This is a genomic window from Bacteroides sp. QWL-09 (assembly GCF_058683585.1).
Genome location: NZ_CM178748.1, coordinates 1,845,489 through 1,960,831, shown reverse-complemented (window position 1 = coordinate 1,960,831; position 115,343 = coordinate 1,845,489). Strand labels below are relative to the sequence as shown.

Here is a 115,343-nt window from a genome sequence, read left to right as displayed (position 1 = left end):
CTGCAATCATGGCGATCGAGAGGAATGAACCGATCACGATGGTCCAGATCATCGAACTTTGATTGAGCTGAGGGAAGATGCCTTTCAGCGGGGCTAAATAATACCCTCTGATCAACGTCACTAGTCCCAACGATAATCCCAAGATCAGCACGTTTAGCCCTGAGGCTAAAAGTTGATAGGGTAGGGAGATCTTAAACGGACTATATCCTAGGAGTAATAGGTTCTCTAGCTTGGTGGTATTCTTCTGGAGCAACAAGAAGATGCTCAGAATCAAAATGTAGAAGGAGAGTAAGCTGATGAGCACGCCTACCCCTAATACGATACCGATCACAAAACGGAGGAAATAGGTGGTCTTACCGGCATCTAGCTTTCCATCTTCGGTGTTATAGCCTTTTTGTTTGAAGTAGTCGACAATAGCTGCATCACTGGGGTTCTTCACTTCAACGATGAGTCTGGCCGGTGTGGGAGTTTTGTCGGGTGAAAAGGCTTGGTTGGCCCATTCCATAAACGATTGGGGAACGAGAATGGTGTTGAGACGGTTGGAGAAACCGACGATCTGGCCTTTGTAGCGTTCTGATTTTTGGTTGCCGCTGAGCATGACATCCATTTGGATGAGGCTCATCAGTCCTTCTGATAGTTTGGGTAATCCTCTGCTTTGGGCAAAACCGAAGTTGTATAGGTTGAGGTAGTTGCGCGGGATGATAATAGGTATGGTGTGGGTGTCGGGGTTGAAATGCCATTGATCGAGCTTAATGTCGATGAAGGCATCGGGTACGGACTCGAAAAACATTTCGGTCGAGAGATGCATGCCTTGTCCTTGCATGCCGAGTCCTGCCGAGACGTTGAATTGTGACGGGGTGAACGATCCGACGGATTTGGTGAACTTCTGCGATTGGAGGTTGTCGATCTCGTCTTGATCGAAGAGGTTGCTCTGTCCGGTTAGACTACTCAATGCACTCACTTTTTTGGTGACGATGAGGTAGTCTTTTTTCATGAAGCTGTCGCCTTGGGTGAATACCGGTATGATGTCTTGGTAAAATTGTATGCTGAGTAGGACGATCAACATCCCGACAAGATTGGCAAAAAAGAAGCCGACGATCTGGGAGATGCTAATGTGTTGACGGAGAAGTTTCCAAACTAAAAGATCCATGATGCTTTGATTGATTAGTGCTACAATTTGAGGGTTTCGTGATAGGGCAGTTCGAGTGGCTTACCGATGGAGGTGACGATGACGCCACATCCTTGGGCTTGGGCTTCGTCTAAGAGTAGCTGACTCATGCGCTTGTTGTTGGTGTCGTCCAGATGGCTGACCGGCTCATCAAGAAGAATGAAGTCGAGGGGCTGACAGAGGGCCCGTATGAAGGCTACACGCTGCTGTTGGCCAAACGAGAGCTTTCCTACCTTCTCGTGAAGCTTTTCTTCAATGTCGAGTTGCTGAAAGAGCTGACGGATCTCTGAGTTTTTCTTATAGTGGGTGAGCTTGTTTTTGAGCAGTACATTCTCTAGGGCAGTGAGCTCGGGGAAAAGTCTGAGTTCTTGAAAGAGCAGACTAATGGAGGTCTTGCGTAGATGGATCCACTCTTTGATGGTGTTCTGCTTGATGTTTTGTCCATCGAAGGTGATGAGGCCTTGATAGTCGTTCCTGTAGCCGTAGATGTAACTGCATAGCGACGATTTTCCACCACCAGATTCGGCTTCTATGAGATAGTATTTCTCTTTGTGAAAGGTGAGGTCTTGATGCCAAACATCAGACTGTATCGTGTTGCGATCAGCAAACACTCCGGGGAGTGTTTGCTGTAGATTGATCTGTTTCATGAATCTGTTTTTACATTCCAACGAATGTTTTGCTGAAATCAACAATTTGTTTCAGTGCATTAGTCTTTTGATCTTCGAAAGCAAGAATGGTTTCTGACTCTGTTTTATTGCTCGTTATGGTGATATAATTCATCTTTGAGCATAAATTGTAGTACATTTGATATTCTTCGCCTCCAAATCCAACAAGCATTTTAACCATCGGTAAGTTTAAAACCGATTTGATATTGAGGCTCATGGAGAAGATGGAGTTTTTCATTTGTGAGAAATAAGGAGCATCTTCTATCGATTGATCTTTTTTCTTAAAGATTTCTTGGTAGGCCGATTCGCTGTTGGTGATATACATCTTATGATCTTCTACGCCTGCAAAGATGCTCATCTTACCTGATTTGTAAAGGTATTTATCTTCACCGATTTTTGTGAAAGATTCGTATTTGTTCGCTTTCTTCTGGTTTAGCTTGGTGTAAAGATCTGCTAATAGTTGTCCATCTTTAACTTCTGCATAGCCTAAGAACACTGGCATTTGATCTAACCCTACAGTGGTCAAGGCTACTGAGAAATCACCGGAGAATGTTTTGAAGGCTTTCTCTAATTCAGGATTTTCCTTGAGAGGGATGTTTTTCTGGATCTCTTTGTTTTCTTTTAAATAGGTGCAAAGTTTGCTACCGTCAATGTTTGTGTTGATAAACATGAGTGTAGAGTCTGGGAAATATTTGGTAAAAATGTTCTTTGTCGTTTTGATCATTTCCAGTTGCTTCTGCATCTCTTTTAGAGCTTCTTTGTCTTCGGTATAATATTCTGAGTTGATCACAATTTTACCGTTTTCAAAAGAGATTGATCCCAATTGACTGGCATCTTTAATTGAATTCGAAGCCATTAATCCGGGCATATAGCGGCTCAAAGATTGGAAAAGTTCTTTGTTGATGTTGACTAGGAAATGAATGTCACCTTCTTTTTTGGCCATCTTTTGGTAAGCAACTTGGCGTTTAATGCTCTTCTGATCATCAAACTTAAGCATTTCAGCGACTTGAGCCTTGACTTCTTCGGTGTTCCCTCCTTTGATGTTGAGTACAAAAAGAGCTGTAGTTTCGTTATAAGCGAAGAGGTTCTCTGATAGTTTAATGTAGTTGAAGTTTGATTCTTTGTTAATGGTCAAACTTGGATCTTCTTTGATGAAGGTTTCCAGTGTGTTTTGAAGTTTATCTTGATCGCCTGTCTTGGCAAGTAGAACAGGAATATCGTATTTAGGCAAGCTGAAAATATAGATTTCAGAACTTAAATCAAGACCTGCTGCTTTAGGATCTTTAAAGATCTTTTCTAATTGTAAGTAGGTCGCTTCGCTCATTTCGCTTTTTAGAGCAGATAATACTTTTTCTTTAGAGGCTTCGTTGTCTTTGTTGTTTAAACCGGATTTGCTAAACAAGGTCTTTAAATTGAATGAGATTAAGCCTTGGGTATCACTAGGAATGGCATTAACATAGTCTGCTTTCTTTGAACAGCTTGTTATACTTGTTATTAATAAAGTGATTACTAATAACTTAAAACTAATTTTCTTTAACATAGGATTATTATTTAAGTTAGGTAATTATTGGTTCTTTAGATTGAACGTGTGACAAGCCACCAAAGCGGCTGTCTCTGTGCGTAATCTAGATTGCCCTAAACTGATTGGAATGAAACCATGATCTAATGCTGTTTTTACTTCCTCTTCGCTAAAATCACCTTCCGGGCCAATGAGTATTAGGGTTTCTTCTCCTGGTTCTAAGATATCTTTGAGTTGTACTTTCTCACCATCGTGGCAGTGCGCTATGAACTTCTGACCTTTAAATTCACGTGTCACAAATGAATTGAAATCGGTCATCTCGTTTAATTGTGGCAAACGGGCTTTTAGGGATTGCTTGATCGCCGAGACCAGAATTTTCTCAATGCGTTCTGTTTTAATAACCTTTCGTTCGGAATACCGACTGTTTAAGAACGTCAATTCATCCAGGCCTATTTCTGTCGCTTTCTCGGCAAACCATTCGTTGCGATCCATGTTTTTAGTTGGAGCCATAGCAATATGAAGGCGTCCACTCCATAGGGGATCCTGAGAAATGCGCTCTTTGATTGAAACGATACAACGTTTATTGGTGCATGTCGTTATCTCGGCTTTATAAAAAGATCCTTTCCCATCGGTTAAGGTGATGAGATCACCAATAGACAATCTGAGTACCCGGATGCAGTGTTGAGCTTCTTCTTCGGGTAATTCATTGGTCGATAAAATATCTGGGGTATAAAAAACATGCATTTTATTTCTGGTTTAATTTGATTTGATCACGGAGCTGTGCCGCTAATTCGTAATTTTCGTCTTTAATGGCTTTCTCCAAGGCATTCTCTAAGGAGTCTTTATCTCTTAAGTCTTCATCCTTAGAATGTTCCTCTCCTTCTTTTTCAAGGTTCGTTTTTTCGCTTTCTTCCGTTAAGCTTTCAGTGAAATGAATGAGTTCGCTTTCTAATATCGATTCGTAGATATATATTGGACAGTTGAAACGAAGAGCTAAAGCGATAGCGTCTGAAGTGCGTGAATCGATGTGAATGATTTCATCCTCTTTTTTTAGATAGAGGTATGAATAGAAAATTCCGTCTTTTGCTTTGTAAATGAGTACTTTGTCTACAGATGATTGTAACGACTCAAGACAGGTGACAAACAGATCGTGGGTTAATGGACGAGGAGATCGTATGCCATGAAGTTCTAATAATGTAGCTTGAGCCTCTGCCGGTCCAATGATGATAGGCATTTGTCTTTCACCGTTTTTTTCACCTAACAGCATAGCAAAAGCGCCTGCTTCTGCCATACTATCGGTTATGTTTAGAATTTCTAATTCAATTTCCTTGTCCATTTTATTAATTTACTTTTTGAGCGCTATGTTTGTATTTGAAGATAAATGCAAACAACACTCCGATAACTAAAGCATATACGGCAAAAATGAGCCAAATGTCACTCCATTCACGACTGATGAGTTGACCATCTGAATAGACTGAGAAGAGGTCGACTACTGTACCGCTGGCATATCCTCCGATAATAGCTCCCAAGCCATTAGTCATCATGAAGAATAAACCTTGAGCACTTGCACGTATAGAGGAGTTGGTTTCTTGTTCAACAAATAACGAACCCGAAATGTTGAAGAAGTCAAAGGCCATACCATAGACGATCATGGATAGAATGAGCATCCAAATGCCACTTCCCGGATCTCCAAAGGCAAATAATCCAAAGCGGAAAACCCATGCAAACATACTGATGAGCATGACTTGCTTGATTCCAAAATGTCTGAGGAAGAATGGAATGGCAAGGATGAACAAGGTTTCCGACATTTGTGAGATGGAGAGGAGAATTACCGAATGTTTTACTCCAAAAGAGTCGGCAAACTCCGGTATATTTGCAAAGCTACTTAAGAACAAATCGCCATAGGTATTGGTGATCTGTAGGGCTGCTCCTAAAAGCATGGAGAAGAAGAAGAAAATCACCATTTTCTTTTGTTTGAATAAGACTAAAGCATCTAATCCAAAAGCTGAAAGTAAGGATTTCTTTTCGCTTTTTGAGGGACGGCATGCCGGTAAGCTAAATGAATATAGCCCAAGTAAAATGGCAGAAATACTTCCGACATATAGTTGTGCGCTAGAATTCTTAAATCCGGTGAGGTCGACTGCCCACATGGCGCAGATAAACCCGATGGTTCCCCATACACGGATGGGAGGGAAATCTTTAATTAAATCACATTTATATTGTTCGAGTGAATCGTAAGATACGGTATTGGAGAGCGATAGGGTAGGCATGTAGACTAATAAATTTAATAACATGGCCCAATACATTTGTTGGTAGCTTGTTGCGGTGGAGGCATAGAATAAACAAACTGCTCCAATGAGATGGCAGACTCCGTAAAGGCGTTCGGCATTAAACCATTTATCTGCAATAATCCCGGTTATCCCCGGCATGATTAAAGATGCAATACCCATTGTTGCGAAAATGGCGCCAATCTGTCCTCCTTCAAAGTGGAGTTCTCTACCCATGTAGCCGCCAAGAGAAATTAGCCACGAACCCCATACGAAAAATTGAAGGAAGTTCATGATGATCAAACGAATTTTTATACTCATGATGTTGTTGTTATGTGTTTTTCTTTATTTGTTATTACATAAATGAATGCAAATATAATATTTTCAACGATGAGTATAACACTAATGGTGTAAAAAAAAAGAAGGGTATCTATCCCAGACACCCAATCTTTATTAACCTTAAATCTAATACCATGAAAAACACAGTGCAAAGATATGTATATTATGTTATAAAGCATTGTTTTCAATAAAAAAACAATGCTTTATTAACTTTTATTAGTGTTTGATTTGTGAGTTTATTCTACATAAAGAACGAGTCCTTTTAAGTATTCTCCTTCCGGATGATAAATATTCACAGGGTGGTCTGCCGGTTGTGTGAGTTGGTGAAGAATACGTACGCTTCTTCCCGACATCGCTGCGGCTGTAAATACGGCCGTCCGGAAGTTGTCTTTGGTGACTACTTGTGAACAAGAGAAGGTAAATAGAATACCTCCCGGTTTGATTTTTTCAAAAGCTTTGGCATTCAGTTTACGATAGCCTTGTAGGGCATTGCGTAAAGCATCTTTGTGTTTCGCAAATGCAGGAGGATCGAGTATAATCAAATCGTATTGGTCGCCCATACGATCTAGATATTTGAATGCATCTTCGGCAAACGCTTCATGTCTAGCATCGCCGGGGAAGTTTAACTCAACATTTTTATTGGTTAAATCAATGGCTTTGGCTGAACTGTCGACAGAGTGAACAAGCTTAGCGTTTCCACGCATGGCATAGAAAGAGAATCCGCCGGTATAACAAAACATGTTGAGCACGGAACGTCCATTGGAATACCGCTCTAATAGTGAACGGTTTTCTCGTTGATCGACGAAAAATCCTGTTTTTTGACCTTTTAGCCAATCGACATGGAACTTCAGTCCGTATTCTTGTGCAATATTATCGTGACTACCTCCTTTCAAAAAGCCGTTTTCCGGGAATAAATCTGCTTTAAAAGGTAAGGTGGTTTCCGATTTATAATAAATGTTTTCTATTTGACTGCCCATCACTTCAGATAAAGCCTCTGAAATAGCCATTCGGTCAACGTGCATTCCTGCTGAATGGGCTTGCATAACCGCTGTTTTGGCATAGATGTCGATAATGAGTCCGGGGAGGTTGTCGCCTTCACCGTGAACTAATCGATAAGTATCATTAGTTGGATGATTGGCAATCCCAATGGCACAACGCATGTCGTATGCTGTTTGTAATTTGCGTACCCAAAAATCTTTATTGATCGGCTCTTGCCGGAAGGATAGCACACGGATGGCAATACTTCCGATCTGAAAATGACCTTCAGCGATGAACTCCTTTTTTGAAGTAAAAACTTCTACGGCTTCCCCTTCTTCCGGTTCACCATCTATACGCGAAATTGCGCCTGAAAAGATCCAAGGATGAAATCTTTTTAAAGATTCTTCTTTTCCGGGTTTAAGAAATACTTTATGCATGCTTTTTATTTACTTGTTCTATTGGTTCTTCCTCAATTTGATAATTCCCTGTTTGTTTTAATTCTTCTAAGAGTTGATAAATTCTTAAGCAGGCCCAAGCATCGGTGGCAGCGTATAACTTTTGACCGTCGCTTAATACATCTGCTTCCCAGTTTGATAACCGTTGAGATTTTGAAATCTTCTCTTTAAATAAGATGGCATATATTTTCTGCAAACTTTTATCTTGTATCCCAAATTGTTTGACATATTCTTGCAACTCAACGCATCCGGTCTGGTTGAACGAACCACGCTTACGAAGCATCATAAAATCGTCTTTTAACGAGAGCCCGATTTTGGTGACAGATGAGTCTTCCATGAGTTCTATTAGAGACGGAGCCAATCCAAACATATTAATTCGAAACAAAAAACAACATTCGTCCGAAGAGATTTGGAGTAAGGCAACTTTATGTGATTGCCCCTTGGTGAAAGATGGTCTGGTCTCACTGTCTATGCCTACTATTTTTTGTGATTTTAAATAATCTACGGCTTTGTTGGCTTCATTTTCTGTTTGAATGACATAAATTCGTCCTGGAAATAGGGCCTTAGGTAATTCTTTTATTTCTTCTTTGTTTATGGTTTGTTTTAAAATCATTTGCATGGTTATTCGTACTCTTGATCGTACTCCTGATCATATTCCTGATCAAAGTCTTGATCAAAGTCTTCGGTATATAAATCGTTGTTTTTTTCTTTTTCTTCCTCTTCGGAATTTTGATTGTATTTCACATCGTGTAAAGCTCTCATGGTGTTGACTAATTTTTGTCCCCAATAACTTTTAAAGTTTTCCTGACAAATAAATAGTGCGTCATTCATGGTCGAGTTTAATCCAAGTTGAAATACAAAGATGAAGTCTTTGATATCTTGGTAGATGTCGGCTAGATCTTCAGATATACAACGCTTAATCGGTTGGTCACTGTAAGCCATGTCCGGTAAAAAAACCTCTAGATAATCATCTTTTTCACCCAATATGTGGGCCAGGTTTATGCGTATCGCTTCGTAAATCTCTTCGGTAACGCAGATCTCAAGATCTTCTTCTTCAATTCTCTCACATTGAGGTAGCATTGCTGCTTTAAGGTAGAGTAGGGGAAGTAGTTTTAAGCTTGTATCAACAAAGTGATGACGTCCTGTATTGGCAGCTTGCTCTAAGAAGGCGCAGTATTCAGCTGATACTGTTACAAATTCAATAACACCCTTTTCGAAAATGACTTGGCTTTCTTTTTTCATTGCTCGCTTGATTTTGAAATGCAAAGGTAAGAAAAAGGATTGAATGAGCGTGCCAGCTGTCTTTTTTTTATTATTTTTGCATCATAGATTACTTTTATAAGATTGACATATGGCAAAGAAAAAAAAAGATATGGAGTCGGCTATAGACTCTTCAATGAAGACTAGTTCTTTCCTTAAAAATGAGACTTTTCATTTTATTATAGGATTGATGTTCGTCATTTTTTCTGTTTATCTCTTGTTGGCATTTTCTTCTTTCTTCTTTACAGGAGCCGCCGATCAGAGTATTATTGATAGTGGAAATTCGGGAGACCTTTCCGCTGTAAACAACCATGTTAAGAACTATGCAGGGTCTCGCGGAGCACAACTGGCTAGCTATCTGATCAACGATTGTTTTGGATTAGGTTCGTTTTTCTTATTGATTTTTATTGCTGTCGCCGGATTGAAACTGATGCGTGTTCGTGTCATCCACTTATGGAAGTGGTTTATTGGCTGTATGCTTTTGTTGATTTGGTCCTCTGTTTTCTTAGGCTTTGCTTTTATGGGTTATTACGAGGACTCTTTCATCTATTTTGGAGGAATGCACGGGTATAATATTGGTAGATGGCTAACTTCTCAGATCGGGGTGCCCGGTGTTTGGATGTTATTGTTTGGAACAGGAATCTGTTTCTTGATTTACGTTAGTCGCAAAACAATTGTATGGTTGCGCAAATTATTCGGATTAAGCTTCTTGAAACGTTCTGACAAGGAACCGACTTCCGAAAAAGAAGGACAAGAGGTGGCTGAGCATGAGTTTACAGTGTCTAAGCCTCAAGAAGTGGAGTTTGAGTTGGGGCATAAAAATCAGACTGTTGTCGATCATTCGGAACAATCATCTCCTATAGAACTTGAAATTCCTAAACCTGCTCCGGTGACTCCAAATAAGGATTTGTTGTTAAATATAGAACCTGAGTCGGAAGAGGAGCCCCCTTTTCAAAGTGAGGTGGCTGAGGTTCAACCGAACTTTCAAATAGAAGCAGCTGCCGAAGACGAAAATTATCAAGGTCTTGAAAAGGAACCTTATAATCCACGATTGGATCTGGAGAACTATCATTATCCGACGATTGATCTAATGAAACATTATGAGAATAATGAGCCAACGATCAATATGGAGGAACAGAATGCCAATAAGGATCGAATCATCAACACTTTGCGAAGTTTTGGTATTGAGATTAGTACGATTAAGGCAACTGTTGGTCCTACAGTCACGTTATATGAAATTACACCTGAACAAGGCGTGCGTATCTCTAAAATTAGAGGATTGGAAGATGATATCGCTTTAAGTCTATCGGCTTTGGGCATTCGTATCATTGCCCCAATACCGGGTAAAGGGACTATTGGTATTGAAGTGCCTAACTCTAATCCTAAGATTGTATCCGGGCAATCTATCATTGGAAGTCGTAAATTCCAAGAATCGACTTACGATTTACCTATTGCCTTTGGTAAGACCATCACCAATGAGGTGTTTATGGTCGATTTGTGCAAGATGCCACATGTCCTGGTTGCCGGGGCGACCGGTCAAGGTAAATCGGTTGGATTGAATGCAATTATTACTTCCTTGCTGTATAAGAAACATCCGGCAGAATTGAAGTTCGTATTGGTCGATCCTAAAAAGGTTGAGTTTAGTATTTATTCGGTGATCGAACATCATTTCTTGGCCAAACTACCGGATGGACAAGATGCGATTATAACGGACGTAACCAAGGTGGTTCAGACCTTAAACTCGCTTTGTGTAGAGATGGATTCTCGTTACGATTTGCTGAAAATGGCGCATGTACGTAATATTAAAGAGTATAATGAGAAATTTATCAATAGACGTTTAAATCCGGAAAAGGGGCATAAGTTTATGCCTTATATCGTGGTGGTCATTGACGAGTTCGGTGATTTGATCATGACTGCGGGTAAAGAGATTGAGTTACCGATTGCGCGTATTGCTCAGTTAGCTCGTGCCGTGGGCATTCATATGATTATAGCAACTCAACGTCCAACGACCAATATTATTACAGGTACAATTAAAGCTAACTTCCCGGCTCGTGTGGCTTTCCGTGTTTCGGCAATGATGGATTCACGTACTATTCTCGACCGTCCGGGAGCTAATCAGTTGATCGGACGAGGCGATATGCTATTTTTGCAAGGGGCTGATCCGGTTCGTGTGCAATGTGCTTTTATTGATACGCCGGAAGTGGAGGAGATTACGAAGTATATCGCTAAGCAACAAGGTTATCCTACGGCTTATTATCTGCCGGAATATGTGAATGAAGAGGCGTCGGCCGAAATTGGGGATGTTGATATGGGAAGGCTTGATCCTTTATTTGAGGATGCTGCTCGTCTGCTGGTAATCCATCAACAAGGATCGACTTCGCTGATACAACGGAAATTTTCTATTGGATATAATCGTGCCGGACGAATAATGGATCAACTCGAGAAGGCTGCAATTGTTGGACCTGCACAGGGTAGTAAGGCACGTGATGTGCTTTGTGTGGATGAAAATGATTTAGAGATGCGTTTGAACAATTTACAATAATCAACCGTTTTGGGAATATGAAAAAAATAGCCGTTCTTTGTTTTATACTTCTTTCTTCATTGAGTTCTTTTGCTTTGCAACATGACGAAAAGGCTGAAGCAATATTAGATAAGGTCGCAGAAAATTTTAAAAAATCGGGTGCCATAAAGATGAACTTTAAGGTTCTTTCGTTTACGAATAACCGTTTGGAGGGAGAAGCATCTGGTGACATCAGATTGAAGGGGGATAAGTTTAATGTGCAAACGGATGATATGGAGATCTGGTTTGATGGAAAAACTCAGTGGAGTTATGCGCACGGAAGTGGAGAGGTTAATGTGAGTTCACCTTCTCCTGATGAACTTCAATCGGTTAATCCATATACCTTTTTATATTTATATAAGCATGGGTATACCTGTAAATTGGGAAAGCTAACGACCTTTAGAGGGAAGCCGATTTATCAGGTGATCTTGACTTCGACAGATAGAAAACAAGATCTGGCTTGTATCGTCTTGCATTTATCGAAAGAGAATTATCAACCGATATATGTTTTATTGCAGCAACGGGGAAACAAGCAAAGAAGTGAAATAACAATAACGAACTATCAACAAGGGTTGTCTTTTGCAGACACATTGTTTGTGTATGATCAGAAAAAATATCCTGATGTTGATATCATTGATTTGAGATAAGCGTAAATGATTTGAATGAAATAAAATATTATGGAAATAGAAAAAGTAAACTGTTTGATTATTGGCTCCGGACCAGCTGGCTATACTGCAGCGATATATGCTGGAAGAGCAAACTTATCTCCTGTTCTTTATGAAGGTCTTCAGCCTGGAGGGCAATTGACGACGACTACTGATGTTGAAAATTTCCCTGGCTACCCGGAGGGAATTAGTGGTCCGCAAATGATGGAGGATTTGAGAGCACAGGCTTTGCGCTTTGGAGCTGATTTGCGTTTTGGAATTGCGACTGCCTCTGATTTGAGTCAGGCTCCGTATAAAATAACGATTGACGGTGAGAAGGTTATAGAGGCTCAAACGTTGATTATTGCTACTGGGGCAACTGCAAAATATCTCGGTCTCGATGATGAGAAGAAATACGCCGGCATGGGAGTGAGTGCTTGTGCAACTTGTGATGGCTTCTTTTATCGTAAAAAGACAGTTGCTGTTGTTGGTGGTGGTGATACGGCTTGTGAAGAAGCCATTTATTTAGCCGGACTAGCAGCTAAGGTTTATCTGATTGTGCGCAAATCTTATCTTCGTGCATCGAAGATTATGCAAGAGCGCGTGATGAATCATGAGAAGATTGAAGTCTTGTTCGAACATAATACGATCGGATTATACGGTGATAATGGGGTGGAAGGTGCTCATTTGGTGAAGCGTCTTGGTCAATCTGACGAGGAACGTTATGACTTACCTATTGATGGCTTTTTCTTAGCTATCGGACATCAGCCTAATTCTGATATCTTTAAACCGTATATTCAAACAGATGAGGTTGGATATATCATCACAGAAGGAAATAGTCCACGGACAAATGTTTCTGGAGTATTTGCTGCCGGTGATGTTGCCGATCCTCATTATAGACAAGCGATTACTGCGGCCGGAAGTGGCTGTAAAGCAGCGATTGAGGCTGAACGTTATTTGTCAGAAAGAGGATTGATTGGATAATTGATCACGTTGATCTTTAGATAAAAACAATTAAAGGTGCTTTCTAAAAGCACCTTTAATTGTTTTATAGCGGTCATTTCTAATAGACTTCTATTTCATCTAGCCATAAGTCGGCTTGGATCTTTTCAGGTCCTTCTTCTTTTCTGAAATCAATACCATTGCGTAGCATACCGCCGTTTTTGATTCTTAATTTGATGAAGGTGGTTTCGATAGGTTCAAATGAAACGCTGTCCGTATAAGCTTTTCTTCCTTGTTGAGGATATTCGTGGGTTAACTGTTGTTCTGCAATCAGATGATATTGCTTACCATCTGCTGATGTTTCTACGCTGATCGCACTTGCCGGTAGCATCTTCATTGCTGGGTTAAATAGCGACCCAAACATGATTTTGCGGATCAGAGTAGGATGCTCTAAATGAACTATAAATACAACTTCTTGTTGCTCCGACATATTAAAACTGCTCCAAGGATTGTAGGAGGCATTATTCCCTCGTTTGCCGTTTGTTAATCCGAAAGTTGTTTTGTCTCCCCCTAGCAAATCGAATTCATCGAAGGTGTCGCCGGTCCAAACCATGGATGGAGTGACTTCGAAAGGTTTTCCGCAAATAAGGTTACCGTAAAGTTCCTTTTGGGTAATTGCCCCTAATCTTTTTCCATCTTTGAATGCTGCAGCTTGTAAGTGAATCTTTCCACTTAGTGGAAAGGCTTCTGTATAGAGGGATGATGATGTGGTAGGTTCACTTCCGTCTAAGGTATAACGAATTTCAACATCGGGGTGATAACATTCTAGAACGACTTTGATCGGTTGATCTTTCTCGGCATGGGTGTTAATGTTTACCTCAAAGAAATTACGACAAGCTTTTGTTTCTAAGTAATCTAAACGATCAAAAGTGGTAACCATGCGTTCACAAAAGTGTTTCCAATTTTTATTTGAAGCATTGGTCCATCCTGTCTCTGCTATAGCTATCGCTCTAGGAAAAGCTTGGTAATCAATTCGCTCTGAGTTGACCATGTATTCTCTCCAGATATTTCCTTGAATGCCAATAATGTGTTTTTTGACTAAACTATCGGCGTCTTCGGGAACGGGATTATAGCTGTACGTTCTTTTTAGAGTGTTGTAACCTCCAATGGTGGTGGGGGCATTGGCCGGATCTTCTTGATAGTGGTCTAAATAGGCGAATGCTCCTGGAGTCATAATGGCGTTGTGACCTGCTTTAGCTGCATTTATACCACCTTCAATGCCTCTCCATGACATCACTGTAGCATTGGGTGCTAGTCCGCCTTCTAAAATTTCATCCCATCCAATGATGTTGCGTCCTTTACTATTTAAGTATTTTTCCATTCGGGTGATGAAATAACTTTGAAGCTTTTCTTCTTTTGTATGTTTCTTGCCATCAACCTGACTTGGGGTCGTATCGTCTTTTAATCCTAATTGTTTGATTAGTTGTTGGCAATAGGAGCTATTCTTCCAAGCTGTTTTGGGACATTCGTCTCCTCCGATATGGATATAAGGACTTGGGAAAAGGGCCATGACCTCATCTAATACATTTTCTAAAAAGGTGAACGTTGTTTCGCTTGGACAAAAAACATCGTCAAACACTCCCCATGTTGTGGCTACTTCATATTGTTTTGTGGAGTCGCACGATAACTCTGGATAAGCTGCCAAAGCGGCTAATGCGTGTCCTGGCATCTCTATTTCGGGAATGATCGTGATTTGCTTGCTAGCAGCATAAGCAACAATGTCTTTTATTTGTTCTTGAGTATAGTATCCACCATGCTCTTTTCCATCAAAAATTTGAGGATAATTGGTGAAATAATAGTCGATTAGTGTTTCTTTTCGTTTTGAGCCAATCTCTGTTAGCTTAGGGTATTTTTTTATTTCGATGCGCCATCCTTGATCTTCGGTAAGATGCCAATGAAAAGTATTCATTTTATTCATCGCCAATAAATCGATAAATTTATAGATGTAATCGGTTGGTGCAAAATGGCGGCATACATCAAGCATTAGCCCTCTGTAAGCAAATCGCGGCTCATCTTTGATTTCAACTGCAGGGATAGACCATTCTGCATCTTTAACTTTAGCTTGGCCATAAACTGCTGGTGGAAGAAGTTGATAGAGCGTTTGTACGGCGTAGAAAAAGCCATTAGGCTGAGAGGCTTTAACAATGATTGAGTCAGGATTTACCGATAGTGTATATCCTTCTTTAGGCAAAGCATCCTCTATCATAAAATGGATGGAAGGAGTTGTCTCTTTTTGTGTGGAAAGTCTCATCGATAGACCGGATGTTTGTTTCACACGAGTGATAAAACTGTCGGCTATTGCTTTGATCTCAGGTTGATCTGTTGGGACAACAACTTTTACTTTTTTGCTTAGTTTGAATCGTCCGGATTGTGGAACAATGTGATTCGGATAAGGAACGATGTTGTACTCGTTCGTTACTTCTTTAGTCGGTTTGCATCCTGGGGCGATGAATAGCATGGACAAAAGAAGCATAGAAATGCTTTTTTTCATGATAAAAAAGGTGTGTTAAGTTAATAATATTGATTTAAGCCTAAAAGGTTTTACCCTATTTTGCTTATTTTTTTAAGCTTTTCTTCGTCTATAATCTTTATTTTTCGACCGTCTATGGCGATGAGGCGTTCGGTCGCAAAATTTGATAATGTACGAATGGCATTCGATGTCGTCATGTTCGACAAGTTAGCCAGATCTTCTCTTGAGAGATAAATACTGAGGGTAAACCCGTCTTCTTCCAAACCATAGCTATCTCTTAGGAATAATAAAGATTCGGCCAATCGTCCACGAATATGTTTTTGAGTTAGGCTTACGGTACGTTCGTCCGAGATGCCTAGGTCTTTCGATAACTGACAAATGAAAAACATTGCCAATTTGTTGTTTTGGGTCACTAGATTAGTGATCACATCCATGGGTATTAGACAGATAACTGAAGGTTCGAATGCCGCTGCAGCGGTTATAAAATCTTCTTTAGCGAAGTAAGCGCGGTAAGCAAAATATTCAGTAGGTTTAATCATACGAATAATTTGGCTTCTACCACCTACGCCGTCTTTGTAGATTTTTACTTTTCCACTGATGAGGCACATAAGATGAATAGGGGTTTCGCCTTCACAATAAATGGTCTCATTCTTTTTGTACGTCTGAATGACGTAATTGTTCATCAGGTACTCCCGCTGTTCTGAATTTAGGGGAGCCAACATGTCGGAAAGTTGTTCCGAGATATCAATATCCGATAAGTTTAATTTTACCATAAGTGCTGCAAAACTGTGTTATATAGCACAAAAGTAATAAGAAAAAATAAAAAAAAGAATAAATGGAATAAAAAGTTACAGGAAGGGGTGAAAAGGTTGGAATTAAAAGTTTGTAACATTCTTTCACTTACAGAGTAAGGAAAAGAATGCTCAAACTTTCAACTTGACAAGAATGAATTTTTATTTACTATTTCGAAAACAACAATTCTCTATATTTAGGGAGTGGCCATATCTCGTCGTCAACCTCCATCTCTAGATGATCAATATGATCACGGATTTTATCCAGATAAGGGCGAACGCTTTCTTCATAAGCAAAAGCTTTCTCTTTATGGCTACTGATATGATTGGCTACTTTACGTGCTTCAATCATTTCTTTGACTAGAACTTTTATACTTGTTACTCGTTTTGAGATTTCGCGAACAAGATCTTTTCGATCGGCACTCAGTTCTTCATATTCTTCTGCAGAGAAGACTTCTTTTAAAGCTTTTAAATTCTCTAATAAACGGTTCTGATAGATTACAGCCGTTGGAACGATATGATTGATTGCCAAGTCACCGAGAACACGACTTTCTATTTGAACTTTCATGGTATATTTTTCAAGTTCAACTTCTAGTCGGCAAGCTAGTTCTGTTTCATTGAATATTTTTTCGTTGATCAGAACCTTCTTTGATTGCTCGTCTATGTAATGTGTTAAAGCTTCAGGTACGTGACAGATATTGGTTAGCCCACGGCGAGCAGCTTCTTGTTTCCATTCTTCGGAATAGCCATCTCCCTCAAAACGAATTGGTTCAGAGGCAATAATCGTTTCCTTTAAGATTCTGAAAATAGCTTCATCTTTTCCAATGCCTTCTTCAATCAGTTTCTCTACAGCTACTCTAAACTCATTGAGTTGGTCAGCCATTGCTGCATTGATTGCAATCATTGAAGCGGCACAATTGGATGAAGAACCGGCTGCTCTAAATTCAAAGCGGTTTCCTGTAAATGCAAATGGAGAAGTACGATTGCGATCGGTGGTGTCGAGTAGGATTTCTGGGATTCGTCCGATACCTAACTTGAGGGTTGTCTTTTCTTCCGGAGTCATTTTCTCATCACCAACTTGGCGAACAATATCGTCTAGTGTAGCTGACAATTGCTTGCCTAAGAAGCATGAAAGGATAGCGGGAGGAGCTTCGTTAGCACCAAGTCGATAGCTATTACTTGCACTCATGATAGAAGCTCTTAGTAAATTTTGATTCTTATAAACCATCATCAAAGCGTTGACTAAGAACGTTAAGAAGAGCATATTTCCTTTAGGATTTCTTCCAGGGGCGAATAAATTAATGCCTGTATCCGTGCAAAGCGACCAGTTGTTATGTTTGCCCGATCCGTTAACTCCGCTATAAGGTTTTTCATGCAGTAGGACGCTAAAATTATGTTTACGTGCTATGCGTTTCATTAAATCCATGACCAATTGATTGTGGTCGTTGGCCAAGTTGCAATTTTCGAAAATAGGAGCGAACTCAAATTGATTCGGTGCCACTTCGTTGTGTCGTGTTTTGACCGGAATACCTAATTTGTGACATTCAATTTCTAAATCCTTCATGAAAGCAGTAACGCGCGGAGGAATAGAACCAAAATAGTGATCTTCAAGTTGTTGGTCCTTGGCAGAGGAGTGTCCCATTAGTGTCCGACCGGTTAAGCAAAGGTCCGGACGCGCATTATATAATGCTGAATCAACCAAAAAGTATTCTTGTTCCCAACCTAAATTGGTATATACACGTGTGATGTTCTTATCGAATAGTTGGCAAACATCTGTTGCCGCCTTATCTACGGCAGCCAATGCTTTAAGTAGAGGAGTCTTGTAATCAAGTGCTTCTCCCGTGTAAGAGATAAAAATAGTCGGAATACAAAGCGTGGTGTCAACGACGAACGCCGGTGAGGTGACATCCCATGCGGTATACCCTCTAGCTTCGAAAGTGTTTCTAATTCCACCGTTAGGAAATGATGACGCATCAGGTTCTTGTTGAATAAGTAATTTTCCAGAGAAACGTTCGATGATCTCACCGCCTTCTCCAAATTCGATAAACCCATCATGCTTTTCAGCAGTAGCATCGGTTAGCGGTTGAAACCAGTGGGTGTAATGGGTTACATTGAGTGATTTTGCCCAACTTTTCATTCCATTAGCGATTAAGTCAGCGACTTCGCGGTTTATGGGCGTGCCCTTTTCAATCGCATCCATAACTGCACGATAAGCTTCTTTAGGAAGATATTCCTGCATTTTCTTGCGATCGAAGACGTGGCTTCCGTAATAGTCTGATAATTTGTTTGATGGGGCAGTGACTTCTAATGGCTGTCTGTTGGTTAGCTCTTGTAGGGCAAAGAATCTCATTTTTGACATACGAATTGATTTTTATTGTATTTTCCTTGATTTGGCTGCAAAAGTATAAAAAAACAGATTATGCCTATAAAAATATGGGGTATATTTGGGTAAATATATGATTTTTTATTCTTGTACCCCTATTTTATTGGGGTGTGTTCTTAATTTATTGTATTTTTTTGTATTCCTTCGACGGCGTTCGTTATATCGTTTTTGAGATAAAATCAACTTTATAGAGGTTTGTTTGATCTTGGAGTATTAAAAGTTGTGTTTTGATTACTTAAGGTTAGATATTATTTTTATATTTGTTTAATAGCAGGAATATAGCACTACTCATGTTTAAAAGAATAGCGAGAAAAAATCTATTAATATTAGTTATGCTTTGCTTCTTTGGAGGAAGAGGGGAGGCTAATGTTATACTGAATCCCTATACAGGTAAACCCATATCGACCGATTCTATTCTTGGACATGTGATGACGTATGCTCCTCTTTATGAAACCATCGTCGATGAGTTTAGGGCAGATCTATATATAAAAGGTAAAGTTAATGTTCGAAAGAAGAACTTTATCATTCGTTATGTTCCTTCTATGTTTCGCTTACAAAAAGGGGTGCGTGAGTATTTATTGGAGACGAATAGTGATTTGCACTTTACTGCTCCGAATATTTATGATCAGAAAGTCAAAGCATCGATGGGAACAATAAAGGGAGTTAATAGAGGTGTTCCTGGATTATTGGAATATTTTAGTGTGAATATCTATTCTTCCTCTTTGTTGAATGATGAGCGTTTGATGTCTCCACTGTCTAAATACGCAGAGAAATATTATACCTTCTTATTAGATACAGTGATGGGGACTCCTGATAATCTAGATTATAAGATTCGTTTTATTCCTAAATCTAAAAGCGATCAGCTAGTCGGTGGGTATCTCATTGTCAGTAGTAACGTTTGGAGTGTTCGTGAAATTCGCTTTTCCGGTCGTTCCGGTTTGATGACTTTCATGTGTCTGATTGAAATGGGAAAGGTTGGGGAGATGAACGAGTTTTTGCCTGTACGTTATGATATGGAAGCGCAATTTAATTTCTTGGGGAATAAAATGGACGGATCCTATACTGTACTGCTCAATTATCGTTCGATAAATTTCAAAGAAGGGCGTGCTCGGAAGAAAGATAAGAAATTCAATTTGTCGGATTCCTTTTCGTTGAAATGCGATACGAACGCTTGCCATACGGACCCTGAAACGTTTGCTGTGTTGCGTCCTATTCCTCTAACAGAAAAGGATAAACTAGTTTATCATAATTACAATCTACGAAAAGATACCTTAAAGAAGTCCAAAGAGTCTAAGAGTGTTGCCTTTTGGGGGGCTGTTGGCGATCTCTTTTTAGAAGATTATAAATTCAATTTATCGAAGTTCGGTAGCGTGCGCTGTTCTCCGTTTATCAACCCTTTATTGTTAAGTTATGGATCTTCGGGGCTATCTTATCGACAAGATTTTCGCTATCAGCGTTTATTTATTGATGATCGTTTGTTGCGCATGACCCCTAAAATTGGTTATAATTTTACGCATAAAGAATTCTATTGGTCGATTAATGGAGATTTTGAATATTGGCCTCAAAAACGCGGAGGGATTCACTTGAGCGTAGGTAACGGTAACCGTATTTATAGTAGTGATGTTTTGGAAAATATTCAGTCGACGCCCGATTCTATTTTTAATATGAATTCGATGCGATTGGATTATTTTAGAGATTTATTTTTTAACCTTCGTCACAGCTTTGAACCGATTAATGGTTTAGATATTAGCTTAGGCGTTGCTATGCACTGTCGTACACTCGTGAATCCAATTCGATTTGAATATTTGGGGAGTTTACCCTCTGTACCTCCACCAAATTTTCTGAGTAAAATTAAAAACTCCTATACTTCTTTTGCTCCCCGTGTTCGTATAGAATGGACACCTTGTCTTTATTATTATATGAATGGGAAGCGTAAGATAAACTATGGTTCTAAGTATCCGACGATCTCAGTCGATTATGAACGAGGGATCGAGGGGGTATTTAAAAGTACCGGCCAATATGAGCGAATAGAAGTGGATGCCCAGCATAGAATCCGTTTGGGAGCGATGCGTAGTTTGTATTACCGTATAGGAGGTGGAATGTTTACTAACCAAAAAGAACTCTTCTTTGTTGATTTTGCAAATTTTTCAAAAAGACATTTACCTGTGGGATGGAATGATGAAATCGGAGGGGTCTTCCAATTACTCGATGGGCGTTGGTACAACTCTTCTAAGCGTTATTTGCGAGCTCATTTAACTTATGAAGCTCCATTCTTATTAATGCCTCACTTAGTTAAATATACCCGCTATGTTGAGAATGAACGGTTGTATTTAAACGTGCTCTCTATGCCTCATTTACGACCCTATGTTGAGTTGGGGTATGGCATTGGTACTCACGTTTTTGACTTTGGATTTTTTATCGGTAGCGAAGAATGGAAATCCCCTCAAATCGGTTGCAAGTTTACTTTCGAACTTTTCAATCGTTAGAATGCGTTTTTTTTCACTATGGTTTTGTCAGTCAAGAAAATAATGCTAAATTTGCGCCCGATTTATAGTTAATATAATGTCTTATTTAATTAAAGTATTAAACAATTTTATTTATTAATGGAAAATTTAAAGAACGTTGCTCCTATTGAAGATTTCAACTGGGATGCATATGAAAAAGGGGAAGCTGTCGGAAATGTAAGCCAAGAACAACTTGAACAAGCTTATGACAGTACACTTAACAAAGTAAATGACCGTGAGGTTGTTGACGGTACTGTGATCGCTATGAACAAACGTGAAGTTGTTGTTAATATCGGTTACAAATCAGACGGTATCATTCCTTTGAATGAATTCCGTTACAATCCTGATTTGAAGATTGGAGACTCTGTAGAAGTTTACATCGAAAGCCAGGAAGACAAAAAAGGACAACTTGTTCTTTCTCACAGAAAAGCTCGCGCGACTCGTTCTTGGGATCGTGTTAATGCTGCTCTTGAAAACGAAGAAATTATTAAGGGTTACATCAAGTGCCGCACTAAGGGTGGTATGATCGTTGATGTATTCGGTATTGAAGCCTTCTTACCGGGTTCTCAGATTGATGTTAAGCCTATCCGCGATTACGATGTATTCGTTGGTAAGACAATGGAATTCAAAGTGGTTAAGATCAACCAAGAATTCAAAAACGTTGTTGTTTCTCACAAAGCTCTTATCGAAGCTGAATTGGAACAACAGAAGAAAGAAATTATCGGCAAACTTGAAAAAGGACAAGTTCTTGAAGGAACTGTTAAAAATATCACATCTTACGGTGTATTCATCGACTTGGGTGGCGTAGACGGTTTGATTCACATTACAGATCTTTCTTGGGGACGTGTTAGCGATCCTAAAGAAGTGGTTGAGTTGGATCAAAAACTTAACGTGGTTATCCTTGACTTCGATGACGAAAAGAAACGTATCGCTCTTGGCTTGAAACAATTGACTCCTCATCCATGGGATGCATTGAGCTCAGAATTGAAAGTTGGTGATAAAGTAACTGGTAAGGTTGTTGTTATGGCTGACTATGGTGCATTCATCGAAATCGCACCAGGCGTTGAAGGCTTGATCCACGTATCTGAAATGTCTTGGTCACAACACTTACGTTCTGCACAAGACTTCATGAAGGTTGGTGACGAAGTAGAAGCTGTTGTTTTAACTTTGGATCGTGACGAACGTAAGATGTCTTTGGGTATCAAACAATTGAAACAAGATCCATGGGAAGCTATCGAAGAGAAATATGCGGTAGGTTCTAAGCACACTGCTAAAGTACGTAACTTCACTAACTTCGGTGTATTTGTTGAAATCGAAGAAGGCGTTGATGGTTTGATCCACATCTCTGACTTATCATGGACTAAGAAAGTTAAACACCCATCAGAATTTACTCAGATTGGTGCTGATATCGAAGTTCAAGTATTGGAAATCGACAAAGAAAACCGTCGCTTGAGCCTTGGTCACAAACAACTTGAAGAGAATCCTTGGGATGTATTCGAAACAGTATTTACTGTAGGTTCAGTACACGAAGGTACAATCATCGAAATGTTAGACAAGGGTGCTGTTGTTGCTCTTCCTTACGGTGTTGAAGGTTTCGCTACTCCTAAGCACCTTGTAAAAGAAGATGGCTCACAAGCTCAGTTGGACGAGAAACTAGAATTCAAAGTAATCGAGTTCAACAAAGATGCTAAACGTATCATCTTGTCTCACAGCCGCATTTTTGAAGATGTTGCTAAAGCTGAAGAAAAAGTAGAAAAGAAAGCTTCTGCTAAGAAATCTACTAAGAAAGAAGACGCTCCTATGATCCAAAATCAAGCTGCATCTACTACATTGGGTGATATCGACGCATTAGCTGCTTTGAAAGAGCAACTTGAAGGAAATAAATAATAAAAATTATTTCTTTATCATAAATATAGGGTGTTCCAGTTATGGAACACCCTTTTTTATTGATTTTATTCCATGTTATACCATGAAATGGCATATATTTGCAGATGAAGAGAAAATCTTTAAAGGATGAATCTTGATTATGGAAAAATTTGAATTATATATTCTAGGGTGTGGGTCTGCATTACCAACAACGCGCCATTTCGCGACTTCACAAGTCGTCAACCTGCGTGATAAGCTTTTTATGATCGACTGTGGTGAAGGTGCACAAATGCAGCTTAGACGCTCTAGGCTTAAATTTTCTCGCTTAAATCATATTTTTATTTCTCATTTGCATGGCGACCATTGTTTTGGCTTACCGGGATTAATCTCAACTTTTGGAATGCTTGGACGGACCGCTGATTTACATATCTATTCTCCTGAAGGATTAGAAGAACTAATGCTTCCTACGCTTAACTTCTTTTGTAAAGGTTTGCCTTATCAAGTTTTTTTTCACGCTTTTGATTCTAAACATTCCGAACAAATTTATGAGGATCGGTCACTAACGGTAACAACGATCCCGTTAAAGCACCGTATACCTTGTTGCGGATTTTTGTTTGAAGAGAAGAAAACACCAAACCATATTAATCGGGAGATGATCGATTTCTTCAAGATTCCTATTTGTGAGTTAAACCGTATCAAGAACGGAGAGGATTATGTGACTGCCGATGGTGAGGTTATTGCCAACGAACGGTTGACCTTCCCTTCTGATCCTCCCCGCAAATATGCTTATTGTTCCGATACTATTTATCGCCCTTCTATTGTGGAACAGATACATGGAGTCAACCTGTTATTTCATGAAGCGACATTTGCTCAAACAGAACTGAAACGGGCTAAAGAAACGTTCCACACTACCGCTCAGCAAGCAGCGACTATTGCTTTAAAAGCGGAAGCAAAGCAACTTGTTATCGGTCATTTTTCGGCACGCTATGATGACGAAGATTCTTTATTGGAAGAGGCCTCTTCAGTATTTCCCAATACGGTATTGGCTCGTGAGAATCTTTGTATAATGATTAATTGATACTATAAAAATAAACGATAAATGATGAATCCCTATAATGAACGTGATGTGCTAAAGTTGCTTCAAGAAGAGGAGACTCGTAGAGAGGCTTTTGGACAGATCGTGTCAGCATATAGTGAGCAACTTTATTGGCAAATTCGGCGTATGGTACTTTCGCATGAGGATGCTAATGATTTGTTGCAAAATACGTTTACTAAGGCATGGATGAATCTAGAGTATTTCCGTGCGGAGGCTAAACTTTCGACATGGTTGTATCGAATAGCCATGAATGAAAGTTTGACTTTCCTAAATAAGCAACGCGCAATAACAACGATGTCTGTCGATGATTTGGAATCTGATAGTTGGAAGAAGTTGGAAAGTGATCCTTACTTCTCTGGAGATCGGATTCAGTTGATGTTGCAGAAAGCCTTGCTTACGTTACCTGAAAAACAACGGATGGTGTTTAATATGAAATATTATCAAGAGATGAAATATGAAGAGATGTCTGAGATTTTTGGGACATCTGTTGGAGCTTTAAAAGCCTCATATCATCATGCCGTAAAGAAAATAGAGAAGTATTTAACCGAACAAGATTAAACCTTTTATAAGATAGCTGGTCTAAATGAAAAGAGGAGGAATTAGTGATGAAAGAAGAAAATAATATTTATAATAAAGTAGGTAAGGATAATGCATTTAAAGTTCCGGAAGGTTATTTTGAGCAATTTAATGCAGAACTTTTAAGCAAACTTCCTGAAAGAGAGAAGGGAACCTTTGAAGAAGAAAAGATTGGGCGTTGGACAAAACTAAAGCCATTCTTATATATGGCTGCGATGTTTATTGGAGCCGCCTTAATTATCAGAGTCGCTAGTTTTACTCAGAAAGATGTGAAAACTTCAGCAGAGTCGGAAGTTGTATCTGATCAAATGATTGATACGGCTGTTGACGGAGCTATGATGGACGATTATTCGCTTTATGTCTATCTTACAGACGCGAATGTAGAATAAAAATGAATCAAATAAACTCATATAAGATGAAAAAGTTTGTAGCTTTATTAGCCATATTTTGCTTCTCTGTTTTTAATGTTTGGGCAACAAGAGGATGTGATCAACGTCTTTCTCCGGAGCAGTTTAGAGCAAAGCAAAAAGCTTTTATTATTGAAAAAGCAGGTTTAAGCCAAGAGGAGGCTTTGAAATTCTTCCCTGTTTATTTCGAACTTCAAGATCGGAAGAAACAGCTGAATGATGAATCGTGGGAACTGATCCGAAAAGGGAAAGATGAGGGAACGACAGATGCGCAATATGAAGAGATTATTGAGAGGGTGATGGATAACCGCATTGCTGCCGATCGTTTAGATAAATCCTATTTGGATAAATTTAAGAATATATTATCTTATAAGAAGATTTATTTGGTTCAAAAAGCTGAGATGCGTTTTCATCGAGAATTGCTGAAAACGGTGCATCGTAAAACTAAAGTGAGTCCTGCTAAAAAATAATGGGACATCGTTTTAATGTGCTATCGATGATTTGATGTAATATAACAAATGGGATAAAGAACTGCGAGAGAACTCGTGGTTCTTTTTGTCTATTGGATCGGTAAACAAAAAATGCAGAACAGAATAATATTCTGTTTTAGAAATTTTAGTGTTTTGGTAAGGTAACCTTCTATTGATTTTACACTTAAATTCATTTGTTCTGCAATCTCTTTGTTTGTTAAATGTTTTTTTCGACTTAATAGGAAAATCTGTTTTTGCTTCTCTGGAAGCCCATCTATTAGTAGATTAATGTATTGTCCCAATTCGGTAGCATATAACTCTTCTTCAACTTCATAATAATCTTTGAGGTTGTTTTGACTAAATGCATCTAGTACAGATAATTTATAATATTCTTTGTTTAGATTATCTCTTTTTATATTAAAGATAAGATTTCTGGTAATGATGAAGAGAAAACCTCTAAAGTTGTTTTTTTCATCGACTTGTTGCCGTGACTCCCATATTTTAATAAAAACTTCTTGTACTATTTCTTTACTTTCATCGGTGGTCGTGATATATAGTCGTGTGAAGTTATAAACTTGACTCCAATATTTGTTGTAGAGCCATTCAAAAGCATTGTGGTCACCTGCTTTAAATCGTAATATCTGCTCGACCTCGTTCATTATTTATTCCCTTCAATGAGTTTCTATGTTTGGTAAGTTCCCTACTCTTTTTTTTAATAATGATGGATATAATTATAATTATATCCTTTTTTCGCGAAAAATATTTTTTTTGAATCAATATGCTGCAAATATATAACAAAAGCTTTTGAAAAATTAGTTTTTTTTAAATAAAACATAAAATGCATGGATGCATATTGAAGATCTGTCAATTAATATTTTGATCTTTTGAATAAAGTTAGTCAAATCTTAAGGGTCTCAAACAGGTTGCGTGTATTTATTATAAAACGAATACTATATGCGCATTAACGAAGTAAAAAGATTGATTCTAAAAATGCTTAGAGAGGAACTGAATTCGAATGAAATTCAAAAGCTTTCTAACGAAAAACCTTTAGAACGTGTGATGATTGATCAATGGCAGCATGCTCCACAATATCATCAACTAGACCATGTCGAGTCATCAGAGATGTGGCATGTTGTAAAGCAGAGGAGTCTTAATCTTAAAGATCGATATAACAGAAAACGTTTACTCTCTTATTCAATTGCTGCTACGGTGGCGATATTGTTGGCAGGCGCATGGCTTGTTAATAGTTTGTTTATTGACCGGTCAGTGACAATCATAGGACAATCTGATCATAGTATGGCTTATGTTTTGCCAGATAGTTCTAGAGTGTGGGTAAAAGAAGGTAGTACTGTGACTTATTCTAGTAATTATTTAGAAAATAGAAAGATTAAATTAAAAGGGGAAGCTCTATTTTCTGTGCGGAAAAGACAAAACGCTCCTTTTTCGGTCTATACCGAACAAACGTCTGTCACGGTTAAAGGAACGGAATTTAATATTAGAGAATCGAAGGAGAATACCGAGGTGACTTTATTTAACGGAAAAGTCGTATTTAATACGTTGGCTCACAAAGGGCGCGACTTCGAAATGAAGCCCAATGATCAGATCGTTTATAATTCGATAACTGGTCAGGTTTTGAAAAAACGAGTTGATGCATTCGAATACGATTGGCGATTAGATGAGTATGTCTTTACTCGTAAGACTTTAAAAGAATTAACGACTTTTCTATATCATCTACATGGCGTGAAAATTGTTTTTGCTGATGAATCAGAGGCTGTGTCAGAGTTTACTGGCGTTATAAGGAAACAAGAATCCTTATCTGAGATCTTGAATAAAATATGTATCAGCTTCAATTTACATTATAAAAAAGAAGGAGATACAATTTTAATATATTGATATTTTGAGGGCCCTATATCTAAATATAAAAACACTATTTGATTAATACTTATGAAAAATGACCTGATTATTTATGTGTAGAATATATGTCTGATGTACATATGATTAGTTAGTCTTCTCTGTTCTAACTTGAGAATCAAACGCAAAACCGTTTGATTAAATGTTAACCTTTAAATAAATTAAGAATAAACATGAATACAACTTGTTTAAGACATTGGTACTTTATAAGTGCCGTGCTGGTTTTTTGCTTTTATCCTATGTTGAGCAATGCTGCGCAGAGCAAGGTTGTGCTTAAGGAAAAGTCTATTTCTATAAAGCAGGCAATAAAACTGATTGAGAAAAAAAGTGAATATACTTTCTTTTTTAAGGAAAGTGATATTGATGATGTCCATAAAAGGGATATTGACTGTAGGGGGACAATAAATGAAGTCCTTAACGAGGTCTTTAAAGGGAGCAATGTGACTTATGTCATTAGAAATAAAGATGTAATCTTGAAAGCTGGGGAAGTCTCACCAATGAAACAACAGCAAAATAAGAAACGAAGGATTACCGGGCTTATTATTGATAATGAACATAAAGAACCGATTATTGGAGCTAATGTCTGGTTGAAAAACAGTTCGACAGGTGCGGTAACCGATTTGAATGGAAGATATTCAATCTTAGTTGATGGCGTCGGTGGAGTACTCGAGTTTTCATATATTGGTATGAAAAAACAAGAGATCGTTATTGGAGATCAGAATGTGATAAATGTGACTCTATCTCTTGATACAGAAGTGATTGATGAAGTTGTGGTTGTTGGTTATGGACATCAAAAAAAGGAAAGCGTTGTTGGAGCAATCTCTACTATTGATATCGCTAAGCTAAATGTACCATCAGCTTCTATATCGTCTGTATTAGCGGGACAATTGGCGGGAATTGTGGCTATGACGCGTTCTGGTGAACCGGGAAAAAATAGTGCAGCTGATTTTTATATTCGTGGAGTCTCTTCTTTTAAGGGAAATACTAAACCTTTAGTCTTGGTCGATGGTATTGAACGTGAACTCGATTTGGTCGATACAGACGACATCGCTTCTTTTTCAATCTTGAAAGATGCTTCCGCATCGGCAGTATATGGCGTTCGTGGAGCTAATGGTGTTATTTTGATCACGACTAAGAAAGGAGTTGAGGGTAAACCGAAATTGAATTTGCGAACCGAGTTTGGTATGACTTCGCCAACCAAAATGCCGAAATTTGCAAATGCTCTAGAATGGGCTGAACTCTATAATGAGGCTAGTGGTACAGAGTATTATAAACCAGAGGATTTTGAGAAATATAGAACAGGGGCTGACTCTGATTTATATCCCAATGTGAACTGGATTAATGAGTTGTACCGCGATTTTGCTTATAACCAACGTGTTAATCTGAGCGTCACTGGTGGTGGAGAGATTGCAAAGTACTATATCTCAGGGGCTTTTTATAATGAAAGTTCGATTTTCAAGACAGCAGGCGATCGTTATGATTACAACTCTTCTGTTCATTATAATAAGTTCAACTTCCGTGCTAATATGGATTTTGCGTTGACTAAAAGCACGACGTTGAATATTAATATGGCCAATATTTATGAAAAGTCATTTGCTCCCGGAGCAACTAAAGATGATATTTGGGGGTACACGTTTAACACTTCTCCTAATGCTTTTCCGGTAGAATATTCTGATGGTACCATTTCTGCTCCTTCCAGTGCTTCTGGTTTTAACCCTTGGAATCTTCTTGTTCATTCTGGTTACTCTCAACAGTTTTGGAATTCTTCACAAGCTTTAGCCGGATTGACTCAGGATTTAGGCAAAATATGGGAACCCCTAAAGGGCTTGACCGCTAATATGAAATTCTCATGGGATGCTTGGAATACCTCTTCACAAATAAGGAAAAAGGAGCCGACTCAGTATCATGCCACCGGAAGAGATGAAAATGGAAACTTGGTTTTTGGTAATGCGATCTATACCGGGAGCAATGAACTTTCGTATGAGCGTAAAACTGATGGTACGATGACCACCTATATGGAGGCTTCTTTAAACTATAACCGTCTCTTTATGGAGAAACATCGTGTGGGGGCTTTGTTTTTGTATAATCATAAAATCCATAACAGAACACAAGATGATGATAAGTTCAAATCATTACCTTATAAAAACCAAGGTATTGCTGCTAGGGTAACTTATGCCTTCAAAGACACTTATTTCGCTGAGGTCAATATGGGGTATAACGGCTCTGAGAATTTTGCTCGTGGTCATCGTTTTGGCTTTTTCCCCGCTTTTGCTGCTGGTTGGATGGTATCTAATGAGAAATGGTTCGAACCTCTCATTAAGACTATCGACTTATTGAAACTAAAAGCTTCTTATGGTATTGTAGGGAATGATGATATTGGTGGAAGTCGTCGTTGGGTTTATCAACCGACCATCATTGGAGTTAACACACAAGATCCTAAAAGTTGGAACTATGGTGTAGCCGGAGGTGAAGGTGGATATGGTATTCGTGTAGGAGATGTGGAAAATCTCAATGTATCTTGGGAAGAAGCTCAAAAGACCAACATCGGTATAGAGGTTTCCTTCTTTAATAAAGTAAAAATACAAGCAGACTATTTCCACGAGAAGCGTAAGGGTATCTTCTTGCAACGTGCCGGACTGCCAGCTATTGTGGGTTTGAGTGTGGTACCTTATACTAATATTGGAGAAACTTTGAATCAAGGTTTTGATGGAACCGTAGAATATAGCCAAAGAGTAGGAGAGGTTTCTCTGACCGCTCGTGGTAATTTTACTTATAACCGTAATAAGCTATTGAATAATGATGAACCTGATTGGCAGTATAAATATCAAAATAAAATAGGAAAGCCTTTTGGTAGCAATGGAACGATGCAACCATTCGGACTCATTGCACTGGGTTTGTTTAAGGATCAAGAAGATATTGACAATAGTCCGACACAAGAGTTTGGAGAATATAGAGTTGGAGATATCAAGTATCAAGATATTAATGGAGATGGAAAGATCAACTCTTATGATAAAGTGGCCATTGGATACACCAACTTACCGGAAATTATGTATGGTTTTGGAGCCACTGCACAGTGGAAAGGTTGGGATATTAATGTATTCTTCCAAGGGGTTGCACATACGAGCTTCTTCTTAGGTGGTATAGCCATGCAACCATTCTCAAGTGGTAATATGGAGCGCTCTGCGATCAACGAAGATATTTATAGCCACGTTTGGAAAACGACCAATACACCAGAACAAAATGCTGCCGTTACTTATCCTCGATTGAGCCTAAGTGGTAAAGCCGGAGCATCGAATAATACTCAACAGTCGACCTGGAATATGCGTGATGGTAGTTTTATGAGGTTGAAGAACTTTGAGATTGGATATACCTTGCCTAAGTCGCTAATGAGTAAAACTTTTGTCAAAACATTCCGCTTATATCTTTCGGGAAACAACTTGCTGACCTTTAGCAACTTTAAGCTATGGGATCCGGAAAGAGGAAATGCAGACGGAAGTGGTTATCCACCTTCAAGAATCGTAATTCTTGGTTTTAATGCTAACTTTTAATTTAAGGAGTGATTATGAAAAAACATGGAATGAAATATATTTTATTTCTTACTTATGCTTTAAGTATGATGGTATGTACTTCTTGTGATAGCTTTTTAGATCGACAAGAAGATGAAGCTCTGACGTTCGATGCCATATGGAAAACAAGAACGACGACCAGACAATATTGGTTAAATACCATGAGCTTTTTACCTAATGATACCGAGGATTTTAACTATTCACCTTGGATGGGGGCATCCGATGAAGCTAGTGTGACTTATTCAAGAGATACCCGATGGATCAACTTCGGATCATGGAATCCGTCAAGCGTCCCTTATGAAAAGATGAGTTTATATTACAGGGGAATTAGAGAATGTAATATTTTCTTGCAAAATGCAGATAAGTGCTTGGATAATGATGCTGCAATGACTAAAGAAGAGATGGAGGTTTGGAAAGCACAAACTCATTTTGCTCGTGCTTACTACTATTTTTTAATGATGAGAGTTTATGGACCGGTATTTCTGGTTGGAGATGAATTGTTGCCTTTCGATGTCTCGACTGAAGAGTTGTACCGCCAACGTAATAGTTGGGATGAATGTGTGAACTATGTGGTTGCGGAATTGAATGAATGTATAAAGAATCCTGCAATAAAAGACTCTTGGGAGAGTGATTCTGAGAAGGGACTAGCAACTAAAGGAGCGTGTCGCGCTATTATTTCTCGATTATCTCTCTATTCGGCTCGTGATTTGTTTAACGGAAATAAGCTTTATGCTAGTTTGGTTAATCCGGACGGAACACATTTGTTTCCTCAAACGTATGATGCTAATAAATGGTTGGTTGCAGCTGAAGCTGCTAAGGTGTTGATTGATGACTCTCAGTATCAGTTGTATCGATCTAAAGATGACAATCCTTATGAGAACTATTATGGAATAACTAACACACTTTGGAACTCCGAGTTGATTTGGACTACAGGATATAAGGGACGATATACTCTAGGAGTACATACTGTACCAACGGGCTTGGCCGGTACAGCTTATGGAGGAATAGGACCAACTCAGCAGCAAGTCGATGCCTATGCGATGAAGAATGGTAAATATCCGATTACAGGATATCGTAAAGATGGTAGCCCGATATTGGATGAAGAGTCTGGTTATGTTGAGAATGAAATGGAGAAGACAACATGGACTTATCCGGCCTGGTCTGGAGCATCAGCATATTCCATAGAAGCGCCTAACATGTATAAAGATCGCGAACCTAGATTTTATGTTACCGTATTTTTTAGTGGAAGTAAGTGGCATCATGGAGGCAGTAACATGACTATGATTTCCTTTGCTAAAGGAGCTAATTCGAATAAGTCGCATGACTATCCGAAACCAGGTTATCTGCTGAATAGATTCTATGATCATACAGTCAATTCCGCTAATGGACAGTGGGGTAATGTCACATTCCCGACTTTTAGACTTGGCGAAATGTATCTTAACTTTATTGAGTCAGTTTTGGAATGTAAGAAACGTAATGTGACTCTTCCAAGTGGCTATGAGGCAAAAGCCATGGAGATTTGGAGCGATTTACGTCAACGCTCCGGTGTGCCTTCGATCACGGATGTTTACCCCAGCGCTACTGTTGAACAACTGATAGAACTTTGTAGACATGAACGTCGCATTGAACTAGCTTTTGAAAATCACCGATATTTCGACACTCGTACATGGATGATTGCCGAACAAGTTGATGGCGGTCCAATGTATGGAATGAACACCATGGCACCGGGAAGTGGCGACAAAACACCTGATGAGTTTTGGCAACGTACGGTGTTTGAGACCAGAGTCTTTAAGAAGAATCATTATCTCTATCCTTTTTCTCAACGAGAGTTAGACCGAAATAAGTTGTTAGTTCAAAATTATGGTTGGTAAGAATCTTAAATGAAGATAAAATATGAAAAATAAACGATGGTTTTTAGTCGTTCTTTGTACGACTTTATTCATTAGCATGGCTTGCAATGATAATAAAGATGAATTTTTAGAGGATTATAGAACGATCTTATCTATAAAAGAGAGTGGTGAGGTACCTTTAACGTTGTATAAAATTGCCGGTGAAGACGGTGAATACCGTGTCGTAGTGAATAAGGGGGGGGCTGTCTTGAATGCAGTGACTTCCATTCAGGCGGAGGTGATGGATAAATCGGCTTTGGATATTTATAACGTGGAGAATAACACCGAATATGTGATTTTACCTGCTAACACTTATGAATTGGGACAAACAGATTTAGCATTTGCATCATCGGACTTATATCAACAGATTAAGGTTCGATTTAAAACGGAGCAGATTTATGCGCTACCTAAAATTGAAGGAGAATATGTGTTACCTATTCGATTGGCTCAATCAACCGATTCTATCAATAATGAGAAGAAGTTGGTTATAGTTAAACCTACGATTGTGGTCCCATCCATCTATTTAGCTAAAAACGGGTATGTTTATAATGCCTTTACCGATCAACAAGATCAGATGACATTTAAATTGCCGATTAAGATGCCTTTTACCAATAAATGGGATTTTGACTGTTCAATTGGTATTGATGAGTCGTTATTGAACGATTATAATGCGGCTTCCGGTATTGATTATGCCTTATTGCCGTCTAGCTCTTACACCCTCTCTTCTAAGGTTTCTTTCACGGCTATGGATGACGAGAAAGATATTAGTTTTGAAGTTAAGCGCGAGGGGTTATCTTATGGTAATTATATCTTGCCGATCTATCTGAGTGGTTGCTCTAAATCTGATTTTGTGATTGATGAAGCTAAGAAGTCTTGTTTATACGGGATCTCTTATGTGCCTGATATGAGTAAGTTGAGCAAAGTCGCTTTAACAGAAAGTATGCTTTCTTCTAATTCTCATGCTGCCGAAGGCTCTATCGCTGCAATGTTGGATGGGGATGTGAACACTTACTTCCATTCAGATTATAGCGGTTCCGTAGCACCTCCTCACTATTTACAAGTCGCTTTAGGAACACAAGCCACAGCTTTAAGTTTCTCATTCACTGCACGCTCTTCACAAGGAAATGGAACGCCGGCAGAGATTGATGTATTAGGAAGTATGGATGGTGTTACTTTCCATAAAATGGCTATAATAACAGAAGAATTACCTCCTGCAGGTGCTGCTGGTGCTGGGAAGTCATATGCTTCACCGGTGGTTGTCGGCAAGGCATTTAAGTATCTGAGATTGGTATTCCCTAAAAATCAGTCGGGTGGTGTTTATTTTGTATTTAGTGAGTTTAGTTTAAAAACGTTATAAGTTACTACCGTTTTTAAGGAGGAAGATTTAATTTTGTTTTCTCTTCCTCCTTTTAAAGAAATTTGATTATGAAAGCACAAAACCGTTTGTTTTACCTCCTTTTTACTCTATTATCTAGTCTCTGTCTGTCTGCTTGTGCAGAACGAGTTGAGACGGAGGATTACTTTTTTGAGATAAAAGATGAAGCTCTAAAAGCTGATTTTAAAGAGACGCAAAGTTCACAAATCATACCTGTTCGAACCAATTTAGATAATGGGGAGTGGAGAGTGTCTTCCGATCAGTCTTGGTGTCTTGCGACCAAAGAGTCGTCTGGTATTAAAATTTTAGTTCTTCCGAGTGAAGAAGCCGATGTACGTACGGCTACTGTTCTGGTTAAATCGTCAATGAATGAATATACCATTTCGGTACGTCAATTGGGATACGGACCTGCTATTCTAATAAAAGAACCTAGTGTAACAGTGGAAGCGCTAGGTGGAGATTTCTCTATTGAGGTGACGTCGAACATCGAATATACCGTCACACGTTCGGCACAATCCGATTGGATCGTAGATAAACCAACTTCAAGAGGGTTCACAACTCAAACCAATACTTATTCGGTTAGTGCTAACCTTTCTTTCGAATCGCGTACAGCTGTGTTTAACTATGCCGGTAAAGATAATCCGGATGTTTCCGCAAATTGTAAGGTTACCCAAATCGGTAAAAAGACAGGGTTATCTGATGTGGTCATAGAGGGAGATCTTCAGATTGTACCCATCGGTGGAAAAGACAATCAACATCATGCAGGTAATGATATCACTAAAAGCTTTGATGGTAAAAAAGGGGCGGGAACCGAACCTTATCATTCACCTTGGCAAAAGCCATATGATGATCCGACAACCGAGTTTCCGGTTGTTTTAGAATATTTTTTCGATGGAACCAAAGACTTGGATTATCTGGTCTATCATACTCGGAGTGGTAACGGGAACTTTGGACAATTAGATCTTTATCTTTCTACTCAATCTACCCCAGAGTACACTTTTTATAAGAGTTATGATTTTATGGAACAAAATTCATCTAGCCGTATTGACTTTGATCAGAAGATCGAGAAAGTCAAGCAGGTGAAGTTCGTTGTAAAAAGTGGTTTGAATGGTTTTGTGAGTTGCGATGAGATGGAGTTCTTTCAGGCCAATCTATCCAAAGTTTTGGAAAATAAATTATTAACTGTTTTTCAAGACGTGACTTGTACGGCTTTGAAAGCTGGGGTCACTTCCGAACAGATTAACGCTTTACCAGGATATTTTGCTCATATTGCGATACAACTAAAGGATGGAACGTACGACTCTTGGGAGAAAGAGTTTAGAGTTCGTTCGTATGCACCGTATAGCATTGAAACGGAATGGGCCGATAAGTTGATGACTAAAAAATATTCCAATCTGGATAATCCTACGGGAATCTATGTTGAATCAGGTGATTCTATCGTCGTATTGGTGGGTGAAACTCATGGACAGAAAATAAAGATTAATTGCATCGGTGAGGAAACAACAGGGTTTGGAGAGACAAAGACCTATGTACAGACAGAAGCTAATGGTGAACAATATTATTTAAAAGAGGGGGTCAATAAGATTGGATTCCATAAAAAGGGAATGCTGTTTATAATGTATAATGCTGATCTCTCTTTACCCACCGCTCAGCCGATAAAGATTCATATCCCACTTGGAAGTGGAAATGTTTCCGGGTTTTTTGACTTGAAAGAGCATAAAACGAACGACAAATATCAAGAATTGATAGATAAGTCAACTTATAAGTATTTTTGTGTCCGTGGGGATAAGATTATATTTTATTTCCATAAAGATAAAATGAAAGAAGCGGTACCTTATGATATCCTTTCGGCTATAAATTTATGGGACGATATTGTAGGATGGGAGCAAGAATTGATGGGTATAGAGAATGTCCGACCTCAGTTTGTCAACAACCATTTGTTTGCAATGTCTCCTGAAGGAAGTTATATGTGGGCTTCTGACTATCGTATCGCTTTTGTATACACCTATCTAAAGAATATCTTATTGAAAGAGAATGTTATGGCAGCTAAGGATAATGCTTGGGGACCGGCACATGAGATCGGGCATATCCATCAGAAAGCCATAAATTGGCCGGGTTCATCGGAATCTTCCAATAACCTATTCTCAAATTATATCTTATATAAATTAGGTAAATACTGTTCTCGTGGATCAGAGCTGAAATCGCTTGCCGAAGCTCGCTTCGTAAATGGACAGGCTTGGTGTAACATGGGGAGCGCTACTCATCAAAATGAGGACACTGAAGTTCATATGCGTATGAATTGGCAGCTCTGGAATTATTATCACCGTTGTGGCTATAAGGCCAATTTCTGGCAGACATTATTTAAGTTAATGCGTGAGAATAGAATCGATGAGTCTAACCCCGGTGCCGGACAGCTATTGTTCGCTAAGATGGCCTCTAAGGCAGCGAACGAGGACTTAACGGATTTCTTTGAAATGTGGGGCTTCTTTGTTCCGGTCGATATGACTATCGAACAGTATGGTACATTCCGATATCTGGTGACTGATCAGATGATTAATGAAGCCAAAAACTATATGGCTCAGTTCCCTAAAGCCAAACATGCCTTCTATTATTTAGAGGATCGCAAAAGAGGGGATGTCGGACTAGATATAACACCGCCTGATGTTGGGTATTATTCACAGTTTAAGAATAATCAGAAAATAACAAAAACGGTGACTTGTACACAAAGCGGTCAACGTGTCACCATTCAGAATGGGGATGAAGCTGTCGCTTTCGAGATTAAGAGAGGGGACCGACTGGTTTACTTTGCCAATATGTACTCTTTCGATGTTCCGATGTCTATTGATCTGACCACAACACAGATCTACGCCGTTCAGGCAGATGGAACGAGAGTGTTGGTGCAAAAAAAATAGAACATAAGAAATAAAAGATCAAAAGAGCCTGTCAAGATAAATCTTCAGATAGGCTCTTTTGATCTTTTTATCCCAATTCTTTAGGCTCTGTTCCTACTTCCTGTGGGTTGTTCTTTCCTCAAGTTGTGAGTTCCTTTCTATCCTTTACTTCCAGCAGATCAATACCTCCTCTGGGAAGATGTAGAGGTTGTGGTGATTACTTTTTGGGAATAAACAGACTGATACCAATCGGATAGTGATCGGATAGATAATCAGTGTCCGGACCATTGTAGATCTCTGCATCTACACACTTGGAGTTTAGATCGTTGGTGACAAAGATGAAGTCAATCCGTTCTTGTTGGCGGCGTAAGGCTTCTCCTTTAGGTGAACTAGCCAATATACGGGTCGGAAAAGAGTAACGTTGATTGTCAGGGGTGAACTTGTAGCAGATGTCATGCAAGGAAGCAGCCATAAAGGTCGAGATCACAGCATAATCCTCCGAGTGTTCACTTTCCCAAGATGCATCAAAAGGAGAATGAGCATTCATGTCTCCCATCAATAAACAGTTCATGAGCTGATTCTCGTGTATGTAGTTCACGATATTATCGGCTTCTTGCTTACGCTTCAAACGATCGGAAGGATTCAGGTGCGTCACCAGAAAATCCATATCTAGCACTTTACAATGTAATAGCCCGTGACCGTAGCCTTCCAGTTTCCTATCGATGACTTTGAGCGGAGTTTTTGAGGTTAGGCCAACCGGATAGCCTTTCTCTTTCACAATAGCGACATAAGGATGACCATAACTAGCGGCTAATGCTTTCAACTTGGCTTCGGTAAAACCACAAAGCTCGTTCAAGGCTAAGACATCAGGAGATTGTTCTTTTACCCAAGCCGTAAAGCGGGCCATGCGATCTTTATCTTCACCACGACCGAACCCCTCCATAATGTTGTAAGAGATAATCTTGACTTTCACTCGATCTGTACGCCAATCGCGCTCGTAGGTCTTTGTGTTTTGCGCATTTACGCCTAAACTCGAACTGCCCATTAATAACAGTAGTAATAAACTGCACCAACTGTTGAGTAAGTTTCTCATTTTATAATGTTTTATCTGTTTTTGATTGTTGCTCTCTCGATTTGCTTAGCCTCTTCCCAGATTTTATCCATGTCTTGAAGCGACATCTCTTTAAGACTATGTCCTTGTTTGATGGTACGTTCTTCAAGATAGTTAAAGCGATGAATAAATTTCTGATTGGTACGCTCTAATGCATTCTCCGGGTTGATGCCGTATAGACGGGCCGCATTGATGATGCTGAAGAATAGATCACCAAACTCAGCTTCGGCTTTATCTTGATCTAAATGAGCAATCTCGGCTTGAAGTTCGCCAAACTCCTCTTTAACCTTGTCCCAGACGTCTTCCTTCTCTTCCCAATCGAATCCCACATTGCGCGCTTTATCTTGAATGCGATAAGCCTTGATCAGTGCCGGCAAGGCCGCCGGAACGCCACTCAGCACACTCGTGTTTCCGCCTTTCTCTTTTAGCTTCAACTGTTCCCAGTTCTCCGAAACCTGTCCCGCCGTTTCGACCTTCACCTCTCCAAAGACATGCGGATGGCGAAAGATGAGCTTATCGCACAAACGGTCGCATACATCTTTCATATCGAAGTCGCCCGTTTCGGAAGCGATCTTCGCATAGAAGGCCACATGAAGCAAGACATCGCCCAACTCTTTACAAATCTCTTTCTTATCGTCACGCATTAAAGCGTCGCATAGTTCATAAGTTTCTTCTATCGTGTTGGGGCGTAAGCTTGTATTAGTCTGTTTCTTGTCCCACGGACATTTCTCGCGTAGTTCATCGAGGATATCTAAAAAACGGCCAAAGGCTTTCATCTGTTCTTCTCTGGTATGTTGCATCATATTTGAATATAAGTTAGTTAGTAATCAATGAATCAATAAATGAATGAATAAATGAATGAATTTGTTAATCGTTTTATCGTTTTTATGGGTTATTATGAGGCTGGCTGTCAGGGTTGGTTTAACTGTTGTTATCAGTCGCCTAATCTGATCTGTTGCCTAATCTGATCTACTGCTAGTCTGATCTATCGTTGGCTTGACCGATTGTTGGCCTGTTCGGTTTGTCGTTATCGACTATCTCGTTCAGATGCTGTTGATAAGCGATGAGAAGGCTGACCACTTCTGAATAGTTCTTCCTTCCGCTTTCTATTTGGTTCTTTTTGAGGTAAAGGTCATAGATCCACCCTTGGAGTCGTCCGATGGTGGGACTGTATTTGCTCATCCAATAACGGTGGCTCTCTTCAGCTAGAGTGATGATCTCCGGACGGATGCGGTTCACGGCTCGTTCATAATCACTTTCCGGGAGTAAGCGTGCTGCATTGCCTAGCACATGATGCAGGATGGAGTAATAACCGCTGAATCGGATGCCGCCGACGGTCGACCGGGTGCAAACCTGATAGGCATAGAAGTTTGCTTCTGCCTCAATCGTGATACCCAGTAAATGAGAGAGTTCGTGGGCATAAGTGGCCGGATATTCCGAAGGTAAAAGATCGCCGTTGACGGTAAACTCGCAGAAGAATGGAGCCATGCTGCCGGTAACCCCTACTTTTGAGATGAATGGAGTAAACAACATCGTTTTAACGTTGAGGCTTTGATGAGGCGGACGATGCACGCCTAGCGAGTCGCTCAACTGATCATATAATCGGATACATTCCGCTTCGATGAGCGGTTGATCGATAGACGTCACCTTGGTGTAGCTTCGATTCAGACGAATGATATAATCGTCGAGGAAAGCTCGGAAGATCGTTTCGTCGTACGCAATGTAGGCGATCCGGTTTCGGTGGTAGAAATCTTTCTGCCAATAGTTCAGTCCCCATGCGATGTAAAACCAGACATAGATCCACAGCAATCCCTCGACTTCGCGGCGAACGATCGTTTTCCAAGATCTCTTTTTGAAGGCGGCGTAGATGGGGTAAGCAATCACCAAAACGATGGCTATAAAGACAAACAGCTCGCCGATAGAGAAGGGGATAGGTCCTGAAAGTCCCGATAGGACGAACGACAGAACCGGATAAAAGTGACGGGCATAGCCTTCACCTAAGGTCGGAACGGTCTGAACCATCCACACGGTGAATAATAAGATTACGAGGCTCAGATATCGGATGAGTCGTCTTTTTTTTCTGCGATCGCGAGAGCTCTTCTCCCAAAAATGGATGATTTGTTTCTTCAGGTTCATACTTCTAGCTTTCTTTCGAACAACAAAAGTACATAATCTTATGACTATATTCTACTTAATTTATTAATTTTGCAGCTGAATTTCTTAAATGATTTTCTCAAATTTAGAAATAATAATTAATTATCATACATATTACAAGTAAAATGGAATTAGCTAGTAAGTACAATCCCGTTGACGTGGAGGGAAAGTGGTATCAGTATTGGCTGCACCACAAATTATTCAGTTCGAAACCCGATGGCCGTGAACCTTACACTGTCGTCATCCCGCCTCCTAACGTCACTGGTGTGCTACACATGGGACACATGCTTAACAATACCATTCAGGATATTCTTGTTCGCCGTGCTCGCATGGAGGGCAAAAATGCGTGTTGGGTTCCGGGTACCGACCATGCTTCTATTGCTACGGAAGCGAAGGTGGTGAACCGCTTGGCTTCTCAAGGCATTAAGAAAACTGATTTGTCGCGTGATGAGTTCTTGAAGCATGCCTGGGAATGGACTGATGAGCATGGTGGCATTATCTTAAAGCAGCTTCGCCGCTTGGGCGCTTCTTGCGATTGGGAACGTACGGCGTTTACCATGGACGAGACGCGTAGCGAAAGTGTGTTGAAAGTGTTTGTCGATCTATATAACAAAGGACTGATCTATCGTGGTGTTCGTATGGTCAACTGGGACCCGAAAGCGTTAACTGCTTTATCGGATGAAGAGGTGATCTACAAAGAAGAGCACGGTAAGCTCTATTACTTGAGATACCGGATTGAAGGCGAAGAAGGGTATGCGATTGTAGCTACCACTCGTCCTGAAACCATCATGGGTGATACGGCCATGTGTATCAATCCGAACGACCCGAAGAACCAACACTTGAAGGGTAAGAAGGTGATCGTGCCTTTGGTGAACCGTGTGATTCCGGTGATTGAAGATGATTATGTGGACATCGAGTTTGGTACCGGCTGTTTGAAAGTGACTCCGGCTCACGACGTGAACGACTATATGTTGGGTGAGAAGTATAACTTGCCAAGTATCGATATTTTCAACGACAATGGTACGTTGAGCGATGCCGCAGGCATGTATGTCGGTATGGATCGTTTCGATGTGCGTAAACAGATTGAAAAAGATTTAGAAGCTGCCGGTCTGCTCGAAAAGACAGAGGCTTATACCAATAAAGTGGGATATTCGGAACGTACCAACGTGGTGATCGAACCGAAGTTGTCGATGCAGTGGTTCTTGAAGATGGAACATCTGGCAGAGATCGCTTTAGGTCCGGTGATGAACGATGATATCAAGTTCTATCCTCCTAAATATAAAAACACTTACCGTCACTGGATGGAGAACATCAAAGACTGGTGTATCAGTCGCCAGTTGTGGTGGGGACATCGTATCCCGGCTTATTTCTTGCCGGAAGGTGGCTATGTGGTGGCGTTGACTCCCGAAGAAGCTTTGACCAAAGCGATCGAGAAGACCGGAAATGCGGCCTTGAAGATTGAAGACTTGCGTCAAGACGAAGATTGTTTGGACACTTGGTTCTCTTCTTGGTTGTGGCCGATCTCGTTGTTCGACGGTATTAACGATCCGAACAATGAAGAATTGAATTACTATTACCCAACTAGCGACTTGGTGACCGGACCGGATATTATCTTCTTCTGGGTGGCTCGTATGATCATGGCGGGTTACGAATACAAAGGTCAGATGCCGTTTAAGAATGTCTATTTCACCGGTATCGTTCGCGATAGCTTAGGACGTAAGATGTCTAAATCGTTGGGTAACTCTCCTGATCCTCTCGACTTGATCGATAAATATGGGGCCGACGGGGTACGTATGGGAATGATGTTGGCGGCTCCGGCCGGTAACGACATCCTGTTCGATGAGTCACTTTGCGAACAAGGACGTAACTTTAATAATAAGATTTGGAATGCCTTCAGACTGATCAAGGGCTGGAGAGTAGACGATACGATCCAACCATCGGCAGCGGCCTCTTTGGCCACACAATGGTTCGAATCGAAACAAAACGCAGTGGCCAATGAAGTAGCCGACTTGTTTAGCAAGTATCGTTTGAGCGAAGCGTTGATGGCGGTTTACAAACTATTCTGGGATGAGTTCTCGTCTTGGTACTTGGAAATGATTAAGCCGGCTTATGGAGAAGCGATCGACTCGATGACCTACAATGCAACACGTTGTTTCTTGGATAATCTCTTGCATCTGTTACATCCGTTTATGCCGTTCATCACGGAAGAGATCTGGCAGAACATGTTCGAACGCGAAGAGGGTGAGAGCTTGATGATTCACCCGTTGACGATGGACAGTCAGGTTGATCAAGAACTTGTTGCTCAGTTCGAAGTGGTTAAGGAGGTGATTAGTGCGATCCGTACCATCCGTCTTCAGAAGAATATCGCTCAGAAAGAGGCTTTGGAATTGCAAGTTTTAAATGCTAATCCTGTGGCTGAGTTTGTGGCTGTGATCGAGAAGTTGTGTCATCTTTCTTCGGTAACCGTTGTGGACTCGAAGCCGGAAGGTGCAGCGACGTTCATGGTTGGAACAACTGAATATGCCGTACCATTGGGTAACATGATCGACGTTGAGGCTGAGATCACTCGTATGGAAGCTGAGCTGAAACATAAGCAAGGGTTCTTGATGGGGGTGATGAAGAAGTTGAGCAACGAGAAGTTCGTGAACAATGCTCCTGCTACTGTCTTGGACTTGGAACGCAAGAAACAAGCGGATGCTGAAAGTATCATTAAGTCGCTCGAAGAAAGTATCGCTGCTTTAAAGAAAAGCAAATAAGAGTGTATCAACAACGAATGATCGGTTAGCCGATTGATGTTGTCGAGATAGAATGTTTTAGAATGTCCTCTATGGATCGATGTGAAGTCGAGCCCTAGAGGACTTCTTTTTTTGAGGAGGATGAGCTTGCAGAATCTCAAGAAAACGTTCTATCTTCTGTATAGTGAATTAGGAAGTCTAATGAATAAAGTGTAGCCTTTTCGACCCAAAATTTAGATGCGGTCGTTGTGGCCCTGAGATGCGGTGCTTGTGCTGACGAGGTACGGTCGTTGTGAGGCTGGAATACGGTCGTTGTGGCGCTGGAGTACGGTCGTTGTAGTACTGGTGTGCGGTCGTTATGGCACTATGTCAGTTAACTATTTGGGTTGATCGTTTTTCGTCTTATTCACCATGTCGGTTGCCTCTGATTAAATTTACTTCTAAATCCGGTTGCCTCATTAAATTGCTAAGTCTCAACTAGCTTGATTATTTTTTTCCAACTAAAATACCGAAATCTGTATCTTTATTATTAATACGCTTATTCTGTCTTTGATTATTCTTACCAAAATCAAGATTGAATGATATATTTACCATGAAAAAAGGACTTAAGTTGTTTGAATAGGCGTGTAGAATATTTTGTGCTATTTTAGATAAATTACAAGTTTCTTGTTGATACCGTTTGGTGAATAGGTTTATCGCACTAGCTCCAACACTCCATCGCTCTGCGTTATACCCAATTTTAATTGAATGTGATTTTTCTTCTTTCGAAAGCGTTTCTCCCCATAACACATGTTCGCTTGTGTTCATTTCGGCTAATAAGGCCCAATTCTTATACATAGCCATTAGACTGCCTCTAAATCCATAGTTGGTATGTGTGTGTATATAATCGTTTCCATGACTGATGTATCGGTTCATAAACGGAGCCAGTCTAATTGTTAAATACTCCTTCCACGGTGACAGTGTGAATGTTGAACTTAAATTAAGACGGTGAAAGCTACGTTGGTTTTCGCTTGTTCGTATTACATAGTTATCTTCCAAATATGAACTCTCCATAATTGGTCTATTGTCATAACTGTATCTTCCAAATAGTTCTATTGAGACGTTTCGACCGGAAAAACTTGCCGATAGTGTATTCGCATAAAAGGTTACTGCTCTCAAATCCGGATTACCCTTCTTTTTTTGATAAGTATCTATCGTTTGAGTTACGTTGTTCAGATCAGCTAAAGAAGGAGCATAGCTTGAGACGTAACTGTTATAGCGTAAGAACCAGTGTTTGTCAATGGAATATGATAGACTTAACGAAGGACGGCATATTAATTTTGATTGAGATAAATCATCTTGTTGATTATAGGTATTCATTGCTCCTAATCCAATTTTAAAGTTTAATCCTTTAAATGAAGATTGCCATTCCCCAAAAGCATAGGTTTCAGAAATAGTCATATCAATGGTTGTATTGGTATCACCATTATAGCGGTTTGTCAAAAAAGACTGTGTCTGTTTGATCCCTGCTGTTAATGTTCCTTTTTCAGATGTTTTTTCATAGATGCCTTCGGCAATGATAGAATATTTTTTCCCATCTACTGTGGAGGTTATCTCATTAGAATGATTTGCATTTGCCATACGAAACAACTTAGAGGATTTACTCTTCAAATAAGTACCAACGACATCAATGTATAATTTCTGTTTATTTTTTAAAGATTGCTGATAGTAGATGTCTATAGAGGGAATATTGGTTTTGGATGACGTTTTATCAGATACTAAATAGCTCTCTGTCCCTTGGATGAGTTGACTTTCACGATCACTGATGGAATTTGGCATATCATTTATTTTATCGGATAAGGTTATGCTTAACATCTTATTTTCATGGTGATAGTAATTATAATTTAAGATAAAATTGAGGTCGGCATATTTTATCTTTGTTGGATATCCAATCTCTATATTATTTATCACATTATCTGGTAAATTGAGCGTTTCATAGTTCTCACGTATCCATTTGAAGTTTCTTTGTTCCATTGCCAAGACTGCCGATAATTCGGATGTATTGGTGTTATATTTTGCTGAGATATTGTATTCCCCGTAACCGAGTAATGATACGCCATTTGTGAAATCACCAGAGACATTGCCCCCTTTCTTATTGTGTCGAACGATATAATTTATTACTGCACATGTATTTCCATATCGAAGTCCGGGATTATCAAGGTACTCTATTCTGAGAATATCTTTAGGTTGTAAAGCGATAACTTCTGAATGTGTTGTTTCTCTTCCATTGATACGCAACTGTACGTTTCCACCCCCTGATATTGTAACTGAGTTATTTATGGGATTGATTAATAATTTAGATAATTGCAGGTTTTGTAATAGAGTGAAACCATTGCTCGATGCTTTTCTCTGCTTTTCTGTTGGTAACACAATTTGTCTATCTGTCTTTTTTAGCACTGATGAAGCCGTAATGGTGACCTCACTTAATTGTACATTATGGGGTGTTAATTCAATTTTTCCAAGAGACAAATCCGACTTTAGATTTCTGATAGTAATGGATAACCCATCGTATCCTATGTATGAAATGCGTAAAACAAAATCTCCATCCTTTACATTATTGATTTCGAACTTCCCTGAAAGATCTGTTGTACTTCCTGATATAAGTATTGAGTCGCTCGACATAAGGGCAACTGTGGCATATGAGACATTAGAATGAGTGGAAATATCGACGATGGTTCCTTCTATCTTGTTCTTTCCAACTGCGCTATGTTGCATCCAAAGCAAACAAATAAATAAAATAAACTGCTTCATAAATTATAGAATTGTTGATTATAACGATTGTTTAAATTGTGACAAAGTTAAGGGAAGGCAATGGGACTTTACATTTATATCGACAATTAAAAAAAGTGCATCTGTTTTTGTAATTAATTGAATAATAGTAGATTGTGATGAATTAAATAATGAAAAGTTTATATCGGGTTAGTCTAGCTTTATATTTAAAAGAATAGACTTAAATATTACTTATCTTTGTAGGGAAATCAAAGAATATGATGTTATGAAAGGAGTTTTAGGGCTGTTGACTCTTTTTTTAGTCAGCTGCACTTGTTCTCATAGAGAACTTATTGAGGACGCTGAAGAATTTTTGGATTCTGGCAGTACGGATAGTGCATTGACTGTTATCCATAAAATACACGATCTGGAGAAGTTGGAGAATCCGCTTTTGGCTAGATACGCGTTGGCTGTAAGTCAAATTCATGTCAATAAAGGAGAAGCTTTAAGCGAAGACAGTATGCTTTGTAGCGCTTACAATTATTACAGAACAATTGAGCCTCAAGATACTAAAAGACTGTTGCAGGCTACTGTTCTTATATCTAAATATTATTGGTGGAATGGAAATAAGAAAAAGGCATATGATCTTTTAAAAAGTGCTCTTGAAAAGTATGAAGGGCATAGCTCCCTTTTGTTATTGACATTACATGAATTGTACGCTGTTGACAATGATTTTGATTCTGCCAAGCGATACTTGAACGCTTTGATCGAGTCTGATGAGGAAAATACTAATTTAAGGTTTCAATATTTGTATAACTTGGGAACATTTAGTTTTTATACGGATGATCGGGAAGATGTGGAAAAGATCTTTTCAACCCTGGAAGAATATTTGCGGACGCCACAAGATTCGATGCTATATTGGAAATATGCATTACGCACTTATGCCGATATTTCAAGTGATTTTGGTGACCAACAGAAGGCAATAAGACTTCAGAGGAAGGCACTTGACCATTTTTTAGGGAAGGATAGTACTGAAATGTCTTTTTCGTATGCTTCTTTTTCTAGATATTATTTATTGCTCGGTAATATTGATGAGGCTAGACGCTATTTGCGACTTGCTGATAATTTTGCAACTGAAGGCATCCGCAATGATTTATCTAATGCAGGGTATTATCAGACTTTACATATTCTTCTTGATTATGCTCAATCCGACAGCTTTAGTTTCAAAGATTGGGCTCTGTTTGTCAATAATCTGCAAGAGAGTGCAGAGCATAAACAACAAGTAATAGAAGCGAAGGAGCAATATAGTCGACAGCTTGATGAACGGAACCTACACCTTGTTATTTCTCGACAAAAAATGCAGATAACAGCCATGTATACTATCCTTGGGCTGATTCTTGTTATTGTAAGTCTGGTATTTTATAACCGACGAAAAAGAACAATGATAGAAGAGAAGGAAGAGGAACTTGAGGCTTTGCGTCAGTTACTTGCAGAGTCACAGCAACAAACCGACCAGAAAGATGATCGTTTTTTCAAGAAGGTGATGTTGCAACAGTTAGGTGTGATTAGAATGGCTGCATCTAACCCGACTGCTGCAAATCAAGAGATGTTGAAGCAGATGTCGGAGATTGCAAATAAAAAAGTAGAGGTCGATGCACTCCTTGATTGGGATTTATTATACAAAACCATTGATTATATTTATGATGGCTATTATTCAAATCTGAAATCCCAATGCAACGAATTACTGAATGAGAAGGAGATTCAATTGTGTTGTTTGCTTCGTGCTAGTTTCTCCACGAAAGAAATTAGCATTGTTACACAACAAGGGGTGCGAACTGTATATCAGCGGAAAACAATCATACGCCAAAAGCTGTGCATTGAGGAAAAAGGTGACATTGTGGGTTACACAACATCACTAAATTCGTAATAGGGGCAGTCTTGTCTGAATATGAACAGATCAATCACAGAAAATCTAGGTGTGAGAAGGTTGGAGTGGCGTTAAAAAGAACTCATCTATAAGATACTAAAAGAGGCTGTCTTACCGATCGTAAAACAGCCTCTTATATTTTTTTGAGACCTTAGTTGCCTTCTTAAATGAAGGATTTATAAGTCTTATTTTTCGAGCAAATCTTTTAGGAAATCATCCAGTTCTTGATCCAATCCTTTCAACAGTTCATCACTGAGAAGTAAGGTATCATCATCGATCAACATTAAGTCGCAAATGGTTTCTCGCTCTTCATCGATTAGAACAAAAGAATAAGGTTTAAGGATGCTTAGCTTGTCTAACTCACCACTCTCTTTAATCTTGTTGATGGCAGAACGTAGACTGTTCTCAGCTTCTTCCGTCAGATTATCTCCTTCGTAGTTGGCCCATTCTTCTATCATCACATTCGCTAACTCCTGATCTTCATCGTTGTAGATGATGAATTGTCCACTTGAGTTTGGCTGTAAGTGGAAATCGGTAATAATGGTTTGTTCACATCCGCAAGTGTACTTACCAATAGCCTTTTGGATCGCCGTTTCGATGATGGACTGTGATTGCTGACTTAATTTCATCTTATTCTTTCTTTAATTAGTCAAAGGTATAAAAAAATAATAACCTTTATGCTTTTTTACCAAAAAAACTATTCAAACCGATTCATTTGTAACTGTAATTTCGGCAGATTGTTTTTTCTGATCTTTAATTCTTCGATATAAAGTGAGATCATCAAGTAGTTACGAATGGATTGTACCTTTTGTGGATTGATGTTCAACTCCCCGACGTGTTCTACTTGACGAGCAAATCCTTGTGCTTTAGTGGCCCATTCTTCTGCTTGGTCTAGATTGTCGCTCATCTCGTAATAGAGGGCAATGTTATGGGCTAATCTCATTTTCTTCTTATCGTTTTTTGTAGCTTGGAATAACTTGTTCCAAATGTTGAAGGCTCCGTTCCAATTCTCTTCTTTGATGTAGATCTCGGCATCTCTCATGATGGTTGAACCACCGCTATAGAATCGTCTTATATCGCTTTTCCAATGAGGAACGATACGTTTCACCGGAATGGTCCCGGCATATTCCGAACTGATCCGAAGGGCTGCTGTATCCGGAATGGTATATAACCTGGCTTCGGTTTCACTTGCTCCGAAAGCTTCCCATTGTAGGCTGTCGCAACTGATGAAGCTAGTCATCGCTCCTTGCCGATTTGGGATATAGATCGAGATTTTGGGATAAATGGTCGACTGTACGATGGTTTGGAAAGCCGCGAATTCGGGCACATATTGCAGCGTCCTTTTTAGCTTCAGAGGGACAGATTCTAATGCGATGATGAAATCGGCATTGAGGTTCTCGGCAAGTTGGTTGACCTCGTTAGTGCTGAGTTGTTGCTCTCTGTTATATTTATCGTATACGCGTAAAGCGGAGTCACAGATAATGACTTCGTCAAAATAGTTTTGCGAGGCGATCTCTTTGGCTAATGACTCTGTAGCAACTTCTGAGATTCCCAAGGGATAGGCTGTGGCTTCGCTTACAATAAGATTGTTTGGCTCGCTTTTTTTGCCGTCAGGACGACGATCGAGGAGGGTATTCGTGTTGTCGACAATTGCCACTCGTCGGAGGTTGTTTGGAAAGCTCACTTCACCGGGCACCATGTATTCAATGGTGGTCTCTTTTAGACTCTGGCAGGCAGTGAGTCCTAAAAATGTCGCCAGAAATAGAAGGTAGACAGACGATTTAGTCATAGTGGTATTGGTTTTTTGAGATGTTATAAACAAATGTACAACTTTGTCTGAAAAAAGAAAAGCCTCAGACCGTTTTTAACCGTCTGAGGCTTTTTATTTTAGTCATGAAGCTTCTTTTTATTGATTGCTTCCGTGACAATTCTTGTATTTCTTACCACTTCCACAAGGACAAGGATCGTTGCGACCTACTGTCTTTTCTGCACGAATAGGCTCACGACGTTGTTGCTCTCTAGTGTCTTGTTGCGCAGCAGCTTCTTGATGCGGATCGCTCAAATCGTGTTTTTGTTCGCGATATTTACTCATATCTTGGCGTTGCTCAGGAGCTGCCTGGCGTACTTCTACACGTTTTTCGGTTTGATCGGGTGCTTCCTGAACAGGAATCTGACCACGCATTAAGATCGATACGGTTTGGTTATTGATCTTGCTGACCATCGTGTCGAACAAGTTGACTGATTCTAGCTTGTAGATCAATAGTGGGTCTTTTTGTTCGTAGCTAGCATTCTGAACCGAATGTTTCAGTTCGTCTAGTTCGCGTAAGTTCTCTTTCCAAGATTCGTCGATCACATGGAGCAAGATAGATTTCTCGAACGATTTAACGACTTCTTTCGACTCGTTTTCGTAGGCAGCTTTTAGGTTACATGAGATGTTGTACATGCGTTTGCCATCTGTAATTGGTATTAAGATGTTTTCGTACATGTGACCTTGGTTCTCATAAACTTGTTTGATGACCGGATTGGCCACTTGCGACATACGTTCGGTCTTACGTTTAAATTCGCTCATGGCTTTTTCAAACGCTCTTTCTGCCAAAATGTCTTTCTTCTCACTGCGGAACTCGTTTTCATCGAAAGGAATTTCCATCGCTAATGTTTGAATGAATTCCATTTTGCAACCTTCGTAATCGTTGTTTTCAATGGCACTAGCACAGCGATCCCAGATCATGTTGACAATATCCATGCCGATACGTTCGCCCATCAAAGCGTGGCGACGTTTCTCGTAGACAACAGTACGTTGTTTGTTCATCACGTCATCATATTCAAGAAGACGTTTACGAATACCGAAGTTATTTTCTTCGACTTTCTTTTGAGCACGTTCGATAGAATTAGAGATCATCTTATGTTCGATCATTTCACCTTCTTGGAATCCTAAGCGGTCCATTACGCTGGCGATACGGTCGGAAGAGAATAAGCGCATCAAATCGTCTTCTAATGAGATGAAGAAAACAGATGATCCCGGGTCTCCTTGACGACCGGCACGACCACGTAGCTGACGGTCTACACGACGAGACTCGTGACGTTCTGTACCGATAATGGCCAAACCACCGGCAGCTTTGACTTCTGCACTCAGCTTAATGTCGGTACCACGACCGGCCATATTGGTGGCGATGGTCACGTTACTGCGTTGTCCGGCTTGTGCCACAATGTCAGCCTCTTTCTGGTGTAATTTAGCATTCAAGACGTTGTGCTCAATCTTGCGCATCATCAACATCTTACTCAACATTTCCGAGATCTCGACCGAGGTTGTACCGACAAGTACCGGGCGACCGGCTTCTACCATCTTTTCGATTTCTTCGATGACGGCTTTATATTTCTCGCGTTTTGTCTTATAAACGCGATCGTTCATATCTTTACGAGCAATCGGACGATTGGTTGGGATGACCACAACATCCAATTTATAGATGTCCCAGAATTCTCCGGCTTCTGTCTCTGCTGTACCGGTCATACCCGAAAGTTTGTGGTACATACGGAAGTAATTCTGTAGGGTGATGGTCGCGAACGTTTGTGTGGCAGCCTCTACCTTTACTCTTTCTTTAGCTTCGATCGCTTGGTGTAGACCGTCTGAATAACGACGTCCTTCCATGATACGACCGGTCTGCTCATCGACAATCTTTACTTGTCCGTCGATAACCACGTATTCATCATCTTTCTCAAACATGGTGTAAGCTTTGAGAAGTTGGTTGATGGTGTGTACGCGTTCCGATTTGATAGCGTAGTTGGTCAATAGCTCATCTTTCTTTTGCAACTTATCTTCTTCCGATAGGTTCGGTACATTTTCCAGTTCAGAAAGTTGTCCGGCGATATCGGGTAAGACGAAGAGTGCAGAGTCTTCAGAATTACCGGTGATCAAGTCCACCCCCTTGTCGGTAAGGTCTACACTATTTAGTTTTTCATCAATGACAAAGAACAACGGATCGGTTACTTCGTGCATCCGCTTGTTGTTTTGCTCCATGTAAATCTCTTCTGTCTTGAGCATACCGGCTTTGATACCCGATTCACTTAAGTATTTGATCAGAGCTTTATTCTTAGGCAAACATTTGTGGCTACGGTATAACGCTAAGAAGCCTTCTTCCACTTCTTTTTTATTGTCCGAAGCAATCAGACGTTTGGCATCTGACAGATATTTGGTGGCGATCACCTTTTGTGCTTCAACCAAGCGTTCTACTAATGGGCGAAATTGCTCAAACAATTGATCGTCGCCTTTAGGGATCGGACCAGATATAATCAATGGGGTACGAGCATCGTCAATCAAGACAGAGTCGACCTCATCGACAATAGCGTAGTTGTGTTGGCGTTGAACCAAGTCTTTAGGACTGATGGCCATGTTGTCGCGTAGATAATCGAAACCGAATTCATTATTTGTTCCGAAAGTAATATCTGCTAAATAAGCTTTACGACGTTCGTCTGAGTTCGGTTGGTGACGGTCGATACAGTCGACGCTGAGTCCGTGGAACATATAAAGTGGTCCCATCCACTCTGAGTCACGTTTTGCTAAGTAATCGTTGACGGTTACGACGTGAACACCATTTCCGGTTAAGGCGTTAAGGAATACCGGTAGGGTAGCCACTAAGGTCTTACCTTCACCTGTTGCCATTTCGGCAATCTTTCCTTTATGTAAGACGACACCACCAAATAGCTGTACGTCGTAGTGCACCATATTCCAAATCATTTCATTACCACCGGCAGTCCAATGGTTTTGATAAATCGCTTTGTCGCCTTCGATGCGTACAAAGTCTTTTGTCGCAGCAAGGTTACGGTCGAAATCGTTGGCTGTAACCACAATTTCCTCGTTTTCCGAGAAACGTTTTGCTGTGGCTTTTACAATGGAGAAAGCAGCAGGAAGCACTTCATCGAGTGCTTTCTCATATTTTTCTAGGATTTCCTTTTCGATCTTGTCTATCTGTTCGAAAAGAGTCTCACGTTCTTCTAGTTCTAACGTTTCTACTTTAGCTTTTAGCTCTTCTATCTTAGAGCGTTCTTCGTTTGCTGAGTCGTAGATGTATTTCTTGAGCTCCTCTGTTTTTGCGCGGAGAGCATCATTATCTAGTTGATCAATTTCCGGGTAGATGGCTTTGATCTTCTCCACCCATGGCTTGATTTCTTTCATGTCTCGCGTGGATTTGTTTCCGAAAATCGAGCTTAAAAATTCATTAAATCCCATTATGTATAATGTTAGTTTATTATTATTCGTTTTAGATGACGCAAAGTTAAACTAAAATGCTGATTTTTCAGTGTCTTAACTTTGCTTTTTCTCGTGAAAATGTTATTTGAGGTTGGTCAAAGCAGGTGCTTTGGATGCGTTTGGAGCACGTATGCGCATGTAATGTGCTACGGTTGGTGCAATCTGCTCAATGGTTACAGGGGAATTTATGATTGCCGGTTTAACCGAATATCCCATGAAGATGATTGGAGTGGGTACATTGAATTGGCGAACGACTTTCTCGGTACGATTGTCTTCGCTGACGATGCTCCATCCGGGGAGTATATCGATTAATAGATCTCCAGATCGTTTACGGTGATAAGCATTTCTTTTTTTGTCAATGTCGGGCGACCAACTTCCAAGAAGTAGTCTGTAGCCTGAATAGGTTTCATTAACTCCGCTGAATTGCATTAAGAATTCTGCCGATTTATCTTGGATCTCACGGAGATCGAGTTGCTTTTTCTCTATGAGCTTATGGTTCAAGTAGATTTGTTGGTCATAATAACCTTCCACGTATTTCCCTTCACCATAGGTCGCCATTAAATACATGTTCAACAAAGCGGCACAGCGGTTCAGGTGAAATTCTCCTCCGGGTATTTTATAGGAGGCTGCATCGGCCGATTCCGTATCGGTATAACCGGTTGACGTAATGAAGAATAAAACGTTGGATAGCCCGATTTTACGGTCGACGATGTCTAGTAAATCGGCTAGGCTACGGTCGAGACGTACATAGGTGTCTTGGATTTCCATGGCACATTCTTGTACCGACTTGTGGTTGTAATTTCCTCCGTAATAGGTCAAAGATAGTAGGTCGGTGATGTCGTCGGCTCCAATAAAGGTTTTATCGAGCAACGTTTTGGTCAAGTTATTGATTTCGTCGTTAACAAACGGACTGGTGATGAATCGGCGGAACTTGTTTTGTTTCTCGTCGTCAAACTTGTATTTAAATAGGATATCTCTCCAGTCGGGAAGAAACGTATACATACCACGTGGATATACCGGTTCCCAAACGAGATCTTTTATTCGTAGATCGACTGCTTTCTGATCATTATATTGGTTGGCGAATAAGGGAAACTCTCCGTAATAAGTCGTGCCGCACCATTTGCCGGAGTTAGGATTTAGCCATAATGCGCCGTTAGCTGTGTGTCCCGCACCAAAGATCGAACTGTCGTTGAATGGAGAGATGGAATAGACTAAACTTTGTTTTTGAGTCGCTATCCTTAATTCATCACTAAGAGTTGAGGTCAATAGATTGGTCGGTGCACAAGTCTCATCGGTATAATATCCCATAAAGCTTGCATTGTCTGCACTATTGATGACTCGCAAGGTAGAGATATCCATCCATCGATTTGAGATGATCCCGTTAACGGACGGGGTTGTCCCGGTGTATATAGCGGCAATGGCCGAAGAACGGTCGATGTTGTCGAACGTATATTGACCATTGGTGAATACTCGTCCCTCTTTCCATAAACGTTTGAATCCTCTTTCGCCATAAAGTGACGAAAAAGCTTCCAAGTAATCTGTACGTAGTTGGTCGATAGTTAAACCGATCACTAGCCTTGGGGCTGACTGAGGCGTTTGCGCTTGTAGCCCGGTAAATGTAAGTACAGTTATTAATGAAGTGAGTAATCCTTTCATTGCTCTTTTTTATAGGTCCGTATCAAATGGTTTGCTGAACGAATCAACAAACATAGTGCCAAAGGTACGATTGCTAAATCAAATCTTTGTGGTATTATTGGGAAAAGCATAATAAAAAGTGTTAAAACGATGAGGTTTATCTGATGATACCTGCATTTTCTCTTTTTTATGCTACAATATACAAGGTAAGGGGCCCATAATAAATGTAAGGGATGGAACACAAATAGGAGGTAATTTTCGCCCACGGCCGGATGTTGGGAAAAGCAGGCGAGAAAGCATAAAATAGATCCTGTGATCCCTGCAGCAACAAATAGAAATAGGTCTATTGCCCAGAATGCTTTTTTCTTCTTGATTTCATAGATCGTTATACCGCAAACAACCATGAATAACAACAGGGCGCTTCTCAATGGAGAAAACCAATCGGCCGACCGTATGGGTGGGGATGGATTTTCTATGAGGGCTTGGGTTTCTGTAACCAACGGTTTGTTTTGATGATCGTGGTTTTTTATTTGTGCTTGCTTGAAGAAATCCATGAGGTAGATCGGAGCAAACATCATTTGCTCACGAGTAATGGGGTAGTCGGCTTCTCTGCCTAAGCAAAGATCGAATCCGAAACGGGCCCATAAATGGTTAGTAGTGTATTCATGAAGTAGGTCACGAAAAGAAACGGAATAATCTTTTGGGTTTTCCGGATAAATAATCTGTCCGTCGACGCTTTGTTCGATTTTGATTCTTGGTCGGGTAGCACAGTTGTCATAAAAGAAATTGTATCGATAGATTCTATTTTCCGGGAGATAATTGGTTTCAAGTTGCTTTCTAAGTTCAGCCTTCTCAGATATGCTTAAATTGAGCGGCTGTTGCCAAATTTGTCGCCCTTCATCTTCGTATTCGGCTGCAAATCGTTCATAATTGGTTGCGCCTAGTTGGTAATCCGTATGCCCTAAGGAAAATCTCCAAATGAAATGAGGGGTATTGAAGCTGAATAGACCATAGTTGAATACGACATCAATGTTTTGTGTGTAATTCTCATAACGAATAGCAGTGTGTCCAAACAAGGTGTATATTTCTTCTCCCGGCGCACAAGTTAATAAACTGAATCTAATGGAATCTTGTGTGCTGGCACGACTTTTATCTATGCCGACAAGGGTGAATATTAAGTATAAGCTAATTAAAATTGTTAACTTCTTTTTCATGTACATCTGAGCTTTAATGTTGCGGCAAAGGTATAATAAAATCATGTGATTTGGAAACAAGAGGGTTTGGGATTTTAGATGCGATATCCAAAAGATGAAGTCTTCTTGTCTTTTTATGATGTGATAAGTCGACTGATATCATATATCTTTTAAATGAGGGTGAGTTTTTTTCTTGATTCTACTCCTATTTTCTTTTTTTACTTTACATTTGCAAAACAAAAAAGTGAATGGATTGAATTTAATTGTTGACATAGGTAATACAGTTGCTAAAATAGCTGTGTTTGAAAGAGATGAAATGTTGGAATTTGTTTCTGATTCAAACTCGATATTTGATAAATTACACGATATTATGGCAAAATACCCGATTGAAAGAGGGATTGTGTCTTCTGTAATTGATTTAAATGAACTGATGCTGGGACAGTTAAATAGCTTAGGAATTCCTTTGATATGGCTGGATTATCAAACACCTATTCCTTTGACGAATCTCTATGAGACGCCCCAAACATTAGGGGCCGATCGAATTGCGGCAGTCGTCGGAGCAACAAATGTATTTCCGAATAGGGATCTTTTGGTTATTGATGCCGGAACGTGTATCACTTATGAGTTCGTAGATTCAGAAGGATGTTATCACGGTGGCAATATTTCCCCGGGATTACAAATGAGATTAAAAGCTTTGCATCAGTTTTCCGGACGATTACCTTTAATTCAATCGGATGGCCGCACTTTATCTTTAGGTAAGGATACCGAAACGGCTATACGATCGGGAGTGATTAAAGGGATCGAATATGAAATTATGGGATATATTCGAGAATTGAAGGAAAAATATCCTCAACTTTTGGTTTTTTTAACGGGCGGAGATGGATTTTCTTTTGAAACGAGCGTAAAAAATGTCATCTTTGCAGACAGATTTTTGGTGTTGAAAGGATTAAATAGAATTTTAAACTACAATAATGATAGGATTTAAACAGATAATTTGTGCATGCTCACTGATGGTATTCAGTGGTATGGGCGTTGCTCAAAACAACACAAACTCTCCTTATACCAGATATGGATTAGGTGATTTGTCTGATCAATACTTTGGGAATAGTAAGGCGATGGGAGGAGTTGCTTATGGATTACGCGATAATCTTCACATTAATCCTTTAAATCCTGCATCTTATACGGCAGTTGATTCTTTGACTTATCTCTTTGAAGGTGGGGTTAGTCTGCAAAGTGCTAATGTTCAAGAACAAGGAGTAAAGATTAACGCTAAAAACTCTAGTTTTGATTATTTAGCGATGCAGTTTAGAATACGTAGAGGAATTGGTATGAGCTTAGGCGTTTTACCTTATTCTAATGTGGGCTATAACTTGACCCAAACCTATCAAGCAACTGAAACAGCTCCTGCTTATGCTAAGTTGTTGTCTGGAGACGGTGGATTACACCAATTATATGCCGGGTTAGGTGCTGAAGTCTTTAAGGGTTTTTCTTTGGGACTTAATGTATCCTATTTCTGGGGAGATATAAACCGTCGATTGAATATGGTATATCCTGAGCCTGCATATTCTTATAATGAGAATATGGCCATATCTATATCTGACTATAAAGTGGATTTAGGTTTTCAATATACTCATGCTTTTGATAAAAAACACTCTATTGTAGTAGGAGGTGTTTTTTCTCCTAAACATAATTTGAGTAATTCTGTTAATAAAGTATTGACTGTGAATTCTATTACTACAGAGAATGTAGATGCGACCTTTGAATTACCAAACTCTTTTGGTCTAGGATTAACCTATAATTATAATAAACAATTAACTGTAGGTGCTGATTATAGCCTTCAACAATGGAGTAAGGTGAAATACATGAACGAGGAGAATGCGCTTCTAGATCGGCATCGTCTTTCTGTTGGCGCCGAATTTATCCCTAATCCGGTAGGGCGATCTTATCTTTCATTTGTTAAATATCGAGTAGGTGCGTTCTATTCAACGCCTTATTATAAGATCAATGGAAAAAGAGCAACTCATGAATATGGTGTGACAGCCGGATTTGGTTTACCTGTACCTCGCTCTCGTTCTATTTTAAGTATTAGTGGTCAATTTGTGAAAACCAAAGGACTTGAAACGAATTTTGTGAGTCAGAATTTATTTAGAGTAAGTATTGGGTTGACATTTAATGAACGTTGGTTCTTTAAACGTAAGGTGAACTAAGTATCGCTGATTTGAAAATTAAACACACATTTTTATTATAACTAAAATTTTATATACGATGAAAATTAAAACCCTTGTAGCTATACTGTTCTTTTCGGCAGGCGCAACAACTGTAATGGCACAGGATGATAACTGTAACTCTAACAGTAGTATATCGCATGAAGCTGTTCGTGCTGGAAATTTTAAAGACGCTTATTCGCCTTGGAAAGCTGTGTTGGAAAAATGTCCTACATTGCGTTTTTATACTTTTACCGATGGCTATAAAATCTTAAAAGGATTAATGGCTCAAGTAAAAGATAAAAATTCTGCGGATTATAAGAAGTACTTCGATGAGTTAATGAATACTCACGATTTGCGTATGAAATATACTGAAGAGTTTATCTCAAACGGAATTAAAGTATCATCTGCTGATGAAGCTTTAGGTGTTAAGGCAGTAGATTATATTGCTTATGCTCCTAAGATAGATGTTAACTTGGTTTATGGATGGTTGAGCCAATCGGTGAATGCTGTTAAAGGCGAATCGGCTGCAGCAACATTATTCTATTTCCTTCAGACTTCATTGGATAAGTTGAAAATTGATCCATCTCATAAGGAACAATTTATTCAAGATTATTTGAGTGCTTCTGAATATGTTGATGTTGCTATTGCTGCAGAAGAGAAAGAGAGCAAAAAGAAAACACTTCAAAGCATTAAAGATAACTTGGTTGCTTTGTTTATTAATAGTGGAACAGCTGATTGTGAATCACTACAAGGCATATACGCTCCTAAAATTGAAGCGAATAAGAAAGATTTAGCTTATTTGAAAAAGGTTATTGACATCATGAGAATGATGAGATGTACAGATAGCGATGCTTATTTGCAAGCAGCATATTATGCATATAAAATAGAACCAACTGCAGAAGCTGCTGCGGGTTGTGCTTATATGGCTTACAAGAAAGGCGACATTGACGGTGCGGTTAGATTCTTTGATGAAGGAATCGGCATGGAAACTGATAATGTGAAGAAAGCTGAAAAAGCCTATGGTGCTGCTGTTATTCTTTATAATGCGAAAAGATTATCTCAAGCAAGATCTTATTGCCAAAAAGCAATTAACTATAATGGTAACTATGGAGCTCCATATATTTTAATTGCAAATCTATATGCAACTAGTCCTAACTGGAGCGACGAACCTGCATTGAATAAGTGCACTTATTTTGCAGTGATTGATAAACTTCAACGTGCTAAAGCGGTAGATTCAAGCGTTGCTGAAGAAGCTAATAAAATGATTTCACGTTATGCTGCTCACACACCTGAGGCTAAAGACCTATTTATGTTGGGATATAAAGCTGGTGACCGTATTACTATCGGAGGATGGATCGGTGAGACGACTACGATTAGATAATATGTATGTTGCAAAAGCGAATAGATAGTTTTTTGTCTAACTTTGTAAGCATACCAACTGCTCTTCTGGCAGTTGGTATGCTTATTTTCTTTCCTTCATGCGAAGGTCGGAAAACGGCTTTAGGTAAAGCAATAACCGAACGCGATTCTTTACCTATCATGAATACAGTTGGAGTGTCTACCCTTATTTCGGATTCGGGAGTGACGCGTTATCGAATTAATACTGAAGAATGGCTCATTTTCGATCGAAAGAAACCCTCATATTGGGCTTTCGAGAAGGGGGTTTATTTGGAACAATTTGATTCAATATTTAATATTGAGGCAAGTATAAAAGCTGATACGGCCTATTTCTATGATCGTGAGAAATTGTGGAAGCTGATTGGACATGTTAATATCCAAAACCGAAAAGGTGAACGTTTTAAGACCGATTTGTTGTATTGGAATCAAAGTACCCAGAAGGTGTATTCGGATAAAAAGATTAGCATTGAACAACTTGATAAAACGATTTATGCTCATGGATTTGAATCTAATCAAGAAATGACCAACTATACTTTGCACAATGTGGATGGCATATTTTATGTCGATGAACAGCAAGACTCTCTTGGAACTAGTACTATAAAAAAATGAAATAACTGAAGTTATGGGGATTGTATTTTACCTACTTATAACGATGGCTTTATCAGCCTTTTTCTCTGGCATGGAAATTGCGTTTGTGTCGGTAGATAAACTTCGTTTTGAGATGGAACGTAAAAATCGGTTTACTTCCTCAATATTATCCTTTTTCTTTAAAAACTCAAACAATTTTATTTCAACCATGTTGGTTGGCAATAATATTGCTCTGGTTATTTATGGTATTCTGATGGCCCAGATCATTGGTGAGCATTTTTTAGCAGGATTTGAGATGAACCATTTTTTTATGGTTTTTACTCAAACGATTATTTCCACCATGATTATTTTAGTTACAGGTGAGTTCTTGCCTAAAACATTATTTAAGATTAATCCCAATAAAGTCTTAAATGTGTTTGCTCTTCCCTTAATGATCTTTTATGTTATACTTTATCCGATATCAAAATTTGCTTCTGGAGTTTCGTATCTCTTCTTGCGTTTTTTAGGTATACGGGTCAATAAAGAGGATTCGGATAAGGCATTTACTAAAGTTGATTTAGATTATTTTGTTCAGTCTAGTATTGATAATGCTGAAAATGAAGAAGAATTAGATACCGAAGTTAAAATTTTTCAGAACGCACTCGATTTCTCAAATATTCGCATTCGCGATTGTATGGTTCCACGTACGGAGATCGTTGCTGTTGACGTTTCGACTTCGTTGGAGGATTTGAAAGTGCGATTCGTAGAATCTGGTATTTCTAAGATTATTGTTTTTGATGGGAGTATTGATAATATTATTGGATATATCCATTCGTCTGAAATGTTTAGAAAACCAGAAAATTGGAGAGATAGCTTAAAAGATATTCCTATTGTTCCGGAGACCATGGGAGCTCATAAATTGATGACTCTTTTTATGCAAAGGAAGAAGTCCTTAGCCGTTGTGGTCGATGAGTTCGGGGGAACAGCAGGTATTGTTTCTTTAGAGGATCTGGTTGAGGAAATCTTTGGAGATATAGAGGACGAACATGATAATACTTCTTATGTTTGTAAGAAAATAGGAGCGGATGAGTATATCCTTTCTGCTCGTTTGGAAATTGAAAAAGTTAACGAAGTTTTTAATTTAAATTTACCTGAATCTGATGAGTATTTAACCATTGGCGGTCTGATTTTAAATCAATATCAAAATTTCCCAAAACTCCATGAGGTGATTGTTATTGGAAGTTTTCATTTTAAGATTATAAAAATGACAACAACAAAAATAGAACTTGTTCGACTTAAAGTGATTGAAGAGTAGTTGATGCTATAAATTTTTATCCAATAAATAGACGTATATTAGCATTTTTTGTATCTTCGTGCGCTCAATGGTTTTAGAAAGAAATAAATAATAAACAAATAAAACGTATTAATTAAAATGGCAACATTACAAAACATTAGGTCAAAAGGGCCTTTATTGGTGATTGTTATCGGCTTGGCATTATTTGCTTTTATAGCCGGTGATGCGTGGAAGATTCTACAGCCGCACCAGTCACATGACGTTGGAGAAGTAAATGGAGATGCGGTTTCGGCTCAAGATTATCAAAACTTGGTTGAAGAGTATACTGAGGTTTTGAAACTTTCTCGCGGAGTTACATCGCTTACAGATGAAGAAACAAGTCAATTGCGTGACGAAGTTTGGCGTTCATATGTCAATAATAAGCTTGTTGAGAAAGAAGCGAGTGCTCTAGGTCTGACTGTGACTGTTGCTGAAATCCAATCTATATTAAAAGAAGGAGTTCACCCTTTGTTACAACAAACTCCCTTCCGTAATCCTCAGACTGGTCGTTTTGACAAGGATATGTTAAACAACTTCTTGGTTGAATATTCAAAAATGGATGCTTCGAAAATGCCGGCTCAATATGCTGAACAATATACAAACATGTATAAGTTTTGGTCGTTTATTGAAAAAACATTGATCCAGAGCCGCCTTGCGGAAAAATATCAGGCTTTAGTTTCTAAAGCTCTTTTCTCTAATCCTGTTGAAGCTAAAGATGCTTTTGAGGCTAGAGCAAATCAATACGACTTGTTGTTGACAGGTGTCCCTTATTCGGCTATTTCTGATTCACTCGTTTCTGTGAAAGAATCTGATTTGAAAGATTTATATAACAAAAAGAAAGAACAGTTTAAGCAATATGTTGAAACGCGCGATGTTAAATACATTGATGTTCAAGTGACAGCTAGCGAACAAGACCGTGCTGAAATTCAGAAAGAAGTCAATGAATATACTGCTCAGTTGGCGAATACAACAAATGACTATACTTCTTTTATTCGTTCTACTGGTTCTCAAAAGCCATATACGGATTTATTCTATAATAAAGCAGCTTATCCAACAGATGTTGTTGCGCGTATTGACTCTGCAAGTGTAGGTCAAGTGTATGGTCCTTACTACAATGTTAGTGACAATACAATTAATTCATTTAAGCTGTTAGCTAAGACTGCAGAAGCTGATTCTATTCAATATCGTCAGATTCAAGTTATGGCTGCTGATGCTGCTAAAACAAAAACTTTGGCAGATAGTATCATGACTGCACTTAAAGGTGGTTCTGACTTCGTGGCCATTGCTAAGAAATATGGCCAACCGGGTGAAGCAACATGGTTGTCTTCTGCTCAATATGAAGGAACTAACCTTGATGGGGACAATTTGAAGTACATCTCTGCTGTAGTTAACTCTTCTGTTAATGAATTGACTAACCTGCAATTGGGACAAGCTAATATCATTCTTCAAGTTTTAAACAAAAAGGCTGTTAAAGACAAATATAAAGTGGCCGTTATTAAACGTGAAGTTGAATTTAGTAAAGAAACTTATAATCGTGCTTATAATGATTTTAGTCAGTTTATTGCTGCTAATCCTTCATTAGACAAGATGACTGCCAATGCTGAAAGCGCAGGTTATAAATTGTTAGACCGAAAAGATCTATATAGTTCTGAACACGGAATTGCTGGACTTAGAGGAACTAAAGAAGCTTTAAGATGGGCTTTTGCTGCTAGCAAAAACGAAGTTTCTGGACTTTATGAATGTGGCGAAAGCGATCACCTATTGGTTGTTGCTTTGTCTAATGTAAATCCTGAAGGTTATCGTTCTTTAGATCAAGTTAAAGATCAGTTGAAAGCTGAGATCCTTAGAGATAAGAAGGCCGAAAAGATTATTGCAGATATGAAAGCTTTAAATGCAAGTTCTTTTGATCAATACGCATCTATGGCTCATGCAGTGAGTGATTCTGTAAAACATGTTACCTTTGCTGCTCCTGCTTATGTTGCTGCATTGCGTAGCAGTGAACCGTTGGTTGGTGCATATGCTTCTGTTGCAGAAACAAATAAAGTAAGTGCTCCTATCAAAGGTAATGCTGGCGTATTCGTTATCAATTTATATGCTAAGGATAAATTGAATGAAACGTTCAATGCTAAAGAAGAACAATCAGCTTTGGTAAATATGCACATGCGTTTTGCTAGCCGCTTGATGAATGATTTGTATTTGAAAGCTAATGTAAAAGACAAACGTTACCTCTTCTTTTAAAAAAGTTTGATGTTACTTATTTTGTAATATAATAAAAAGGCTGTCTCATTGAGGCGGCCTTTTTTGTTAACTTTTGCATAGTTCTTATTAGAAAATCGACTTAATTCATTACATTTGCATGAATAAACCGTTTATAAATAGAATATGTCGAAATCCCCTCTTTTAGGAATGACACTCGCCGAGCTACGTTTAGTTGTCAAGCATTTAGGAATGCCTGACTTTTCTGCTAAGCAAATTGCTTCTTGGATCTATGATAAAAAAGTCTCTACAATCGATGAGATGACTAATTTGTCATTAAAATATCGGAATTTGTTAAATCAGGAATATACTGTTGGACAGTTACCACCTGTTGAAGCGATGCGTTCGGAAGATGGAACGATTAAGTATTTGTATCAGGTTTCGGAAAACCATTTTGTGGAAGCGGTTTATATTCCAGATGATGAGCGCGCAACGCTTTGTGTTTCTTCACAAGTGGGTTGTAAGATGAACTGTAAGTTTTGTATGACCGGTAAGCAAGGTTTTACACAAAGCTTAACAGCTAACCAAATCTTAAATCAAATTCATGCTTTACCTGAGAGGGATAAACTGACCAATATCGTTTTTATGGGTATGGGAGAGCCTTTAGATAACTTAGATGAAGTTCTGAAGGTTTTGGAAATCTTAACTCAATCCTATGGATATGCTTGGAGCCCTAAACGAATTACGGTGTCGACCGTTGGATTAAAGAAGGGGTTACGTCGCTTTATTGAAGAAAGTGATTGCCATTTAGCCATTAGTTTACATTCTCCTTTGACTTCACAACGAGCAGACTTAATGCCGGCAGAACGTGCTTTCTCTTTAACGGAGATTGTCGATATTTTAAAGGATTATGATTTCAGTAAACAAAGGCGGTTGTCGTTTGAATATATATTGTTTAAGGGAGTCAATGATTCGATGATCTATGCTAAAGAACTTGTAAAGTTACTTCGAGGTGTGGATTGTAGAATGAATCTTATTCGTTTTCATGCTATTCCCGGAGTTGATTTGGAAGGATCTGACATGGAAACCATGGTCGCTTTTAGAGACTATTTAACATCTCACGGTCTTTTTGCAACTATACGCGCTTCAAGAGGAGAAGATATTTTTGCGGCTTGTGGAATGTTGTCTACAGCAAAGAATGAAGAACTAAATAATCATTAATTAAAAAATGATCATCATGAAAAAGTCACTGTATGTTTTGTCTATGGCATTTATTGCTTTGATCTTAACTTCTTGCAATGGTAAAAAAGGAATGTTTACGCCTACATCTAGTGGACGTCCATATGAGATCTTAGTTGTTGTTGACCATGATCTGTGGGAAAGACCTGCGGGACGTGCCCTTCACGATGCTCTTGATGCCGATATGTTAGGTTTACCTCAATCTGAACCTTCTTTCCGCATTATGTATAGCTCCCCTCAGAACTATGATTCGACTTTAAAGTTAATTAGAAATATCGTAATTGTTGATATACAGAATATTTATACTAAGGGCTCTTTTAAGTATACTAAGGACCTTTATGCTTCTCCCCAAATTATTCTAAATATTCAAGCTCCTAACGAGGAAGAGTTCCAGAAATTTGTCGAAGAGAATAAACAAACTATTGCAGATTTCTTTACTCGTGCAGAGATGAACCGCCAGATTTCTTTATTAAAAGAAAAGCATAATGATTTCGTTGCTCACAAAGCAGATAGCCTATTTGGATGTGATATCTGGGTTTCTCCGGAATTGACCAGTTATAAAATTGGGTCTGACTTTATTTGGGCATCAACAAACTCGGCCACTGCCGATCGGAATTTTGTGATGTATTCTTATCCTTATAAAGATAAAGAGACATTTACCAAAGCTTATTTTATTCACAAACGAGATTCTGTGATGAAAGCTAATATTCCGGGTGCGGAAGAAGGAATGTATATGGCTACAGATTCTCTTTTGACAGATGTTCGACCAATTAATATTCAAGACGATTATACATTAGAGGCTCGTGGATTATGGCGTATGAAGGGTGATTTTATGGGTGGTCCTTTTGTCTCACATACACGCTTAGATAAGAAAAATCAAAGAATAATTACTGTTGAAATTTTTGTTTACTCGCCAGATAAGATGAAACGTAATTTGGTGCGTCAAACAGAAGCTTCTTTATATACGCTTAGATTGCCTGATGCCTTACCACAAGATCAAATCGCACTAGGACTGACTAAGCAAGAACAGACTAAAAAATAATAGTATGGAAAGTAATAGAATTAGAATAGGCATTACTCAAGGAGATATTAATGGGGTTGGCTATGAAGTGATTTTGAAAACATTTGCCGATCCTATGATGCTAGAACTTTGTACCCCTATCATCTATGGGTCACCCAAAGTTGCGGCTTATCATCGTAAATCTCTTGACTTGTCGACGACCTTTAGTATCATTAATTCTGCTGAAGAGGCTTGTGACGATCGAGTGAATATCCTGAATTGCAGTAATGATGAGGTGAAAGTTGAGTTTGCTAAATCTGATTCAGAGGCGGGTAAAGCTGCTCTGGAATCATTAGAATGTGTGATTGAAGATTACCGTAAGGGTTTGATCGACGTTATCGTTACAGCGCCTATCAATAAACACACCATTCAGTCGAAGGAGTTTAGCTTTCCCGGACACACCGAATATATTGAAGAGCGTTTAGGCGATGGCAATAAATCGTTAATGATTTTAATGAAGAACGATTTTAGGGTAGCACTGGTTACCACTCATGTTCCGATTAAAGATATTGCTTCTTCTATTACTAAAGAATTAATCATAGAGAAGGCGACTATTCTAAATCAAAGCTTAAAACGTGATTTTGGAATTAGTGCTCCTCGCATAGCTGTATTTGCATTAAACCCTCATGCCGGTGATGACGGATTGTTGGGCTCTGAAGAGGCTGAGATTATAAAACCGGCCATCGAAGAATTAGTTACTGACGGGGTCTTTTGTTATGGTCCTTATCCGGCGGATGGATTCATGGGTTCCGGCAACTATACTCATTTTGATGGTATACTGGCCATGTATCATGATCAGGGCTTGGCTCCATTTAAAGCGTTGGCCATGGAAGATGGGGTGAACTATACTGCCGGACTTCCGGTTGTACGTACTTCGCCTGCGCATGGTACGGCATATGATATCGCAGGAAAAGGGTTGGCAAATGAAGACTCTTTCCGTCAAGCAGTCTATGTGGCTATTGATGTCTTCCGTAATCGCGAACGTGATAAACAAGCACGTGTAAATCCTTTGCGTAAACAGTATTATGAGAAGAGGGATGATAGTGATAAACTGAAGTTGGATACGGTTGACGATGAATAGAATCTAAACAAAATAACTGAGAGATGACAAAGGCGGAAATACAACAAGTGAAATTAAGATTTGGTATTATTGGTAATACTGAAGGCTTGTCACGTGCTATAGATGTTGCCATTCAAGTGGCACCTACCGACTTGTCTGTGCTTATTACGGGAGAAAGTGGCGTCGGTAAGGAGAGTTTTCCACAAATTATACATCAATATAGTCGTCGTAAGCATGGACAATATATTGCTGTCAACTGTGGAGCGATTCCCGAAGGTACCATTGATTCAGAATTATTTGGGCATGAGAAAGGAGCTTTTACGGGTGCCATTGGTGAACGTAAAGGGTATTTTGGAGAGGCCGATGGCGGAACGATTTTCTTGGATGAGGTCGGCGAACTTCCTTTATCTACTCAAGCCCGTTTATTGCGCGTTTTAGAGACTGGTGAATTTATAAAGGTGGGTTCTTCAAAGGTTCAGAAGACAGATGTTCGTATTGTTGCGGCAACGAATGTGAAACTGATTCAAGCCATTTCAGAAGGACGATTTCGAGAGGATTTGTTTTATCGATTAAATACTGTACCGATCCAGATTCCTCCGTTGCGTGAGCGCGGCGATGATGTTGTTCTTCTGTTTAGAAAGTTTGCAGCCGATTTTGCTGAGAAGTATCGCATGCCGTCTATACAACTGACGGATGATGCCAAGCGTTTGTTAGTCGCTTATTCTTGGCCGGGAAATGTGCGCCAACTCAAAAATATTACTGAACAGATCTCGATTATTGAGACGAACCGTGATATCAATGCTTCTATATTGCAGACCTATTTACCCAATATGGAAACTCAACGATTGCCTGCTTTATTAGGCCATCGGGATAATAAAAGTTTTGAGAGTGAACGTGAGATTCTTTATTCGGTTCTGTTCGATATGCGTAAAGAGGTTTCTGAATTAAAAAAAATGGTGCATAATTTGATGGATGAGCGGCATAATGAAGTGGTGAATACTTCTATTCCCAATGCGATTCATCAGTCGTCGGTTCCCGCTATTATTCATCCGGTGTCTTCTTCTTCTTCTTCTCCTACTACTGTCATACATTCACAGGAAGATGATGATATTCAAGATACAGAAGAATATGTTGAAGAGTCGCTTTCTTTAGATGAGGTTGAAAAAGAGATGATCAAGAAGGCTCTTGATAAACATCATGGGAAGAGAAAGAATGCGGCAAAAGATTTGAATATATCCGAACGCACTCTATATAGAAAAATTAAAGAATATGGATTGGATTAAAAAACACTCACACTTTGTTTTATTGGGATGTCTGTCTGTTATGCTTATTGCGTGCTCTGTTTCCTATAAGTTCAACGGATCATCTATTAACTATGACAAAGTTAAGACGATATCAATAGCTGATTTCCCGATCAAGTCAGAATTTGTTTATGCTCCTTTGGGTACTAAATTTAATGAAGACTTGAAAGATATTTTCATTCGCCAAACTCGATTGCAATTGGTTAAGCAAAATGCTGATTTGCAAATTGATGGTGAAATAACCGGCTATAATCAATATAATCAAGCTGTTTCAGCTGATGGATATTCTTCTGAGGTGAAGTTGACCATTACCGTAAATGTTCGTTTTGTTAATAATACCAATCATAAAGAAGATTTTGAACAGCAGTTCACTGCTTTTCGTACTTACGATTCCCGTCAATTGTTGACGGTCGTTCAAGATGGCTTAATCGCTGAGATGACTAAGGAAATTACGGATCAGATATTTAATGCGACTGTAGCTAATTGGTAATAATGACTTTGATGAATTTACAACAATGGATTGAGCATCCGGAAGTCTTAAATCGAGAAACACTTTATGAATTGCGGACTTTAATGGTTCGTTATCCTTATTTTCAATCTCTTCGTTTGCTCTATCTTAAGAATTTATATATTCTCCATGATGGAAATTATGGAGTGGAGTTAAGAAAGAATATCTTTTTTATAGCCGATCGAAAAGTCCTTTTTCAACAAATTGAGGGCGAAAATTATCACCTTCGAAAGGAAAAACTAACTTTAGAAGGGATGGGCAAAGAACAAGATCAACCCTCAACTGATCGTACACTAAGTTTGATTGACGCTTTTTTGGAAGAAATCCCGGATGATGGTGGAGGACAGTTGACTCTTGATTATTCTACAGATTATACCGCTTATCTTTTGAATGAGAGTACGACTGAGGATGACCAATTGAGAGAGGTTCCTAAACTGTATGGGCAGGATCTGATTGATGGATTCATTGAGAAGAGTGAGAAAGCATCTGTAAATTTATTAGCTACAGATCTAGAAGAGTCAAACCTAGATCATTCTTCTTTGACTGATACTGAATTGATACTTGAGGAAGATGATTCGGATTCGGTTGAAATAGAAGAAGATGATAGCTGTTTTACTGAAACTTTAGCTAAAATTTATATTAAACAGCAAAGATATTCCAAAGCACTTGAAATAATTAAAAAATTAAGTTTGAAATATCCAAAAAAAAATGCTTACTTTGCGGATCAAATAAGATTTCTAGAGAAACTGATTATTAACGCTAAATCAAAATAACAAAAATGTATTTACTATTCGTTATCTTAATGGTTGTTGCAGCTATATTCATGTGCATCATTGTATTGATACAAAATTCAAAAGGTGGAGGATTAGCTTCTGGTTTTTCTTCTTCAAACTCGATAATGGGTGTGCGTAAAACAACCGATTTCTTGGAGAAAACAACTTGGGGATTGGCTGTATTTATGGTAGTCATGAGTATTGCTACTGCTTATGTTTTGCCCACAAACTCAACAAAAACACAAGATGCTTTGATTGAACAAGCTAAGCAACAAGAGAGCACAAATCCTTATAACTTGCCTGCAGGAACAGCTGCTCCAAAAGCAGACGCTGCAACAACTACACCATCAGCCTCTGCTGATTCTGCTCAATAAGATGTAGGAAATCATAAAAAGATAAAGAGGAGGCCGTCTAGTTTATTAGACGGCCTTTTTTGTGCGAATAAAAATAGCATTCTGTTGTATTTTCTTTCATTTTATAGTGTTTAGCTCAGCTAAATAATTAACTTTGCCTTCCTGAAAAAATAATAAACTTTAATAAATATTTATTTCTAATGACAACAACAGAAAAAATTCAGAAGAAACTAAGCGAATCTAAAACGGCTCGTTGGAGCGTTTTAGCTTTAGTTGCCTTTACCATGTTATGCGGATACTTCATCACCGATATGATGGCACCGCTTCAAGATTTATTGCAAAGCCCTGTAACTAGCGGTGGTTTAGGTTGGAGTGGGGATGATTATGGTACATTTACTAGTGCTTATGGCTGGTTTAATGTGTTCTTCCTCATGTTGATTTTTGGCGGTATGATTCTTGACAAGATGGGAGTACGTTTCACTGGTTTGATGGCTACGATCTTGATGCTTGTCGGAGTAACGATTAAATGGTTTGGAATTTCTCATGATTTTGGTGGAGAAACGATTCATTTATTTGGTAGTGACTGGGGATACCCTCTGTTGGTTGCATCGTTTGGATATGCGATTTTTGGTACCGGTATTGAGATTGCCGGCATTACTGTTTCAAAGATCATCGTAAAATGGTTTAAAGGTAAAGAGATGGCTTTAGCTATGGGACTAGAAATGGCTACTGCTCGTATCGGTACAGGTCTTGCTATTGGAGCAACCCCTTTATTATGCCGCTTGTTCGATAACTCTATAAGCATGCCAATCCTTATTGGTTTGATCTTGCTCTGCATTGGAGTGTTGAGTTTCTTGGTGTTTATGGTGATGGATAAACGATTGGATGCCGAACGTTCTGCTTCTGCTATGGACGAAGAGGAAGAACCATTCCGCTTTAGAGATATTTTAGATATTATCAAGATTAAAGGATTCTGGTATATTGCTTTATTGTGCGTGTTATTTTATTCAGCCGTTTTCCCTTTCTTGAAGTACGCACCGAACTTGATGATTAATAAATTCCATATTACTGTAGCCTTGTCCGGTATCATTCCTGCTTTGTTACCTTTTGGAAATATCTTGTTGACTCCGTTCTTTGGTAATCTTTATGACCGCAAAGGTAAAGGTGCCACGATCATGTTGATTGGATCAATCATGCTTGTGGTGATTCACTTCTTATTCTCTGTTTCATTCTTAGATAACTGGATTGTTGCCTTGGTATTGATTATCTTATTAGGTATTGCTTTCTCTTTAGTTCCTTCAGCAATGTGGCCTTCTGTTCCTAAAATTATTCCGGAGAATAAATTAGGTACAGCTTACGCTTTGATTTTCTGGGTACAGAACTGGGGATTAATGGGTGTGCCTTTGTTGATTGGCAAGGTACTTGACAAATACTGTATAACTGGTCATGTGAATAATAAGCCGACTTATGATTATACGATTCCAATGCTAATCTTTACTTGTTTTGGCGTTTTAGCTGTGATTTTTGCTCTGTTGTTGAAGAAAGAAAATGCTGCAAAAGGTTACGGACTTGAAGATCCTAATATCAAACATTAATCATGGCTGATACTCGTAAGATAAACCTGCTCGATACCATTCCGATCCGGTCGCCCCAAGTTGAAAGTCGACCGGATGGTGAATCTATAATTCTTGCTTTTCCTCGGTTTAAGCGAGCTTGGATGAATCGTTTTCTGCCCAAGGGACGCTCTAAGTATTTGACGGTTCAGTTAGAAGAGCATGGAACTCAGATCTGGAATCTAATCGATGGGCAGCATACCGTGTCTGAGATCATCGGGCAATTGGCTGAACATTTCGATCATGAAGAAGGGTATGAAAGTCGCGTTACAACGTATCTCACCCAATTACAGAAAGATGGTTTCATCAAATTGAATGTTAAGATTTAATTTGATGGGCAGTCTAAAATAAAACGATCCGTGCCTTACGGATTAAAGCAGGGCGTAGCGAACTCACTTCAAAAGTGTTCGCTACGCTCTACTCGTTTATAGTGGACAGACGAGTTAGAAGTTAATTTGACGTTAAGACTAGACAGAGAGGAATAAATCGTTTTTGCCAAGTGCCGATCGTAATCGTTTAGTCGTTAGGCTTTAAAAGATTTACGAGTGTTATTGGCTATGCGAACAAGCATAAGCATTACGGGGACTTCAACCAATACGCCTACTACTGTTGCTAATGCTGCACCCGATTGTAATCCGAACAGCGAAATAGCGACGGCAACTGCTAATTCGAAAAAGTTGCTTGCTCCAATCATGCCTGCCGGAGCAGCTATGGAGTGTGGCAATTGCCAAACTTTAGCCCAACCATAAGCCACAAAGAAAATCAGTACCGTTTGAATAATGAGAGGTACTGCAATCAGTAAGATGTGTAGCGGATTGTTTAGGATCGTTTCACCTTGAAATGAAAAGAGAATCACAAGCGTGAGCAATAATCCTGCAATGGTTATGTTGTCAAACTTTTTAAGGAATATCGTGTTAAAATAGTCAATGCCTCGTTTCCGTATCACGGTAATTCGTGTAAAAACACCCGCTGCGAGAGGGATAACCACAAATAAGAAGACCGACAGCAGTAAGGTGTCGAAAGGTATTTCCACCCCACTCACACCGAGCAAAAAAGCCACAATCGGAGCGAATGCCGCAAGGATGATTAAATCGTTTACGGCAACTTGTACCAAGGTATAAGCAGCATCACCTTTGGTTAGATAACTCCAAACAAAGACCATTGCCGTACAAGGGGCCGCGCCAAGCAGTACTGCTCCGGCCAAATATTCGTGTGCAAGCTCTGATGGAATCAGCGCCTTGAAGATGACGTAAAAGAATAGCCAAGCGATCCCAAACATGGTAAAAGGTTTAATCATCCAATTGGTAACGCAGGTGATGACAATACCTTTGGGGTTACGCCCTACATTACGCACACTCTGAAAATCCACTTTGAGCATCATGGGGTAGATCATCAACCAGATCAACACCGCAACCGGTATAGAAACATTGGCGTACTCGAATTTTTCTAGAGTTTCGGGTATTATGGGTAGAAACTTGCCAATAGTGATTCCCACCGTGATGCAGAGTGCCACCCAAAGCGTGAGATATTTTTCAAAACTTTTCATACGGTATTCACATTATTAGTTTATTCTACCCAATTCTAATTTTATTCTGTTTCCGATCGATCAACCTTGAGAAGTCCACCGGTTGTTGGATCAAAGGTGACTTGTATCGTCGATTTCTTATTGAAGAGTACCGGAGCTAAATATTCGGTTACCCCAAACTGGGTAATTGAAGCCTCCTGTTCCGACCAAACCTTTTTCCCATCAGTTAACGTGATGAGCGCTTTACCCGGAACGTTATAACCGATACCTTCTTCTTTCTTCTTTTTATCCTCTTCCTCCGGGATATTCAAACTTTTTAGGTTTTTGATAGAGATGAAATAAGGAGATCCTGCCATATCATCGTTATCGACTACACCAAGCTTTTGTGAGAATCGAAAGGCGATCTGGTTTTGAAGCTCTTTATCAGGGGTAAGCACGACATGATACGTCTTTTCTTCTTTAACTACTGAGCCCGAGAACATTTCAGTCATCGCTTCTTCTTGCAAATTTAAGTTGTCGAGCATTAGTTTTAGTTGTACCCCATCTTGAGGCATATTATCAGCTTGTCCTCGCAATAAGGCATTTTTGCTTTCACGAATCGTGTAAATCTCTTTTGCGACTAATTCTGCCATCTTTGCGGTCGAGTTGGCCATCAGAATCTCCTCCGTCAGAAAGTCTTTAGGGTTAAGGGCTGGTTTAGCATCCACTTTTTTGATGTTGCCCGATGGATGTTCCTCTTTAGTGTAAGGTACATTGATCGACTTAATGATCCCATCCGAAGTTAATTCGATTAATGGAGCCACGGTCTTATCTTTTAGCTTAACAAAATAGGTGCGGCTGTTATCCGGAACCCCGATTGGTTTAACTTCGACCTTTTTAAGCTCCCAATACGTTTCCGGATCACCCGATATGTTTTGTAACCGGAGATATCGTTCGGCATATTTACAAAACTCTCCAGGGGTGTAAGTCACCTTACAAACTGTAATTTCAAGATCTAATTGTGTTTTAGGTAAGGCATAAACCACACCGTAATCTTTTCCACGTGTAATACCGGTTACGACTTCTGTTTGTGCATAAGCGGAAGTTGATAGTATAAATCCGGTTAGCCATATTAATCTTTTCATATTCGTTCCTTTTTTACGGGTTTCAGCATCAAAGTTAGTGAAGTTGTTGGGAAACCCCATAGTTATTAACGTTTATTCGCTTACTAATCTCCAAGCAATAGGGAGGTAATTGACCAGATCACTAGCAATAAGAGCGGTCATTCCCATCTTCTTTTTAGCCATGTCCCCTGATAAACCGTGTACATACGTTCCGATTTTTGCAGCGTCTTCGGCTTCGTATCCCTGTGCCAATAGAGCCAAAATGATTCCGGTGAGTACGTCTCCGCTACCTCCTGTAGCCATACCCGGGTTGCCGGTGGAGTTAAAGTAGCATTTACCGGCAGGGGTGATGATAGTCGAATAAGCCCCTTTCAGAATAATGTAAAGTTGCCCGCTTTTGGCGAGTTCACAGGCTTTAGAAAGCCTCTCGTAAGAGTCTTGGCATTTACCAACCAGCCTCTCGAGTTCTTTTGGATGTGGAGTGAGGATAGAACCTTTGGGAAGGTTAGTTAGCGTGTGGCGATGGTTGGCCAAAATGTTGAGCGCATCGGCGTCTAGTACCACCGGGACTTGACATTGGCTAAGCTGAGTGATTAAGGCCGTTTCCGTATCTTCACTTCGTCCCAATCCCGGTCCAATGCCTATAGCCTGGAAATGTTCCATATTGACCGGTACAGCAAAACACTCTTCGCTGATGTCAAGATCGACCATGGCTTCCGGAACGGCGGTTTGCAAAATACTTAAGTTGCTTTGTGGGGCATGTATGGTCAATAATCCGACGCCGGAACGTAGGCAGGCACGTGCCGATAAGATAGAAGCCCCGGCCATGCCTTTCGAGCCGGCGATCAGCAACGCATGTCCGAAATGTCCTTTGTGTGCAAATCGGTCTCTCGTTTTAATGAGTGAACGGATATCCTCCGGTTCGAGTATCTCATAGTTGCTCTCAATCTCCTCAATACCCTCTTCGCTGAGTTCGATATCCAATAAATCCCATTCGCCGACGTACTCGCTATTCTCCGGAAAGAGAAAGGATAGCTTCGGGAATTGCAAACTCAAGGTCACATCTGCTCGGATAATATGGTTTTTTACATTAAACGTATTCTCTTCCCCCATCAATCCGGATGGAATATCAATGGCTACCACTGTGGACTTAGAGGCATTGATGTATTTCACTACCGCTGCAAATCCCCCACTAAGCGGCTTGTTTAGTCCCGAACCAAATAAACCGTCGATCACCAAATGTTTGGCCGTTAGATTAGGCGGTGTGAATTGTGTGGTAATTTCGTGAAAGTCCACGTCGTCGACCATCTCGAGTAGTTCTTTATTGGTCTGGCAGTCGTCCGACAATTCCCCTTTAGTATTGAAGAGGTAGACTTCTATTTGGTATCCTTTTTCGGCCATCATTCGAGCCACAGCCAAAGCATCCCCACCATTATTTCCGGGTCCGGCAAAGACGGTAACCGGAGTTTGGACACTCCATCGTTCGGTAATGGCTGTTGTGAGTGCTCTTGCCGCTCTTTCCATTAAGTCGATCGATGCTATCGGTTCGTTCTCAATGGTATAAGTATCTAATTTTTTTATGTTATTGGCGGTAAATATTTTCATTATCCTTCATTTTAAGTTTTTGCACTACAAAGATAAACATTAGCTGCGTATTTCTGTAAAATGACCTGAAAAACCTTTCTACAGCTGACTAATAGCCAATTAATCTAGTGGTTATCGCACTTCCTTTTTGAAAGAAAAGTCGCGAAGATAGACGCTGAAGTGGAATAAAAGTTGTATTTTTGCGGCAACTTTTTTAAAATACCCGTTATGGACACCATACAAATAAAAGATAAACAGTTTTCTGTTTCGATTAAAGAAGAAGACATTCTAAAGCAAGTGATTCGCGTAGCGAACGAAATAAATAGAGATTTAGCCGGAAAGAATCCGTTATTCCTCAGTGTGTTGAATGGCTCGTTTATGTTTACAGCCGATCTGATGAAGCACATTACCATTCCTTGTGAGATCTCTTTTGTGAAGTTAGCTTCTTACCAAGGAGTGACTTCTTCAGGAGTGATTAAAGAGGTGATTGGTTTGAACGAAGATATTGCCGGACGTACCATTGTGATTGTAGAGGATATTGTCGACACCGGATTAACGATGCAACGTTTGTTGGACAATTTGGGAACACGTAATCCTGAACAGATTCATATTGCTTCTCTATTGGTGAAACCTGAAAAGTTAAAGGTTGATTTGAATATCGAGTATGTTGCCATGGAGATCCCTAACGACTTTATCGTGGGTTACGGATTGGATTACGATGGTTACGGACGTAACTACAAAGATATATACACAGTTGTTGAGTAAACAACAGCTGATCTTCGGACGACGAAAATAGATAAATCGTTTTCTCGGATCGTCCTCAAATAGGTCTCTTTAGTTTTAATTTGATTGTAAAATAGTAAATAACAAAGAAAAGAAATGTTGAACATTGTAATTTTCGGTGCTCCAGGTTCAGGAAAAGGAACACAAAGCGAGCGTATTGTTGAGAAGTATGGCATTAACCACATCTCAACAGGTGATGTATTGCGTGCAGAAATCAAAAACGGTACAGAACTAGGTAAGACGGCTAAAGGTTATATCGACCAAGGTCAGTTGATTCCGGATGCTTTGATGATTGATATTTTAGCAAGTGTATTCGATAGCTTTGAAGATAGCAAAGGGGTGATCTTCGATGGCTTCCCACGTACTATTGCACAAGCAGATGCTTTGAAAGCAATGTTGGCTGAAAGAAACCAAGGGGTTTCTGTAATGCTTGATTTGGATGTACCTGAAGATGAATTGATGACTCGTTTGATCAAACGTGGTCAGGAATCAGGTCGTGCTGATGATAATGAAGAAACCATTAAGAAACGTTTATTGGTTTATCATTCTCAGACTTCTCCATTGATCGACTGGTACAAGAAAGAAGGTCAGTATGCTCACATCCAAGGTTTAGGTACAATGGATGGTATCTTTGCTGATATTTGCAGCGCGATCGACGCGATTAAATAATATAGAACATATAACGATCGGTGATGAAAAGGAGAGTAAGCCTTTCTCGTCACCGATTTCTTACTTATTCCACTTTTAAATATTTAATAAATATGGCTGAATCGAATTTTGTTGACTATGTAAAGATATACTGTCGCTCGGGTAAGGGCGGAAGAGGTTCTACGCATATGAGGCGCGAGAAGTATTGTCCTAACGGAGGCCCGGATGGGGGCGATGGCGGTAGAGGAGGCCATATCATCTTGCGTGGTAATCGTAATTACTGGACGTTGTTGCACTTGAAGTTCGACCGTCACGCGATGGCCGGTCATGGAGAGTCGGGTAGTAAAAACCGTAGTTTCGGAAAAGATGGGGCAGACAAAGTCATTGAAGTGCCTTGCGGAACTGTGGTTTATAATGCCGAAACAGGGGAATACCTCTGTGATGTGACTGATGACGGACAAGAAGTGATTTTGTTGAAAGGAGGTCGCGGAGGATTAGGCAACTCTCATTTTAAGACAGCGACGCGTCAGGCACCGCGTTTTGCTCAACCGGGCGAACCGATGCAAGAGATGACGGTCATCATGGAGTTGAAGCTTCTGGCCGATGTCGGTCTGGTTGGTTTCCCTAATGCCGGTAAATCAACGTTGTTGTCTGCGGTTTCGGCAGCCAAACCAAAGATTGCCGATTATCCGTTTACGACGCTCGAACCGAACTTGGGTATTGTCTCTTATCGCGATGGAAAATCGTTTGTGATGGCCGACATTCCCGGAATTATTGAGGGAGCAAGTGGTGGTCGCGGACTAGGTCTACGTTTTCTGCGTCACATTGAGCGTAACTCCTTGTTGCTCTTTATGGTTCCTGCCGATAGTGATGATATTCGTAAAGAATATGATATCTTGTTGAACGAGCTTAAAACGTTCAACCCTGAGATGCTCGACAAACAGCGGGTATTGGCGATCACGAAATGTGATATGCTCGATCAGGAGTTGATGGATGAGATCGAGCCGACTCTTCCTGATAACGTGCCGCATCTGTTCATTTCCTCTGTAGCCGGTATGGGTATTTCGGAACTGAAAGACATCCTTTGGACTGAATTGAATAAAGAAAGCAATAAGATTGAAGCGATTGTGCACCGTCCGAAAGATGTGAGCAGACTTCAGGAAGAGCTTAAAGAGATGGGTGAGGATCAAGACTTCGATTATGAGTACGAAGATGTCGATGATGATGACGATCTGGAGTATGAATATGAAGAAGAAGGAGAAGAAGAATCGACTGAAAAATGATAACACTCGATAAAGATCATAAAATGTTGGGGTATGCGTCGTTAAACGCTTACTCCAACATTTCTCATTTTGTAACGACCCGTCAAGGGGGCTATAGCTGTGGGACGTACGGCACATTCAATTGTGCTCCGTTTAGTGGAGATGCGCCGGAATCAGTTCGCCGTAACCAACAACTCTTAATGAACGAACTCGATCCTCGTCCCCTCGAACTGGTGATCCCCATGCAGACGCATGGCACCGTTTGTGAGGTGATCGACGATCGTTTCCTTTCGGCTTCTCCGGAGCAACGAAGGCAACGACTCACCGGCGTGGATGCCTTGATGACCGATCGCCCGGGGCAGTGCTTGTGCATCAGCACAGCCGATTGTGTGCCGGTGTTGATGTACGATCGGACTCATCGGGCAATTGCGGCTGTACATGCCGGATGGCGTGGGACGGTAGCGGGAATCGTAACTCAAACCTTGCAACGCATGCACCAGACCTACGGCACATTGGGAGAGGACGTAGTGGCTTGTATTGGTCCTAGTATTTCTCAAGCCGCGTTTGAGGTGGGCGAGGAGGTCTATGAGGCGTTCCGGCAACAAGGGTTCAACATGGCGCAAATTGCAGTTCGTCATCCCGATACGGGAAAGGCGCATCTCGATCTGTGGCGGGCAAATGCCATGCAGCTCGAAGCGTTTGGGGTGTCTGCCGATCGGATCGAAGTGGCGGGTCTTTGTACCTACACCTTACACGAACAGTTTTTCTCCGCTCGTCGTCTGGGTATCCATTCCGGGCGTATCTTGTCGGGCATTGCGTTAAATGTTGACTGATGATTAATGATTAATGGCTGATGACTAATGGTTGTTGGTTAATGACTGTTGACTAATGGCCGTTGACTGTTGGCTAATGACTGATAACTGTTTAATGATAGATTTATCCATGGATAGAACTAAAAAATGAATACTGAAAAATGAATACTGAAGAATACAAAAACTATCATATCGTGGTCTCTGAAGAGATCAAAGCGGCTTGTCCGGTTTATGCGGGAGCTGCTGTTTATGCGGCTGTGCACAATACGGCTTATAGTGAAGGGCTTTGGCAGGAAATCTCGGCTTTTACCGAGGAACTGACCACTACCACTCAGCTGGGCGATATTAAGAATCAGCCTGTAATTGCTGCGACTCGTGAAGCATATAAGCGTTGTGGAAAAGACCCCGGACGTTATCGCCCGTCGGCCGAAGCGCTTCGTCGTCGCCTCATGCGCGGTATTGATTTGTATCAGATTGACACCTTGGTCGACTTGATCAATTTGGTCTCTTTGCGTACCGGTCACTCTATCGGTGGCTTCGATGCGGATAAGATCTCCGGTGTTGATCTCGAATTGGGTATCGGTCGTGCCGGCGAACCTTTCGAAGGCATCGGTCGTGGCGAGCTCAATATTGAAGGACTGCCGGTCTATCGTGACGCTTTAGGAGGAATTGGTACCCCAACGAGCGATCATGAACGGACGAAGATGGATCTGAATACCACGCACATCTTGGCAATCGTCAACGGGTATAATGGTAAAGAGGGACTTGCCGAAGCTGCCGAGATGATTGGTCGGCTACTCACCGATTATGCGGGTGCCGAGGAGGTTCGAATCGATTATTTCGAATAACATAAATGCTTAAATACAGATACACGGATATGAAACACACATTGTCTTTTATCTTCTTATTGTGGATGGCTTTAGGATTAAAAGCCCAAGATAAACCCACGTTCTCTTCCATGGAGGTCAATCACCTCCGCGTGCCCACTCCGGGATTGTTTGCCGATGGAAAACCAATCGTTGTCGACCTCGATTCATTGGGGAAGACGAGCTTTACCTTTCCGCTGAAAGGGGCCAAAGTGATCTCTCCTTATGGTGGACGTCGTCGCCATGCCGGAGCCGATATCAAGACCTGTCCGAAAGACACCATTCGTTGTCCCTTTGATGGAGTTGTTCGACTTTCGAAACGCTATAGTGCATACGGCCAACTCATTGTGATCCGTCATGCCGGGGGATTAGAAACCGTGTATAGTCACAACCAAACGAACTTTGTCAAGAGTGGTGATGTGGTTAAAGCGGGTGATCCGATTGCACTCACCGGGCGTACCGGTCGCGCAACAACGGCGCATTTACATTTTGAAACGCGTTTCAACGGTCAGCATTTCAATCCCAACTTACTATTCGATTTGTCTAAAAACGAACTGCGCTCGGGATTGCTTAAATGTGTGAAGAAAGGGCGGGGGATATCGGTTAAGTTGTTGCAACGATAACCTTGAGGCTATTGGAGGTTGTTGTGGTAACGTACGGCATCATATTTTCGCATTATCATTAGTGAATCTTTTAACTGCATTTAGTTTTTTTGAAACGAGCTTTTGATGGTATTTAAGCCCCATTTGTTGAGCCCTCGTTCGAAGGCTCTTCAGCCCTCGAACGAGGGCTCATCGGTTGTCGAACGAGGGCTGAAGAGCCCCGCTTCGAGGGCTCAACACAGTGAACGTAGACAACGAATAAATCAACTTTGCGACTGAGTAAATGAAGCTTCCGGTCACTTAATCCCATTTGAAAAAGGGAGGAATGAGAGTGTCCCAATGACGAATTGAAGGCCTTAACGGTGAATGGTTACGCTGCTATTAAATGACGACTGTTATGGGGAATAATAAAAGCTATAAAATAATCGTGTTGTGGCAGAAATAGTGTGGGATACCCCTTGTTTAGTGTGGGATACCCTTCATTTAGTGTGGGATAAATCCCCAAAAATGTTATCACACACTACCCTGTAATGCCTATGAATAAGGCTTTTGTGAAAATTTAGTGTGGGTAGTGTGTGATAATCGATATATTTTTTCTTATAGGAGGAGAGATGCTGATTTTAATCCGGCCTCCCTCTTGGGTTTGATTTTATTTTTAGTTCACCCATTTTACGCAAACCGGCTGATCAACTTTAATCTCTTGATCGGTTTTGGTGAGTAATCCGCTCCGGGAATCTCTTTCGAACACTTGGATCGCGTTATTGTCGCGACAAGCCACCAACAGATACTTACCATTAGGGGTGATATTGAAATGACGAGGGTGTATGCCTGTGAGCTGATAACCCACTTTGGTTAATTGTCCGGTCTTACGATCGATCTTAAAGATAGCGATGCCGTCGGCTTTGAGGCGATTGCTGGCATAAAGAAAGGCACCGTCGGGACTAACGTGAATATCGGCACTTCCTTGTGCATTGACGGTATCGGCTGCGATCTCTTGTTTGGGTGTTAGTTTCCCCTTCTTATAGTCGAACACCACCACTGTGCCAGAGAGCTCATTGATCAGATAAGCCTGTTTGCCGTTTGGAGCAAAGGTCAGATGCCGAGGTCCTGATCCCGCTTTTAAAGTTAGAGTTGCCGAAGGATTCCGTTTTAAAGCTTTAGAAGCACTTGTTGTTAAGTGGTCGAAGCGATAAATATGATCCGTACCTAAGTCGTTGGCAAATAAGTATTTTCCGTCGGGGCTGAATATGACACAGTGTAGATGAGGCTTGGCTTGGCGTTTAGGATCCATTCCTTTTCCTTTGAACTGCTCTATGGTCGACATCGGCTCTAGTGTGCCGTCTTTTCGGAGGGGAAATATGGAGACATTTCCTCCTGAATAATTGGCTGTGACGACCACTTGTCCGTTCGTTGTAATATTGCACGGGTCGGCTCCAAAGGTTCGCTCTGTATTTCTTCTTTTAAACGTTCCTTGAATGGCATCAAAATCGAAAGCGGTTACTGCGGCCTCTTGTTCGCCGAGTTCGCTGACGGCATAGATCTGTTTCCCATCGTTCGACACCGTGAAATAGGATGGATTTTTAATTTCGGTATGGCTTAAAGGTGTAGCGATTCCGGTGTGTTGATCGAATCGAAACGAATAAAGCCCTTTGCTTGTACCGCCCGTATAAGTGCCTACGATCATGGTCAGCTCGTCCGAAAGGGGCGATTTAGGAGTCGATGAAGTTAACAAAGTTGACGATGACGCGTGACTGGGGTAGCTCGTCAAAAGTAACGGGAAGGTACAAATGGTGGTGATGGACTTCAGTATATTCATAAAAGTGGACTTAAACGTTATTAATGAGTTATTTATGCCGGTCAATAAGCTCTTTATTGCGATCAGCGAGCTATTGATCCTTTCTTCTTAGCAATGTGAGGCCAAAAATAAAGTTTTAACTCCTATAAAACAACGTTTAAGTCTACTCTATTCGATTTTATTTTTGCAGGGTAGGGAGTTTTACTTCGGCAATGCCGACACGATCACTCCCTAAGACGAGGCGTACGTCACTAGCTGTTGTTCCTTTGAAAGAATATTCTTGTAGTTTTTGATACTGGTCTGTGGTTCCCGAATAAACCGTCAGGAACTGTCCCCCTCCACTTGACAGTTGGATCTCAAAATCTGTTTTTAGCTTGTTCTCGCGACTGAAAGCAATCTTGATCGCATCGATCTTAGTCCCGTTGGGAAGACTAAACGTGAGGTAGTCCCCTTTATTTCCTTCCCAAGCTGTATTCATATTCCCATCCACCACCAATCCGGTTTGTTCGGTATTGGTACTGGCACTGATAGGGGAGGTTGTGGCTGCAGGAGCGGCGTTGGGAACTTGTCCGTAGGCGACTACGTTCAGTGATCCGTTTAAGCGAATATCTTCGGAAGAGGCTCCAACCATTAGTCTGAACTCACCGGGTTCAACCACCCATTTTAGGTGTTCGTTAAGTAGCTCGAGTGCTTTTCGGTCGATTGGGAAGGTGACGGTTTTACGTTCGCCCGGATTGAGGTGCACCCGTTCGAAGCCGATCAGATTCTTCTCATAGGTCGTGACGCTGCTTAACACATCTTTGATGTAAAGTTGTACGACTTCATCACCTGCCCGTTGGCCGGTATTCGTTATGGTACACGATAGGTCGACCGATTCGTTTTCGGTGATGACCGACTTAGAGAGTTTAAGATCTGAGTATGCAAATGTGGTATAGCTCAATCCGTAGCCAAAGGGATAGAGGGCGCCATTGACGCGGGACATGTTTCCTTTTAATCCCATATTCTTGCCACCGTCTATCTGTGATGATGGTTTGCAAGGAAAGTTGAAAGGGATTTGTCCGACGCTTTTGGGGAACGTCACAGTCAGCTTACCGCCCGGATTGTAATCGCCAAATAACACTTCTGCTAAGGCTTCTCCACCTTTCGAACCGGGGTACCAAGCTTCTATGATCGATGGAATGAACTTATCCGCCCAATTGATTGAGAGCGGACGACCGTTGATTAAGACGAGCACAACAGGCTTACCGGTGGCTTGTATGGCTTTTAACAAATGGAGCTGACGTCCGGGAAGATCCAGACTGCTACGTGATTTGTTCTCTCCGCAAGTGCGTTGACCGCCGCCTAGAACGACGATGGCGACATCCGATTGTTGAGCTTGTTGCACGGCTTTATCGATTTCTTGTTGCTCGATGGACGTTAGCGGCGTCTCTATAATCTCCGATTCCGGCCAGTTGGCATCCACTAAATCACATCCTTTGGTGTAAAGAACTTCGGTCTTCTCCCCTACTTTCTGGCGTATTCCTTCCAATACGGTGGTGACTTCAACGGCCAATGGGCCGTAATGAGTCAGGGCGTATGAGGTCTCGTTGGCGTTCGGTCCACAAACGGCGATTCGTTTAATAGTGTTTTTATCCAAGGGGAGAAGCTGATCGTTGTTCTTTAATAAAACGATCGATTCTCTTGAGGCTTGCAAGGCTACTGCTTGATGAGCTTGGCTCTCCACTTCGATGTCGGCCTCCTTGAGATGACGTTGATAAGGGTCGTCGAATAGGCCGACCATGAACTTCACGCGAAGGATGTCGCGCACGCGATCATCTACGACTTGTTTGCTGATTCCTCCTTCGGCTATTAACTCGCGTAATGGTAGGACGAACGAATCCGGTGAGCGGAAGGTACAGCGTACGTTTAGTCCGGCTTCTACACTCTGACGTACCGATTCTTTCATATCTTTAGCTGTGCCGTGTTTGGTATAAAGATATTCCACGGCATCGCTATCCGAAACCACATATCCTTTGAATCCCATCTCACCCCGTAGTCTGGTGGTGAGCCAATAGTAACTGCTTTGAATGGGAAATCCATCATAGTCGTTATACGAACTCATCACGCCGAGCATCCCTGCTTCTTGGATCACTCGTTTGAAAGGGTAGGCGTGGATCATTTCGATTTCTCTTGGCGACATTTGAGGATCGACTCTAGCCATGCCCTCGCGTGCTCCTTTATTATTACTGTATGCTATAAAATGTTTGCCGGTAGCGGCGACTTGATGTTGGTGTTGTAAGCCTCGTACCATCTGAATACCTAATTCTGCAACGAGATAGGGCGATTCACCATACACTTCTTCGTAACGGCCCCAACGTTGATCACGTCCGACATCGAGAATCGGGGCATAAACGTTGGTGTAACCCAAGACGCGTGCCTCACGACCGGTGATTTGGCCGACTTGCTGAATGAGCGATCGGTTCCATGTATGCCCTAAGCCGAGTTGTGTGGGAAAATTAGTGGCTTTGTAACTTTCAATTCCACGGATACCTTCATTGGTAAAATCGGTCGGTATACCTAACCGCGTCTCTTCTACAAAGAAACGTTGTACTTCATTTAAAGCCCAGGCGTGTCGGGAGGCAGGCCATACATTTTCGTTATTCGATGGCGGAAGTCCCCATTGTTGGAAACCGTTAAGATGTTCATCGATGGCTCCCATACCATCTTTCCAAAGTTTCGTTTTCCATTCCGGTGTCGGTAGATCGTCTTTCAAAACTCGCTTGTAACCGTAAAGCGTTACCATCTGACAGGTCTTTTCTTCCCAAGACATTTGGGAGAGTAAATCTTCTATTCGCGCATCGATTGGTGCTGATGGATCTTCGTAAAGGTCTTTTTTACCGTTCTTATTGAAATCAATCCATCCTTTATGGTATATTTTACCTTTGGGTTGATAAAGTGTTAAGGATTTCTTCGGAGAATTTCCCGAATGTCCTAGGCTTCCAATGCTCCCTAGACTTCCAACACTATAGCCCAAAAGGATTGAGGCTAAAATTAGTTTTTTCATAATGTTACTTTGTTATGCGGTTGAGTGTGTAAAAGTACATTTTATAACGTTAAACAGCTTGTATAAATTGTACAAAACAATGGACTTTATTATCCGATTGGGAGAGAAATGAAGAATAATCGCGTGCAAATACAATTGAAATGGAAAACTTTTTATACCTTTGTTGCCGAATACCAAGCATTGGTCGCATCTAATCGGGGTTGACTGGATTTGACAGCGGGCAGAAATGGTGGGTAAGCATGCAGTGCGTCGTTAATTGGCACTTTAATCTCAGTTTTCAAAATTTTATCTGGCGAAACTAATTACGCTCTTGCTGCTTAATCGAATCATAGTAGATTAGCTTAATCCGGGCACTAGGTGCCTAGACGAGACATCACTCGGAAGCTGTTGCTCCGAAGCATTCCGACTCAGTGGTGCAGTAACATCGGGGATAGTTGGTGTTGGCCTCACAATACCAATGAAACTTTAGAGGATAAGGTAAGAATTGATGGCTTTGGTTCTGTTCTTTCACGAAAATTTAGGCAAAGATAAGCATGTAGAAAGCTTATGATTTCCTCGTTTGGACGAGGGTTCGATTCCCTCCAGCTCCACTTTTAACAAAAGCCAAGAGGCGAAAAAAGTAAGACAAGCCCTACAATATCAATATATTGTAGGGCTTTTTGGCTCTCAAAGGAGGACATCGAAAAGACATAGTTGGTACCCCAAAGTGTACCCCCTAATCTCAAAAAGCCCAAAAGGGGTACAGTTGTCTGAATTTGGCAGTGTGTTGTCCGTTTATGGCAGTCAGTAAATTACTCATTCATTAATAGCTAGTAATAATTTTGCAATATTAAAAATGAGTTATCTTTGTTACAAACATTATGTATTATGAGAAAAGTAAATATATTTATTAGCTCTACTTGCTATGATCTATCGCAAATTAGAGTAGATTTGAAAGATTCAATCGTAAGCATGGGGCATAATCCAATTTTATCAGAAGATCACGATTTTCCCATTAATCCAAATTTAAGTAATATAGAGAACTGTATAAATGCAGTGAAAAATGAAGCTGATATCTTTGTATTAATCATTGGAAATCGGTATGGCTATACTTTAGAAACAGGTAAGTCAATAACTAATACCGAATTTTTAACAGCAATTGAGAAAGGCATCCCAATTTACACATTTACTCTAAAAGAGATATTGAGTATATTACCTATCTGGGAAAAGAATGAAAGTGCAGATTTTTCGTCAACAGTAGATAATAGTAATGTCTTTAAATTTATTCAAGATGTGCGTAAAAATAGTGGCTTATGGAACTTTCCATTTGAAAGGGCACAAGACATTATTACTATCCTTAAATCTCAGTTATCTAATCTTTTTAACGATTCATTACAAGTTCGTTACAAGGTTAAAAAAGTAGGGAGCAATGAGTTGTATTCTAAAATATCTGGTAAAGCTCTTGAGCATATTTTAAACAAAGAAGGGGCGTACGAAACCAAATTCTTTATGCAATGTATGTGTGATGAGATCAACAAATACAGACATTTAAAGAATGATTACACTTATTCTATTGTTATCAAATCACCACATAGCATAAACACGATAACAGAGTACACTCAGTGGAATTTGCTAAAAATAGGGCAAATCCAAAATATCATAGATTCATTTAATGGTATAATGACAAATGCCTTTCCTGTTTTTTATGGAGAGCCTGGTGTTGCCTCTGATTTAGATGGGCTATACTATACTGCTCAAACATATGGAAAGTTATATGCCGCTTTATTAGAGTGGTCTATTGAGGTCAGAAGCCTAATAGTCCCTGATGAACTGAAAGAAAGTTTAGTCGTTTTATCCAAAATGCCAGAAATGACGATATCTCAAGTTGAGAAATATCCATTTGAATCTTTGGAGAAAATACATAGTGCTGAAGCGGAAAACGTTGTAGGCACTAAAGTGACATTAAGTCTAACCTTGTCAATAGGAGATGATTTTCTAAAGCAGCATAGTGATTCTTTGAGAAAGATAGAAGAAATGGCACGGTCAGGCAAATTGGATATATAAATTATTGCTGTCCGATAAAACTTTTTAGTCTATTATAAATTAGGGCTTATTCCATTTTGAAGTGACCCCTGAAAGTTGAATCTCAAACTTTCAGGGGTCACCTTTTTTGCCATTCCGATAAGAGTGCTTATTTCTTTTTAAGCGATTTGTAAACCGGGATGAAGACTAATGCTCCTGATAGGACGAGCATAATCAGGGTCATGCCATCTAGCCTTGCTGCTTTGGTGAGCACGAGGTAACATAGGGCTAACCAAAGGAGGCTGATACAAACAATTTGTGATTTGGATAATGGTTTTTTCATTGTTGTTCTTTCTTCTTTTTATCGACTATAGCATCAATAACGGCTACAGCGGTGATGTTGACAATATCGCGTACGGAACTTTCAAAGTCGGTAAAGTGGATCGGTTTATTTAATCCCATCTGTATCGGTCCGATGAGTTCTGTTTCCGGATTCATAGCCTGCAGAAGTTTATAACTTGAGTTTGCAGAGCTAAGATTAGGGAAGATCAAGGTATTCACTTCTTTGCCATATAAACGAGTAAACGGATATTTGCTATCACGTAGGGTTTTATCCATGGCAAAGTTTACTTGCATCTCGCCGTCTATGGCTAGATCCGGATAGATTTTTTGCAGATGATCAACGGCGTCGTGTACCTTTAGCGGACTTCCTTCATGGTCGGAGCCGAAGTTGGAGTAGCTGATCATGGCCATGGTCGGGATGTGGTTGAAAAAACGCACGGTCTGTTCGGCCAATTTAGCGATATCGATCAAGGTGGAAGTGTCCGGATGACGGTTGATTAAAGTATCGGCCAAGAAATAGGTTCCTTTCTTTGAGTTTAAGATGTGCATCGTTCCGAAGTGTTCGTAAGCCGGACGAATACCAATCACCTCTTTGGCTACTTTAATGGTATTGCTGTATTTAGTGTAAAGACCGGTAATAAAGGCATCTGCATCACCTGTCTCGACCATCATCATACCAAAATAGTTGCGCTCGAACATTTTATCGTTGGCTTCATCGTAGGTGGCTCCTTGACGAGCGCGTTTTTCTGCTAAGATGTGAGCATAACGTTCCCGACGTTCGGTTTCGCTATCATGACGTAAGTTAATGATCTCAATACCTTCGAGGCTTAAATCTAGCTCTTTGGCTAACTTCTCGATTCGTTCTTCGTTACCGAGCAGAATCGGGTGACAGATTCCTTCACCTTTGGCTTCAACAGCGGCTTTGAGCATGTTGGGATGACCACCCTCAGCAAAAACAACGCGTTGTGGATGACGACGAGCGGTATCGTAAAGTTGACGAGTCAGCTTACTTTCGTATCCCATGAGTTCACGCAGGTGAAGTTTGTAACCTTCCCAATCGGTGATGGGGCAGCGAGCGACTCCGCTTTCCATAGCCGCTTGGGCTACAGCACAAGAAACTTCTGTGATGAGGCGTGGGTCGACAGGTTTCGGGATGAAATAGTCGGGACCGAAGCTAAAATTATTGACGTGATAAGCCTCATTTACGACATCGGGTACCGCTTGCTTAGCTAAATTTGCAATGGCATGTACGGCAGCTAACTTCATCTCTTCGTTGATTGCTTTAGCCTGAGTATCGAGGGCACCGCGGAAGATGTATGGGAAACCGATTACGTTATTAATTTGATTCGGATAATCGGAACGTCCTGTAGCCATCAATAGATCTGGACGAGCTGCTGTTGCTTCTTCGTAGGAGATTTCGGGAGTCGGATTGGCTAGAGCAAAGACAATTGGTGAGTCAGCCATACTTCTGACCATCTCTTGTGAGAGGACATTGCCTTTCGATAAACCAAGGAAGACATCTGCTCCTTCGATGGCTTCTTTAAGGGTGTGAATATCTGTACGAGAAGTTGCAAAGAACTGTTTTTGTTCGTTCAGATCGGTACGCGACTGGCTGATGACTCCCTTACTGTCGAGCATCACGATATTTTCTAATTTTGCACCTAAAGCGATGTAGAGTTTGGTACACGATACGGCTGAAGCTCCGGCGCCGTTGACCACAATTTTAACGTCTTCAATGCGTTTACCGGCTACTTCAAGGGCATTGATTAATCCTGCACTTGAGATGATGGCGGTACCATGTTGGTCGTCGTGCATCACCGGAATATCGAGTTCTTCTTTTAAACGACGTTCAATCTCAAAGCATTCAGGGGCTTTAATGTCTTCTAAGTTAATGCCACCAAATGTTGGGGCAATGGCTTTGACGGCTTGAATGAATCGTTCCGGATCTTTTTCGTCGAGTTCAATATCGAAAACATCGATGCCGGCGTATATTTTGAAAAGCAAACCTTTACCTTCCATGACCGGTTTGCCACCGAGTGCACCGATATCTCCTAATCCAAGAACGGCTGTTCCGTTGGAAATCACAGCAACTAAATTACCTTTTGCGGTATATTTATAGGCATCTTGTGGGTTCTTCTCAATTTCCAAACAGGGTTCAGCAACTCCCGGTGAGTAGGCTAAGGATAAATCGGTTTGTGTACGATAGGGTTTGGTTGGAATAACTTCAATCTTACCCGGCTTACCTTGTGAGTGGTATAGTAATGCTGCTTCTTTGGTTACTTTTGCCATGGTTTTTCTGTTTTTTAGTGTTTTTAATTTTAAATCAATGCAAAACTAATAATATTAACGATAAATTAAAATATACTACATTGATTTAAGATTAAATTGTTGTTTTAATAATGCTAAGCATTTAATGCTTGCTCAATATCCGCAATTAAATCATCCGCGTTTTCGATCCCTACGGAGAGTCGGATGAGGTCGGGCTGTACGCCGGCTTCTAACAATTGCTCATCACTCATCTGGCGATGGGTATGACTAGCCGGATGGAGAACACAAGTACGTGCATCGGCTACATGAGTAACGATAGCAATGAGGTTCAGCGCATCCATGAACTGAATGGAAGTTTCTCTGCCCCCTTTAAGTCCGAACGAAATGACTCCGCAGGAGCCGTTGGGCAAATATTTCTGAGCGAGATGATAATACTTATTATCGGGTAGGCCGGAATAATTAACCCAAGCAACTTTTTCGTGTTGCGATAAATATTCGGCTATTTTTTGTGCATTGCGGCAATGTTGCGGCATACGCAGATGTAAGGTCTCTAAACCTAGATTAAGAAGAAAGGCATTTTGTGGACTTTGGGTACTTCCTAAGTCGCGCATGAGTTGTGCAGTTGCTTTGGTGATATAAGCCATTCTCCCGAAAGCGTGACTGTAAGTCAGCCCGTGATACGATTCGTCCGGAGTGCAAAGTCCTGGAAATTTATCTGCATGCGCTTCCCAATCGAAGTTTCCACTATCGACGATACAGCCACCTAGACTAGTGGCATGTCCATCCATATATTTCGTGGTCGAATGAATCACAATGTCTGCTCCCCACTCAAATGGGCGACAGTTGATTGGAGTCGGGAAAGTATTGTCTATAATGAGAGGAACACCATGTTGGTGTGCAATACGAGCGAACTTCTCAATATCGAGAACTTCTAACGATGGGTTTGAGATGGTTTCGCCAAACAAGAGTTTGGTGTTTGGGCGAAAGGCCGTAGCGATGTCTTCTTCTGGAGCATCGGGGTTGACAAAAGTCACTTCGATGCCGAGTTTCTTCATGGTGACACTAAACAAGTTGTGTGTACCTCCATATATCGCTGATGAGCAGACGAAATGGTCTCCGGCCTGACAGATATTGAAAATTGCGTAAAAGTTGGCGGCCTGACCGCTTGAGGTTAGCATGGCTGCTACGCCGCCTTCGAGCGCACAAATCTTTGAAGCAACGGCTTCATTTGTTGGATTCTGCAACCGTGTATAGAAGTAACCGGTCTCTTCAAGATCGAATAGGCGAGCCATTTGTTCACTGGTATCGTACTTAAAGGTTGTACTTTGATAAATAGGTAATACACGTGGCTCTCCTTTTTTAGGAGTCCATCCGGCTTGTACGCACAATGTTTCTGGTTTGACTTGTTTTGCCATTGCGATATTGTTTTTTAGTGTTTTAGAGTCAAAAGTATAATTAACCCCACAAAAGTAGGGAAAAAAATGTAATTTTGTCCGACGAAATAGTGAAATGATCATCCTTTAAACAGATTCCCAATCTATTATGAATAATAAACGTTATCTATTTTTTTGCTTAGCTCTCATATGTTTCTTCTCTGCTTCATTCGCCCAACAGAAAGCCCAACCGAAGGCAGGCGATGGGGTTTCTACTTTTTTGTTGCGTTATAATCGTTCTCCCAAGAAATATTATCAAGATTTCATGGAGTTGAATAAATCGAAATTAACTAAAGATGGAGGGTTGAAGCTTGGTGTGACTTACCTTATCCCTCCGGCTAAGTCGGATAAGGAAACCTCTTCTTTGAGCAAAAATAGCAAAAATAAGTCAGATAAGAAAGACGATAGTTCGCGAAAAGGGAAATCGATACCGAGAAAGAGTCATGTCGACGAACCGCTTTTTGGCCCGTCGAACCGGAAGTTTAAAGTGGCATCCAGACGATTGGAAGGAGCCTGCTTCTATGTGGTCAGTGGACATGGAGGCCCTGATCCCGGAGCGATAGGACGTGCGGGGAAATATGAACTTCATGAAGATGAATATGCCTATGATATTGCCTTGCGTCTAGCCTATTTTTTAATGCAGGAAGGTGCCGAAGTACGTATCATTATTCAAGATGAAAAAGATGGTATTCGAAATGAATCGTACCTCACCAATAGTAAACGAGAAACGTGCATGGGAGAACCGATTCCTTTAAATCAAGTGCAACGTTTGAAGCAACGTTGTGCGGCGATCAATGCCAGCTATCGAAAAGATCGAAAGAACTACAATTATTGTCGTGCAATTTTCCTCCATGTGGATAGCCGTAGTAAGGGTAAACAAACGGATGTGTTCTTTTATCATTCGAATCGTAAATCGGAAAGTAAACGTTTGGCTTATACGATGAAAGACCTTTTTGAATCGAAATACGACAAGCATCAACCGAACAGAGGATTTACAGGTACGGTCGGTCCACGTAATTTATTTGTACTCTCTAATACGACTCCGGCTTCTGTTTTTGTAGAACTTGGAAACATCCAAAATGAGTTTGATCAGCGGCGATTGGTGATGAATTCTAATCGACAGGCTTTAGCGAAGTGGTTGATGGAAGGATTCTTAAAAGATTTTTCAAAGAAAAAATAAGCTTTCTGTGAACAATACCAGATAGCACTTGTTATATAGTTGTAAAAATACCTGAGCGAATTGTATATATGTGAATATTTATGATTAGTACATATACTGTTTTTATGGTATAGACAGGTAAGATTGCATAGTAGTTTTGTCGTGTTTTATTTTGTGTTTGTGTTGTGACGGTACTCCGATGGGAATCGAGGTACCGTTTTATTTTTAGTCATTCCACAAATTCATTTGTCGCAGCTCGTGCAGGCAAGTCTCAATGTTCTCGGGGGTACCGGTATGCTTGCCATTATCGTCCGAGAGTTTCACGCACTCTTTCCATTCTTGATGACCATTCATCTTACACTGCGAAAGTTTCATGACAATATTCGAAGGCTTGAATCCGGTATCGTTGGTCAGGTTTGTGCCGATACCGAAGCCACAGCGTATTTTGCCTTCACAATACTGTTTGATCTGAACCGCTTTCTCAAAATCCAATCCGTTACTAAAGATGATAGTCTTGGTGGTCGGATCGATGCCAAACGATTGGTAGCGGTCAATTAGCTTATCGATAAATTGATATTCATTTCCTGAGTCACATCGTACGCCGTCGAAAAGTTTAGCTTGTTTTCGACTGAGGTTAGTAAGGAACATGTCTGAGGTGTAGGTGTCGGAGAGGGCAATGCCTAAATCTCCATCGTATACGTTTACCCAGTTCTCGAGCGCCATATAATTGGCATGTTTGTAGCCGAATTGCGCGCCATGAAACATAAACCATTCGTGAGGATGGGTACCCATCATCTTGATTTGGTATTTCATAGCGAAATAACAGTTTGACGTGCCGGTGCAGAAGGGAGCTTCTTGTTTTAAGGTCTTGATCACAACGTCCTGCACATCGAATGAAAAGCGTCGGCGAGTGCCGAACTCAGAGAACGACAGATGATGGAGATTCGATAAATGGATTTTCTCGATCAACTTTGATTCCACCGCTTTCAGGTCGGCCCTATGTTGGTGGTAACGATTACGTACTTCCGAGATTAGGGCCAAAAGAGGAACTTCATAAAGAGTTGCTTTATAGAGTAGGTCGGTGACTTCGAGATGCAAATGATGGTTCTCGTCGAGCGATAGGGCAATCTTTTCAGGATTAAAACGGAAGGAAGAAAGCCATTCCCAATAAACACGTGGTACAAACCGACAGTTGGTGATCATGTAGTTCATCTCTTCTTCGCTGAGGCATAGGGTCGATAATCGATCGATTTCGCTTTTTAATTCTTCAAGAAACGCCTTCGAATAGATGGTTTCGTCCCGGTCGGTGAAGCTGAAAGTACCTATAGCATTAGGGAAGAGTTTAATATATGCATATGAGGTCGTGAACTTATATAAGTCTGTATCGAGTATGGTATGAATCATGATTCTTTCTTTTTTTCTAACGGTAAATGGTGCAAATTTACGACTTCTAATTTAAATAATCATGATTTGTACGGAATAACCGTTTTCCTTTTGTTGAGTGATGGATTGGATTTTTGGGCAAAAAAATGTAATTTTGCAGCGGCTATGGTATTAGCCTTGAACCGCTGCATAAGCTGATGATACCTACGTAATATGTGTATTCAATCATATATCAGTTTATTATATGTCTATATCACTTTTTATCAACTCCTTTAATCTTATTTTTTTTAGTCTTGCTATTAAGCTTGTGTCTGACATGAGCCGGGTTTCTCTTTCTTTTTATGGAGGGGAGTACTTACGGTCAAGAGGCGGTATTCTCTTTTTTTAATGAACATGAATAATTGAGGTAAATAAATCATGAATGAAACGACTATAACGTGTGGGCTCGACTTTGGAACGTCGAACTCCGTGATCTCTTTGGTCGATCGGTCGACCGGTCGGGAATTATATACTTACGATGATCGATCGATTTTGTATTTTCCTGAAACGAACGATCTGACCTATTATGTGGGTAAGGAAGCCCAAGAGCATTATGTGAAAGAGGGGATGAGAGGCCGGTTGCTGAAATCGGTTAAGACTCTTTTGAAGCAAGATAAATTTTTATTTACTTGGATTTGTGGAAAGCGGGTAACGCCCGACCAGTTGGCGATGTTTATCATTAAGCATATGAAGGAGAAGGCGGAGGCGTTTTTAGGTTCATCGATCACCGAAGTGGTATTAGGGCGACCGGCTATTTTTTCAGAAGATGCCGCTCAAGAAGCGATTGCCGTAAAGCGGTTGATGATGGCTGCACGGGCTGCCGGATTTACTTCTGTGCGCCTGCAATTGGAACCAATTGCGGCTGCTTTTAGCTACGAGATGCAACTGAGTCGTCCCGAACGGGTTTTGGTGGCCGACTTTGGTGGGGGTACTTCCGATTTTACCATCATGAACCTTTCACCCGAAGGGCGTAAGAAGGGCGACCGTATCGATGATATTGTTGGAAATAGTGGAGTTTATATCGGGGGAGATCTTTTTGATTCGGAACTGATGTGGCATAAGGTTACCCCTCATCTGGGACGTGGAGTTACTTATCGCTCTTACGATAAAGAGATTGAGATCCCTTTGGCTATTTTCCACGAGTTGAAGCGTTGGGAACGTAGCTTTTTGTTGAAAGGGAGTAAATCGCGTTCATCACTCGATAGTTATTATTTTCATTCGGGGAATCATCCGTTGATTGATAATCTACGGACGTTGATCGATCAGAATTATACTTACTCGTTGTTTAAAAGTATCGAGCAGAGTAAGATGGGGCTCTCGGATGGAGAAACGTCACGCCTAACATTCGTTCAGCCGGATCTAAGAGTCGAAGATGTGGTGGAGCGTCACCACTTTGGCGAGATGATCGCTCGGCATATTGAGGAGATTGACCGTTGTATGGTAAGCCTATTTGAGAAGACAGGGGTGACTTTCGATGAGATCGATTCGGTGTTTATCACTGGTGGTAGTAGTTTTGTACATCCTGTCCGACAGTTACTCTACGATCGTTTTACAACAGATCGGGTTCGTCTAGGTGATGCCTTTAATAGCGTGGCCTATGGATTAGCACTCAACTGATGAGGATCGTTTGAATTAAAAGGGTCATTTCCATACTCAGTTGTGAGCGTAAGAAATGACCCTTTTAATTTATTAGATTGTGAGTATGCTATTATTCGAATGCAAACTTGCAGCGACAAACGACTTCGCCTGCCTCTTTCCTAATCTCAATATAGAAGGCTTGCGTACCGATCTCTTCTTTGTAAAACAGTAGACGATCGCCATACGACGATTCTGCAGCATAAGCAATTTCCAGTCGTTTGAGTTCATGATGATCGAACATCTCCAGAGGCACCATGTTCAGGGCATGTTCAATGTATTTGATGCTGTTAACATGGCCGTTGATGTCGAGATCGGAGTACATCACTTTGTGCTCGAAACAAGGCACGATGCTTTTAATCCTTACTCGTCCTTGTCGTGTATCCATTGGGTTGGCAAGGTCGTACACACAGTCGGTTAGTTTACTGCCGTGAAACTCTGCTAAGTTGACCGATTCACGTTTGGCCGTGTCGATCATGGCCCAGACAGAGTGTGCACGGCCGGTGGTGTGACCTTGATTGTTGATTAACTCATATTCCCGGTCAAGAAAAGAATTGTAAATTTTATTGACCCACGTCTTTAATAAGAAAACTTCATTCTTGCGAATCGGTTCGGCAAAATCGACTACCAAACGGGAGATCACCCAAGTATAGGTTTGCCCGTTATATTCCCCGATACCTAATCCCCGTTCGCGGGCATGTAGGTTAGAACAGTTTAATAAATGATTTCCTAATGTGGTCATCGACAGTTTGCCGGTGAAGTCGGAGTGGAAGTCCTCTACGATAAAAGGATAAGTTCCTATTTTCAGCTCACTACTCATTCGATCGTTTTAATTCTATATATGGTTATGTTATATTCCCCGGAATGAAAGGTGGACCATTAGTCTCAACGTTCATTTCCGGGGAACTCTTTCAAAAGAAAACAGTTTAAAGGGCTAAAGAGTTTTTGGACGACAAAGTTATGATAAGACTTCTTCTTTTCCAAGAATCTCTTTTAATGCTTTTCTGAGTTGTTGTGTGGTGCCCGACTCTGGACGATATTCCACTATGGTTTGTCCATTGACCATTGCCTCTACCATTTCACGGTCGAACGGCAAACAAGCTACAATGAGGAGTTGCTGCGCCTTACACCAAGCCGTGATCTTTTCAACGTAAGCTTCATTGAGCGTACATTTGTTGATGATAACCGACAGAGGGATCGAGAAATGACGCACGACTTCAACAGTACGTTGCAAATCCGACCATCCCGATTGTGACGGTTCGGTCACTACCACCACTTTGTCGACTCCGGTGATCGTAGAGAGCACCGGACAACCGATGCCTGGAGGACCGTCGAGAATGGTGATCTCTTGTGGATTGTCTCTGTGATGTTGTTTGTTCAGTTCGCGTAAGCGGCCAACCATCTTACCGGAGTTTTCTTCACCGGGCGCTAAACGACCATAGATCATGCTGCCATATCGGAATGTTCCGCGGTAAATGCGGCTTTTGTCATCGGGAATAAGTTCGATGGCTTGTGAGGGACAGATCCGATAGCAAAGTGCACATCCCTCGCAGGCTATTTCATCGATCGTGAACTGCTTATCTTCGAGCGTAATGGCGTCAAAACGACAAAGCTCCATGCACTGCCCGCATGCCGAACAACGGCTTTGGTCGATCGTGGCATGTTTGCCCGACACAAAGACTTGTTCTTCTTCATGTGAAGGATCGAAGATCAGATAGAGGTTTGAAGCATCGACATCACAATCTACAGCGTGTACTTGTGGAATCAAGGAGAGAAAGGCGGCGCTGATGCTTGACTTTCCGGTGCCTCCTTTTCCGCTGATTATTGCTATTTCCATATCGTCTCTAATTTATTGGCCAAAGCCATGAATCTGTTATAAGTCGGCTGATGTCGGTCGACCACCATCTCCCCATCGGCATAAAGTTTTGCAATGGTTTCATCGAATGGGATCTCAGACAATAGCTCGAAGTGATGAGCATCGAGATATTGGTAAACTTGAGTGTCGCCCAATCCGGCTCGGTTGACAATCACTCCAAACGGTTTCTTCAATTCTTGAAGTGTTTCGATGGCTTGTCGGAGGTCGCTCAAGCCAAAAGGTGTTGGCTCGGTGACTAGAATGACATAGTCGGCTTTACTTACCGTCTGGATGAAGGGGCACGATGTACCCGGAGGGGAATCATAGATCACATGATTTACCGATGGTGGATAGGATGCTGAAGTCACCGCTTTCACTAATGGAACCGATGAGGCGTGACCGGGTTGCATACGTCCTTCCAAGAGAGAAAGTTCTTGGTTATGGCGATACCAAGTCACCTTTCCGGCTATAGTCTCACCGTCGATAATCGCTCCCGACGGACAAGCTACACGGCAGGCACCGCATCCGTGGCATAAATCATTTAGCAACCGGATATAGTGTGACTCTTTCAAGATGAAGATTGCATGATACGTACAATAGTCTGCACATTTTCCACAAAATAGGCATTGACTCGGATCGATTTGAGGCCGATATTCAGTAACGGTCTGCTCGTCGGCCAGCTCTTTAGTAAAATAGGCGAGTGCATTCGGCACTTCCGTATCGCAGTCGGCCAAGATGCACTTTACTCCTAATTTTTGAAAGGTTTGGAAAAGGTTGACCGAAACAAAAGTCTTCCCCGTTCCTCCTTTTCCGCTGGCTACGGCAATTCTCATTTGTGGTTACAGCTATTATTTCCAACCACCAAGGTTTGTTGAATGAAATCGTGAACCAGTTCTTCGGGAGCCTTGAACGGAGCACCAACGATCACTTCTACTTGTTCTTTAGCAAAAAGATCTCTGGCCTTTTGTCCCATACCACCTGCAATGACCGTTTTCACGCCATGCTGAGCGACCCATGCCGGATATAAGCCCGGTTCGTGTGCCGGAGGAACAATCATAGTACTATCGGTGATGCTTCCTTCAGTAATGGTAGCCATATAGAATGCCTCACAATGTCCGAAGTGAGCACATAATTTACCGTTCTCGGTTGGGATTGCAATTTTTACAGTCATCTTATTCTTGATTTAATGGAGTTAGTGCGATAACCTCGCTAATTGTTTTTTCTTCTTTTAGGATAATCATCCGGATATTCAGATCAGTCAGTAGTGATTTGATCTTAAATCCAAATTCGCCGGATACGACTTTTTCGGCACCAAGTGAAGCCACTAATCGTACCGAAGCAGGACCGGCGCCCTCTTCTGCCTGTTTATTTGGATTCTCTATAAATTCCGTTGTTCCGGTTGCTGTATCGTGAACAGCAAAGTATGCACAACGTCCAAAACGGCTATCGACGTTGCTTTCCAGATCATTGCCTGTGGATGATATGATTATTTTCATCAGATTAAAAATTATATGAGTTTAACTTGTTCAGGTTATTAGTGATGCCTTCTTTTTTGGCATCTTCGTCTGCCGCAACAGGTTTGTTCGGATGAATCGAAAGGAGATGTCTCTTCCCGTTGGGCTTGCTCTTTTTCAATCTCTTCGATCTCTTCGCTGCCACAAAGTTCGCATCGCTCGATTTTCTCATCCGGGTTTCTCTTGTTGAAATAGCAACCACATGAGTTGCAGAATAGCCATTCGTCATCAAGCGTCACTTTACCTCCTTCGATGATGACTTTCCGTCCTTCGACCATTGCCAAAGCCATCTTTTCACGTGCCGAACTATAAATACGTGTGAGGGTAGGACGAGAGACGCCCATGAGTGTAGACGCTTCAAGATGATTGAGTTTCTCGTAATCGCATAATCTTAAACTTTCATATTCTTCATAGAATAGAAAGACGGCCTCACGCCGTTTGTTGTTTCCCGAATAACCATAAGGGGTGAATCCGGAAATGGTCGGTATACCTTGTATCTTGCGTATTCTTTTTGGTCTTGCCATGCGGTTTGACGTTTAATGTTTGCGCAAATATAATGAACTTATGTTCATAATTCAAAGTAAAGTCGAAACTTTAACAATTGAAGGTTTTCGTCAAACGACTCTAATGATTAGAAAGACAACCTCCGCTCATTGGCCGTAAACCATCTTTGACTGGTTATTAGAGGGGGAATAAAAAAAGATCTCCCTTTATCCTTTCAGTCCGTTAGAAAACGGTTTAAGGATAAAGGGAGAAATCTTCAACCGATCGAGAGAAAGTCGATCGGGACGAATTCTTTTATTTACATCTCGCAGAGAGATAAAGTAGATAAATCACACAAAGGATGAGTACCGAAAGGCTTGCCGTTTGATTGAACTGATCGGCAATCACTCCCATAATTGGCGCAATGAGTGCGCCACCCGATACGCCCATGATCATTAATGCTGAAATCTCGTTATTCTTTTCGGGCTGATGTTGCAACGCATTGGCGAAGATGATTGAGAAGACGTTAGAACAGGTAAATCCAATGATGAAGATCAGGGCCAGCACGATCTGCGTTTGCTCTATGAAAAGCAATCCGATGAAAGCAGCTAGAGCGATGATCATGTTGACCTTTAGGAATTTTCCTCCGGCGATGCGGGCCAGAAGAATTGCTCCGACCAATGTACCCCCTGTTCTCGCTGCAAAGTAGAGGCTACTGCCTAACCCCGCTTGTGCCAACTCCATCTGTGTCTTTTCGATTAAGAGTTTGGGGATTGTGGTGTTAATGCCGACGTCGATGCCTACAATCAGCAAGATACCGATGAAGAGAAGAGTGATTTGTGGGTCGCGTAGAAGAGCCAATGTACTGCTAAACGTCGACACTTGCGTTTTGCTTTTAGTCGCTGGAATGCTTAAAAAGATCCATAATGCACTGAGTAATGTTACTATGGCGTAAATCATGAAGACGAGTCGCCAATTGCCCGTGTATAGAGCAGCCGCCCCGACTAAGATCGGGCCGAGAAACGATGAAATCGCTTTGATGAACTGTCCCCAAGTCAAGATACTAGTCAGCTGTTCGCCACGAACCACCGAGGCTACCATCGGGTTGAGAGCCACTTGCAGCATGGTGTTGCTGATGCCCAATAAACCGAAAGTCAGGAGTGCAATCGGGTAATTGTAGGCTACCACCGGTAGAATCATGGCCAATAACGTTAGTCCCATAGCCGCAAGAACGGCATTACGCTTCCCATATTTATCCATCAAAAGTCCTGTAGGGATAGAGCAAACGGCAAACCAAACAAAGACCATCATTGGCAAGATGTTGGCAAAAGAGTCGGAGAGGTTGAAATCCACCTTCACGTAATTGGTGGCGATTCCCACCAAGTCGACAAAGCCCATCACAAAGAATCCGACGAGGATGGGAAAGAGTTTATTGTGTTTCATGTGTCTTTATAAATTAGAGGTGTGATAAAGCAAAGACATAAGCACCCAAAGCGATCGAACGGTTAGCCCCTTGCTTAGAGGTGATCACTCCGATACGTTTCATGGGGTCGTAGCTGACGGTCTTGCTAGAGTGTGGGACTGCTATGGTGCGACATTCGCCTTTTGCAAATTCGTTCCAGATCTCTTCATCATCGAGGTTATAAGCTTTCGATTGTAAGCGGGTAAAGCGACTGCCGTCGAACATGTCCAGCTGACTATTCAGCTCTCGAACCAATCCCGGAAGGATATATTTCGAAGCTCCCGATAATCCTCCGCCTACACTCACGATCCCATCGATCAGTGTGACGGCTGAGGCTAAAGCATCACCGGCCATCTCACCCAGTTCGTCGAAGCTTAGGCGAGCTGCTTCACGGTTGCCCGGTCGCAGACCTTCTGCAATCTCGTAAATCTCTTTAGGGGAGTAGTCCGTTTCATCGCCCGACCGTTCTCGGTAAACGCGTTTCACGGCCCGAATGCTGACACTCTCTTCGATGATCATCTCCGGATATTTTTTATTTCGGAAACACCAGATATCCCCTCCCGAGGCATTATCGCCTATTAACAGTCGGTTGTTAAGCACAACGCCGCAGCCGAATCCGGTACCGAAGGTCACGCCAATCAAGTTATGGTAACGCTTGTGACTTCCCATCTGCTTCAATCGCCCGTTGATCTCGGGCAGTGCTCCTGTGAGCGCCTCTCCATAGGCAAACAGATCGCCGTCGTTGTTAATAAATACAGGTAAGCCAAAAGTCTCTTCCAACAGTGGACCGATGGGAATTCCTCCTCTGAAACAAGGGAAGTTCGGCAGATCACCGATAATTCCGTTGGGGTAGTCGGCCGGTCCGGGGAAGGCAAAGCTGATAGCCACCGCAGGATCGGTGAGCTGTGCTTGTACCCGATGGAAGCCATCGATCAGCTGAGATAGGCAAGTCTCCAAGTTATGGGGGCAAGCCGATAACTGGATGGGAGTGACGATTTCTTTTCCTCCTTGCATGGCCGAGAATACGAAGTTTGTCCCCCCCGCGTCTAAAGTCATGACGATTCTTTGATCAGTTGTGTAATTCATAAGGGCTAAATTTAAGCGTTAAATCGAACAAAAGCTTTAATGGTACCACATTTTTTCCCTTCCGACACGCCGTAAGGACGAATGGTGTAACTTCCTACCGATGCCGGAATGATAAAGGTTTCTGCATAGTGCACCACGAATGGTTCGAATACACCCGTCGGACTCTCGACGATGGCTTCATCCCCTTCCACGAGGTTGAACACATTCACCCCATTGTTTGTTTGGTGAGGCACTGTCTTTGTAAACCAATGGCGACGGGTTTCGATGAACTCATTTTCGTGGAGTCCCGTACGCTCTTCTTGCCAGCCGTCTCCTTCGGCGATCGGTTCGATCACGTTAATAAACTCTTTACGGATGCGTTCGGTCTGTCGTTCCCATTGGATGACTTGAGCCCCATGTTTGATATTAATAGGGCGGGGAAGTCCGTCGAGTCCGAGTCGTCCCCAGTCGTACAACTTAAAGGTAAAGATACTCGGAGTCGCACTGATTTCTAAAACCATGGCTCCGGCACCCGAACAGTGAATGGTGCCGTTAGGAATCAAATAATGGTCGTGCTTCTTTGCCGGCCATTGATTGACAAACCGTTCGGCATCAAACGGATCACCGGTGTTTTGTGAATGATGGAGTGCTTCAATCATCTCTTTGGGATTCACTCCCGTTTTCAAACCCAAATAGACGGTTGCCCCTTCCTCGGCATCGAGGAGGTAATAACTTTCATCTTGGGTATAGTAAATGCCGAAGGTATCACGGATGTATTGAGTGGTCGGGTGTACTTGTAAGCTCAAGTTACCCCCTCCCATGGTATCTAGGAAGTCGAACCTTATGGGGAAATCTTCACCGAAACGCGACTCTACCGGAGCACCGAGCAGGGCACGAGTCTGGTAGAACACCACATTGTTCGATGGCAGTTCGAACAACTCTCCTTGTACGTTAAGGTATAGACTGTTCTCTTCGGGTACACAGTCGAAGCACCAACCGTAGTTCGATTGCGACGGATCGAGGTCGCACACCTCTTTCATCCACTGTCCTCCCCATGGAGCGGGATCGAAAAATGGTACGACACGGAAGGGTTGGTGAGCGGTGCGTTCCAATCCCTGTCGCATGGTATCACCATCAATCATCTTCGGCTCGCCTTTGGTGTGCGTGTCGATGAAATAGTCGGCTATAGGAAGTAGTTGCTTCTTAAGCTCATCACAAACATTCCAGTCGATGAAATAGCCTCGTTTGTAGTGGATCGATGGTGCATCCTCTCGGTTGTTGACTCCCAATCCATGAATCTCTTGGCGACGGAAGCGTTGTTGGATCTCCCATCGTGCCAAGTCGATATAAATCACTAAATCGGCTTGCTCGACCAGATACCCCGCACCTGAACCATAGATCAAGCAGTGAGCCGATTGCTGTTGTAGTTCTTCACGGAATCGGTCGACCTTGGTGGAGTTAAAGAAATCCTTAAACGTGAACGGTGCCCGTCGCCCGAAGAGACGGTCGTCCGTCAGCCACGGATAAGTCATCCCCTCAATTTCCGCCTCACTCTTGTAAAGGGTGGCAGCATTGAGCGTCTGTTCAAAGTGCAAGGTTTGAAGTTGTTCTTCGACTTCCTCCAGGTGTGTGCCTTGGTAGCACTCTATCACACAGACGAATTTCTGTCCGGCAAAGGCTTGGCGTCGTTCGTTGATGGTTTGTAAGATCGCCTCCCAACCTTTAATCAGTGGTCCGTCGACTTTAGTCGACGGGTATTTGTCGTAATTGCTTTTTCGCATCATCATATTCTCATTCTGTTTTACGACAAAAGTAGAGACATTGTTCAAGGTGTGAGCCGTATTTTTCTCCAATTTAGTTGCATTATCTTCTGATTCCTCTTAATTTTGTCTCATCAAGCATCCGGATAGGTACGGCCGTACTTTCTTCAGCTTTTTGTGAGGGGGTGACTTATGCAGATTAAATCCAACCGTTTGGTTATGATAAAGATAAAAGAGGGATTTCGGGGTGAGCGACTCTTGTCTCTGCCCGATGATTTGATTAAGAAGTACAGTCGGCATCCGCTGATTAGTCCGCTTTATGTTCGGAAAATAGGATTTTTCCCCAGAGTGAAGTACCATTATGTACAGAAAGATAAGGGAGCCGATTATCTGATGCTGATCTATTGCACAGCCGGAAGAGGATGGTATCAACTCGGTCATAAACGGTACACCGTTGAACCTCACCAGTTCGTTGTTCTTCCACGAAACCAAGCGTATGCCTTCGGGGCGGATGCTAACGATCCATGGAGCATCTATTGGTTACATTTCGACGGGCAGTTGGCCGAACAATTCCAAACGCCCACGGCTCAACCGGTCTCTATCCTTCCCGGATTACAGTCCCGTTTGCAGGATCGACTCGATTTGTTCGAAGAGATTTACAGTAACTTCTCGATGGCCTACATCAAGGAGTATATGATTCAGGCTTCCATGTGTCTTTTCCCCTTTTTGTCGTCGTTTATCTATGTCGAGCAGTTTCGTCATTATAAACTTCTACAAGTTCAAGAACTCACCTTTTCGATGCGCGTCATCAGCTATATGCAAGAGAACATCGGCAGTAACCTATCGCTGGAACAGTTAGCCCGGAACTTCAACTATTCCTCCTCTCATTTTTCGGCTTTGTTCCAGAAAGAGACGGGCGTTTCTCCGATCAACTATTACATCCAACTCAAGATTCAGCGGGCGTGTCAGTATATCGAGCTGACCAACCTGAAATTGTTTGAGATTGCCGAGAAAGTCGGTTTCGACGAACCGGCTTACTTTACCCGGATCTTTACCAAGGTGATGGGATTGTCGCCATCCGAATATCGGGCGAAAGAGGTCTCGAAAGCGTTGAAGAAAGAGTAGGAACGGTTTGAAGGATACGGTAAAAAAGTCTTGGGGAATACAGTAGGAACCGCTGAAACAGATCTCAATTCTATAAATAAGAAACTGTTTTTGACTTTATTGAAAAACGATTAAGGAGAAAGAGGGAGCAATTGATTCCTCTTTCTCCTTATTACATATGATCGCGTACCTATCTAAATTACCGAGAGTAGTTATCTTTCGGCTGACTGCTTCGTTTGATGTTCAGCGTTCCTCCAGTAGTGATCTCTTTAAACCCGATGCGCGGGGTGGTGAGTTGGCGACCGTTTAACCGGTAATTGTCGACGTAGATCTTCTCCGGTGTGGTGGGCGAAGAATTTATCGTGAAGCTCTTTCCACGATAATAATCGGGATTTAAGCGAATCACGATCTTATCGAATAGGGGACTGCCTAAAGCAAACGAGGGTGTTTCGTCGCTCAACCCTTTGATGTCGAACAATCCCAGAGAAGAGATGACATACCATGCACCGAGCTGACCTTGGTCTTCGTCTTGTCCGTAGCCATACCCATGAATGCCGTCGGTTCCATAAAATGAATTCAAGATGGCTCTCACCCACTTCTGACTGAGTGAGGGGCGTTCGGCTTCGTTGAACAACCAAGAGGTATGCAGACAAGGCTGGTTACCGTGGTTGTAGAGTGTCTTGAGTCCGGCAAAGGCGCCGACTTCTGTTCCTCCGCTGAAGATCAGCTTTTCCGAAATGGTGAAGATGCTGTCCAATCGCGCACTGAATGTCTCCCGGCCAACTTTGTCGATCATGGAATGAATGTCGTGAGGGACGTAGAACGTGTATTGCCAGGCGTTGCCTTCTTGAAAACCACGCCAGACCTCCATCGGGTCGAACTTATCGATGAAACGACCGTCGGCCATTTTTGGACGGATAAAGTGAGTGGTAGGATCGTATAACCGTTCCCAACCTTTCGATAAACGAAGGAGTTCCTTGTAATCGTTGTTTTGCTGACGTTGTTTTGCCCATTGAGCCACCGCCCAAGCGCTGAACGAATATTCTAAGGTGTGTGAGGCCGAGAACATATAACCTTCGGCGGGACCTTCGCCTTGGTCTTGATGAGGGACATAGCCGTAGCGGATAAAGCGATCGGTATCGATCTTGCCGGCTCCGAAAGGACGGTTATGCCCGTCGAGTTCATTTTTGAGACAAGCCTCATAACCGGTTTCCAGATCGAAGTCGCGGATGCCACATTGGTAAGCTCCGGCAATGATCACACTCAGCAAGTTGGTTCCAACGCCCGAGACATAACGACTGCAAGCTAGTCCGTCGCCCAACCATCCCGAGTCTTTGTAGACTTGGAGGTGACTGCTCACATAGTCGGAGTAGTATTCCGGATAGGCCAATGCCCACACTTGAGTTAAGTTCCATTGCGCGCCCCATGCGGCATCGGTATTATAAAGGTGATGAACGACCCGACCATGCTTTACGGGAAGTTGTCCCACACTACCGTCGTGCTTCGGATAAGCACCGTTCACATCGCTTGCCAATCCTCGTCCCAGAAGAGCGTGGTAAAGACTCGTGTAAAACTTTACTTTATCGGCTTTGATGGCCGTTTCCACGTGCAGTCGTCCAAACAACTCTTCCCATTTCTCGTGCGAGCGCTGACGAGCCTGATCGAAGGTGAGCCGTTCGGCTTCCGCTTTTAAGTTTGCCAACGCATTGGCTGTGGAAGTGTAAGATAATCCAATTTTTGCGGTGACTTGTTCTCCTGCTTTAGTCGCAAAGGTGAGATAGAGTCCCGCTCCCGGTCCGGTGATCTTCGTCTTTCCGCTTTGGGTTGTTGCCCCGTTGAATGTGCCATAAGCGGTGGGGCGTTTATCCACTTGTGCATAGAAGAACATCTTAACACTGGCTCCCGGTTGGTACTTCTTTACATATTCCGGTTCGGTTTCTACCCAACCTTCAAGATCGCCATTGGCTAGCAGCTCCACCGAAGCATCTTTCACCGCTCCGCTTTCGCCTTGGCGCGATCCAATGTCGAAGATCAGGTGACTCGCGTCATTTTTCGGATAAGTAAAGCGTTGAAAGGCCACTCGTTCGGTGGCCGTGACTTCCGCCTTGATGCCATAATCTTCAAGATCGACGGCATAATAACCGGCAGTTACCGTTTCCCGCGAATGTTGAAAAGCCGACCGATAACCGTCGTGAGTGGTCGACTTGACATCGCCCGGAACGGTCTTCAGTGTGCCAGTGGTTGGCATGAGCGACACGCCGCCCACTTGAAACTCGTGAAAACAAGGGAAGCCCTCGATCGAGGTGTCACGATAGTCGTAACCCGTTGCCTCCCAGCCGGAAGCATTTCCGAGGTGACCGTTGGTCGACGGTCCGGGTTTGGCCATTCCGAAGGGATAAGCACCCGGAGCAAAGTGAAACCAGCGACAATGTGCCGTACCGATGCGCGGCTCTACGTACGATGAATAAGTGGTTTGAGAAACCTTGGTGGGCGAGGAGGCTTCGACCGATGCGGTGAAGGCGATGAACAGCCATCCAAGTATGAAAAGTCTTTTGATCATATCAAAGGTGTTTTTAGAAGTTTAGAAGGTTACAAATATAAACTCTTTCTGTAAAAGTACGGTTGACTTAATAACTGATTTCTTTGCATTATCTTCCGATCGGTGAGAGGTGAAGTGGTCTTCTCTTCTTTCGTAAGAAAGTATAAGTAAATCGTAGAATATTTTGGCAGAAGGCTGGAGTGTAGCCCCTATTTTTGCAGTACTGAAATACAATCTATACTTAAAAAAACAAAGGTATGAAGAAACTTATCGGTTTATTGGGGCTGACTTTCCTGCTGACGGTTGCGGTTTATGCGACCGATGGCGGTCGTTGTCCGTCCGACTATGTCACTAAGATTTTAAATAATACGTTGATGAATCGGGTGGATTCGATGGCTCGAAAGATCGTCGCAACCGGTTTTAATGCGGGAGATGGCTATGGCGAGGTTTGGATACGTGACTATAATACGTTCATCGAACTCTCTATGGAGGTCATGCCCGATGAGGTGATCCGTCACAACTTAAACACTTTCTTTCATTTTCAAGGGCCGACCGGAGATGTGGTCGACGGTTTTATTCCCATTAAACAAGCCAATGGCGGCTATAAATACCGCATGTCGAAAGACGAGCCTCGTTACGCGGCACATAAGAATACGGTAGAGACCGATCACGAGACGTCGTTGGTGCAAGCTATTTATAAATATGTGAAGAAAAGCGGGAACACTCGCTATCTGAATCAGAAGATTGCGGGTAAGACGGTTTACGAGCGCATGGAATGGGCATTGGATTATCTGATGAAGGAAAAGATGAACGAGAAATATGGCTTGATTATCGGGGCGACAACAGCCGACTGGGGCGATGTGCAGCCGGAGCATCTCTGGGGGGTTGAGATCGACGAGAATACCCATTATGCCATCGACATCTACGACAATGCCATGTTGGTGTTGGCCTTGAACGATTTTATCGAACTCTCTACCGATCGGGCTAAGATCGAGAAGTGGAGCGCGGTGAGAGAGACGTTGAAAACCAATATCCGCAAACATCTGTGGGATAGTGAACGTCAGAAGTTCATCCCTCACATTTACTTGAATGGTTCGCCTTTTCCTGAGAACTTCGATGAGAATAAGATTTACTACCACGGCGGAACGGCTGTAGCCATCGAAGCGGGACTCTTGTCGCAGGCGGAGATTGCTCATGCCAATCGGCGTATGCTCGAGAATATGGCTAAGGCTCATGCGCAGACCATCGGGTTGACGCTCTATCCGACTTATCCTGCCGGTTCGTTTAAAGGAGTGGGGATGTATCCTTACGGTTACCAGAACGGTGGCGACTGGACTTGGTTTGGTGCTCGTATGATCCAGACGTTGGTGAATCATGGCTTTATCGCTGAGGCGTACGATGAGTTGCAACCGATGCTGGCGCGGGTGATCGAGAATAATGGGTTCTACGAATGGTATACTCCGGCCGGTGAACCGATGGGTTCTGGTACGTTCCGAGGCGAAGCCGGTGTACTTTATAAGGCGATTACGCTGTTAAAAGGTTGGGCTAAACAAGAGTTGGCTCAGCGCATCACTAACGACCGGTCGTTGGCTTTTGTCGACAGTCTGGCCCGTCGGGTTATCGACAACGGACTGAATGCCGGTAGCGGATATTCGCAAGTTTGGGCACGCGACATGAATACATTTATCGAAACCGCTTGTGAGGAGTTCGATGCGAAGGTGTTGCGCGGTGCTATCTTGTTATTCTTTCGTATGCAGCAGCCCAATAACGAGATGATCGATGGCTATGTGTTGAAGAAAGATTTTACTTGGCACGATGATACCCCATACTACTCGTCTTTAGCTCCGGGGCATGTTGGCTTTAAGAATACGGTAGAAACCGATCAGGAGAGTTCGTTGATTCAGTTGGTTTACAAATATATTCAGAAGACGGGCGATCGTAAGATTCTGCAAACGAAGATCGGTGGTCGTAAGGTGATTGACCGCATGGCGGATATGATCGACTACTTGATGAAAGAACGTTACAGTGAGGCGTACGGATTGATCTATGGTGCGATGACGGCCGACTGGGGTGATGTGCAGCCGAAGGATGATTTCGGATGCGACATGAATGAATTGTCGACTCCGGCTATTGATGTGTATGATAATGCGATGTTGATCTTGGCACTCGATGCCATGAAAGCCATGGATCAGGTGGGTTCACGTGTGACGCGTTGGGACGAATTGAGAAACCGTTTGGCGAAAAATGTCCGTCAACACTTATGGGATGCCAAACGTCAGAAGTTTATCCCTCATCTTTATTTAAAGGAATCGCCGATCCCCGAAGGATTCGACGAGAATACCATTCATTATCATGGTGGAACGGCTGTGGCCATTGAAGCGGGACTGCTTACCAAAGACGAGATTGCCGTGGTGAATGCTCAGATGGTGGAGAACGTACGTTTGTCGGGTATGCCGAGTATTGGCCTGACCCTCTATCCGGTCTATCCGGAAGGCTTTTTCCATGGGGGAATGGCTAAACCGTATGTCTATCAGAATGGCGGCGACTGGACGTGGTTTGGTGGACGCATGATTCAACAACTCATTGCTCATGGTTTTGTAGCTGAGGCTTACGACGAGGTGCGTCCGATGATTGATCGTGTAGTGGCTAACAAAGGATTCTATGAATGGTACGGTCAAGGTAATGTGCCTTCAGGTAGCGGTAGCTTCAAAGGTTCTGCCGGGGTTCTAGCCAAAGCGATCGAGCTTTTCAGAGCTTGGGCAAAACAAAACTAAAAACGTGATCCTCCTAGGAGTTGTATTTTCGAATTTATCTGCCATCTGTCACCTTTTTGATGGTAATGGTCAGATAATGAAATAAATAAAGTGTTGCAGATACCCGTTGCAGATGGGTGGTAGATCAGTTTGCTGCCACCTCCCTGCAACGGGTATTTTTTATATTAATGTCCTTTTTTTATACTAATGTCCTTTGTTTAAGATGATGAGTGCTGCAATAACTCCCGGTACCCATCCGGCAAGGGTGAGCAACAAGACGATGAGGAACGATCCGCAGCCCTTGTCGATAACGGCCAATGGCGGAAAAATGATCGAAAGAATAACTCTGAATATAGACATATGTTCTGTTTTTGGATGATATTAATCGCAAAAATAGAAAAAAAATCGACATTCCGCTATAGCCTAGTCACACAATATACCGTTCCGCGGCGCGTCCTTTTCGACGGCACTTTATGTTTCTGCAAAAGACGTCCAAAGACACTCACGCGCTTTGGGGAGAGCGGTATGGCGCTTCCTTTTTTCATCTCTCCCAGAATCTCGGCAGGCGACAGCCATTCTCCTGACTCATTTTCCTTGGCCGGTTGGAAGAAGTGATAGAACAACTGCTCTTCGGGAGTGACTTGCTCGAACTCGCGATTGCTTTCTGCAATTAAGCGCTCCTCTTCTTGGTCGAACCAATATCGCTCGCCATTCATCAGTTCCTCCAAGGCTTGTGCATAAAGCTGATTATGGTTGATGCTCCGTGACGTATCGATCACGTCTATCACTTCAATACAGATAAACCGCCGACTGCCGGTCGGGTCGGTGAGTAGATCTTTCTGATTGCTTGTTGCGATGAACGACGCGTAACGAGGCATCTCGAGCACGGCACTGCCATAGAGTTTACGAACGTTCAACACCGGCTTCTGTAAGATGTGTTTTAGAAAACCTTGTTGCGTGGCACTCACTTGGTCGAACTCGTCGATGTTGATCAATGCAAATCGGTTTAAGTAACGCTCTGCATCTTGCTTGCGTGAGAAGTCGATGCTGTCGGTGTAATACTCTCGTATGGAGGGCGGTAGCAGATTCCGACAGAAGGTGGACTTGTGGGTACCCTGACCGCCCACCAACAAGGGCGACACGCTGTTGGCAAAGTTCTTATTCAGGCCTTGCCAGTGAGCCACCATATTCAGCAGCCAACGGTGAAAGAGCTTCGGCCAATGTGGGTTGTTGCACGGCACCCTTTGCGCCAACGCTTCGATGCGCTCTTTTCCATCCCATTCGGGCAGGGTACACATGAACTCCTCGAGTGGACGGAACATCGGTACGCGATTGGAATAGACATAACGGCTCACATCTTTATCCCACAGTGGGATGCCCTCGGCTTGCGCATCCAAGGCAATGCTGTTGAGTATCCGCTTGTCGACCGGCCGAAACCGAAAGCAGAACGACGACCGTTCCCGATATTCCACCTCGCCAACTTGCGCGTTATAGCGGAACTCGTATCGCCGTTTCATGAACTCATCGGTTTGTAACGACAACCACTGATCGTTGTTGATCTCTTTCTGTTTGCCAAATCCCCTCTTTGGTCGGTAGGCATTGGCAAAGATCTCGCGAACGGCCAGCTTGTGCATTTTGTGATAACAATAGGAGATGGCTCGTATCACGGCCTCTTCTTCGGGAATGCCTTTTTGAAAACAGTTCACGGCCAATTGCATAACCAGTCGTTCGGTCTCATCCCGTTCTCGTTGCTCGTACGATCTGGCTTGCTCTTTCAGCCCGGCTTGCTCTTGCAGTCTGATCTGTTCGTCCGACATCTTTTCCGTCTCGCTTTCTAACCGATCTTGTTCTTTCTGTTTGGCTAGGTCGAAAAAGGTCTGATGTAAGGCGTTCTCAAACATCACGATGATATTATCGCTTTCATTGAGTAACGCACTAGCCCGTTGGAAGACCGATTTCTTCTGCTGTACCGTTTCCCGATAAGTGGGCTCGTCGGGCATGGCAGTAGGCTGTGCCAAATAGAACGGTTTAGAATCGGGGCGATACTTTACTTCCGGGTCGTACGACAATCTTGAATACTGATCCAGTCGAGGTTCCTTGAGTTGGATCTCGAACGGTACTTGTGGCTGATAATACTTCACGGCTAGTCGGTAAGCATGAGCGTGAAACATCTCGGCCTCCTCTATTGTGGTGGGCAATGTCTCGTCGGGACGTGCAAAGGTGGTCCAGATCTTCACGGTATGTGCGCTCGATCCCATGAAGAGACAGCGCGTCTGAGGCACTTCCCAAGCGCGTTGTTTCACCAGATCGATCTCCTCTTTTCCTGTAAGAGGGCCAACGGTTAGTTCCACAATTCCGTTATAGTTCTTCATCTGTTGCCCGTCGTTTGTCCGACCGAATTCTGCTGCCGGTATAATTCTAGTGAGCTTCTTGGAGTCGTCGTACGACTCGTACGGCAAGATTTCTCTGAGTTCTTCCCGGAAAGCAGAAACCGGTTGTTGTTTGGTTTCGCATTTAATTCTCTCAAGGAGTTGTTCTAGAGATATGGTGCTTAAAGCCGGTTCTCCCTCTTTTTCCCTTAATTTAGTGATTTTCATGTTCTTTTATTTTTCGTTAAACGACTGTGTCTGTTCTTTTATTTGAAGTCAAATGGCCTGTTGTGATATTGACCCGTTCGACTTTGAGACTGTCTACCACTCGGTTTCATCGGTCGGCAAATGCGTTTCACGGGTTGGCAAATAATTCTCATACCGTCGAAAGTTGAGTTTCTTGTGGATGTAAAAATATTGTCTTGCTTAGAAACTGTAGGTTTCCTAGAAGGAAACTAGAGTTTCGTCCGTATGAAAGTCTATTTTCGTTAGTTTGAAACTTCGAAGAAGACGGTTTTGAATTGATTTTTTTTACCTTTAGATTTGGTTTTCAGGGATTGAATTTGGGCTTTTGGACTAAAAAAGGTGGCAGATCAATCGATCTACCACCATCTGCAACAGGATCTGTCACCAGGGTTAATGAAATGATAATCAGTTATCTATATACCATTGGTGGCACCGTTGCAGATCAATCGGGAAAAATATCTAGGTAGACGTATTTCTGGGAAGGGTATTCTGTTTACCAGAGATATTCTTCTGTATATTCATCATAAATCGGTTCTTTCTCAACCCCCTTTTCTTTAAAGACTCTTCGGATAAAGTCTTGATCTATGGGTAATAGTCCGATCTCATTGCGATAGATACGATAGTATTTTGTTTTACCAAAATGATAAATGAGTCTATCTCTTATAGTGTCTACTTTTTTATAAACAATATTATCGAATAAATGTTTTAAACCCCAGGCGACTTTAACTTTTTCGTTCGACTGGAAAGCCGGACAAAGGCTTAAATCTTCGGGGATGCGGAGTGGGTTAATAATTAAAACAGAATAATCATCTTTAGTCTCTTTTGTAGCGGCAAGGTGATGTAGGCATTGGTCAGCCTTCGGACATTGAGCGTTGAAACAGCGTGAAAAGTTGTAGGGCGCAAACGATTTTATTGCATTCTTTTCCATGATTATTTTAAAGGTTTAACTCTGTCCGCAAATGTACAAAGTTTTGTTTTTAAATGGAAAAGGTTTTTAAATAATTTTTTGAGAAAAAATATTTAATCGTTTTGTAGCTTGCGCAATCCTTTAATGGCTAAGCCCAATAGAACTAAAATCACGAGACAGGAACCATAGGCTTGTTCCTTGATTAGAGCAATGAATGCCGGGGCTATGAGTAGCGTGGATAGGCAAAAGATTGTTATTGCGGTTCTCTTCTTCATGGGTGGTGGGCGGTGTGTGGTGGGCGGCTTATGTTATTTCCTTCCTTGGTAATGCTTCTTCACTATTGGTGGTATTCACAGTGAATATTTACGCTAGTAGTTGGTAGTCTTTGTTGTAGTTCCCTTCACTATTGGGATCATTCACAGCGCCTTGCGAGCTCTCTAATTATTGCACGTTGTTGTAGTTCCCTTCACTATTGGGATCATTTACAGCTCGACAGACACATTCCCAATATATGCATACGTTGTAGTTCCCTTCACTATTGGGATCATTTACAGTTGATGATGAACGTGGGCATCCTCAAAAACAGTTGTAGTTCCCTTCACTATTGGGATCATTCACAGCATTTGGATGTCCTGCCATAACAACACTATGTTGTAGTTCCCTTCACTATTGGGATCATTCACAGCATGAATTGCGTATTCAACCTATGCAAAGAGGTTGTAGTTCCCTTCACTATTGGGATCATTCACAGCACGATCTGAGTATCTCTATGTATATCAGATAGTTATAGTGCTTTCTAGCTAAAAAAAACAGTCTTTTTATTAGCTAGAAAGCAAATATAGCACTATTTTTTCATTTCTAGCAACTTTTTGCAGAGATTACAATATTCTTCCGAGACTAGCTTTGTTTCTATTTCGGCATTTCCAATATGTTTAATGGTCTTGGGCCTTACCGAATCTTTGTCTAAAACTAATTCATGTTTTTCTGCTTCGTTGTTTTCTTTTTTATTCCCTTTCGTGTCATCTTTAAATTTAAAACGAAGCTCCATGCCATGCCGATCGAATACCTGAATGATTGACTTAGAGACAGCATTGCGCAATTTACGGTCATATTGCATGAGTTCTCGTAGACGATTGATTAGGTCAATGATTGAGAATCGGGCATTTTTAGTGATGTAGTTATAGTGTGCTATGAAGTTGCGATATGCAGGAGCGTTCTTGTTCTCTTTAAAAAAAGTCTTTGAATAAATCGTTCGTTTAAAATCAGTGTCTTTTTTGATGTTATCAAAATCGGCTGAGCTGATTGCTGAACCATTTGTCCTTTTTATAATATTTTCTTTATATTTCTCTATATTTTTATTGTTTTCACAAATTTCTCGGAGATTAATAAAACCTGTAAAAATAAAATCGCGCTCTACAAGTTGCCTATCGAAGGTCACAAAGTCTCTATCCCATAAAGCAACAAAGCGGGTCAGGCGACTGAGGATCTCGATCATTAAGTTGTGCAATTGTTTTAGATGAACGAGATGTATCTTGTTGTCTAGCCAATCATAACGTTCTATCTCTTCGCAAGCTTTTTTATAACGTTCTTCCTCT

The 115,343-nt window shown here is 41.3% G+C and carries 87 protein-coding genes, 1 other RNA gene, 2 pseudogenes and 1 riboswitch (2 of these 91 cut by a window edge); of the genes and pseudogenes, 44 read left to right on the top strand and 46 right to left on the bottom strand.

Annotation, left to right across the window (positions count from 1 at the left end):
• The 9 genes from AC4PG5_RS07625 to AC4PG5_RS07585 form a co-directional block, all read right to left on the bottom strand.
• Window positions 1-1,150: the 5' portion of an ABC transporter permease gene (locus tag AC4PG5_RS07625; protein ID WP_492028344.1), read on the bottom strand. The gene continues 41 nt to the left of window position 1, outside the view; 1,150 of the gene's 1,191 nt are visible here — the first part of the coding sequence; its start codon is at window positions 1,148-1,150; the stop codon falls past the left edge of the window.
• 20 nt (window positions 1,151-1,170) lie between these two features.
• On the bottom strand, window positions 1,171-1,815 hold the full coding sequence (locus AC4PG5_RS07620; protein ID WP_492028343.1) for an ATP-binding cassette domain-containing protein: 645 nt from the start codon (window positions 1,813-1,815) through the stop codon (window positions 1,171-1,173).
• Window positions 1,816-1,825: 10 nt separating this feature from the next.
• A complete protein-coding gene (locus AC4PG5_RS07615) occupies window positions 1,826-3,373 on the bottom strand; it encodes a DUF4836 family protein (protein ID WP_492028342.1) in 1,548 nt (515 codons plus the stop codon).
• 24 nt (window positions 3,374-3,397) lie between these two features.
• Window positions 3,398-4,096 (bottom strand): 16S rRNA (uracil(1498)-N(3))-methyltransferase, encoded by a 699-nt coding sequence (locus tag AC4PG5_RS07610; protein ID WP_492028341.1) that lies wholly within the window; start codon window positions 4,094-4,096, stop codon window positions 3,398-3,400.
• A 1-nt stretch (window position 4,097) separates the two neighbouring features.
• Complete coding sequence (locus tag AC4PG5_RS07605) at window positions 4,098-4,688, bottom strand: bifunctional nuclease family protein (protein ID WP_492028340.1); 591 nt, start codon at window positions 4,686-4,688, stop codon at window positions 4,098-4,100.
• A gap of 4 nt (window positions 4,689-4,692) precedes the next feature.
• Window positions 4,693-5,940, bottom strand: coding sequence for a nucleoside permease (locus AC4PG5_RS07600; protein ID WP_492028339.1), 1,248 nt, complete (start codon window positions 5,938-5,940; stop codon window positions 4,693-4,695).
• Between the two features lie 254 nt (window positions 5,941-6,194).
• Window positions 6,195-7,373 carry a class I SAM-dependent rRNA methyltransferase gene (locus AC4PG5_RS07595; protein ID WP_492028338.1) on the bottom strand — a complete coding sequence of 393 codons (1,179 nt, stop codon included), beginning with the start codon at window positions 7,371-7,373 and terminating at the stop codon, window positions 6,195-6,197.
• Window positions 7,366-8,004: a 3'-5' exonuclease gene (locus tag AC4PG5_RS07590; protein WP_492028337.1), complete on the bottom strand. Its 639-nt coding sequence runs from the start codon at window positions 8,002-8,004 to the stop codon at window positions 7,366-7,368. Before AC4PG5_RS07590 ends, AC4PG5_RS07595 begins: the two co-directional genes overlap by 8 nt.
• 8 nt (window positions 8,005-8,012) lie before the next feature.
• On the bottom strand, window positions 8,013-8,633 hold the full coding sequence (locus AC4PG5_RS07585) for a DUF5063 domain-containing protein (protein ID WP_492028336.1): 621 nt from the start codon (window positions 8,631-8,633) through the stop codon (window positions 8,013-8,015).
• Between the two features lie 109 nt (window positions 8,634-8,742).
• Between AC4PG5_RS07585 and AC4PG5_RS07580 the strand changes: the two are divergent.
• The 4 genes and pseudogenes from AC4PG5_RS07580 to trxB all read left to right on the top strand — a co-directional run.
• Window positions 8,743-9,463, top strand: a pseudogene (locus tag AC4PG5_RS07580) (DNA translocase FtsK 4TM domain-containing protein); the annotation flags it as partial.
• A gap of 161 nt (window positions 9,464-9,624) precedes the next feature.
• Window positions 9,625-11,193 (top strand): annotated as a pseudogene (locus AC4PG5_RS07575) (DNA translocase FtsK); the annotation flags it as partial.
• Window positions 11,194-11,210: 17 nt separating this feature from the next.
• The gene (lolA1, locus tag AC4PG5_RS07570) at window positions 11,211-11,858 is read left to right on the top strand and encodes an outer membrane lipoprotein periplasmic chaperone LolA1 (protein WP_492028335.1); all 648 of its coding nucleotides are present in this window, start codon (window positions 11,211-11,213) and stop codon (window positions 11,856-11,858) included.
• A 30-nt stretch (window positions 11,859-11,888) separates the two neighbouring features.
• On the top strand, window positions 11,889-12,839 hold the full coding sequence (gene trxB, locus AC4PG5_RS07565; protein WP_492028334.1) for a thioredoxin-disulfide reductase: 951 nt from the start codon (window positions 11,889-11,891) through the stop codon (window positions 12,837-12,839).
• Window positions 12,840-12,918: 79 nt separating this feature from the next.
• On the opposite strand, the gene AC4PG5_RS07560 is transcribed toward trxB, so the two are convergent.
• The 3 genes from AC4PG5_RS07560 to AC4PG5_RS07550 form a co-directional block, all read right to left on the bottom strand.
• Window positions 12,919-15,348, bottom strand: a complete 2,430-nt coding sequence (locus tag AC4PG5_RS07560; RefSeq protein ID WP_492028333.1) for a beta-N-acetylhexosaminidase — start codon at window positions 15,346-15,348, stop codon at window positions 12,919-12,921.
• Window positions 15,349-15,398: 50 nt separating this feature from the next.
• A complete protein-coding gene (locus AC4PG5_RS07555) occupies window positions 15,399-16,100 on the bottom strand; it encodes a Crp/Fnr family transcriptional regulator (protein ID WP_492028332.1) in 702 nt (233 codons plus the stop codon).
• Between the two features lie 187 nt (window positions 16,101-16,287).
• Window positions 16,288-18,477 carry a glutamine synthetase III family protein gene (locus tag AC4PG5_RS07550; RefSeq protein WP_492028331.1) on the bottom strand — a complete coding sequence of 730 codons (2,190 nt, stop codon included), beginning with the start codon at window positions 18,475-18,477 and terminating at the stop codon, window positions 16,288-16,290.
• A 314-nt stretch (window positions 18,478-18,791) separates the two neighbouring features.
• Here AC4PG5_RS07550 and AC4PG5_RS07545 point away from each other — a divergent pair, with 314 nt between their 5' ends.
• The 6 genes from AC4PG5_RS07545 (at window position 18,792) to AC4PG5_RS07520 (ending at window position 25,420) form a co-directional block, all read left to right on the top strand.
• Complete coding sequence (locus AC4PG5_RS07545; protein WP_492028330.1) at window positions 18,792-20,987, top strand: DUF5686 family protein; 2,196 nt, start codon at window positions 18,792-18,794, stop codon at window positions 20,985-20,987.
• A gap of 117 nt (window positions 20,988-21,104) precedes the next feature.
• Window positions 21,105-22,892: a 30S ribosomal protein S1 gene (rpsA, locus tag AC4PG5_RS07540; RefSeq protein ID WP_492028329.1), complete on the top strand. Its 1,788-nt coding sequence runs from the start codon at window positions 21,105-21,107 to the stop codon at window positions 22,890-22,892.
• Window positions 22,893-23,031: 139 nt separating this feature from the next.
• A complete protein-coding gene (locus AC4PG5_RS07535; protein WP_492028328.1) occupies window positions 23,032-23,949 on the top strand; it encodes a ribonuclease Z in 918 nt (305 codons plus the stop codon).
• Window positions 23,950-23,973: 24 nt separating this feature from the next.
• Window positions 23,974-24,525, top strand: coding sequence for an RNA polymerase sigma factor (locus tag AC4PG5_RS07530; RefSeq protein WP_492030715.1), 552 nt, complete (start codon window positions 23,974-23,976; stop codon window positions 24,523-24,525).
• A gap of 47 nt (window positions 24,526-24,572) precedes the next feature.
• Window positions 24,573-24,932 (top strand): hypothetical protein, encoded by a 360-nt coding sequence (locus AC4PG5_RS07525; protein ID WP_492030714.1) that lies wholly within the window; start codon window positions 24,573-24,575, stop codon window positions 24,930-24,932.
• 26 nt (window positions 24,933-24,958) lie between these two features.
• Window positions 24,959-25,420, top strand: a complete 462-nt coding sequence (locus AC4PG5_RS07520; RefSeq protein ID WP_492028327.1) for a hypothetical protein — start codon at window positions 24,959-24,961, stop codon at window positions 25,418-25,420.
• Window positions 25,421-25,509: 89 nt separating this feature from the next.
• Here the strand turns inward: AC4PG5_RS07520 and AC4PG5_RS07515 are convergent, their stop codons facing one another.
• On the bottom strand, window positions 25,510-26,079 hold the full coding sequence (locus tag AC4PG5_RS07515; protein WP_492028326.1) for an RNA polymerase sigma-70 factor: 570 nt from the start codon (window positions 26,077-26,079) through the stop codon (window positions 25,510-25,512).
• Between the two features lie 295 nt (window positions 26,080-26,374).
• Between AC4PG5_RS07515 and AC4PG5_RS07510 the strand changes: the two genes are divergently transcribed.
• From AC4PG5_RS07510 to AC4PG5_RS07490, 5 genes are all read left to right on the top strand, one after another.
• Complete coding sequence (locus tag AC4PG5_RS07510; RefSeq protein WP_492028325.1) at window positions 26,375-27,313, top strand: FecR family protein; 939 nt, start codon at window positions 26,375-26,377, stop codon at window positions 27,311-27,313.
• Between the two features lie 191 nt (window positions 27,314-27,504).
• A complete protein-coding gene (locus AC4PG5_RS07505; RefSeq protein WP_492028324.1) occupies window positions 27,505-30,879 on the top strand; it encodes a TonB-dependent receptor in 3,375 nt (1,124 codons plus the stop codon).
• 14 nt (window positions 30,880-30,893) lie between these two features.
• Window positions 30,894-32,768: a RagB/SusD family nutrient uptake outer membrane protein gene (locus AC4PG5_RS07500; protein ID WP_492028323.1), complete on the top strand. Its 1,875-nt coding sequence runs from the start codon at window positions 30,894-30,896 to the stop codon at window positions 32,766-32,768.
• A gap of 22 nt (window positions 32,769-32,790) precedes the next feature.
• Window positions 32,791-34,143 carry a BT_3987 domain-containing protein gene (locus AC4PG5_RS07495; protein WP_492028322.1) on the top strand — a complete coding sequence of 451 codons (1,353 nt, stop codon included), beginning with the start codon at window positions 32,791-32,793 and terminating at the stop codon, window positions 34,141-34,143.
• A gap of 68 nt (window positions 34,144-34,211) precedes the next feature.
• Window positions 34,212-37,073 carry a M60 family metallopeptidase gene (locus AC4PG5_RS07490; RefSeq protein WP_492028321.1) on the top strand — a complete coding sequence of 954 codons (2,862 nt, stop codon included), beginning with the start codon at window positions 34,212-34,214 and terminating at the stop codon, window positions 37,071-37,073.
• A 196-nt stretch (window positions 37,074-37,269) separates the two neighbouring features.
• Here the strand turns inward: AC4PG5_RS07490 and AC4PG5_RS07485 are convergent, their stop codons facing one another.
• The 3 genes from AC4PG5_RS07485 to AC4PG5_RS07475 all read right to left on the bottom strand — a co-directional run bounded on the left by AC4PG5_RS07485 (window position 37,270) and on the right by AC4PG5_RS07475 (window position 40,299).
• Window positions 37,270-38,145 (bottom strand): endonuclease/exonuclease/phosphatase family protein, encoded by an 876-nt coding sequence (locus AC4PG5_RS07485; protein ID WP_492028320.1) that lies wholly within the window; start codon window positions 38,143-38,145, stop codon window positions 37,270-37,272.
• Window positions 38,146-38,156: 11 nt separating this feature from the next.
• On the bottom strand, window positions 38,157-38,963 hold the full coding sequence (gene mazG / locus AC4PG5_RS07480) for a nucleoside triphosphate pyrophosphohydrolase (protein ID WP_492030713.1): 807 nt from the start codon (window positions 38,961-38,963) through the stop codon (window positions 38,157-38,159).
• A 175-nt stretch (window positions 38,964-39,138) separates the two neighbouring features.
• Complete coding sequence (locus tag AC4PG5_RS07475) at window positions 39,139-40,299, bottom strand: DUF3810 domain-containing protein (RefSeq protein ID WP_492028319.1); 1,161 nt, start codon at window positions 40,297-40,299, stop codon at window positions 39,139-39,141.
• A gap of 143 nt (window positions 40,300-40,442) precedes the next feature.
• On the opposite strand from AC4PG5_RS07475, the gene AC4PG5_RS07470 reads away from it, so the two are divergent.
• Complete coding sequence (locus AC4PG5_RS07470; protein WP_492028318.1) at window positions 40,443-43,073, top strand: valine--tRNA ligase; 2,631 nt, start codon at window positions 40,443-40,445, stop codon at window positions 43,071-43,073.
• A 465-nt stretch (window positions 43,074-43,538) separates the two neighbouring features.
• Here AC4PG5_RS07470 and AC4PG5_RS07465 read toward each other — a convergent pair whose 3' ends face one another.
• Window positions 43,539-45,842: a carboxypeptidase-like regulatory domain-containing protein gene (locus AC4PG5_RS07465; RefSeq protein ID WP_492028317.1), complete on the bottom strand. Its 2,304-nt coding sequence runs from the start codon at window positions 45,840-45,842 to the stop codon at window positions 43,539-43,541.
• A 244-nt stretch (window positions 45,843-46,086) separates the two neighbouring features.
• Between AC4PG5_RS07465 and AC4PG5_RS07460 the strand changes: the two genes are divergently transcribed.
• The gene (locus tag AC4PG5_RS07460; RefSeq protein WP_492028316.1) at window positions 46,087-47,727 is read left to right on the top strand and encodes a tetratricopeptide repeat protein; all 1,641 of its coding nucleotides are present in this window, start codon (window positions 46,087-46,089) and stop codon (window positions 47,725-47,727) included.
• A gap of 185 nt (window positions 47,728-47,912) precedes the next feature.
• On the opposite strand, the gene AC4PG5_RS07455 is transcribed toward AC4PG5_RS07460, so the two are convergent.
• The 5 genes from AC4PG5_RS07455 to lnb all read right to left on the bottom strand — a co-directional run bounded on the left by AC4PG5_RS07455 (window position 47,913) and on the right by lnb (window position 55,821).
• Window positions 47,913-48,356 (bottom strand): hypothetical protein, encoded by a 444-nt coding sequence (locus AC4PG5_RS07455; RefSeq protein ID WP_492028315.1) that lies wholly within the window; start codon window positions 48,354-48,356, stop codon window positions 47,913-47,915.
• 68 nt (window positions 48,357-48,424) lie between these two features.
• Window positions 48,425-49,516, bottom strand: a complete 1,092-nt coding sequence (locus AC4PG5_RS07450; protein WP_492028314.1) for a DUF6340 family protein — start codon at window positions 49,514-49,516, stop codon at window positions 48,425-48,427.
• 117 nt (window positions 49,517-49,633) lie between these two features.
• Window positions 49,634-52,951: a preprotein translocase subunit SecA gene (secA, locus tag AC4PG5_RS07445; RefSeq protein ID WP_492028313.1), complete on the bottom strand. Its 3,318-nt coding sequence runs from the start codon at window positions 52,949-52,951 to the stop codon at window positions 49,634-49,636.
• Window positions 52,952-53,053: 102 nt separating this feature from the next.
• Window positions 53,054-54,628, bottom strand: a complete 1,575-nt coding sequence (locus AC4PG5_RS07440; protein WP_492028312.1) for an alkaline phosphatase family protein — start codon at window positions 54,626-54,628, stop codon at window positions 53,054-53,056.
• A complete protein-coding gene (gene lnb, locus AC4PG5_RS07435; protein WP_492028311.1) occupies window positions 54,625-55,821 on the bottom strand; it encodes a lipoprotein N-acyltransferase Lnb in 1,197 nt (398 codons plus the stop codon). Before lnb ends, AC4PG5_RS07440 begins: the two co-directional genes overlap by 4 nt.
• Window positions 55,822-56,053: 232 nt before the next feature.
• Here lnb and AC4PG5_RS07430 point away from each other — a divergent pair, with 232 nt between their 5' ends.
• The 15 genes from AC4PG5_RS07430 to AC4PG5_RS07360 all read left to right on the top strand — a co-directional run bounded on the left by AC4PG5_RS07430 (window position 56,054) and on the right by AC4PG5_RS07360 (window position 71,737).
• Complete coding sequence (locus tag AC4PG5_RS07430; protein ID WP_492028310.1) at window positions 56,054-56,785, top strand: type III pantothenate kinase; 732 nt, start codon at window positions 56,054-56,056, stop codon at window positions 56,783-56,785.
• A complete protein-coding gene (gene bamG, locus AC4PG5_RS07425; RefSeq protein ID WP_492028309.1) occupies window positions 56,772-58,007 on the top strand; it encodes a BamG family beta-barrel-assembly machinery protein in 1,236 nt (411 codons plus the stop codon). The genes AC4PG5_RS07430 and bamG overlap by 14 nt, the downstream gene beginning before the upstream one ends.
• A 58-nt stretch (window positions 58,008-58,065) precedes the next feature.
• Window positions 58,066-59,388, top strand: coding sequence for a tetratricopeptide repeat protein (locus AC4PG5_RS07420; protein WP_492028308.1), 1,323 nt, complete (start codon window positions 58,066-58,068; stop codon window positions 59,386-59,388).
• A gap of 5 nt (window positions 59,389-59,393) precedes the next feature.
• Entirely contained in the window at window positions 59,394-60,014 is a 621-nt protein-coding gene (lptC, locus tag AC4PG5_RS07415) for an LPS export ABC transporter periplasmic protein LptC (RefSeq protein WP_492028307.1), read from the top strand.
• A 13-nt stretch (window positions 60,015-60,027) separates the two neighbouring features.
• Window positions 60,028-61,287 carry a hemolysin family protein gene (locus AC4PG5_RS07410; RefSeq protein ID WP_492028306.1) on the top strand — a complete coding sequence of 420 codons (1,260 nt, stop codon included), beginning with the start codon at window positions 60,028-60,030 and terminating at the stop codon, window positions 61,285-61,287.
• 117 nt (window positions 61,288-61,404) lie between these two features.
• Window positions 61,405-63,543 carry a peptidylprolyl isomerase gene (locus AC4PG5_RS07405; protein WP_492028305.1) on the top strand — a complete coding sequence of 713 codons (2,139 nt, stop codon included), beginning with the start codon at window positions 61,405-61,407 and terminating at the stop codon, window positions 63,541-63,543.
• Between the two features lie 144 nt (window positions 63,544-63,687).
• Complete coding sequence (gene rlmN, locus AC4PG5_RS07400) at window positions 63,688-64,722, top strand: dual-specificity RNA methyltransferase RlmN (protein WP_492028304.1); 1,035 nt, start codon at window positions 63,688-63,690, stop codon at window positions 64,720-64,722.
• 16 nt (window positions 64,723-64,738) lie between these two features.
• On the top strand, window positions 64,739-65,782 hold the full coding sequence (locus AC4PG5_RS07395) for a DUF4837 family protein (protein ID WP_492028303.1): 1,044 nt from the start codon (window positions 64,739-64,741) through the stop codon (window positions 65,780-65,782).
• 4 nt (window positions 65,783-65,786) lie between these two features.
• A complete protein-coding gene (gene pdxA / locus AC4PG5_RS07390; protein WP_492028302.1) occupies window positions 65,787-66,881 on the top strand; it encodes a 4-hydroxythreonine-4-phosphate dehydrogenase PdxA in 1,095 nt (364 codons plus the stop codon).
• A 23-nt stretch (window positions 66,882-66,904) separates the two neighbouring features.
• Window positions 66,905-68,143 (top strand): sigma-54 interaction domain-containing protein, encoded by a 1,239-nt coding sequence (locus AC4PG5_RS07385; RefSeq protein WP_492028301.1) that lies wholly within the window; start codon window positions 66,905-66,907, stop codon window positions 68,141-68,143.
• Window positions 68,130-68,651 (top strand): LPS assembly lipoprotein LptE, encoded by a 522-nt coding sequence (gene lptE / locus AC4PG5_RS07380; protein WP_492028300.1) that lies wholly within the window; start codon window positions 68,130-68,132, stop codon window positions 68,649-68,651. The genes AC4PG5_RS07385 and lptE overlap by 14 nt, the downstream gene beginning before the upstream one ends.
• A 2-nt stretch (window positions 68,652-68,653) precedes the next feature.
• Entirely contained in the window at window positions 68,654-69,442 is a 789-nt protein-coding gene (locus AC4PG5_RS07375; protein ID WP_492028299.1) for a DUF8458 domain-containing protein, read from the top strand.
• Window positions 69,443-69,447: 5 nt separating this feature from the next.
• A complete protein-coding gene (gene secG, locus AC4PG5_RS07370; RefSeq protein ID WP_492028298.1) occupies window positions 69,448-69,816 on the top strand; it encodes a preprotein translocase subunit SecG in 369 nt (122 codons plus the stop codon).
• A gap of 179 nt (window positions 69,817-69,995) precedes the next feature.
• Window positions 69,996-71,390 (top strand): MFS transporter, encoded by a 1,395-nt coding sequence (locus AC4PG5_RS07365; RefSeq protein ID WP_492028297.1) that lies wholly within the window; start codon window positions 69,996-69,998, stop codon window positions 71,388-71,390.
• Between the two features lie 2 nt (window positions 71,391-71,392).
• Window positions 71,393-71,737 carry a PqqD family protein gene (locus AC4PG5_RS07360; protein WP_492028296.1) on the top strand — a complete coding sequence of 115 codons (345 nt, stop codon included), beginning with the start codon at window positions 71,393-71,395 and terminating at the stop codon, window positions 71,735-71,737.
• A gap of 194 nt (window positions 71,738-71,931) precedes the next feature.
• Here the strand turns inward: AC4PG5_RS07360 and arsB are convergent, their stop codons facing one another.
• The 3 genes from arsB to AC4PG5_RS07345 all read right to left on the bottom strand — a co-directional run bounded on the left by arsB (window position 71,932) and on the right by AC4PG5_RS07345 (window position 75,641).
• On the bottom strand, window positions 71,932-72,954 hold the full coding sequence (gene arsB, locus AC4PG5_RS07355; RefSeq protein WP_492028295.1) for an ACR3 family arsenite efflux transporter: 1,023 nt from the start codon (window positions 72,952-72,954) through the stop codon (window positions 71,932-71,934).
• A 41-nt stretch (window positions 72,955-72,995) separates the two neighbouring features.
• Window positions 72,996-74,057 (bottom strand): DUF4831 family protein, encoded by a 1,062-nt coding sequence (locus AC4PG5_RS07350; RefSeq protein ID WP_492028294.1) that lies wholly within the window; start codon window positions 74,055-74,057, stop codon window positions 72,996-72,998.
• Between the two features lie 72 nt (window positions 74,058-74,129).
• On the bottom strand, window positions 74,130-75,641 hold the full coding sequence (locus tag AC4PG5_RS07345; RefSeq protein WP_492028293.1) for an NAD(P)H-hydrate dehydratase: 1,512 nt from the start codon (window positions 75,639-75,641) through the stop codon (window positions 74,130-74,132).
• Window positions 75,642-75,848: 207 nt separating this feature from the next.
• Between AC4PG5_RS07345 and hpt the strand changes: the two genes are divergently transcribed.
• From hpt to AC4PG5_RS07315, 6 genes are all read left to right on the top strand, one after another.
• Window positions 75,849-76,385, top strand: a complete 537-nt coding sequence (gene hpt, locus AC4PG5_RS07340) for a hypoxanthine phosphoribosyltransferase (RefSeq protein ID WP_492028292.1) — start codon at window positions 75,849-75,851, stop codon at window positions 76,383-76,385.
• 114 nt (window positions 76,386-76,499) lie between these two features.
• Window positions 76,500-77,072 (top strand): adenylate kinase, encoded by a 573-nt coding sequence (locus tag AC4PG5_RS07335; RefSeq protein ID WP_492028291.1) that lies wholly within the window; start codon window positions 76,500-76,502, stop codon window positions 77,070-77,072.
• A gap of 92 nt (window positions 77,073-77,164) precedes the next feature.
• A complete protein-coding gene (gene obgE / locus AC4PG5_RS07330) occupies window positions 77,165-78,334 on the top strand; it encodes a GTPase ObgE (RefSeq protein WP_492028290.1) in 1,170 nt (389 codons plus the stop codon).
• On the top strand, window positions 78,331-79,146 hold the full coding sequence (pgeF, locus tag AC4PG5_RS07325) for a peptidoglycan editing factor PgeF (RefSeq protein WP_492028289.1): 816 nt from the start codon (window positions 78,331-78,333) through the stop codon (window positions 79,144-79,146). The genes obgE and pgeF overlap by 4 nt, the downstream gene beginning before the upstream one ends.
• 140 nt (window positions 79,147-79,286) lie before the next feature.
• On the top strand, window positions 79,287-79,973 hold the full coding sequence (locus tag AC4PG5_RS07320; protein WP_492028288.1) for a B3/B4 domain-containing protein: 687 nt from the start codon (window positions 79,287-79,289) through the stop codon (window positions 79,971-79,973).
• 29 nt (window positions 79,974-80,002) lie between these two features.
• Window positions 80,003-80,614 (top strand): M23 family metallopeptidase, encoded by a 612-nt coding sequence (locus tag AC4PG5_RS07315; protein ID WP_492028287.1) that lies wholly within the window; start codon window positions 80,003-80,005, stop codon window positions 80,612-80,614.
• Window positions 80,615-81,248: 634 nt separating this feature from the next.
• Here the strand turns inward: AC4PG5_RS07315 and AC4PG5_RS07310 are convergent.
• Window positions 81,249-82,409 (bottom strand): lactonase family protein, encoded by a 1,161-nt coding sequence (locus AC4PG5_RS07310; RefSeq protein WP_492028286.1) that lies wholly within the window; start codon window positions 82,407-82,409, stop codon window positions 81,249-81,251.
• A 157-nt stretch (window positions 82,410-82,566) separates the two neighbouring features.
• Window positions 82,567-85,431 (bottom strand): beta-glucosidase, encoded by a 2,865-nt coding sequence (locus AC4PG5_RS07305; RefSeq protein WP_492028285.1) that lies wholly within the window; start codon window positions 85,429-85,431, stop codon window positions 82,567-82,569.
• 196 nt (window positions 85,432-85,627) lie between these two features.
• On the opposite strand from AC4PG5_RS07305, the gene ssrA reads away from it, so the two are divergent.
• Both ssrA and AC4PG5_RS07295 read left to right on the top strand, forming a co-directional pair.
• Window positions 85,628-86,024, top strand: a transfer-messenger RNA (tmRNA) gene (gene ssrA / locus AC4PG5_RS07300).
• A 274-nt stretch (window positions 86,025-86,298) separates the two neighbouring features.
• Window positions 86,299-87,474 (top strand): DUF4062 domain-containing protein, encoded by a 1,176-nt coding sequence (locus AC4PG5_RS07295; protein WP_492028284.1) that lies wholly within the window; start codon window positions 86,299-86,301, stop codon window positions 87,472-87,474.
• A gap of 127 nt (window positions 87,475-87,601) precedes the next feature.
• Here the strand turns inward: AC4PG5_RS07295 and AC4PG5_RS07290 are convergent, their stop codons facing one another.
• The 3 genes from AC4PG5_RS07290 to AC4PG5_RS07280 all read right to left on the bottom strand — a co-directional run bounded on the left by AC4PG5_RS07290 (window position 87,602) and on the right by AC4PG5_RS07280 (window position 91,457).
• Complete coding sequence (locus AC4PG5_RS07290) at window positions 87,602-87,775, bottom strand: hypothetical protein (RefSeq protein WP_492028283.1); 174 nt, start codon at window positions 87,773-87,775, stop codon at window positions 87,602-87,604.
• Window positions 87,772-90,063, bottom strand: coding sequence for an NADP-dependent malic enzyme (locus AC4PG5_RS07285; protein WP_492028282.1), 2,292 nt, complete (start codon window positions 90,061-90,063; stop codon window positions 87,772-87,774). Before AC4PG5_RS07285 ends, AC4PG5_RS07290 begins: the two co-directional genes overlap by 4 nt.
• A 113-nt stretch (window positions 90,064-90,176) precedes the next feature.
• The gene (locus AC4PG5_RS07280; protein WP_492028281.1) at window positions 90,177-91,457 is read right to left on the bottom strand and encodes an O-acetylhomoserine aminocarboxypropyltransferase/cysteine synthase family protein; all 1,281 of its coding nucleotides are present in this window, start codon (window positions 91,455-91,457) and stop codon (window positions 90,177-90,179) included.
• Window positions 91,458-91,584: 127 nt separating this feature from the next.
• On the opposite strand from AC4PG5_RS07280, the gene AC4PG5_RS07275 reads away from it, so the two are divergent.
• Window positions 91,585-92,655 carry an N-acetylmuramoyl-L-alanine amidase family protein gene (locus tag AC4PG5_RS07275; RefSeq protein WP_492028280.1) on the top strand — a complete coding sequence of 357 codons (1,071 nt, stop codon included), beginning with the start codon at window positions 91,585-91,587 and terminating at the stop codon, window positions 92,653-92,655.
• A gap of 204 nt (window positions 92,656-92,859) precedes the next feature.
• Here the strand turns inward: AC4PG5_RS07275 and pncB are convergent, their stop codons facing one another.
• Window positions 92,860-94,041, bottom strand: coding sequence for a nicotinate phosphoribosyltransferase (pncB, locus tag AC4PG5_RS07270; protein ID WP_492030712.1), 1,182 nt, complete (start codon window positions 94,039-94,041; stop codon window positions 92,860-92,862).
• Between the two features lie 128 nt (window positions 94,042-94,169).
• A riboswitch (Fluoride riboswitch) is annotated at window positions 94,170-94,231 on the top strand.
• Between the two features lie 203 nt (window positions 94,232-94,434).
• Here pncB and AC4PG5_RS07265 point away from each other — a divergent pair.
• Window positions 94,435-95,673, top strand: coding sequence for an Hsp70 family protein (locus AC4PG5_RS07265; RefSeq protein ID WP_492028279.1), 1,239 nt, complete (start codon window positions 94,435-94,437; stop codon window positions 95,671-95,673).
• A gap of 91 nt (window positions 95,674-95,764) precedes the next feature.
• Here AC4PG5_RS07265 and AC4PG5_RS07260 read toward each other — a convergent pair whose 3' ends face one another.
• The 9 genes from AC4PG5_RS07260 to AC4PG5_RS07220 form a co-directional block, all read right to left on the bottom strand.
• Entirely contained in the window at window positions 95,765-96,511 is a 747-nt protein-coding gene (locus AC4PG5_RS07260; protein WP_492028278.1) for an acyl-[acyl-carrier-protein] thioesterase, read from the bottom strand.
• Between the two features lie 138 nt (window positions 96,512-96,649).
• Window positions 96,650-97,528 (bottom strand): ATP-binding protein, encoded by an 879-nt coding sequence (locus AC4PG5_RS07255; RefSeq protein ID WP_492028277.1) that lies wholly within the window; start codon window positions 97,526-97,528, stop codon window positions 96,650-96,652.
• Window positions 97,519-98,379, bottom strand: coding sequence for a nucleotide-binding protein (locus tag AC4PG5_RS07250; protein ID WP_492028276.1), 861 nt, complete (start codon window positions 98,377-98,379; stop codon window positions 97,519-97,521). Before AC4PG5_RS07250 ends, AC4PG5_RS07255 begins: the two co-directional genes overlap by 10 nt.
• Window positions 98,376-98,717 carry a NifB/NifX family molybdenum-iron cluster-binding protein gene (locus AC4PG5_RS07245; RefSeq protein WP_492028275.1) on the bottom strand — a complete coding sequence of 114 codons (342 nt, stop codon included), beginning with the start codon at window positions 98,715-98,717 and terminating at the stop codon, window positions 98,376-98,378. The genes AC4PG5_RS07250 and AC4PG5_RS07245 overlap by 4 nt, the downstream gene beginning before the upstream one ends.
• Before the next feature lies 1 nt (window position 98,718).
• A complete protein-coding gene (locus tag AC4PG5_RS07240; protein ID WP_492028274.1) occupies window positions 98,719-99,042 on the bottom strand; it encodes a NifB/NifX family molybdenum-iron cluster-binding protein in 324 nt (107 codons plus the stop codon).
• A gap of 38 nt (window positions 99,043-99,080) precedes the next feature.
• Complete coding sequence (locus AC4PG5_RS07235; protein ID WP_492028273.1) at window positions 99,081-99,584, bottom strand: DUF134 domain-containing protein; 504 nt, start codon at window positions 99,582-99,584, stop codon at window positions 99,081-99,083.
• 274 nt (window positions 99,585-99,858) lie between these two features.
• Complete coding sequence (locus AC4PG5_RS07230; protein WP_492028272.1) at window positions 99,859-100,986, bottom strand: MFS transporter; 1,128 nt, start codon at window positions 100,984-100,986, stop codon at window positions 99,859-99,861.
• Between the two features lie 13 nt (window positions 100,987-100,999).
• Window positions 101,000-102,091 carry an ROK family protein gene (locus AC4PG5_RS07225; protein ID WP_492028271.1) on the bottom strand — a complete coding sequence of 364 codons (1,092 nt, stop codon included), beginning with the start codon at window positions 102,089-102,091 and terminating at the stop codon, window positions 101,000-101,002.
• An 11-nt stretch (window positions 102,092-102,102) separates the two neighbouring features.
• A complete protein-coding gene (locus tag AC4PG5_RS07220; RefSeq protein ID WP_492030711.1) occupies window positions 102,103-103,851 on the bottom strand; it encodes a class I mannose-6-phosphate isomerase in 1,749 nt (582 codons plus the stop codon).
• A 198-nt stretch (window positions 103,852-104,049) separates the two neighbouring features.
• Between AC4PG5_RS07220 and AC4PG5_RS07215 the strand changes: the two genes are divergently transcribed.
• Entirely contained in the window at window positions 104,050-104,955 is a 906-nt protein-coding gene (locus AC4PG5_RS07215; RefSeq protein WP_492028270.1) for an AraC family transcriptional regulator, read from the top strand.
• A gap of 178 nt (window positions 104,956-105,133) precedes the next feature.
• Here AC4PG5_RS07215 and AC4PG5_RS07210 read toward each other — a convergent pair whose 3' ends face one another.
• The gene (locus AC4PG5_RS07210; RefSeq protein WP_492028269.1) at window positions 105,134-107,494 is read right to left on the bottom strand and encodes a GH92 family glycosyl hydrolase; all 2,361 of its coding nucleotides are present in this window, start codon (window positions 107,492-107,494) and stop codon (window positions 105,134-105,136) included.
• Window positions 107,495-107,730: 236 nt separating this feature from the next.
• Between AC4PG5_RS07210 and AC4PG5_RS07205 the strand changes: the two genes are divergently transcribed.
• Window positions 107,731-110,247: a GH36-type glycosyl hydrolase domain-containing protein gene (locus tag AC4PG5_RS07205; RefSeq protein WP_492028268.1), complete on the top strand. Its 2,517-nt coding sequence runs from the start codon at window positions 107,731-107,733 to the stop codon at window positions 110,245-110,247.
• Window positions 110,248-110,430: 183 nt separating this feature from the next.
• Here AC4PG5_RS07205 and AC4PG5_RS07200 read toward each other — a convergent pair whose 3' ends face one another.
• The 5 genes from AC4PG5_RS07200 to cas13a form a co-directional block, all read right to left on the bottom strand.
• Window positions 110,431-110,586 (bottom strand): YqaE/Pmp3 family membrane protein, encoded by a 156-nt coding sequence (locus AC4PG5_RS07200; RefSeq protein ID WP_492028267.1) that lies wholly within the window; start codon window positions 110,584-110,586, stop codon window positions 110,431-110,433.
• A 56-nt stretch (window positions 110,587-110,642) separates the two neighbouring features.
• Window positions 110,643-112,823: a BT4734/BF3469 family protein gene (locus AC4PG5_RS07195; RefSeq protein ID WP_492028266.1), complete on the bottom strand. Its 2,181-nt coding sequence runs from the start codon at window positions 112,821-112,823 to the stop codon at window positions 110,643-110,645.
• A 511-nt stretch (window positions 112,824-113,334) separates the two neighbouring features.
• Window positions 113,335-113,769 (bottom strand): DUF6078 family protein, encoded by a 435-nt coding sequence (locus tag AC4PG5_RS07190; protein ID WP_492028265.1) that lies wholly within the window; start codon window positions 113,767-113,769, stop codon window positions 113,335-113,337.
• A gap of 92 nt (window positions 113,770-113,861) precedes the next feature.
• Window positions 113,862-114,023, bottom strand: coding sequence for a hypothetical protein (locus tag AC4PG5_RS07185; RefSeq protein WP_492028264.1), 162 nt, complete (start codon window positions 114,021-114,023; stop codon window positions 113,862-113,864).
• A 569-nt stretch (window positions 114,024-114,592) separates the two neighbouring features.
• Window positions 114,593-115,343: the end of a type VI-A CRISPR-associated RNA-guided ribonuclease Cas13a gene (gene cas13a, locus AC4PG5_RS07180; protein WP_492028263.1), read on the bottom strand. 2,933 nt of this gene lie beyond the right edge of the window; the window shows 751 of its 3,684 coding nt (coding positions 2,934-3,684); the start codon falls outside the window, past its right edge — the gene reads right to left on this strand; its stop codon occupies window positions 114,593-114,595.

What these genes read in the sequence shown, in the direction of transcription:
- AC4PG5_RS07620 (WP_492028343.1), bottom strand. Translation starts at nt 1,815, where the DNA reads ATGAAACAGATCAATCTACAGCAAACACTCCCCGGAGTGTTTGCTGAT.
- AC4PG5_RS07615 (WP_492028342.1), bottom strand. Translation starts at nt 3,373, where the DNA reads ATGTTAAAGAAAATTAGTTTTAAGTTATTAGTAATCACTTTATTAATA.
- AC4PG5_RS07610 (WP_492028341.1), bottom strand. Translation starts at nt 4,096, where the DNA reads ATGCATGTTTTTTATACCCCAGATATTTTATCGACCAATGAATTACCC.
- AC4PG5_RS07605 (WP_492028340.1), bottom strand. Translation starts at nt 4,688, where the DNA reads ATGGACAAGGAAATTGAATTAGAAATTCTAAACATAACCGATAGTATG.
- AC4PG5_RS07600 (WP_492028339.1), bottom strand. Translation starts at nt 5,940, where the DNA reads ATGAGTATAAAAATTCGTTTGATCATCATGAACTTCCTTCAATTTTTC.
- AC4PG5_RS07595 (WP_492028338.1), bottom strand. Translation starts at nt 7,373, where the DNA reads ATGCATAAAGTATTTCTTAAACCCGGAAAAGAAGAATCTTTAAAAAGA.
- AC4PG5_RS07590 (WP_492028337.1), bottom strand. Translation starts at nt 8,004, where the DNA reads ATGATTTTAAAACAAACCATAAACAAAGAAGAAATAAAAGAATTACCT.
- AC4PG5_RS07585 (WP_492028336.1), bottom strand. Translation starts at nt 8,633, where the DNA reads ATGAAAAAAGAAAGCCAAGTCATTTTCGAAAAGGGTGTTATTGAATTT.
- lolA1 (WP_492028335.1), top strand. Translation starts at nt 11,211, where the DNA reads ATGAAAAAAATAGCCGTTCTTTGTTTTATACTTCTTTCTTCATTGAGT.
- trxB (WP_492028334.1), top strand. Translation starts at nt 11,889, where the DNA reads ATGGAAATAGAAAAAGTAAACTGTTTGATTATTGGCTCCGGACCAGCT.
- AC4PG5_RS07560 (WP_492028333.1), bottom strand. Translation starts at nt 15,348, where the DNA reads ATGAAAAAAAGCATTTCTATGCTTCTTTTGTCCATGCTATTCATCGCC.
- AC4PG5_RS07555 (WP_492028332.1), bottom strand. Translation starts at nt 16,100, where the DNA reads ATGGTAAAATTAAACTTATCGGATATTGATATCTCGGAACAACTTTCC.
- AC4PG5_RS07550 (WP_492028331.1), bottom strand. Translation starts at nt 18,477, where the DNA reads ATGTCAAAAATGAGATTCTTTGCCCTACAAGAGCTAACCAACAGACAG.
- AC4PG5_RS07545 (WP_492028330.1), top strand. Translation starts at nt 18,792, where the DNA reads ATGTTTAAAAGAATAGCGAGAAAAAATCTATTAATATTAGTTATGCTT.
- rpsA (WP_492028329.1), top strand. Translation starts at nt 21,105, where the DNA reads ATGGAAAATTTAAAGAACGTTGCTCCTATTGAAGATTTCAACTGGGAT.
- AC4PG5_RS07535 (WP_492028328.1), top strand. Translation starts at nt 23,032, where the DNA reads ATGGAAAAATTTGAATTATATATTCTAGGGTGTGGGTCTGCATTACCA.
- AC4PG5_RS07530 (WP_492030715.1), top strand. Translation starts at nt 23,974, where the DNA reads ATGAATCCCTATAATGAACGTGATGTGCTAAAGTTGCTTCAAGAAGAG.
- AC4PG5_RS07525 (WP_492030714.1), top strand. Translation starts at nt 24,573, where the DNA reads ATGAAAGAAGAAAATAATATTTATAATAAAGTAGGTAAGGATAATGCA.
- AC4PG5_RS07520 (WP_492028327.1), top strand. Translation starts at nt 24,959, where the DNA reads ATGAAAAAGTTTGTAGCTTTATTAGCCATATTTTGCTTCTCTGTTTTT.
- AC4PG5_RS07515 (WP_492028326.1), bottom strand. Translation starts at nt 26,079, where the DNA reads ATGAACGAGGTCGAGCAGATATTACGATTTAAAGCAGGTGACCACAAT.
- AC4PG5_RS07510 (WP_492028325.1), top strand. Translation starts at nt 26,375, where the DNA reads ATGCGCATTAACGAAGTAAAAAGATTGATTCTAAAAATGCTTAGAGAG.
- AC4PG5_RS07505 (WP_492028324.1), top strand. Translation starts at nt 27,505, where the DNA reads ATGAATACAACTTGTTTAAGACATTGGTACTTTATAAGTGCCGTGCTG.
- AC4PG5_RS07500 (WP_492028323.1), top strand. Translation starts at nt 30,894, where the DNA reads ATGAAAAAACATGGAATGAAATATATTTTATTTCTTACTTATGCTTTA.
- AC4PG5_RS07495 (WP_492028322.1), top strand. Translation starts at nt 32,791, where the DNA reads ATGAAAAATAAACGATGGTTTTTAGTCGTTCTTTGTACGACTTTATTC.
- AC4PG5_RS07490 (WP_492028321.1), top strand. Translation starts at nt 34,212, where the DNA reads ATGAAAGCACAAAACCGTTTGTTTTACCTCCTTTTTACTCTATTATCT.
- AC4PG5_RS07485 (WP_492028320.1), bottom strand. Translation starts at nt 38,145, where the DNA reads ATGAGAAACTTACTCAACAGTTGGTGCAGTTTATTACTACTGTTATTA.
- mazG (WP_492030713.1), bottom strand. Translation starts at nt 38,963, where the DNA reads ATGCAACATACCAGAGAAGAACAGATGAAAGCCTTTGGCCGTTTTTTA.
- AC4PG5_RS07475 (WP_492028319.1), bottom strand. Translation starts at nt 40,299, where the DNA reads ATGAACCTGAAGAAACAAATCATCCATTTTTGGGAGAAGAGCTCTCGC.
- AC4PG5_RS07470 (WP_492028318.1), top strand. Translation starts at nt 40,443, where the DNA reads ATGGAATTAGCTAGTAAGTACAATCCCGTTGACGTGGAGGGAAAGTGG.
- AC4PG5_RS07465 (WP_492028317.1), bottom strand. Translation starts at nt 45,842, where the DNA reads ATGAAGCAGTTTATTTTATTTATTTGTTTGCTTTGGATGCAACATAGC.
- AC4PG5_RS07460 (WP_492028316.1), top strand. Translation starts at nt 46,087, where the DNA reads ATGAAAGGAGTTTTAGGGCTGTTGACTCTTTTTTTAGTCAGCTGCACT.
- AC4PG5_RS07455 (WP_492028315.1), bottom strand. Translation starts at nt 48,356, where the DNA reads ATGAAATTAAGTCAGCAATCACAGTCCATCATCGAAACGGCGATCCAA.
- AC4PG5_RS07450 (WP_492028314.1), bottom strand. Translation starts at nt 49,516, where the DNA reads ATGACTAAATCGTCTGTCTACCTTCTATTTCTGGCGACATTTTTAGGA.
- secA (WP_492028313.1), bottom strand. Translation starts at nt 52,951, where the DNA reads ATGGGATTTAATGAATTTTTAAGCTCGATTTTCGGAAACAAATCCACG.
- AC4PG5_RS07440 (WP_492028312.1), bottom strand. Translation starts at nt 54,628, where the DNA reads ATGAAAGGATTACTCACTTCATTAATAACTGTACTTACATTTACCGGG.
- lnb (WP_492028311.1), bottom strand. Translation starts at nt 55,821, where the DNA reads ATGAAAAAGAAGTTAACAATTTTAATTAGCTTATACTTAATATTCACC.
- bamG (WP_492028309.1), top strand. Translation starts at nt 56,772, where the DNA reads ATGATAGGATTTAAACAGATAATTTGTGCATGCTCACTGATGGTATTC.
- AC4PG5_RS07420 (WP_492028308.1), top strand. Translation starts at nt 58,066, where the DNA reads ATGAAAATTAAAACCCTTGTAGCTATACTGTTCTTTTCGGCAGGCGCA.
- lptC (WP_492028307.1), top strand. Translation starts at nt 59,394, where the DNA reads ATGTTGCAAAAGCGAATAGATAGTTTTTTGTCTAACTTTGTAAGCATA.
- AC4PG5_RS07410 (WP_492028306.1), top strand. Translation starts at nt 60,028, where the DNA reads ATGGGGATTGTATTTTACCTACTTATAACGATGGCTTTATCAGCCTTT.
- AC4PG5_RS07405 (WP_492028305.1), top strand. Translation starts at nt 61,405, where the DNA reads ATGGCAACATTACAAAACATTAGGTCAAAAGGGCCTTTATTGGTGATT.
- rlmN (WP_492028304.1), top strand. Translation starts at nt 63,688, where the DNA reads ATGTCGAAATCCCCTCTTTTAGGAATGACACTCGCCGAGCTACGTTTA.
- AC4PG5_RS07395 (WP_492028303.1), top strand. Translation starts at nt 64,739, where the DNA reads ATGAAAAAGTCACTGTATGTTTTGTCTATGGCATTTATTGCTTTGATC.
- pdxA (WP_492028302.1), top strand. Translation starts at nt 65,787, where the DNA reads ATGGAAAGTAATAGAATTAGAATAGGCATTACTCAAGGAGATATTAAT.
- AC4PG5_RS07385 (WP_492028301.1), top strand. Translation starts at nt 66,905, where the DNA reads ATGACAAAGGCGGAAATACAACAAGTGAAATTAAGATTTGGTATTATT.
- lptE (WP_492028300.1), top strand. Translation starts at nt 68,130, where the DNA reads ATGGATTGGATTAAAAAACACTCACACTTTGTTTTATTGGGATGTCTG.
- AC4PG5_RS07375 (WP_492028299.1), top strand. Translation starts at nt 68,654, where the DNA reads ATGACTTTGATGAATTTACAACAATGGATTGAGCATCCGGAAGTCTTA.
- secG (WP_492028298.1), top strand. Translation starts at nt 69,448, where the DNA reads ATGTATTTACTATTCGTTATCTTAATGGTTGTTGCAGCTATATTCATG.
- AC4PG5_RS07365 (WP_492028297.1), top strand. Translation starts at nt 69,996, where the DNA reads ATGACAACAACAGAAAAAATTCAGAAGAAACTAAGCGAATCTAAAACG.
- AC4PG5_RS07360 (WP_492028296.1), top strand. Translation starts at nt 71,393, where the DNA reads ATGGCTGATACTCGTAAGATAAACCTGCTCGATACCATTCCGATCCGG.
- arsB (WP_492028295.1), bottom strand. Translation starts at nt 72,954, where the DNA reads ATGAAAAGTTTTGAAAAATATCTCACGCTTTGGGTGGCACTCTGCATC.
- AC4PG5_RS07350 (WP_492028294.1), bottom strand. Translation starts at nt 74,057, where the DNA reads ATGAAAAGATTAATATGGCTAACCGGATTTATACTATCAACTTCCGCT.
- AC4PG5_RS07345 (WP_492028293.1), bottom strand. Translation starts at nt 75,641, where the DNA reads ATGAAAATATTTACCGCCAATAACATAAAAAAATTAGATACTTATACC.
- hpt (WP_492028292.1), top strand. Translation starts at nt 75,849, where the DNA reads ATGGACACCATACAAATAAAAGATAAACAGTTTTCTGTTTCGATTAAA.
- AC4PG5_RS07335 (WP_492028291.1), top strand. Translation starts at nt 76,500, where the DNA reads ATGTTGAACATTGTAATTTTCGGTGCTCCAGGTTCAGGAAAAGGAACA.
- obgE (WP_492028290.1), top strand. Translation starts at nt 77,165, where the DNA reads ATGGCTGAATCGAATTTTGTTGACTATGTAAAGATATACTGTCGCTCG.
- pgeF (WP_492028289.1), top strand. Translation starts at nt 78,331, where the DNA reads ATGATAACACTCGATAAAGATCATAAAATGTTGGGGTATGCGTCGTTA.
- AC4PG5_RS07320 (WP_492028288.1), top strand. Translation starts at nt 79,287, where the DNA reads ATGAATACTGAAGAATACAAAAACTATCATATCGTGGTCTCTGAAGAG.
- AC4PG5_RS07315 (WP_492028287.1), top strand. Translation starts at nt 80,003, where the DNA reads ATGAAACACACATTGTCTTTTATCTTCTTATTGTGGATGGCTTTAGGA.
- AC4PG5_RS07310 (WP_492028286.1), bottom strand. Translation starts at nt 82,409, where the DNA reads ATGAATATACTGAAGTCCATCACCACCATTTGTACCTTCCCGTTACTT.
- AC4PG5_RS07305 (WP_492028285.1), bottom strand. Translation starts at nt 85,431, where the DNA reads ATGAAAAAACTAATTTTAGCCTCAATCCTTTTGGGCTATAGTGTTGGA.
- AC4PG5_RS07295 (WP_492028284.1), top strand. Translation starts at nt 86,299, where the DNA reads ATGAGAAAAGTAAATATATTTATTAGCTCTACTTGCTATGATCTATCG.
- AC4PG5_RS07290 (WP_492028283.1), bottom strand. Translation starts at nt 87,775, where the DNA reads ATGAAAAAACCATTATCCAAATCACAAATTGTTTGTATCAGCCTCCTT.
- AC4PG5_RS07285 (WP_492028282.1), bottom strand. Translation starts at nt 90,063, where the DNA reads ATGGCAAAAGTAACCAAAGAAGCAGCATTACTATACCACTCACAAGGT.
- AC4PG5_RS07280 (WP_492028281.1), bottom strand. Translation starts at nt 91,457, where the DNA reads ATGGCAAAACAAGTCAAACCAGAAACATTGTGCGTACAAGCCGGATGG.
- AC4PG5_RS07275 (WP_492028280.1), top strand. Translation starts at nt 91,585, where the DNA reads ATGAATAATAAACGTTATCTATTTTTTTGCTTAGCTCTCATATGTTTC.
- AC4PG5_RS07265 (WP_492028279.1), top strand. Translation starts at nt 94,435, where the DNA reads ATGAATGAAACGACTATAACGTGTGGGCTCGACTTTGGAACGTCGAAC.
- AC4PG5_RS07260 (WP_492028278.1), bottom strand. Translation starts at nt 96,511, where the DNA reads ATGAGTAGTGAGCTGAAAATAGGAACTTATCCTTTTATCGTAGAGGAC.
- AC4PG5_RS07255 (WP_492028277.1), bottom strand. Translation starts at nt 97,528, where the DNA reads ATGGAAATAGCAATAATCAGCGGAAAAGGAGGCACCGGAAAGTCAAGC.
- AC4PG5_RS07250 (WP_492028276.1), bottom strand. Translation starts at nt 98,379, where the DNA reads ATGAGAATTGCCGTAGCCAGCGGAAAAGGAGGAACGGGGAAGACTTTT.
- AC4PG5_RS07245 (WP_492028275.1), bottom strand. Translation starts at nt 98,717, where the DNA reads ATGACTGTAAAAATTGCAATCCCAACCGAGAACGGTAAATTATGTGCT.
- AC4PG5_RS07240 (WP_492028274.1), bottom strand. Translation starts at nt 99,042, where the DNA reads ATGAAAATAATCATATCATCCACAGGCAATGATCTGGAAAGCAACGTC.
- AC4PG5_RS07235 (WP_492028273.1), bottom strand. Translation starts at nt 99,584, where the DNA reads ATGGCAAGACCAAAAAGAATACGCAAGATACAAGGTATACCGACCATT.
- AC4PG5_RS07230 (WP_492028272.1), bottom strand. Translation starts at nt 100,986, where the DNA reads ATGAAACACAATAAACTCTTTCCCATCCTCGTCGGATTCTTTGTGATG.
- AC4PG5_RS07225 (WP_492028271.1), bottom strand. Translation starts at nt 102,091, where the DNA reads ATGAATTACACAACTGATCAAAGAATCGTCATGACTTTAGACGCGGGG.
- AC4PG5_RS07220 (WP_492030711.1), bottom strand. Translation starts at nt 103,851, where the DNA reads ATGCGAAAAAGCAATTACGACAAATACCCGTCGACTAAAGTCGACGGA.
- AC4PG5_RS07215 (WP_492028270.1), top strand. Translation starts at nt 104,050, where the DNA reads ATGATAAAGATAAAAGAGGGATTTCGGGGTGAGCGACTCTTGTCTCTG.
- AC4PG5_RS07210 (WP_492028269.1), bottom strand. Translation starts at nt 107,494, where the DNA reads ATGATCAAAAGACTTTTCATACTTGGATGGCTGTTCATCGCCTTCACC.
- AC4PG5_RS07205 (WP_492028268.1), top strand. Translation starts at nt 107,731, where the DNA reads ATGAAGAAACTTATCGGTTTATTGGGGCTGACTTTCCTGCTGACGGTT.
- AC4PG5_RS07200 (WP_492028267.1), bottom strand. Translation starts at nt 110,586, where the DNA reads ATGTCTATATTCAGAGTTATTCTTTCGATCATTTTTCCGCCATTGGCC.
- AC4PG5_RS07195 (WP_492028266.1), bottom strand. Translation starts at nt 112,823, where the DNA reads ATGAAAATCACTAAATTAAGGGAAAAAGAGGGAGAACCGGCTTTAAGC.
- AC4PG5_RS07190 (WP_492028265.1), bottom strand. Translation starts at nt 113,769, where the DNA reads ATGGAAAAGAATGCAATAAAATCGTTTGCGCCCTACAACTTTTCACGC.
- AC4PG5_RS07185 (WP_492028264.1), bottom strand. Translation starts at nt 114,023, where the DNA reads ATGAAGAAGAGAACCGCAATAACAATCTTTTGCCTATCCACGCTACTC.